The following is an 84644-nucleotide window of genomic DNA, read 5'->3' on the forward strand; positions in this document are numbered from 1 at the left end:
GGAGAATCTTCCCTATGTGTTCAAGACCCTGCCCGACTGGATTCACGAAGTCGTGCTGGTCGACGGGAACTCCACTGACAACACCGTCGAGGTCGCGCGGGAACTGTGGCCCGACGTCAAGGTCGTCAAGCAGTCGGGCAAGGGCAAGGGCGACGCTCTGATCAGCGGCTTCGCCGCCTGCACGGGCGACATCATCGTGATGGTCGACGCCGACGGCTCCGCACACGGCGATGAGATTGTGTCCTATGTCTCAGCGCTCGTCTCCGGCGCCGACTTCGCCAAGGGCTCCCGCTTCGCCAACGGCGGCGGCACCGACGACATGACCTTCATCCGCAAGTTGGGCAACTGGGCCCTGTGCTCGGTCGTCAATGCCAAGTTCGGCGCGCGCTACACCGACCTCTGCTACGGATACAACGCGTTCTGGAAGCACTGCCTCGACGACATCACCCTCGACTGCACCGGTTTCGAGATCGAGACCCTGATGAACATTCGGGTCGTCAAGGCCGGACTGCGCGTGCAGGAGGTCCCCAGCCACGAGTACAACCGCATCCACGGCGTGTCCAACCTCAGCGCCGTTCGGGACGGGATCAGAGTGCTCAAGGTGATCCTCAAGGAGAAGGGCGTGCGCCGCGGCGGCGCCCGGCGCGGCGGAGCAGGCGTGGACGTGCGCATCGCCCGGGGAGAGACGTCTTGAGCGACCGCCGTTTCTCGGTGGTGATCTGCGCCTACACGGAAGACCGCTGGGACGACATCCTCGCGGCCGTCGCGTCGGTGCGGAATCAGTCACATCCGGCCCTGGAGACGCTTCTGGTGGTCGATCACAACCCGGTACTCCTCGACCGGCTGGCTGAGGAGTACCGGGAGTACGGGGCCGAAGGCTCCGATGTGGCACGCGGTGAGGAGGTGCGGGTGCTCGCCAACGCGGGCCCCCGCGGCCTCTCCGCAGGTCGCAACACCGGTATCGCCGCATCCCGCGGCGACTTCGTCGCCTTCCTCGACGACGATGCGGTGGCGGAGCCCGACTGGCTGCGCTACTTCGCCGAGGGCTTCGACGACGAGAAGGTCGTCGCTGTCGGTGGCCGCACCGCGCCCGCGTGGGCGTCGGGGCGGCGCCCGGTGTGGTTCCCCGAGGAGTTCGACTGGGTGGTGGGCGCGTCCTACCGCGGCATGGCACCCGGCAAGGTGCAGGTGCGCAACGTCCTCGGTGGCAACGCGTCCTTCCGTCGCACCGCGTTCGACGCGTCCGGGGGCTTCGCCACCGGCATCGGACGGGACGGGGACAAGCGCCCCCTCGGCTGCGAGGAGACCGAGCTCTGCATCCGCATGGGCAATGCACTCCCCGAAGCGGTGCTGCTCATCGACGACCGCGCGGTGATCCACCACAAGGTCCCCGCCGCCCGCGAACGGTTCGCCTACTTCCGTACCCGGTGTTACGCCGAAGGGCTCTCCAAGGCCCTGGTCTCGCAGAGCGTCGGTGCGGGCGACGGGTTGTCGTCCGAGCGGAGCTACACCACCCGGGTGCTGCCCGCGGGTGTGGCACGCGGCGTGGGCGACGCCCTGCGCGGTCGCAAGGGCGGTGCAGGGCGCGCCGGCGCCATCGTCGTCGGGCTCGTGACCACCGCGGGTGGCTATGTGGTGGGTGCTGCCCGCGCCCGCAAGGGTGCGGTGACCTTCTCGTCCGAGCCGATCACCCCGTTGGCGTCGACCGGTTCGGCGACCGCCGCGACCGCTCCGGCCGGTGGTGAAAGCCGATGAGCGGGACCGTACCGATCCTGATGTACCACGCGGTCGCGCATCAGCCGGCGAAGGCGACCCTGGGTCTGTCCGTGACCCCGGAGGCGTTCGCCGAGCAGATGGCCGCGCTCGACGAGCACGGATTCACCCCGATCACGACGGCCGAGTTGGGCGAGTGCTGGCGTTCCGGGGGAAGCCGGGCGCTGCCCGCTCGACCGGTGTTGATCACTTTTGACGACGGTTACGAGGGTGTCCACCGGTACTCCCTCCCCGTCCTGGCCAAGCACGGGTTCGCGTCGACGCTGTTCGTGTCGACCGGCTGGCTGCGCGGTGCCCATGACGAGGGCGGCGCGATCGACACCATGCTCGACTGGGACCAGGTGCGGGAACTGGCCGGGGCGGGCATGGAGATCGGTGGCCACACGCACAGCCATCCCCAGATGGACCAGCTCGGGGACGAGGCGCTGCGGTACGAGACGGTCCGCTGCCGCGACATCATCGCCGACGAGTTGGGGGCCGCGCCGACCTCGTTCGCGTACCCCTTCGGGTACTCCAGCCGGCGGGTGCGGGAGACCGTGAAATCGGCGGGGTTCGCGCAGTCCTTCGCGGTCGGCAATGCGCTCGCCCGGCCCGTGCAGGGCCCGTACGCCATCGAACGGGTCACCGTTCGGCGCTCGACGGACCTCGCGGAGTTCGAGCGGCTCATCGAGGGCCGTGCGATCGGCCGGAACTTCGCCAAGGACCGTGCCCTCACCAAGGGGTACGCGATGGTGCGGCGCACCCGCAGGGCTGCGACCCTGCTCAGGGGCGGCGGGCGCTGACGTGCAGTTCGGTGGCGCGGCCCCGTGAGGCGGCCACGCCACCGGACATAAACTCCGTGCGGGATCGGGGTGCGTGCCGGATCATGGGGCGCATGTCAGCCGTACCTCCCCAGGACGCCCTGCCGATCCGACTCAACATCGACGACAGCGACTCCGCGACGGACGTCATCGACGCCCTCTTCCTCGGGCGGTTCGCCAACGGCGAGCAGCCCTACTGCCACAGCCACCAGATCGACCGGGTCAAGCCCGGGTTCAACATGCTGCCGCCCGGTGCACGGGTGCTGCGTTCCTCGCGCGACGACGACCGCAGTGCGGTGCTCGCCGAGGGCGAGGGCTACACGCTGCTCATCTCCCACTGGAACCGCGGTGCGGACGTCACGGTGACGGCCGTCGACGCGGAACTGGCCGAGAAGGTCGTCAAGGACGCGGTGCGGGACGCTGCGGACGAGCCCGAGCCGCAGCCGGACGATGTGACGATGGGGTTCTGGTACGTCTCGCCGCGGCGCGGTCCCTACCGCACGACGCGGCAGATCTCGGCCGGCGCCTGGGAGCAGGTGCGTCCCAACTACACCGCCCCGGTCGCCGATGCGATGGACCGGTTGATGAAGGTCACCCCCGAGGACATCTCGGGTCGGTTGCTGCTGCTCCACGGCCCACCGGGCACCGGCAAGACGTCCGTGCTGCGGACGCTGGCCCGGTCTTGGCGGGACTGGTGTCAGGTGGACTGCGTGCTGGACCCCGAGCGGCTGTTCACGGACGTCGGCTATCTGATGGACATCGCGATCGGTGAGGACGAGGGGACGGCCAAGAGCCGTTGGCGGTTGCTGCTCCTGGAGGACTGTGACGAACTGATCCGGGGCGAGGCCAAGCACACCGCGGGTCAGGCGCTGTCCCGACTGCTCAACCTGACCGACGGGCTGTTGGGGCAGGGCCGCAACGTCCTGGTGGGCGTGACCACCAACGAGGATCTGGAACGACTGCATCCCGCGGTGGTCCGTCCCGGTCGCTGCCTGGCCCGCATCGAGATCGGTGCGTTGACACGCGCCGAGTCGGTGGAGTGGCTCGGCACCGAGGAGGGCGTGGGGCGCGAGGGTTCCACCCTGGCGGAGTTGTTCGCCCTGCGCAGGGGGAACGGCCCGGCGTCGATCCCCGAGCAGCCCACCGGAACGGACGCGGGCCTCTATCTGTGAGTGTCCTCCCCGGGTCCCTGCGCCCGGGGGGCCCTCAGCGTCGAACGGTCGTCGGCCGCGCCTCCGAGTGGGGCTTTCGGTTGCGCATGAGCGCGCAGTCGCCGACAACTACCAACTCCAGACGCTGTTGGCCGCGCTGCTCATCGGTTCGCGGAACCGTCCGGCCGCTGGATCTGGGGTGCGACCACACCGAGCCGGATACCCGTCGTCGACGGCATGCGGCAGTTGGTCCTGGACGAGCCGGTCTTCCGCCAGGACTACGCGACCGTACGGTTCCTCTCCGGGCCGTAGGAGTTCCAGCGGCTCACCGGGGCGGCGAGGCGGTCTCAGTCTCCGTATGCCGCCCGTAGTGCGTCCTCGGCCGCAGCGCGCGCGGATTGGCGGGTGGCGCCCAGCCTCCGGGCCCGGTCGGCGAACCCTTGGGCCGCCGCCGCCAGTTCCCTGGCCGCCGCGTCCGCGGCCGGCGCGATGAAGGTGCCGTTACGACCCCGGGTCTCGATCACCCCGTCCGACTCCAACGCACGGTACGCCTTGGCGACGGTGTTCGCGGCCAGGCCGAGTTCCTCGGCGAAGCCCCGTACGGTCGGCAGTCGGTAGCCCACCGGCAGCGCTCCGGTGCGCGCCTGCTCGGCGATGTGGGCACGGAGTTGTTCGAAGGGCGCAACGCCCGAACCGGTATCGATGTCGATCTTCAAGGTCACCGGGTGATTCTCCCCCACCACGGGGGCGCGCACGGAGGAAATCGAGAGGCGACACGGGCCGTCCGGCCGTAGCGTGGCGGCCCATGAATGTGATCATCCATGGGTTCCAACGCGTCGGTGAACGGCTCGGGTACGAGGTCGGTGCGACGGAGGTGCGTCATGTCCGCAGGGCGGGCTGAACAGGCCGTCTCCGTACGGTTGGTGAAGGCGGGGATCACCAAGATCCGGTACCCGGCGGTGCTGCTCGCCGATGACGGCGTTCATCTGGTGGTGCGTGCGTCATGGGCGGGCGAGGGCGTCCGCGACTTCGGGTTCGTGCGCTTCGAACCGGGCGACGTGTTCACCGAACACTACTGGCGGGACCGCTGGTACGCGGTGAAGGAGGTCCGGACCGGCGACGGCGGACTCAAGGGCTGGTACTGCGACATCGTCCGGCCCGCGCTGCTGCACGACGACGAGTTGGTGGTGGAGGACCTGGACCTCGACCTGTGGGTGTCGGCCGACGGTTCCTCGGTGCTGAGGCTGGACGAGGACGAGTTCGCCGACAGCGGCCTGGAACAGCGCGACCCCGAGGCGGCCGAGGCCGCCGTCGGGGCGCTGGATGCATTGGAGCGCGTGGCGCTCGTCGGGGCGCTGGGTGGATTGCTGGCCTACGAGGGGAGCCGCTTGCGGTAGTGCAAGCGATCGTAGGGGCCATCCACCCGGCGCCCTTCCAGCTCGTATCCGTAGCGCGGATAGAGCGTCTGGTTCTCGGTCATCAGGGCGTTCGTGTAGAGCCGGATCTCCGGGAGCCCCAACTCCCGGGCCCGGCTCTCGGCGAAGCCCAGCAGAGCGCGCCCCAGGCCCTTCCCATGGGCCTCGGGGTGCACCGCGACCGATTCCAGGAGGAGGTGATCGTCCTGGGGGAGCAGGACGATCACTCCCCGTACCGGGTTTCCCACGACGAACATTCGCCCCGCCGTCGCATCGGCCGCGTGGTCCGCCTCCATGGGGGCGGGAACGACTCCGATGCGTGCGATGTAGGGGTGGTAGGCCGCGTCGGTCACGGCCTTCACCACCCTCACATCGGCTGCGATGGCGGGGCGAATGTTCTCGATCATGCAGATACGTTCCGTCGAGCCAGGAACTTCTTCTTCAGCAAGGGCCAGGCCAGCAGGATCGCGATGATGATGTAGACGATCACCGAGAACGGCGTGTTGACCAGGCCGGAGACGCTGCCGTCGCTCAGCTGGAGCGCACGGCGCAACTGCTGCTCGGCGGCCGGGCCGAGGATCACACCGATGACGGCCGGCAGCACCGGCAGCCCGTAGCGGCGCATACCGAAGCCGATGAGACCGATGATCAGCAGGATGATCAGGTCGATCGCCTCGCCGCCGACGGCGTACGCGCCGACTCCGGCGAAGAAGAGGATGCCGGCGTACAGGTAAGGACGCGGAATCCGCAGCAGCTTGGCCCACACGGGGGCGAGCGGCAGGTTGAGCGCGAGCAGCAGCACCATGCCGACGAAGAGGGAGGCGATGAGGCCCCACACCAGGTCGGGCTCGCGCTCGAAGAGGAGCGGTCCGGGCTGGATGCCGTACTGCTGGAAGGCGGCGAGCATGACGGCCGCGACCGCCGTGGTCGGCAGACCGAGGGTCAGCATGGAGACCAGCGTTCCCGCGGCGGAGGCCGAAGCCGCCGACTCGGGACCGGCGACGCCTTCGATGGCGCCCCTGCCGAACTCGTCCTTGTTCTTGGAGAGCCGCTTCTCGGTGACGTACGACAGGAAGGTGGGGATCTCCGCACCGCCCGCCGGGATCGCGCCGAAGGGGAATCCGATGAACGGGCCGCGCAGCCAGGGCTTCCAGGTGCGCTTGACGTCCGACTTGTCGAGCCACGGACGGCCGACCGGGATCGGCTCCGAAGCACCGCGACGCAGATGGGCGGCGACCCACAGGGCCTCGCCGATCGCGAAGAGTCCGACGGCGACGATGACGACGTCCACACCGTCGGCGAGTTGGAGCGAGCCGAAGGTCAGACGCTGCTGTCCGGTCATCTGGTCCAGGCCGATGAGCCCGATGGTCAGACCGATCAACAGCGAGGCCAGACCGCGGATGCGGGACGAGCCGAGCACCGAGGTGACCGCGATGAACGCCAGCACCATGATGGCGAAGTAGTCCGGAGCACCGATGTCCACGGCCATGTCGGCAATGGTCGGGGCGAGGGCGACCAGCAGGATCGTGCCGATCAGACCACCGGCGAAGTGTCCGACCGCGGCGGCGGCGAGCGCCTGGGAGCCACGGCCCGATTTCGCCATCGGATTGCCTTCGATGGCCGCGACCACCGCCGCGCTCTCACCTGGGGTGTTCAACAGGATGGAGGTGGTGGAGCCGCCGAACATCGCGCCGTAATAGATGCCGGCGAACATGATGAACGCGCCGGTGGGCTCAAGGCCGTAGGTCACCGGGAGGAGCAGTGCCACCGCCATGGCGGGGCCGATGCCGGGCAGTACGCCGATCGCCGTGCCCAGGAGGACGCCGATCACCGCCCACATCAGGTTGATCGGCGTCAGCGCTGTGCCGAAGCCGTCGATGAGTGAGTTGAGAGAGTCCATCGACTAGAGCACCCCCATCAGCGGGCCACCGGGGAGCGGAACGCCGAGCAGATTGTTGAAGAGGTAGTACGTGACTACGGACAGGACCGCGGCGATCAGGGGGTCGCGCTGGAAGTGCCTGCTGCCGAGGGCGTAGGCGGCCCCCCAGAACAGGAGCATGCCGGCGATGGGGAAGCCGATCGGGTTGATCAGGATGGCGAAGCCGAGGAAGACGCCGGCGAGGAGGAGGACCGTACGCCAGTCGCTCGGCTCGCTCAGGTCGATGTCCTCGCCGCCTTCGGCCTCACCGCGGCCACCGCGCATCACGTCGAAGGCCAGCAGCGCGGCGATCACCATCAGGCCGATGCCGACGACGATGGGCACGGTGGTGGGGCCGATGGGACCCCGCTGCGCGATGTCGACGTCCATGGTGAGCGCGTCCGTGAGGACCAGCACTCCCAGGGCGAACAACATGACGCTGACGCCGAGCTCGGAGTGCTCGCGGATCCAGGAGCGGCGATCAGCGGGCTGCGGGGCCAAGGTGTGCGTGTCGCGTGAGTTCACAGTCCCAACTCCTTCAGCACGGTGTCCACGCGCTCGTTCTGCTGCTTGAGGAAGTCATTGAAGTCGTCGCCCACCATGAAGGCGTCGGTCCAACCGTTCTTCTTGAGCGATGCCTGCCACTCCTTGGACTCGTGCAGTTCCTCGACCAGGGTGACGAGCTTCTCGCGCTCGCGGTCGGAGATCCCGGGCGGGGCGACGATGCCGCGCCAGTTGATGAAGTCCATTTCGAGGCCGGATTCGCGCAGGGTGGGGGCGTCGAGGCCGGGAACCCGCTCGGGTCCGGTCACGGCCAGCAGCCGCAGTTCGCCCGACTTGATCTGGTCCAGGTATTCGCTGACGCCCGAGACGCCGAATCCGACCTTGTTGCCGAGGATGGAGGCGAGGAGTTCGCCACCGCCGTCGAAGGGGATGTAGTTGACGCTCTTCGGGGGAATGTTGGCCGCCTGCGCCATCAGCATGGGCGCGAGGTGGTCAGGGCCACCGGGAGAGGAGCCGCCACCGACGGTGACCTTGCCCGGGTCCTTCTTCCAAGCGGCGATCAGCTCCTGGATCGTCTCGTAAGGAGAGTTCTTGGAGACGACGACGATGTCCTGCTCTTCGGTGAGCCGGGCGATCGGGGTGGTGTCGGCGAGCGTCTTCTCGGACTTGTTCGAGTGGACCGCTCCGACCACGCCGAGGCCCATCGACATGGCGAGTTTGCCGTTGCCGTGCTCGCCGACGAGACGGGCCAGACCGACCGTGCCGCCCGCGCCGGGGAGGTTGAAGACCTCGATGTTGTGAGTAAGTCCGGCGTCCTCGGCATTTTTTGCCGCGGTGCGGGCAGTGATGTCGTAACCGCCGCCGGGAGTATTGGGGACCATGAAGCGCAAACCGGGGATCTGTGTGCCGGTCTCGGAACCGTCACCCGCATTGAGCAGGGGCGGCCCCACGAATACCAGCAGCGCTGCCCCGAGCAGGGCGAGGGGAGTGCGCAATCGCACGTGAGCCGCCTCTCGGTAGAGATGTGTGAAGTGGCCCACATGTTGCCTGTGCGTTAAGAAAGTGTCTCTCTTCCGGAATCAACGGACGTTGTGGTCATTGTGGTCGCGCCATAGCGTGTGCCCGTGATGAATGTGCTGGTAGTGGACGACGACTTCATGGTCGCCAAGCTGCACAGCCGCTATGTGGCCGCGACCGATGGTTTCAGAGTCGTCGGTGTGGCACACAGCGGTTCCGAAGCTCTGCGTGCAGCTGAGCGGCTTAGACCCGACCTTGTCCTCCTTGATATATATCTGCCCGATATGGATGGATTGTCGGTATTGCGGGAACTGCGGGCCGCCGAGGAGCGGGATGTGACACGGGCCAGCGTGGACGCCCTGTTCATCACGGCCGCCCGGGACGCAGGGGTGGTGCGAGCCGCCCTGCGGGCGGGCGCACTGCACTACCTGATCAAGCCCTTCAACCAGGCGGCGCTACAGGAGCAGCTGCGGCACGTGGCCTCCCTCCGGTCGCGTTTCGACCGTCTCGGGGAAGCCCGACAGGAGGACGTCGACCAGATCTTCGGCACCCGGCCGCCGGGATCCCGAGAGCTGCCGAAGGGGCTCGCCGCCCACACCGCCGAGCTCGTGGAGCGCGTCCTGCGGGAACACCCGGGCGATCTCTCCGCGACCGAGTGTGCGGAACTCGGCTCCCTGTCCCGGGTGAGCGCTCGGCGCTATCTGGAGTACTTCGTGGAAACCGGACGAGTCGAAGTCACTCTGCGTTATGGAGGTACGGGGCGTCCCGAGCGTCGGTACCGACTGGTGTGAGACGCGACCGGGTGTCGGGCAGGCCGGCGGGGGCATCTCCGCAGACGGCAGCCGAGGGCACCCGGAACAGCCGCTCCACGGTCGGGAGCCAGGGGCCGGACGGTGGCGCCAGCGCCGCGATCATGGCATCCGCCGCAGGAACCGGTTGAAGGATCCACCACGGCATTTCTGAGCTGCGAATTCCATGGTCCGCACCGGTCGGCAGGGAGGTTTTCGACCGGACCACTCGACCGGGCGAAGGGAACGCCCCTGGCCGCAGCACCGACCAGGGGCGCACATGAGGTGGCCCAAGGGCTCAGACCGCACCCAGGTCTGCGCTGAGCCAGTGCTCGGGACGCATATGGACCACCACTTGGTCGCCGAGTTCCTTCATCGCGAAGTCGATGTAACCAGCGACCTTCTCCTCGGAAAGGTAACGCGCTGTAATCTCCACCAGCTGCTCATGCGTGGCCGGTGCGGTGGCCACCACCGGGCCCTCCACGGAGACGTAGCGCACGGTGGGCTCCACCCGGTCGACCATCAGCGAGAAGCGGCCCGCATGGGTGATCAGTCGGTTCTTCCGGGAGTCCCGGGCGGTCATCACCCATAGGTCGCCGGTTCCGCTTCCGGGCGCGTACTGGTACCAGATCGGCACCGTGAGCGGTGCCCTCCCCTCGTCTCTGGCAGCGACCGCCAGGGCCGCGATATGCGGCTCGGCCAGGAACTTCTCTCGTTCTTCACGGGACAGGGCCACAACGGCTCCTTCGCTCAGGACGGATGAGTACCGGATGGACGAGGGGGCGCGGCGCCCTTCCTCAGCCACCGCTTAGCGCCTCCTTAAAACAAGGATAAGGATCTCGGACATTCCGCCGTCCGGACCTTCTTCGGGTTGGCGAGGGGCTAACTTGCGTACCGCCGAGGTCGATTCGAACAACCGCTCCACCGGTGCACGGGATGGCCACACCCGTACGAGTCGATCCGGTATCCCCCCATAACCCTCGATGAGGAGAACGACACGATGACCGCTCGCCGCAAGGTCGCCATGGTCGCCGCACTCGGTATCGCACCGATCGCCCTGACCGCGCTGGCCGCCGCGCCCGCTGTCGGCCACGGCTCCATGAAGGACCCGGTCAGCCGCATCGCGGCCTGCTTCGCGGAAGGCCCGGAGAACCCGGACACCGACGCTTGTAAGGCACTGGTCGCCGCCGGTGGCACCCAGCCGCTGTACGACTGGAACGAGGTCAACATCGGCGACGTGGCAGGCGCCCACAAGTCGCGGATCCCGGACGGCAAGCTGTGCAGCGTCGGCCGTGACAAGTACAAGGGTCTCGACGCGCCGCGTGCCGACTGGCCGTCGACCGCGATGACGTCCGGCAGCAACACCTTCCGCTGGCGTGCCACCGCCCCCCACCGGGGCACGCTGGAGCTGTTCATCACCAAGGACGGCTACGACGCCACCCAGCCGCTGAAGTGGTCCGACCTGGAGGCCCAGCCGTTCGCGTCGGTGACCAACCCGCCGCTGGAGAACGGTTCGTACGTCTTCAACGGCACCGTGCCGAACAAGTCGGGCCGTCACCTGATCTACTCGATCCTCCAGCGCTCTGACTCGCCCGAGGCGTTCTACACCTGCTCCGACGTGGTCTTCGGCGGTGGCGGCGGCAACGCGTCCAACCCGGAGCCGGCCAAGGCCCCGTCGGACAGCGCCATCGAGAAGGGCGCCGCGAAGTCCGGCGTCGACCACAACGGCAAGGGCGGCGACACGCCGACCGAGGTCAAGAAGAACGCGGCCTACACCGCCGGCGACAGTGGCGCTCAGCCTGCGGCCGAGGCTCCCGCGGCGAAGGAAGAGGCCCCGGTCAACGCCCCCGAGGCGCAGGGTGCGACCGAGAACCTCGCCGAGACCGGTGGCGACAGCAACACCACCTACATCGCGATCGGTGGAGCCGCGGCCCTCGCGCTCGGCGCCGCTGCGATGTTCGGCACGACCCGCCGTCGTGCGGCGAGGAACGGCCGCTGATGACCGTCTGACGACGCACTGACCGGTGATGCGCCTGCGCGTCCGTCCAAGTGGCGGGCGCGCGGGCGGTGCGTCGTCAGCGGCTCGTCGGGCACGGGGGGCCCGGCGAGCATCACGTGCCCCACCGCGTCCCGACGCGGTGGGGCGCAGGACTGCCCACATCCCGGGTGAGGCGCTGGCCCAGCACTGCGCCAGCACCCAGCACCCAGCACCCAGACGAACGCATTCCTAGACCATTCGGACCTGTCCGGACTGCGCCGCAGCAGCCCCCCACCGAGCGTGGGGCCATGACGCGGACACCCGACCTCCCGCCACCGGAGTTTGCCCGCCGAGGACTCGTCGCCGAGGCCAAGGACGCGGTGACCCTGCGTGCCGCCCTGCTGGTGTTCGGGGTGCTGGCCCTGCAACTGGCCTTCATCACCTCGTACATCGGGGCCTTTCACGAGCCGACGCCGCACGAGGTTCCGATCGCGGTCGTGGCCCCGACCCAGCAGGTCGCCCGGGAAACCGCCGCGCAACTCTCCGATCTGCCCGGGGATCCGCTGGACCCACGGGTGGTGGCCGACGAGGCGACCGCCCGACGGCAGATCGAGAACCGCGAGGTCGACGGTGCCCTCGTCGTCCGACCGCGGGGCACGGTCGACGCCCTCCTGGTGGCCAGTGCGTCCGGCGCTTCCCTCTCCCAGGCGATCGAGGAGACCGTAGCCGGGGCCCAACGGGTCGAACGGCGGTCCCTGGAGGTCGTCGACGTGGTCCCTGACTCCCCCGGCGACGCCCGGGGCCTGTCATCCTTCTACCTCGTCATCGGCTGGTGCGTCGGCGGCTACCTCTGTGCGGCGGTCCTGGCGATCAGCGTCGGGGCACGGCCGGCCAACCCCCACCGGGCGCTGATCCGACTCGGGGTCCTGCTCGTGTACTCCGTCGTCGCCGGACTGCTCGGTACGGTGATCGCCGGCCCGATCCTCGGTGCCCTGACGGGCTCGGTGCCCGCGCTCTGGGGGCTCGGCACGCTGTTGGTCTTCGCGGTGGGGGCGATCACGCTCGCCCTCCAGGGCCTCGCCGGCATCATCGGCGTCGGACTGGCGATCCTGCTGGTCGTCGTCCTCGGCAACCCGAGCGCGGGTGGCGCCTACCCCTATCCGCTGCTGCCGCCGTTCTGGCAGGCCATCGGGCCGGCGCTGCCCCCGGGGGCGGGCACCTTCGCCGCGCGCTCGATCACCTACTTCAACGGCCAGGCCCTCACCGGCCCGATGCTCGTGCTCTCCGCCTGGGCGGTGGGCGGCGCACTGCTGACGTTCCTCCTGGCATGGCTGCGTCGGAAGAAGGCAGCGGAGCCGACGGGCAGGCCCGGCCCGCCAACCGCGGCGGACCGGGCCGGGGGCTGAGCCGCGCGGGTCAGCCGATCCGTGGATGGGGTCGCCCACTACGGCGAGACGCGTGTAGGGCACACAAGACTGGCTACCGGACGGTCACACGACCATGCGCGGGCGTTCACCGCGCCTTCACGTCGTCCGCACCGGCGGTTGTCACATCGTGGGGAATGTCGTGACTAAATGTCGACAAAGGTTCCCGTCGCGCGGCCTTCTGATGGGTAATCATCATGAGGTGGGGAATGCCACAGACGCATGGACGGTCACACACGACACGTGGGGATCACACGGAGTGGAGGGGGCGGGGGTGCGACGTCGGGTGCGCGCGGCGGACGGGCGTCATCTGATGGTGGAGCGACTGGGCGATCCGCGGGGCCGGCCCGTGTTCCTCCTGCACGGCACACCGGGCAGCCGGCTCGGTCCGGCCCCACGCGGCATGGTGCTCTACCAGAGCCGTACGCAACTGATCGTCTACGACCGCCCCGGCTACGGCGGTTCGGACCGGCTCGCCGGGCGCAGCGTCTGCGACGTGGCCCAGGACGTCCGGGCCATCGCCGATGAACTGGGGTTGGAACGCTTCGCCGTGGTGGGGCGCTCCGGCGGCGCGCCCCACGCCCTCGCGTGCGCCGCCCTGATGCCGGACCGGGTCACCCGTACCGCAGCGATGGTCACCCTCGCCCCGCGGGACGCCGACGGCCTCGACTGGTTCGAGGGCATGGCCGCGTCGAACGTACTGGAGTACACCTCGGCCCTCACCGACCCCGCCGGCTTGACGGAACGGTTCATCTTGCGTTCGGCGGAGATCCGGAAGGACCCGATACGGCTGCTCAACGACCTCCGCAGGGAGTTGACCGAATCCGACCGGATGGTGGTCAAGGACGCCGGCGTACGGTCCATGCTGCTCCGCAACTACCACGAGGCGCTGCGGACTTCCGCGTACGGATGGATCGACGACGCACTCGCCTTCAGTAGCCCCTGGGGCTTCGATCCGGCGGACATCAACGGACAGGTCATGCTCTGGCACGGCGAGCAGGACGTCTTTTCGCCCGTGGGCCACTCACGCTGGCTCGCCGAACGCATTCCGGGCGCCACGGCGGTACTTGAGCCCACCGCTGCGCACTTCGACGCCCTGCACGCACTGCCCGGCATCCTCACCTGGCTGCTGGACGACTGAGGACGACGCCGCTCATCCTGCGTCGCCCCCGACAGTCGGTGGTGATGGCCGATCACACGGCGAGTGGTTCCAGGTCCCGGTGCACACGGCGTTCGTCCCGGGCGATGCGGGTCAGTGCGTGGTCCTCCCCGACCTGTCGCTGGAGTTCGTCCACGGTCTCCAGACGCAGGGCGGTCGCCTCGTCCTTGCGGCCGAGCATTCCGAGCGTCACCGCCAGGTTGGAAGCGATGCCGAGCACCTCGGGATGGTAGGGGCCGAGGACCTCGCGCAGCCGGGTCACCGTTCGCTGCTCGATCTGCAACGCCTGTTGGAGGCCCCCGAGGTCGGCCTGTGCATTGGCGAGGTTGATGGTGCTGTAGAGGGTGTGGGGGTGGGACTCCCCCAGTACCTCGGTCATCGTCTTGACGACCCTCTGCAACAACTGCTCCGCGGTCTCCGGGTCGCCGCAGCCCCAGTGGAAGATGCCCAGGTTGTTGATGGCGGCCAAGGTGTACGGATGGCGTTCGCCCGGCACCAGCATGTACTCGTCGACGACCTCCTGCGCCAGATCGCGGGCGGCGACCGGTTCATTGGCGGCGAAGAGGTCGGCGGCGAGGTTGAGGTCGCAGGCCAGCAGGTCGGGGTTGGCGGAGGTGTAGCGGGCCCGGTAGCGGTTGCGGGTGGCGGTGGTCAGCCGCCTGGCGTCCTCCAAGCGGCCTGCGCGGCGCAGGGAGACGGCGAGGCTCTTGGCCGCGGCCAGGGTGCCGGGGAAGGTGCGGCCCAACTGCTCCTTGTGGAGTTCGTAGGTGCGGCTCAGCAAGGAGACGGAGTCCTCGTACCGACCGACCTCTCGGAGGTCCCGGGCGAGGTTCATGGCGGAGGAGAGGGTGTAGGGGTGCTCGGGCCCGAGCACCTCGGTCCGGCGGTCGAAGACCTCCTGGTCGATCTCCAGCGCACGGGAGTACAGACCGGTCATCCGGAGGTTCAACGCCAGGTTGTTGGCCGCGGCCAGGGTCCGAGGGTGCGACTCGTGGAAGATCTGACTGAAGCCCTCGTGGGCCTCGGTCGCGAGCTCCATGGCCTCCGAGTAGCGGCCGAGCGTGCCGAAGTCCATCGCCAGACCGCTGGTGGTCATGTACGTGTGCGGATGGGTGGGGCCGAGCACCTCCCGCTGGCGCTCCAGGGTCACCTCGTCGAACTCCTTGGCCTCCACGTACCGGCCCTGCGAACGGTAGATGTTCGAGATGTGGAAGCGGAGGTAGAGGTACTGGAGGTCCTTGTTGCCCAGTTTGGCCCGCCAGACCTCGCGGACCTCGTTGGCGAGCGTCGACGCACTGGACCAGTCGCCCCGCTTCCAGAGGTAGCGCACCCGGTCGATAATCAGCCGACGGGTCTCGGGCTCCTTGCAGTCCCATGCCTCGGACGTGCCCAGATGGGGCCAGATGGTGGCGAACCGCGGCCAGGTCTCGGGGTTGTCGATGGGCTCGTCGTCATCGGGACGGGCCCCCGCGAGGACCCGGTGGACGGCGTGCCGCGCGTCCCGCTGCTCCTCCTCGGTCAACTGCGCCCGGATCACGGCCTGCACCAGCCGGTGGACCTGGATGCTGTTGTTGACCTGGTCGACCTTGGCCAGGGCGAAGCGGCCGATCTCCCGGATGACCCGCCCGAGTACCAGCTTCTCCTGGAGGGAGGCGTCATAGGGCTTGAGGGCCTCGATCATCTCCTTGCTGTAGAGGAGGTTCGCCGAGATGGGCTCGGGGGCGAAGAAGGCACAGAGTTGCAGCAGCCGTACCGCGGCCGGTGACCGCTCCTTGAGCCGTTCGATGGAGACGTTCCAGGTCGCGGCGACCGGCTGGGGGTAGCCTGCGGGCTGGTTGAGCCCCAGGACACTGGTGGCCTGTACGCGGAGTTCTTCCAGGTAGTCGGCGACCGGCGTCGCCGTCTCGGCGATCCAGGCGGCGGCCTGCTCCACGGCGAGCGGAAGGTCGCCGACCGCGGTGGCCACCTGGTCGGCGTCGGCGAGGGTCAGTCCGCGGGCCCTGCGCTGGAGGTGTTCGATCGACTCCTCGCGGGTGAAGACGTCGATGGGGAGGGCGTCCCCGTACTGGGACCAGGTCTGGTTGCGGGAGGTGACCAGGATGTGGCCGGGCCCCTGCGGCGGGAAGAACCGTTTCAGGTGCTCGGGGTCGTCGGCGTTGTCGAAGACGAGCAGCCACCGGGAGGACGGGACGCCGCGCCGCAGCAGGTCGATGGCCTCGCGGGACGCCGACGCCATGTCCTCGCCGCCCTGGGCCCCGAGGCGCGTGGCGAGTTCGGCGAGGCCGGCGATCACATCGTCGGGCTGCTCCGCCGGAATCCACCACACCAGGTCGTAGTCCGCCATGAACCGGTGGACGTACTCGATGGCGACCTGGGTCTTCCCCACGCCGCCGAGCCCGTAGAGGGTCTGCGGCTGGGGCAGCACGGCGGCCACCGTCATCCCGCCGCCCAACCGGTCGCGCATCCGCTCCAACGCCACCGACCGTCCGGTGAAACCGGGGTTGCGGGGCGGGGCGTTCCAGATCTTGGGCACGGTGCCGGGGAAGCGAGGACCGGGCGATGCCGTGTCCGGCAGTTGCGCCGGCCGGTCCAGCGCCCGCAGCAGGGCCGCCGACGCCTGCACCTCGTCGAGACGGAAGAGGTCCACGGGATTGCGGTCGATGTAGGGCGAGGTCAGTCGTACGTCCCCGACCCGGATGGGCAGCAGGTGGTGACGCCCGCCGGTCGGGTCCTCGGCCGCCGCGCGCTGCCACAACTCCATCGCCCGGGCCGACTTGAGGTACGAGCCGGACAACAGGATCACGGTGCGCGCGGCCGATTCGGCCAGCGACTCGTCGCCGGGCTGCGGCTCGGTGGAGACGTCCCGCGGAATGACCCGGAACCCGGCCCGCGAGAGGACGAACTCGATCCAGTCCGCCCACATGCGGTTCTCCGCCGCATAGCTCAGGAACAGATCGGCGGGGAGGGCGGGCCGACGGCGGGTGAAGGCGTCGCGGATGCGGAGGCGGATCTCGTCCCCGACCGCGGGCATGGAGGTGATCTCGCGCTCCGTGATCACCGTGGCGAGTCGCTCGAAGGCCGAGAGCAGCGAGTTGGTGAGCCCCGTCTCGTCGCCGAAGGTGGCAAGGGTCTCCTCGTAGGCGTAGTACGGCCGGTAGGGGATCTCCACCGCTCCCCAGTACGAGGTGAGTTCCTCGCCCGCGAGTCCGCTGGGGAAGCCGTCGAACTTCACCCGGGCCACAGCGCGCCCGGCGTCCGCCTTCTCCTTCTCGCCCTCGTCGATCCGCATGGGCACGGGATAGATCTTGATGCCCCGACCGCCGTACCGTTCGTCGATCTGGCGGGCCACGGATGCGGCGCCGTCAATGGACTGGTCGCTCAGCGTGAAGCAGTCGACCAGGATGTCGGGGAGGTGCACCGTACAGATGTCGGCGATGTCACTGAGGCCGGTGCGGCTGTCGATGAGGACGTAGTCGTAGTGGGCCTTCATGTCTTCGCGGAGCGCATCGAAGAAGAGGCCACCGCCGAGGCGGTCGTAGAAGTTGTCCCAGTCGAAGGTGGAGACCGTCGCGGAGTACTCGCGGTTCTGCCGGCCGGCGGAGACGAAGTCGAGGGTGCCGCCGGCCGGGAACTCCCAGCCGAGGTTCTCCGGAGTGAGGGAGACCGCGTGCGGTTGGACGCGGGCGTAGTCGACGTGCCAGTCGTCCCGGCGCGCCGTCTCGGGGGTGATGGCGGCCCAGGCGTACTCGGTGATCAGATCGATGACGCCCGTGGTGGCACCGAGGGTGGACGGGTCCAGGAAGGGGTGGAAGAACCGGTGCAGCCCCGGCGCCTCCAGGTCCCAGTCCACGGCCAGCACGCGTTTGCCGTTGGCGGCCAGGATCCACGCCGTGTTGGCCAGGGCCATCGTGCGCCCCGTGCCTCCCTTGTACGAGTAGAAGGTGACGATGCGTCCGTCACGACCGGCTGTCATCCGTGTCCTCCGCATCGGGGGCTGTTCCACGCGTGGGTGGGGCGAAGTGGGTGGTGCCGTACTCGGCCATCGGGCCGCGGAGTCTCGGGCGTTCGGGCCGGACGGTGCCGGCGGGCGGGGCCGGTGGATAGACCGCTGCGTGTCGGAGGTACTCCTGGGCCGCGGCCTCCACGACCTGCGGCAGCATCTGCCCGAACGCCTCCATGCTGAGCACGCCCTTGGCCGCGGCCCGGCAAGCGGCCCGGCCCTGTCTCATCTGGTGCGGCATGGTCCGCTCCAACTTCTCGACGAGTTGTGCCTCGGAGATCCGGCTCTGGGGGTCATCGCGGTTCCAGGGGACGACGACGCTCACCCAGGGCCGGGGCTCCGCGTCGAACGCGGCCAGCCGGGCGCAGCGGTCGTCGTCCTCCAGCGCCCAGCGGTCGACGAGGAGTATCTCGGGGCGGGTGGGCGGCTGATGGGGATCGGGGGGCACCTCGTGGTCGAACGAGGAGATGGTGGCCTGGTAGTTCAGCGAGCGGACGAGATCCTGTGCCACGTACGCGAGGGGGCGCGCGGACTCGGGGTGGTAGGGGTTCCAGTCCTGCGACTGCTTGCCGTAGTAGGCGGGCGAGCGGCCGTCGGGCAGTTCGTGGCGGGTGGGTGCGGCGATCATCAGATGCATCGGACGGGGACCGCCGGTGGTCTTGCCGAAGGCACTGGGCGCATGGCGGTAGTCGACGGGGCTGCCGGAGGCGATGCGGGTGGTGTCGGCGACGCTGACGATGCGTTTCGCGAGTTCGTAGACGGCGGCTTCGTACTCCTCGGCGAAGATCCGCAGTTTGATCAGACCGTAGAGGCCGTCGGTGACGTAGCGGTCGCCGAAGGCACCGTGGTTGAACTGGAGTCGCTCCGCCGGGCCGGGTAACTGCTCGGGCGGCATCGGCACCCAGAGCGCGGGGACGATCGCCTCGGCCGAGCGGTTGCTCTTGGCCTGGTGGTAGATGGCCCGTTGGGCGAAGGCGTACCACTCCTTGCCGCACATTTCGCTGGCGAAGTAGCGGGGGGAGAAAAGGGGGACGAAGACCCGGCAGGTCGCGAGGACCTCGCCGAGCCGCTCCGACCAGCCCTCTCCCGAACGGATTTCGCGGTCGATGAATCCGGCCTGCGCGCCGGCCGGGAGGTCGGTCATCGCCATCACATGGCCGCACAGGTCGCGGAACAGCCGTTCCACCCACATGTCGGGGTCGGGACCGCCCGCCCCGTAGCGAGGGGTGTGCGCGTAGCTCAGGAAGAAGTATGGGCGATGGTCCGGCGTACGCTGCGCTGAATCCGACACACGACCCCCGTCCTGTGTGAACGCCCGCTTCCCCAGCCGGCCTGGTCATGGGCCACGGGCGCATTCATCATTCCGGAGCCCGGCACGCTCCACCCCCCTGCCGTTCAGTCAATCAGCGCCGCTTTTCGGTCATCCACTCAACGGCGTGATCAACGGCGGCCCTGACCGAGAACATTCTTGCGGGCCTTCCTCCTAGTTGTCCCTTCTGCTCCACTCCCCAGCCGAAGGCGGCACCGATCGCGCCGAAGTCGCTCTCGTCGAGTTGAACGTCTTCGAACTCCGTCCATTCCTTCCCGCCGTCAGGAAGGCCAACTACACAACGATACGACCGCAGCGGGGCTTTCGTCCGGTATTCGGCAAGATGAAATGCGGTACAGACGTCGAAATCCACATCGATCATGAGGACTTGGGCATTCGCTCGATACAGCGCACCGAGCGGGGAGTTCTCTCCGAGGTGGGAGGTGCGGATGTGGTGGTCGAGGAGTTCATGCGCCCGTGGGCCGATCGCCGCGAACGAGGTCTGCGGATGGGCGCTGCGCACGGCCCCCGGAGCGGTGCGTACGGACTCGGCCAACCGGCCCATGCCGTGACTCGGCGTACGAGCCGGGTCGAAGGCCGGCATGTCCGCCCGGAAGGCCGCCGCCTGCTCGGGTGTCATCCCGCGTACGTGGGCGCGGTGGACGTCCGACGTATCGGAGTTCCCCGCCGTGAAGGTGGGCACGACCAACGTCCCGGTGGGGCCCACCGCGTCGAGCAGGGCGTCGCGCAGCGTTTCGCTGTGGAGTCCCGTGGCCCGCAGGGAGGCATGGACGAGCACGGTCATTCCCGGGCGGACGCCGACGGCCCGTAGGGGCAGCGCGAGCCGTGCCCGCACCTCGGGCCCGCTCATGGCGCCGCTCCCGTACACGACCCCTGGTCGCAGGCGGAACCGATGACCGGCAGCGGCGACCGTCCGGCGGAGTCGGCTTCGATCGGTACGGAACCCTGCCGCGGCGGCCTGGGCGTCCAGCGATCCGGCGCGGAGGGTGCTGGCGCAGAACGGTCGGGGTCGGCGGGATCCGGTGTGGCGGGATCCGGCAACTCCCTGCGCAGTCGGGCCAGCAGGCGACGACCGCCGACCGTCAGCTCCGGTGCACGCTCCAAGGTGTCGAGCGCGCATCTGGCCTGATCCGCACCCTCGGGGTCGAAGGCGGCGAGCGCCGCCCTCTCATTGACCCCCGCCAGCAGTTCGGACACCGGCACCTCCTCGTCCTGCCACGGCACCGGATGGCACCACCAGCCGTCCTGTGCGTAGAGATCGGTGACGTCGAGCAGGGCGTTGAGCTGCGCCCGCCGTGCTGCGCGGAGCAACTCCACCGCGAACCGTTCGGGACGAGGGACGGGTGCGATGCCCAGCGCTCCATAACCGTGCCCGCGCAGGGCCTGGTCACGCGTGGCCGACCGGCCAAAATTCGAGGGTACGAAAGGCGCGTCGGAGGCGAGGCGGGTGAGGGGGGTGAGCGTGCCGAGGCCGTGGGCCACCTCCGCGGCCTGCTCGGGTGCGCGCCGGCGGATGAGCTTCCAGGCGTCGATGAACGCGTCGTTCCAGTTCTGGACCTCTGCGGGGGTCAGTCGGGCCAGCGCGGGTGAACCGAAGCAGTCCCGGTAGCGGTCGAGGTCGTCGAGGCGCAGCAGGGGCGCACCGGCGGCACCGCCGATCGTGCGGACGGGCTGCCAGTGGTCGTCCGCGACCGCCGCGCGCACTCGGCGTGAGGTCCCGCCGAGCGTGGCCACGAACCCGTCGGTGGTGGCCTCCACGCGGACGGGTTCATGAGCGCGCGCATGGGTCTCGTGGCCGTCGCCCAGGCGCAGCACCCCCAGACCGGGCAGGTGCAGCAGGCCGTCCTCGTGGGGCACGAGGACCGGAGTGGGGACGCCGGCGGTCACCAGCGCGGAGGCGAGGTAGCAGGGCAGTCGCCGGGCCCGTGTCACGGCGTCGGGGCGTCCGTTCAGCAGTGCTTCCAGGGCGTCCGTCAGCCAGGTGCGGGTGTAGGGGTGGCTCCAGACCGGGTCGAGGACCTCGCCGTCCGCGTCCAGGTCGAGCGTCAACTGCCAGGCGCGGTCCCACGCCGGGCCGCCGCGACCCGCGAGTTCACCGTGGAGACGGGCGAGCAGGGTGCGGGCCAGCTCCCGGTGCTCGGCGAGCAGCGCGCCGGGGTCGGTGATCGCGGCGGGTACCAGGGCGTCGGCGGTGCGGTGTTCGATACCGCGGATGAGCCCTTCGAGGTCGGTGCAGTAGACGGACGGGCTGTCGAAGCCCAGGCGCTCGCTGTAGCGGTGGGTGTAGAGCCCGCCTCCACAGGACCGTACGACGGGGCATCGACGGCAGGTTCCGCTCACTCCCGCGAGTTCGCGTTGCCGGGCCTTGACCCCCGGGTGGGCGGCGACCTCGTCGAAGGTGTGGTGGAACACGTCGAAGCCGGTGGCCGCGGCTCCTTCGTAGGCGCTCTTGAGGGAGTCGACCTGCTCCAGCGTGCCGTCGGTCTCCACGACCACGAGATCGGTGGGGGCGAGGCCGAGGGATTCGGTGAGGCTGGGTCCGCCGGCGAGAGTGGAGAGCACCGACTCGAACAGGCGCACCGGTACGCGTCGGCCCTGTGCGTCCCAGTGGTCGAAGACGGTCAGCAGCCAGTCCGCATAGGCCGTGGGCGACCCGTTCGGGCGGGCCGGGGGTGCGTCCCAGGTGGCGTGCGGCAGCAGGAAGTCGATGCGCGGCGGGTCCAGGTCGGCCAGGGCGTCATAGACGGCGACGGGGTCGTTGGCCACGTCGACGGTGCACAGGAGGCCGAGGTACAGATGGCGGTAGCGGTCCTCACGCAGCAGGTCGACGGCCCTGAGGACCAGTGGGTGACTGGTGCGGCCGTCGGCGAAGCGCCGGTGGCGATCATTGGCGGTGCGGTCGCCGTCGAGGGAAATGCCGACCTTGACGTTGAATTCGTCGAACAGGTCGAGATAGCGCGGGCTGAGTTGTAAGCCGTTGGTGTGGATGCGCAGATCGAGTTCTGCGAGGGAATCGAGCGCGCGGGTGAGCTCCTCACACACGCGTCGCAATCGAGCGGGCCCGGCCAGTAGAGGCTCCCCTCCGTGCAGGATCACTGACACGGAGGGCAGGGCATGGCTCTTAACATGCTCGGCCAGTCGCAGAGCTGTCCAGCAAATCGCTTCGTCAGAGATTGCCTTGGGGCGGGTAAGCCAGCTCTGATCAGCGTGTTCATAGATGTAGCAGTGGTCACATGCGAGATCGCACCTGCTGTGGACCTTGAGAACGATCTCGCGGAATGGGACCAGTGGTCCTGTCATTCGGCCAGTCTAGAGCGCCGAGTTGAAGGTCGACGTCCGCAGGACGCGGTCGGCGGTGACGGGGATGATCCGCGCGAGCTTCTTGGCCGCCTCGCCGCCCCGGGCGTCGATCTGCGCCAGAGGGACGCGGTTCATCTTCGCAGACGCGAAGGGTGCGGAGGTGTGAATTGCCATGGGGGGCCGTCCTTGATCGTATGTCCAACGCGAATCACCACGCACCATTGCGGTGGTGGCGGCACGACTTTACTCTCATGGCCACTCGCAGCAACTCAGGTCGACGTCACCGTACAAAAGAGTTGCGTCACATTCCCTGAAGCGAGTGCGGATCAAGTCATTCCGCCTAAAGGGTGAAGGTCATAACCGCAGACAGGGGGGCACATGACCGGGTTTCCCGGGCCAACGGGCAGCATCGTGTTCCGTAACAGGGATCTGCCGGCTCTCTTCCACCACACCGACTCGACGGCCATCTCCCACCAGCGGGAAGCAGTCGGATCGACCAAGCTCCAACTCCTCCTTCTCGTCCTGGGCGCTGCGGCCTCCGCGCTGCCCGCCTCGGCGAAAGCGGGAGACTCCATCCAACTCTCGGGCGTTTTAGCGGTATTGGCGTATGCCGGGGTACTTCTCGTCGGCTACCGGGCCGGGAGACGCAGCGCAAAGTCGCATTGGCAACTCAATCGTTCAGCGGCCGAGTTCATCAAGTCGTTGTGCTGGCGTTACGCGGTGCACGGCGCGCCCTTCACCACGACGGCCACTGCATCGGACGAACTGTTCGCCAACCGCCTGGAAGAAGGACTTCGGGAGTTGGTGAAAGTCGGCTGGGAAGATCCTCGCACCGGTCGGACTCCGACCGCGAACGGAGAAATGATCACGGCGGCGATGCGTCGGCTGCGCGCCGAATCATTCAGCATTCGCAAAGAGACCTATGTCAGGGATCGATTGATCGAACAGCGCAACTGGTACCGCCGCCGCACGGCGAACTCTCGGCGTGCCACCCGATTATGGTCGTTGTCGATCGGTCTGCTGACTCTGGCCGCCCTGTTCCTTTCGCTTTTGCACACCTTCTCCTTGGTCGACTCCCTTCCCGTGACGGGAGCGCTCTCGGCCGCGGCGGCAGGTTCTCTGGCATGGGGCGAGGTGCGTCGACATCAGCCGTTGATCGCCGCGCATTCGCTGGTGGAGGAGGACTTGGCGGCCATGCACACAGCGATGGAGTCCTCTGTCACGGAGGCGCAATGGCCTTCGGCGGTGTACGAGACCGAGCGCATCGTCTCTCCACAGCACACGGACTGGCTGGCGCGGCACCGCAGTTGACGACGGCGAACTGCTGCCCGGGGTTTGACCTCGACCGCGCCCGCACCTCGCGGGCCGGTCGAGCGCCTCGGGCCGCGCGGGCCATCGGACCGGGCGGGCGCCTCCCGGTCGGGCATGACGCAGAGTGGTCCCCGTCCTCGGTCCCGCCACGGCGGCCGAGGACGGGGACCACCGTCAGTCCCGTACGAGCCCCTCACGCCAGACGACGGTCACCGGCCGTCCCAGCCCCCGGGCGTAGTGGACGATGTCGGCCGTCCCACCCAGACCACGGGCCGGACGGCCGTCCCACACTGCGAGAAGGTGATCGCAGTTGTCGGCGATGTAGGCGCCCGCCGCGTAGTACGCCTCGTCGGTGGCGTGCGGGAAGTCCAGACTGACCTGGCGTGCGGCCCGATGCCTCAGTGCCTCGTAGCATCCGCGCTCCCTCGGGCCGGTGAACCCGTCCGCGTAGTCGCCGCTCGGCACCACCACGGTCAACTCGGCCCCGCAGTCGAGCGCGAGGTCGGCGAAGATCTGGTCCGCGCCGACGGCCAGGCTGGACAGGGCTTCCATCGCACCGCCGTGCTCCTGGAGTACGGCGAGGATCCCCGCCCGGATGTGGGCCACCGCCTCGGCGGGGATGTTCCGGTGACCGGTCACTCCGATGCGCTTCACCTTGGGTGACCCCCCTCGTCCGCGGCACCTGATGCCCCCTACATCGTCCCAGAAGCAGGCGTGGCGTCGAGCCCCCGGCGACCGCTGTCGGACGGGGGCGCGCACTCCTTCGGCAGGGGGTCAGTCGGCCAGGAGGTTCCGCTCCCCCGCGGCGATCGGCACCACCAGGGTGTTCCCGGGCGGCGGGAACGGACAGATGAAGTGTTCGGCGAAGGCACACGGGGGCAGTTGGGCCCGGTTGAAGTCGACGGTCACGACCCCGTCCGCGTCCGGAGCCGCAGGTCGCAGAAACCGGAAGCGATAACTGCTGTCCCCGCTGGTCCCATCGGCGAAGACCGCCCACAGGGAACCGTTGTCCTCCACCGCCACGTGCAGCGTGTGGACCTGCCCGTCCAGGGTGAAGAAGATCTCGCCGTCGAGGCCGAGACCCCGCTGTCGGCCATCTGCGTTCTCGACCCGGATGCTCTGCGGCTGCGCATAGCCGCGAAATCGTCCGGGCAGCACCCAGCGGGGGTCGTAGACGGTCGTGTCGATGCCGGCGAAGGACTGCCGTGCGGGTGAGTCGGGGTCGAAGTCGCGTACGGCCCAGAGTCCTTCGCGCCGCAGGACGACCAGGCGCCGCGCCCCCTGGGCGACCCGGGAGCCGGCGATCGGCCCCTGGTCTGCGGTGAGTCGGACGCTGCCGGTGAAGGGCTTGTCGTCCACGGTCAGGCCGTCCGCCGCGGTGGCCGTGAGCAGCAACTGGTCGCCGTCGTCGAGCCAGACCCCGGCGATGTCCGGGAGACGACCGTCCGGGTGGTCGTCGAGCCAGTGGGTACCGGTCAGCGAGAGCGGTCCGTCGGGTGCGGAGATCGTGGCGAGGCGCCGCTCGTGCCAGTGGTGCCACGCGTCGAGATCGGTCCGCGCTTCCGCCCCGGACGGTCGTTCTCCCGGGCCGGCCGCGCCCGGCGCTCCCCCGGCGGCGAAGCTCCCGCCCGTTGTGCCCCGCCCGTCCCCGTCGTCCGCTCGCTCCTCATCGCCTCTCATGCCGTCAACCCTTCCACACCGGTTCGGCCAGCCCGAGATGCGAGCGGAGCGTCGTGCCCGAGTACTGCGTACGGAAGACACCGCGCTCCTGGAGCAGCGGCACCACCTCGTCCACGAACTCGTCGAGACCACCGGGCGTGCGATGGGGGACGAGCAGGAATCCATCGGCCGCGCCCGAGCCGACGTACGCACTCATCTCGTCCGCCACCCGTTGGGCCGTGCCGACGAAGGACTGTCCCGAGGTCGCCTCGATGACGGTCTGTCGGATCGACAGCCCCTTCCGACGGGAGAGCTCCCGCCAGCGCGTCGCGGTGCGACAGGGGTCCCCGGCCCGCGCCCATCCCTGGGCGAGTACGGCTTCGGGGTCCGGGTCGATCTCGGGCAGCGGGCCGTCGGGGTCATACGAGGACAGGTCCCGGCCCCAGACCTGTTCCAGAACGAGGATGGCCCGCTGCGGGGAGACCTGTTCGCGGCGGATGACGGCGGCCGTCGCCTGCGCCTCTTCGTCGCTCTCCCCGAGCACGAAGGTCACTCCCGGCATGATCTTGAGGTCGTCCGGCTCTCTGCCGTAGGCGGCGAGCCGCGCCTTCACATTGCGGTAGAAGGCGCGACCGGCCTCCGGGTCGCCGTGGCGGGTGAAGGCGACGTCCGCGAAGGCCGCGGCGAACTCGCGCCCCTCGTCGGAGTCACCGGTCTGGATGACGACGGGGTGGCCCTGGGGAGAGCGGGGCACCGTGAACTCGCCCTCGACGGCGAAGTGCCGTCCCGCCCGGGCGACGGGACGGGCCTGGCCGTCGGGGGTCCAGGAGTCCCACAGTTCCCGTGCGGTCGCGACGAACTCGGCGGCCCGGGTGTAGCGGTCGACCCGGTCGGGACAACTCCCATGGCGGAAGTTCTCACCGGTGAAGGCGTCGGCCGCGGTCACCACGTTCCAACCCGCCCGCCCACCGCTGAGGTGGTCGAGCGAGGAGAGTCGGCGGGCGAGTTCGTATGGCTCGTTGAAGCTGACGTTGACGGTCGCCGCCAGACCGAGCCGGTCGGTGACCGCGGCCAGCGCGTTGAGCAGCGTGATCGATTCGGGACGTCCGGCCACGTCCAGGTCGTGGATCAGTCCCTTGTGCTCCCGTAAGCGCAGACCCTCGGCGAGGAAGAAGAAGTCGAACAGGCCGCGTTCCGCGGTTCTGGCCAGGTGCTCGAAGGTCGCGAAGTCGATATGGCTACCGGAGGTGGAGCTGTTCCAGGCCGTGGTGCTGCTCACTCCGGGGAAGTGGGCCGCGAGATGGAGGGCGCGCTGGCGCGTGTCGGTCATGAGCTCCCCTTGCTGAGTGCATAGCGGTTGGCCGGCCGGGCGAGCCCGAGGTGTTCGCGCAGCGTCCCGCCGGGGTGGAAGGTGCGGAAGACGCTCCGGTGCTGGAGGAGCGCGACGGTTCCGTTGACGATGCGTTCGAGATCGCGGTGGGGGGCGATCGGGGCGAGGTGGAAGCCGTCCACGGCACCCGCCGCATACCACCGGGCGATCAACTCGGCGAGTTCCACCGGGCCGCCGCTGTAGTGCGAACCCGGGGTGGTGAGCCGGGGCCCGCAGGAGAAGCCGACCAGGCCGGGTTCCGGCCTCGGCTCGCTCTCGCCGAGGTCGACCGCGAGCGAGAGCAGGACCCGCAGGGACGACGGGTCGCGCCCATGGGTCTCGGCGTCCTGGTGCAGCGCGGCGCGCAGAGCGGCTGCCTGTTCGGGTGAGGAGGCCCGGATGAGGACCACGTCGGCGTACCGGGCGGCCGTCCGCCGGCCCTCGTCACCGGCTCCGGTGATGTCGATGGCGGTGACCGGCCGTCCCTGTGGCGGCCGGGGCACGGTGGAGGGGCCGCGGACGCTGAAGCGGGTGCCTTCGAAGTCGACGTAGTGCAGTTTCGATCTGTCGATGAATCGACCGGTCTCCTTGTCGTGGACCTCGGCGCCGTCCTCCCAGCTGTCCCAGAGTCGGGCCACGGCGTCGGCGACCTCACCCGCCTCCCGCCACAGTTCGTCGGTGGGGGCGGCGGGACGACGGCCGAAGAGCCGGGCCTCCGCCTGGGTGGGCGAGACCCCCACGGCCCACCCCGCCCGGCCGCGGCTGACCCAGTCGAGGGTGGCCACGGCGGTGGAGACGTGGAACGGCTCGGTGTGGGTGGTGGTCACCGTGGGCACGAGACCGATGCGCCGAGTGGCGGGGGCGACCCGGGCGAGTACGGCCAGGGCGTCGAGTCCCGGGCGGGCGAACGAGTCACCGAGGGTGACGAAGTCGAGGGTGCCGCGCTCGGCGAGGGTGACGAGGTCGGTGTAGTGGTCGGCGTCGTACCGCGCCGGGCCGTCGAGCGCGACGGCGAGGTGCAGCGAACGGGTGCGTGACATGGGGATGCCTCTCCGGATGGTCGTTCCAGGGCGGGCGTGGGAAGTCGTACTGCCGGGTTCGAGCTGGGGGCTCGTTCCGGTACGGACGGGATGTCACCGTTCCGCGACCCGCCCCGTGGGAGCGGAGCGAGCTGACGGATGAACGGGGCTGAGGAGGTCGCTCTCGTCCGGCCCGCTTGGTCGGAGCGGGGCAGACGGGGGCGGGTGCTCAGTGCGCCGGTGCGCCGGGAAGTCGGGGTATTGGTCCGACCGGCCGCACGGGTCCGCGCCCCGGCCCCGCGGTGCGCTGGGGACAGGGCTCAGCGGCAGAGAAGTCAGAGGCGGCAGCAGCGGCAGAGTGGTGGAGCGGCACGGGTTCCGTCCCGCTCCGGGTGGACGACGCGTTCACGGGGTGCGGATGCAGCGAAGTCCACTGGGACGGACGGGGGTCATCCGCCGTCGCGATGGTCGAACGGTCAGCGCACAGCGGGGATCCGGCGGCCCTGGTCGGCCGCCCGACGTCCGTCGCCGAAGGCGCGTTCATCGGTGGGCCACCGGGCAGGAGCCGACGCACGGGCGAGGAAGTCGGAGGAAAGGCCAGCGGGGCCGGCTGCGCGGCACGGCTGTCGAAAGGGGGTCTGCGAACACGGCCATGGCAAGAACTCCGTCGATACGGGACCGATCTCGGAGTTCGCCTTCACCCAGCACGCGGACAGCGTGGAGCCTGCGCACCGTGTGACACCGGTGCTGTGGAACGACGCGCGCGAGGGCCGCGCCCCTCAGCACGACCTGGTCTGAGGCTGAGGGTGGCGACGGTCCGCTGTCAAGGCTGTCCACACTGTGAACGCTTTGTCTCACGGCAGTTGACGCACCGTGGGATGCCTGTTCCACTTGGGCCATGTATCGACAGCGGTTGCTGGTCAGGCGCTCCCACATCGACTTCGGTCATGTGTGGTCCGCGTCCTGTTGACCCCACCGTGTTGTCCCATTCGGCGCCGATCCGGCCGCCTTGCACCTCGTATCCCCTGTGTCTTCCGTGTCATTGAGTGTCCGTGATCGCCGCCGTTCGTACTCTCCGACGGTGACGGTACGGCGCACCTTCCCTCTGGACCGGCCCCGGGATGCTCGCCCTTCACCCACCGCACGACGCGCGCCCCCCCTCCCCTCAGCACACGTCTGCTCGATCGGTACCGGCCTACCCGGGCTCGACCACCCGGTAGGCCGGTTCCGCCCTGCCCGCGCGGGGCGACGGTCAGTCGCAGGGGCAGCAGCAGCCGTCGCAGTTGCAGTTGCAGTCCGGGCAGTCACCGTCGCGGCAGCACCCACGGCGCTTCTTGCGCGACCAGGGCCCCTCGTACTCCTTGGCGCAGCAGATCTGGCAGGTGCAGAAGAGGTAGGTGAACATGCCGCAACCCGCGAGGAGGGAGCGCGGACGGGGTCGTGGGGGCTCACCGCCGAAGTGCGGTGACGAGCCGCCGCCGGGGCCGCCCGGCGCTCCGGGGGCGCCACCGTGCGCACCTCCGGAGGGACCGCCCGCGTAGGGGTTCCCTCCGTACGGGCCCGCGCCGTAGCCGTCGTGGGGCCGCCCCGAGCCCGGGACGGCCGCCTGCGCTCCGTGCGCGCAGGAGACGGTGCCGAAGGCGCGGTCCACCGCGGAGGCCAACTCATGGGCGAGCAGCACGTGGACCAGTCGGTCGTCCGTGAACCGGGCGTCCTTCAGGGCCAGGCGCACCCCGTGCACGGCGTCGTCGGCGAGTCGGCGGGCTTCGGTCCGTGCGGTGCCGGTCGCGGTGAGGGGGTTCCAAGCTCCTGACGCGGCGTCGGCCTGCTGGTCCTCGACGGCGTCCAGGAGATGGGCGAGGCGGCCGAAGAGCCGTCCCGCCTCGGCCAGGGGCGCCTCGTTGTGGGGTTGCCCGGCGAGTACGGCGGTGTGGGCGAAGGCCGCCGCCGTGGCGGTCTCGGTGGGCTCGGTGACGGTGAGCAGGGAGGTGCCGGGCCCTGCGAGCGCTTCGATCCCCGGCTGCCGGTCGACGGCGTCGAGGAGGACGGCCGTGTCGAAGCCGAGGTCCGCGCCGGCCCGGGCGCCGGCCCGGTCCCACCCGCGGGCGACCCTGCGCGCGGCGGCGGCCACGGGGCGGCGGGCCAACAGCCCGTCCCGGTCGGCGACGTGGTCACGGACCTTGGCCGAAGCCAGCACCAGGGAGACGGCGGCTGCGAGCCGTGCCCCCTCGCCGCGGGCGACGGGAGTGGTCCGCATGGCCCGCAGCGGACAGGGGCCCGCGGTGCGGCGGGCGTCCGGAGTGCGTTCGGACTGAGCTTCCGTCAGAACCGAGATGATCAGGCCGTCGTAGTTGGTGACCACCCGGGCGAACTGGCCGTGATCGGCGCGCAGCGCCAGACAGAGCCCGCACAGATGGGCCATCCACTCTGTCTTGAGTCCTTCGGTCAGACGGTGGCTACAGGGCTTGACTATGCCAAACAATTGGTGATCCCCCGTGAATCGTTTCAGCAGTGCGGACGCATCGTAGCCAGCGGGTCGAGTGCTCGGTTCACCCGTCCGTCCCCCACATCACCCATCTGGCCCGAGATTTATATTTTGAGCTGATGACCGGCCTTGTACAGGAAGAACTCTGACGAATCACCACATCTTCTGCACCAGTACCGTCACGAAACCTCTGCGCGGCGACTATCCACTTGGCGCTCGATCCGCATGATGAACGAGCATGGGGACAGGAAAGACAAGAGACCGCTAGTGAGCGGACCGCAGTGGAAGGAGGCGTCGATGGGATCTGTGCGCAAGGCCAGCGCCTGGCTGGGACTCGTCGAGGACAACGACGAGCGTTACTACGGCGATGACTACGCCGAGTACGCCGAGGGCGCCGAGACGGGTGATGCCTGGGTCACCGACCCCCGGGTGCGGGTGACTCCCTCCGACTCCGTCCAGGAGGAACAGAGCCGCAGGATCGCCACGGTCTCGCCCTCCTGCTTCCGCGACGCGCGCGGTATCGGGGAGTTGTTCCGCGACGGAGTGCCGGTCATCGTCAACCTCACCGCGTTGGACTCCCCCGACGCCAAGCGCGTGGTGGATTTCTGTGCGGGGTTGACGTTCGGCCTGAAGGGTTCCATCGAGCGGGTCGCCGCCCGGGTCTTCCTGTTGAGCCCGGCGCACACCGACGTCGTCAACGCCGAGCCCGCGGGGCGCGCGCAGGACGGCTTCTACAACCAGAGCTGAGCGGGGTGCTCGCCGGCCGATCCGGTCACCGAGCCGCCGTGGTCGCCCGTCGACCGGCCCGCAGAAGGCGCTTCGCCGCGCCGCTGGGAGCCGGCCGGTCCCAGTGGCGCGGCGCGCGGGCTCACCGGAAGGCGTCGAGGCCGGTGAGCGCCTTGCCCAGCACGAGTTGGTGCATTTCCGCCGTGCCCTCGTAGGTGAGCACCGACTCCAGATTGGTCGCGTGGCGCATCACGGGGTACTCCAGGGAGATCCCGTTGGCCCCCAGGATCGTGCGGGCGGTACGGCAGATGTCGATCGCCTCCCGCACATTGTTGAGCTTGCCGAAGCTGATCTGCTCCGGACGGAGCCGGCCCGCGTCCATCCGCACGCCCAGGTGGTGGGCGAGCAGGATGCCCTTGTGGAGTTCCACCGCCATATCGGCGAGCTTGGCCTGCGTCAGTTGGAAACCACCGATGGGCTTGCCAAACTGCTCCCGCGTACGGGAGTAGTCCAAGGCGCACTCGAAGCTCGCACGGGCCGCGCCCATGGCACCCCAGACGATGCCGTAGCGGGCGTGGCTGAGGCAGCTGAGCGGACCCTTGAGGCCGGTGACACCGGGGAGTACGGCATCGACGGGCAGCCGGACCTCGTCCAGGACCAGCTCGCTGGTGACGCTCGCACGCAGGGACCACTTGTGCTTGATCTCCGGAGCGGAGAACCCCGGAGTTTCCGTGGGGACGACGAAGCCTCGGATGCCCTCGTCCGTCTGGGCCCAGACGACGGCGACGCCGGCCACCGATCCATTGGTGATCCACATCTTGCGCCCGGTCAGCACCCAGTCCGTGCCGTCGCGCTTGGCACGGGTGCGCATGGCCGAAGGGTCGGAGCCGTGGTCGGGTTCGGTGAGTCCGAAGCAGCCGATGGTCTCCCCCGCCGCCATCGACGGCAGCCAGTGCTGCTTCTGCTCCTCGGAGCCGAAGCGGTGGATGGCGTACATGGCCAAGGAGCCCTGGACGGAGACCAGGGACCTGATGCCGGAATCGGCGGCCTCCAGCTCCAGACAGGCCAGTCCGTACTGGACGGCGCTGGCACCGGCGCAGCCGTAGCCCTCCAGGGACATGCCGAGCGCACCGAGCGCACCGAGTTCCCGGGCCAGTTCATGGACGACGGGCAGTTCTCCGCGCTCGTACCAGTCGGCGACGGACGGCAGTACGCGGTCCGTCGCCCAGGTGCGGACGGTGTCGCGGATGGCCAGGTCTTCCGGGCTCAACAGCTCGTCGAGACCGAGCGGATCGCGGGGATCGAAGGGGGCGGGCTTGGACGGTGCGGACATCGGACGGCCTCCGGCAACACTCGCGCGGACAACACTCACGCGGACTCGGCAACAGCAGGACGGGGCTAAAACTAGCAGTGCTAGCCTCCGGGCCGACGTTACGGGTCAGCGCGTCGTCCGTCCAGACCAGGTCACCTCATAGGGCTCACGGTCCGTTGCGCCGCTGACCTGGGTTTCCTCGGGAGCGGGCGCCCCTGCGCTGCTGCGGTGCCCTCTACTGTTGCCGACCGCCCCCGGGCCTCGCCCCTGGCGTGCAGCCCGTACCGCGTCTCCACCGGCCCCGGGCGCATCGACGTCATCGGGGGCGTTGCGGCGGGCCGGCACCTGCGCCTCCCCGGGCCTCCGATCGAGGGCGTCGGAACGTCGGGGCGGCGGGCAGTGCTGCTGCACCTCGGTGCAGTCCATCAGCCGGGGCAGCTTCAGCGCCGCCAGCGCACCGAGGAGGAGGAGCCCCGCACTCACCAGCAGGGTGATGTGAAGGCCGTGGACGAAGGACTGTCGGGCGGTGGTGCGCAGCACCTCACCGGCCGTGCCCCCGAGCTGGTCCGCCATCCGATACGCGCCGCCCAAGGAGTGGGACGCCGCCTCGCTCGCCGGCTTCGGGACCCCGTTCAACGACTGGAAGGCCGGGGCATAGGCGGCGTTCATGACGCTGCCGAGGAGGGCGATGCCCATCCCCGCGCCCAGTTGGTAGGAGGTCTCGCCGATGGCAGCCGCACCGCCCGCGTGCTCGGCGGGGGCTTCGCTGAGCATCGACTCGTACGCGGCGAACAGGGTGGTCTGAAGGCCGAAGCCGAGCAGGACGAAGCCCGTGGTGAGGAGGAGTGGCCGGTCCTGCTCACCCATCATGACCAGCAACAGCACGGCCACGGCGGTCAGGACGAAACCCCAACCGGCCATCTGCCGCGGCCCCACCCGCCGCAGGGTGTACGAGCCGCTGGCGCCCGCGGCCATGGCGGCGAAGGTCAACGGCAACAGGCGCAGTCCGGTTTCCATCGGGCCCAGTCCGAGGATGAGCTGGAGGTATTGGACCGCGATCAGTTCCAGCCCCACCAGCGCGAGCATGGCGAGGACGATGCAGCCGACGGAGGTGGAGAAGGTGGCCGTGGCGAACATCCGCACGTCGATCAACGGCCGGGGACGGCGACGCTGGCGGCGGACGAACAGCGCCAACAGCACCGCGCCCACCACGAGGGGCAGCGCGGTGGCGAAGTCGAAGGGGCCGTGCCCCACTCCAATCCGCTTGACGCCGAGCACCACACCGAGGACTCCGGCTGCGGCCATCAGTGCGCCCAGGACGTCCCAGGGCCCGTCGTGGCCGCCGCGGGACTCCGGGAGCAGCCAGCGGGCCAAGGGGAAGATCACCAGCATCAGCGGGATGTTGATCAGGAAGACCGAGCCCCACCAGAAGTTCTCGACCAGGAAACCGCCCAGAACCGGCCCGGTGGCGGCGCCGACCGCGGCCACCGCCGTCCAGATCCCGATCGCGGTGGCCCGCTCGCGCCGGTCGGGGAAGACCGTCCGGAGGATCGACAGGGTCGCCGGCATGATCATGGCGCCGCCGACGCCGAGCAGGGCGCGCGCGGCGATGAGTATCTCGGGGGTTTCGGCCAGAGCGGCCAGGGCGGACGCCAGACCGAAGATCCCGTAGCCGATCAGCAGGACCAACCGACGCCCGACCCGGTCGCCGAGGGTGCCGAAGAGGATCAGGAGGGCGGCGCAGATCAAGGGGTAGGCGTCCACGATCCACAGCAGTTCGACTCCGCTGGGGCGCAGGTCCTCGGTGACGGCCGGGACGGCGACGTGGAGCACGGTCGCGTCCACCGCGACCAGGAGCAGACTGACGCACAGGACCAGCAGGACGACCCAGCGGCTCCCACCGCCGCCGACGGCACGCAGACGCGCCACGGCCGTGGTCATCCCTGACATGCACTACCTCCCGTGGTTCCCTCGCGCTCGGCGGGCCAGCCGGGGACGGGGACATCCCTCAGGCGGTCCAGGCATCGACGGGCGAGTGATCCGTCAGCGTACGCCAGTTCCAGCCGAAGACATGAGGCCCGTTCCCCAACCGTCGGGGGACGAGGTATGTGGCCTCCGCCACGCAGGTGCCCCGGGGGCCGGTCGACACACGGGCCGGACCAGCGCTGCATACAGCTGTCCCATGCCCTCGTGCACCGCGCACGAGGGCGCCGGACGGGTCCGAGAAGAGCATCACCCAAGATGAGAAAGAATTCATACGACTACCCACAGGCGCCGATTTACACCACAGAAAGGACATTCGACAGAAGGGTCAGTGCAAATGAGACGTGGCCCTTGGGGGATTTTCCCGATGGCCTTGAATATCCCTCATGACTGAGACCCACTCCACATCACATCGTCATCACAAAGACGCTGGATCGGGCTAGCCAACAGCTCACTCGCTGTAACGTCGATTGGGTGCGTACCGACATCTTCGCCCGCTTGGACCGGGAGCCGGAACCGCCGAAGATAGAGATCCCGCGGATGAGCCGCACCCGTCTCGCCCTCTTCGGCGGGACGTCTGCGTTCTACCTCGCCATCGTCGTCGCCGTTCTTGCCTCGACCTGGCTGGTGATCATCGACTGGAAGGTGATGTTGTTCCGGCCGTATCAGCAGTGGCCGGAACTGCATGCATTTCTCGACTACTTCGTGGTACTCGGCCAGCGCGGGCCCACGGCCGTGATGGTCGCCGCGTGGCTGGGCTGGCGCTCCTGGCGTCAGCACACCTTGCGGCCCCTGCTGGTGCTCGGCGTGTCGCTGTTGTTGCTCAACACGACCGTCGGCGCCGTCAAGATCGGCCTCGGCCGACTCGGCCCCCACTACGCGACCCAGATCGGATCACCCGAGCTCTTCGCCGGCGGCGATATATTTCCCTCCGGGCACACCGCCAACGCGGTCGTGACCTGGGGAATCCTGGCATATCTGGCCACCACTCCGAAGACCAGGCGATATCTGTCGGCGCTCTCCGCCACGGTGTCCCTCGGTGTCGGTCTCACCACCGTCTATCTCGGCACCCATTGGCTGAGCGATGTTCTGCTCGGTTGGGCGGCGGGGCTGTTGATCCTGCTGGCGCTGCCCTGGTGCGAGCCGCTGATCGGACGGACCGAAGCGTGGATCTTCGAGCAGCGCGAGCAGTGGCGGGCGCGCCGGCGGCTCGCTCCCTCCTTGCCAGTCGCCTCGGGCGGTCCGCGCGGCGCCCTGGTGCCCCGGAGGCCGACGCCCGGCTCCGCCGGCGCGGCGGAGCCCGTGCGCTCGCCCGTCGCTGCGGGCGGCATGGTGGTTCCCGCGCCGCCCAGCGGCCGGTCCACGACGCAGTTCACCCAGCCCAGACACCATGCGGGGCGGGCTGAGCGCGGTGCGGTCACTCCGTCGGGCGGGCGACGGCCACCGGCCACGCGTGCCACGCACGGCGGCTGACGAAGGCGCACCGCGCGCTCTGAGCAGCGATGAGGGCCCCGACCGTACGGTCGGGGCCCTCATCGCTACCCGGCCGCCTTGCCAGGAGCCGGGCACATCAGGAGCCCGGCGGATCGGACCGGCCCCACAGGCGGTGCCCGGTCAAGGCCGGCCCGCGGATTCAGCCGGCCCAGCAGCGCTTGACCTGGCCGTCGGCGACCTCGAAGTTCAGCCGGCCTACCACGTACTCCAGCGTGATCACCGTCCCGGGCGGCAGGGACCTCACACTGGTCCAGCCCCGCCGTCGGGCTCGCTCCTCGGCGGTTTCGGCGGGGAGGCCGACATAGGAGTCGGGCTCGTCGTCGGGGCGTGGAGCGGAAGACGGTATGGGTGCCATGACATCCACCGTAGGCCGCAGCGGACGGTGACGGAAGCAGAGCGGGAGAACGGTTCGGACCGCTTCACGTCCCCCAGTGGTCACGCTTCTGTCACAGGACACCGACCTTCGGTCAGACATGCGGTCGGCCGATGCCCTCGCACTCGAACACGTAAGCAGACACCATTCCCACCGCAATTCGGACCGCTTTGCCCGGCGCTGGGAATTCGCACGATGAATTCGTAGGGGCAGTTACCAGAGAGCCTCTGCAGTGGCACGAAGAATTCACGTCTTCCGCACACCTCCCCCTCTTATCCAACGCCGCGGCACAACGCATCGTCGCCGTACCACTCAGCACCCGGCCCTCTCCCGGGCGCGCGCCCACCCCTCCCGTCAACCGCTCCCCACCGCCCGATCGGTCCCCCCTGTGGGCTCGTCGCCCAGCGCGCGGGAGAACCGGTCCCGGGCCCGTCTGACGTAGTGCGTCAACTCGACCGGTTCGATCACCTCGAAGTCGACGCCCATCAACAACACGTGGATCACCAGCACCTCCAGGCTCGCGGCCCCGGTCCTCAGCAGACAGCTGTGATCGTCGATGGGCTCAAGGACCCCGTCGGACGGGCCGACCACGCGCGCGGCCTCCTCCATCGGCAGTTTCAGGCGCACGGTGGCCTGCGCCGCGTACGTCCGGATGGAGACCCCGGCGGACACATAGGCGGCCAGGTCCTCGGCGGGTGCCGGCCGGGGCGAGAACCGAGGGCCGTGGGGCGGCCGGGGGGTGATGCGGTCCGCCCGGAAGGTGCGCCAGTCGGCCCGGTCGACGTCCCAGGCGACGAGGTACCAGCGGCGCTCGGTGCAGACGAGGCGATGCGGTTCGACCGTGCGTCGGGTGGTGGCGCCGGAGTGGTCGCGGTATTCGAAGCGGAGCTGTTCGCTGTCCCGACAGGCATGGGCCACCTCGACGAGGACGGAGGCGTCCACCGGCGAGCGGGGCGAGCGCATCATCGGCACGGTGAAGGCGTTGAGGGCGCCCACCCGACGGCGCAGTCGGTGCGGGAGGACTTGTTCCAGTTTGGCCAGGGCGCGTACGGAGGTCTCGCCGATGCCCTCGATGCCCTGACCGGCTGCGGCCCGCAATCCGACCGCCACGGCGACCGCCTCTTCGTCGTCCAGCAGCAACGGGGGCAGCTGGGCTCCGGCCCCCAACTGGTAGCCGCCACCGGTGCCGGGGCTCGCGTTCACCGGATAGCCCAGTTCGCGCAGCCGGTCCACATCGCGCCGGACGGTTCGGGGCGTGACGCCGAGTCGATCCGCGAGATCGGCGCCGGACCACTCGCGGTGGGCCTGGAGGAGTGAGAGCAGACGCAGTAGCCGTGCGGAGGTCTCCAACATGGGTCACAGTCTGCCAGCGATTGCGGACAGCTTCTGTCCGCAATCTCGGGCGACGAAGACTCAGAGGCCGAAGCGCGGTGTACGCGCGTGGTGACGCCCCCGTACGGCGCACCACGGCACGCGGATGTACGGGGGCGGACTCGCACGAAGGCCACCGCGCGCAGGACCGGGGCGGGCTCGGTCGGCCTTCGGCACGTCAGGCGGGCTTGGTCGGCCGCCTGCTCCCTTTGAGCCGGCGGACCACATCACCCGCGAAGTGCCGCAGGGCGTAGACCGCGCTGTAGAGCATGCCGCGCCCGCGGTGCACGGCGTCCTTCAGCGCACTGCGGGAACCGTTGTCGCGGGCCTGGGCGAACAGTTGGGTGAAGAGTTCCTCGTGCCGGGCAGCGATCCGTGCGGGGTCGAAGCGTTCGGACGCGGCGAGCGCTGCGGCACCGGTGCGCCTGCGGAGGTCCTCGTCACCGATCAGCTCCAGGAGTGCGCTCGCGACGGCTCCCACGTCACCGACCGGCACCAGCCGCCCGTCCACCCCGTCCGAGATGATCTCGCGCGGCCCGTGCGGACAGTCGGTGGAGACGACGGGCAGCCCGCACCGCATGGCCTCGACGATCGTCATGCCGAAGGACTCCCGGGCGGAGGTCACGGCGGCGATCGACCCCTTGACCCACTCCTTCTCCAAGGGGTTGGCGTTGCCCATCAAGGAGACGTGGTCGCCCAATCCGTGCCGTTCGATCAGTGCGGTGAGCGCATCGCGCTCGTTGCCGGTCGCATCGCCGCTGCCGTAGATGCGCAGCTTCCAGTCGGGCCGTTCCAGGACGACGCGTGCGAATGCCTCCACGAGGACGTCATACCGCTTGACCCGGGTGAGCCTGCCGGCCGCGACCACGCACTTGGCGGTGGAGTCGGCGGGCTGCACGGCGGGGGCGGGAACGCCGTTGGGCACCGCTTCGACCCGTACGCCGGGAAGCCGCAGGCCCCGATAGGCCCGCGCGTCCGACTCGGTCACGGTGGTGACTGCGTCCAGGAGGGGGTAGCGGTAGCCGATCTCCCTGCGCAGTCGATAGCTGTGGCTGTCCAGCGTCAGGTGCTCCTGGGCGACCCGGATCGGCCCTTTGGGGGCCTCCCTGGCGATGTGGACGTTGAGCCCGGGGCGGGTTCCGACGACGACATCGGCCTCCAGACCGCGCAGGTGTGCGCCGATCCGGGCGTCGGTGAGGACGCTGTACTGCTTGTGGCGTCCGTCCCCCCGGGGAAAGAGCCGGGCCGGCCGGCTGTAGTCCGGGTGGTCGCCGTCGTAGTCGGGGCTCTTCTTCCTGAGGTCGACGAGGTGTCTCATGGTGACGCCCTCCGGTGTCCCCATCAGTGGGTCATCGCGGTGGCGAAAGACGGAAACGACCTCGACGTCATGACGTGCGGCAAGGGCCTCAGCAAGATTGAAAGTTGTACGGATCGTGCCGCCGATCCCATAGGCGTTGTGGAGCAGAAAAGAGATGCGCATACGCCGTAGCGTCCGTTCCCCCAGATATCAAATGTGGTCAGGAATGGACTTTACTGGTGCGTCACCTTTTCTGGAGTCGCTTGGGTGACAGGTGAGTTGTAGCGAGTCGCCTGAACCGATGCGCTCCAGGAACCACCAACACCCCCTTTTCCAGGGTGACATGATCATGTCCGAGCATGTCGAAGCCTTACCGACACAGCAGTTGAATGGACGTCAGGTGCTGCAAGTACTCCGGTTCGTCGGGCCGTACACACCGGCTCCCGTTCGATGCGGGTCGAACGGGAGCCGGTGACGGTGCATCAGAACGAGAGGCGCTGACCCGGCAGGATGAAGTCGGGATCGGCGCCGATCACCCCGCGATTGCCGGCGTACAAGGCGCGCCAGGACAGCCCGTGGGCATCGGCGATGGCTCCTAGCGTGTCGCCGGAGCGGACGGTGTAGTCACCGCGGCGGACACCGTCACGGCCACTGCGGTCGGCCGAGCGGTTCACGGTACGCGCCTCGGGCGCCGACCACGCCTTGACCTGGGACTTCTTCGCACTGGCGCCCTTGGTGCCCTTGCTCTTGGCGGGTGGGTTCCCCTGCGGGTTCGCAGCCGAAGGTGGGCTGCCGTAGGCGCCGGCCCGGGCCGAACAGGTGGGCCAGGCTCCCCAGCCCTGCACCCGCTGGACCTTCGTGGCAATCGCGATCTGCTGGGCCTTGCTGGCCCGGTCGGCGGTGGGTGCGTACGCGGCTCCGCCGAAGCCCCGCCAGGTGGCGGGCGAGAACTGGAGCCCGCCGTAGTAGCCGTTGCCGGTGTTGATCTGCCAGTTTCCGCCGCTCTCGCACCGGGCGATGCGGTCCCAAACGCCGCTGTCGGCGGCGCTGGCCTGGCCGGTGGTGGCACTGAGCAGTGCCAGGGGCGCCACCACGGCGGTGGCGACCAGCGTCGCCAACCGTCGGGGGGTGCGCGGGGAAACGGGCGTCGAACGGGAACTCGTGAACATCGAATCCCTCTCAAAGGCGCCGGGGTGCCTCAAGTCGGCGCGGCCCCGCAACGCGTTGGGCGTCGGGAGCCGCCCCGCCCAGCCCGCCGGAGGCGGTGATCGCCGACTGGGCCAAAGCCCTCGTTCGGCGATCCGGTGTGGCAGCTACGGACCGCACTGGCAATGCGGGCGAGGCGGGCTGTCCCGGGCGGTGCGCTCTGCACAGGGCGGAATCTAGAGAGAGCGACGGGCGCTCGGCAATGAATCGACGTTCCGGGCAGGCCAGTTGCCCATTACCCTAGGTAACAACCCTTTCAGGCCACCCACTTGAGCGCCGGATTTCCCGATATACCGCCCCGTTCACGCGCAGGGCTGTGAGTTGGTTCACGGACCAAAACTCTCTGCGTTTACCCATGGTTGACGGAGAGTAGGCAATTTCGTCGATATTTCTGATCGTTAACGCGGTCGATTGGGACGGGTTCCCTCCGATCTCCCACCGATGTCCTCATCGAGCGTGACTCCGACCACACCTCACCGTTGAACTCTTTATGAGCCGGGAACAGCCCGGCACACCTGATCGAGTCCTAGGAGCCACCCGTGATGCTCGACGTCAGCGAGGACGTACGCGCCGAGATCGGAGACCAAGAAGCCGATCGGCTGCTCGCCGGCGAGAACGCCCCGGGCAGCTACGACTGCACCTCCTGCCGCACCCCGGGTGACACCGGTCGCGAGCGCACCAGCACGGTGCTGTTCGTCGGCGAGGAGACCGCCGTCCTCGCCTTCGCCCACGCCACCTGCATCCCCTCCCAGGTGGTCCAGGTCGCCGAATCCGAGCTTCAGGGCGCCGTCCGATCGATCACCGGCGAGGAGACGGGCACCATGGCCTCCCCCCCGACGGCCGACGCCGCGCCCGGTCAGGCCGTGCTCGGAGTCACCAGCGGTCTGATCCTGATCGACGGCGATCTCCACCCGGCCCTCGTCGTCGAACCCACCGGACCGATCGCCCGTCCCGGCACCAGCGGGACCAACGGGGACGAGTTCCTGCCGCTGCTGATCGAGCAGGGCTTCCAGCCGGTGCACAACGTCAATCGGCTGCCCGGCCAGCTCCAGGGCTGGTCGATCCTGTTGGCCATGGGCCAACTGCACGCCGTGCTCCAGCCCGGCACCATCGGGAGCAGCCCGGCCGCCTGGTGGCAGGCCCACCAGCCGCTCCAGGTCACCGAGGGCTGGCGCACGGCGGCCAACAAGTCGCACACGGTACTGGTGTTCGCCGCCCCGGTGGGCGCGATCGGTCAGCAGCCACGGGAAGACCTGCTGCGGGACGCCTTGGAGAAGGCGGCGGCGAGCGGTCGACTGGTGGCCGCCGCGATGCCACTCGCGGGCACCTGACCACCCGTGGGTGTCGTGGGCAGTGACGGGGAGCGCTATGAGTCGTTTGCGTAACGTGCACTCATACGACCCCTCTCGTCAGCCGTACCAGAGCCATATCCCCGGGATGCGTCCCGCGCGTGAGGCTTACACGGGCCAATCCCCCACGCCCATCTATGACGCGCTGTACGCCGAGTACCGCCGGTCGTTCCGGGCCCTGCCCGGCGACCGGACCGGCGAGGAGCACCTCGGATTCGAGTCCTTCGGAACCGGGTTGATCAGCCCGCGTGCCCTCACCAGTGCCCCCCAGCACTACCCCGGCACCGGATGGCAGCCCTATCCCGTCCCTCGCCCCGCGCACGTGGGGCACTATCCGGCGGCCCTGCCGCCCGGCCCGCGCCGCGGAGTCTGATCGCCGACGCTCCCGCCCGGCCCGCACGAGCGCTGCCCCGGACCCCCGCAGAAGGCGAGCGGGGATCCGGGGCAGCGCTCTGTCACGTCGTCCGGTCGAACGCGACCGCTACTTCTTCCGGCCGCGCTTCTCGCGCACCCGAACCGAGATGTGGATCGGCGTGCCCTCGAATCCGAACTCCTCGCGCAGGCGGCGCTCGACGAAGCGGCGGTAGCCGTGCTCCAGGAATCCGGAGGCGAAGAGGACGAACCGCGGCGGCTTGGTGCCCGCCTGGGTGCCGAAGAGGATGCGGGGCTGCTTGCCACCACGTACCGGGTGCGGGTTCGAGGCGACGATCTCACCGAGGAAGGCGTTCAGACGGCCAGTGGGGATCCGGGTCTCCCAGCCGTCCAGTGCCGTCTGGATCGCCGGCACCAGCTTCTCCATGTGGCGGCCGGTGCGGGCCGAGACGTTGACCCGCGGGGCCCAGGCGATCTGGGCCAGCTCGGTCTCGATCTCGCGCTCCAGGTAGTAGCGGCGCTCCTCGTCGAGGGTGTCCCACTTGTTGAAGGCGATGACCAGGGCACGGCCCGCCTCCACGGCCATCGTGATGATCCGCTGGTCCTGGACGCTGATCGACTCGCTGGCGTCGATCAGGACGACGGCGACCTCGGCCTTCTCCACGGCGGCTGCGGTGCGCAGGGAGGCGTAGTAGTCCGCGCCCTCCTGGAGGTGCACCCGGCGGCGGATGCCGGCGGTGTCGATGAACTTCCAGGTGACGCCACCGAGCTCGATGAGCTCGTCGACCGGGTCGCGCGTGGTGCCCGCCTGCTCGTTGACGACGACCCGCTCCTCGTTCGCCACCTTGTTCAGGAGGGACGACTTGCCGACGTTCGGGCGGCCGATGAGGGCGATCCTGCGCGGCCCGCCGACGACGGTTCCGAAGGTCTGCGCGGGTGCGTCGGGCAACACCTCCAGAACGGCGTCGAGCATGTCGCCCGTACCCCGACCGTGCAGCGAGGAGACGGGGTGCGGCTCGCCGAGGCCGAGCGACCACAGGGCGGTGGCGTCCGCCTCTCCGCTGGGTCCGTCGACCTTGTTGGCGCACAGCACGACCGGCTTCCCGGCCCGGCGCAGCAGCTTGACGACGGCCTCGTCCGTGTCGGTGGCGCCGACCGTGGAGTCCACGACGAACACCACGGCGTCGGCCGCCTCGATCGCGTACTCGGCCTGGGCCGCGACGGACGCGTCGATACCGAGGACGTCCTGCTCCCAACCGCCGGTGTCCACGACCTTGAAACGGCGCCCCGCCCACTCCGCCTCATAGGTGACGCGGTCACGGGTGACTCCGGGACGGTCCTCCACGACGGCCTCACGGCGGCCGATGATGCGGTTCACCAAAGTCGACTTACCGACGTTGGGGCGGCCGACGACGGCGAGGACGGGCAGCGGTCCGTGACCGGCCTCGTCAATCGCCTCCTCGACGTCCTCGACGTCGAAGCCCTCTTCCGCGGCGAGCTCCATGAACTCCGTGTACTCGGCATCGCCGAGCGCTCCGTGGTCGTGCTGGTCGTTCATGAAGTCCGTTCCTCACGAGATCATCGTGCGGCTACCGCCGCGTGGCGGACCGCTTTCGTGCGGTCCCTGCTCAAGTCTTAACCGGTGCGACCGGTGGCGCGCCTGGCGTTTTCCAGATGGGTGGCGAGCCGCTCCTGGATGCGTACGGTGGCCTCGTCGAGCGCCTTGCGGGTGCGCCGGCCGCTGCCGTCCCCCGCTTCGAAGGCGTCCCCGAAGACCACGTCGACCCTGCCCCGCAGTGGGGGAAGGGCCTTGACGAGCCGCCCTGCGCGTTCGCCGCTGCCGAGGACGGCGACCGGCACGATCGGCGCCCCGGTGCGCACCGCGAAGTACGCGAGTCCCGCGCGCAGCGACGCGAAGTCGCCCTCGCCCCGGGTGCCCTCGGGGAATATGCCGAGGACGCCACCGGCCTCCAGCGCGCCGAGCGCACCGGTGATGGCCGTGCGATCGGCGCTCGAACGGTCCACCTTCAGTTGGCCGATCCCCAGGAGGAAGGGGTCGAGCGGACCGACGAAGGCCTCTTTCTTGATCAGAAAGTGGACCGGTCGGGGGGCGGTCCCCATCAGCATGGGTCCATCGAGGATATGCGAGTGGTTGACGGCGAGGATCACCGGACCGGCAGCGGGAACCCGCCAGGCACCGAGCACCCGCGGCTTCCACAGCCCGTACATCAGTCCGATGCCGATGCGGCGCCCGACGGCCGCTCCCTTGGGGGACGGCACGCTCACCGGGCGGCCCGCTTCGCTTCCACCAGGGCGATCACCCGGTCGATGACCTGCTGGAGGGTCAGTTCGGTGGTGTCCACCTCGATGGCGTCGTCCGCCTTGGCCAGGGGGGACGCCTTCCGGCTGGAGTCGGCCGCGTCCCGCTTGATCAGGGCTTCCTTGGTGGCGGCCACGTCGGCGTCCTTGAGCTCACCGCTGCGCCGCGCGGCCCGGGCCTCGGGCGAGGCGGTGAGGAAGATCTTCAGATCCGCGTCGGGGAGGACGGTGGTGCCGATGTCCCGGCCCTCGACGACGATTCCCGTGACCGCGGAGGCCGCGATGATGCGCTGGAGGTCGGTGATCGCGGTCCGCACCTCGGGCACGGCGCTGACGGCACTGACCTTGGCGCTGACCTCCGGGGTGCGGATGGGGCCCGCCGCGTCCACGCCGTCGACCGTGATCGTCGGGTCGGACGGATCGGTGCCGGAGACGATGGCGGGCTTGTCCGCGGCCGTGGCGATGGCGGACGGGTCCGCGACGTCGACGCCGTTGGTGATCATCCACCAGGTGATCGCGCGGTACTGGGCGCCGGTGTCCAGATAGCTGAGCCCCAGGGCGGCGGCCACGGCCTTGGACGTGCTCGACTTGCCCGTGCCGGCAGGGCCGTCGATGGCGACGATCACGGATTCCACGGTGGCGGACACCTTCCTGAGGTAATGGATCGGGGCGGGCGAGAATGCCGACGTGCCCCGGACAAGGTTACCGATTGCCCGGACCGGCCAAGGACACGCGGACGACCGCCGCCCATGACCACGGGCGGCGGGTGGGCCGGACGGCCGTCGTCGGTGTCCTGTCCGCCCTCCCGCCGTACGACCGGCGCCTGCGTCGTCCACGGTTCGCATGCGGCCCGACCTACGGGCGGATGGACCAGCCCCGCTCCCGCAGCGCGGCGGTGAGGACCGTCGCCGCGGCCGGTTCCACCATGAGTTGCACCAGACCGGCCTGCTGCCCGGTGGCGTGTTCGATGCGGACGTCTTCGATGTTGACGCCGGCCCGGCCCGCGTCCGCGAAGATCCGCGCCAGCTCGCCCGGGCGGTCGCCGATGAGTACCGCGACGACCTCGTACGAGGTGGGTGCGGCACCGTGCTTGCCGGGGACCCTGGCACGTCCGGCGTTCCCGCGGCGCAGCACGTCCTCGATGCCCTCCACCCCGCCCTTACGCAGGGACTCGTCGGAGGATTCCAGCGCCCGTAGTGCCCGCACCGTCTCGTCGAGATCGGCCGCGACCCCGGACAGCACGTCGGCCACCGGGCCCGGGTTGGCGGAGAGGATGTCGACCCACATCCGCGGATCGGACGCGGCGATGCGGGTCACATCGCGGATGCCCTGACCGCAGAGGCGTACGGCGGTTTCGTCGGCCTCGCGCAGCCGGGCAGCGACCATCGACGAGATCAGTTGGGGGGTGTGCGAGACCAGGGCCACGGCACGGTCGTGGGCATCCGCGTCCATGACGACGGGGACCGCACGGCAGAGCGCCACCAGTTCGAGGGCGAGGTTGAGCACCTCGGTGTCCGTCTCCTGGGTGGGGGTGAGCACCCAGGGGCGCCCCTCGAACAGATCGGCCGTCGCCGCCAGGGGGCCGGACCGCTCCTTGCCCGACATGGGGTGCGTACCGATGTAGCCGGAGAGGTCGAGGCCAAGGGCTTGCAGTTCACGGCGCGGCCCACCCTTGACGCTCGCCACGTCGAGGTAGCCGCGGGCGGTGCCGACCCGCATGGCTGCGGCCAACGTGGCGGCGGTGTGCGCCGGCGGTACGGCGACGATCGCGAGGTCGACCCTGTCCTGCGGCGGCTCGTCGGTGCCGGCGCCGAGGGCGGCTGCGGTCCGGGCGCGTTCCTCGTCGTGGTCGGTGAGGTGGACGATCACCCCGCGGCCGGCCAGGGCGAGGGCCAGGGAGGTGCCGATCAGTCCGGTGCCGATCACCAGGGCGGTTCTCACTGGGCGATGTCCTTGCGCAAGGAGGAGGTGGCACCGAGGTACACATGGCTGATCTCGGCCCGGTCCAGGGCCGACTCGATGTGTGCCAGCACCCGGACGACCCGGGGCATCGCCCCGTCGACGTCGATCTCCTGGGCGCAGATCAGGGGGACGTCGACGATGCCAATGCCGCGGGCCGCGGCGGCCGGAAAGTCGCTGTGGAGATCGGGGGTGGCGGTGAACCAGACGCTGATCAGATCGTCGGCCACCAGTGCATTCCGCTCCAGCATGGCGGTGAGCAGCTCACTGACCTGCTCGTTCATGTGTCCGGCGTCATCCCGCTCCAGCTGGACGGCTCCACGGACGGCTCGTACCGCCACATCATCTCCCTTGGCTCCACCGCCGGTGCGGCAGCTGTCTCCAGCGTAGTCAGCCGGTGGGTGGGGCGCCGTGGCGACCGGCTCGCGAGACGGGGCCGTACGAGCGGGGACGGGCCCGGGTGAGCGCAGGAGGGGACGGGCGTCCGGGTGACCGATGTGATCGGCATATCGACAAGTCCCAGGGCTGGTCCCGGCGGGCGACGGCATCCGGGTGAGGTCATTCGGGTGACTTGTCGGCAAGGACATGGGGCGATGAGACGAGAAGTCTCCTCGGCTCTGCTCGACCCGGCCCCGCGACCCTCACCGCGCCGGGTTTCGGCACGACAGTGCGGCGTGCTTCTCCCGGGCCCGTCGGGGCGCGAAGATGCACCAGGGGGTGCTGGTCGAGGCCGAGGAGGCACAGGATGACGACACGGCGACATGTGGTGCTGGCGGCGGGTGCGGTGGTCGGCGCGACGGCGCTGACCACCGGCTGCGGCGGCGGTGGAGATGGCTCCCCCGCCTCTTCGGACACCGCTCGCGAGAGCCCGGCCCGGACCGCTGAGCCCACCGGGTCGCCGGCCCGCACGGGCGACGGGGAAGAACTGGCCGGTACGTCGGAGATCCCGGTGGGTGGTGGCAAGGTCTTCGACGGCCCCAAGGTGGTGGTGACACAGCCGACGGCGGGTGAGTTCAAGGCGTTCTCCGCCGTCTGCACCCACCAGGGATGCCTTGTCGACAAAGTCGCCGACGGCACGATCGACTGTCCCTGCCACGGCAGCCGGTTCCGGGTGGCCGATGGATCGGTGGCCCGGGGCCCGGCGACCCGGCCCCTGCCGCCCGAGCAGATCACGGTCACCCAGGACACGATCCTGCTCGCGCGCTGAAGCCACCAGAGCCACCAGAGCCGACGGATCCGCTGAAGCCGCTGTGCAGCCCGCACCCGCACCCGCACCCGCACCCGCACCCGCACCCGCACCCGCACGATAAGAACCGGGCGCAAGGGCCGCACCACACCGGTCGCCCCTGCACAGCGGCCCGTAGCCTGGGCCCATGACCCCCGAGGACCTGGTGCGCGACCACACCGTCTACTCCTGTGTGATGGGCTCGCGGGCCTTCGGCCTGGCCACCGAGGAGAGCGACACCGACCGCCGGGGCGTCTTCCTCGCCCCCACCCCGCTCTACTGGCGGTTGGCCAAACCCCCCACCCATGTGGAGGGCCCGGCGCCCGAGCAGTTCTCCTGGGAGGTGGAACGGTTCTGTGAGCTGGCCCTGCGCGCCAACCCCAACATCCTGGAGTGTCTGCACTCCCCCCTCGTCGAGCACATCGACGACACGGGACGGGAGTTGCTCGCACTCCGCGGGGCGTTCCTCTCCCGCGAGGTCCAGCGGACCTTCGTCCGCTATGCCGAGGGGCAGTTCACCAAGCTGACCGCCGGTGTCCGCATCGCGGGCTCCCCGCGCTGGAAGCCCGCGATGCATCTGCTGCGGCTGATGATCACTTGCCGACATCTGTTGCGTACGGGAGAACTCGTCCTCGACGTCGGTGACGAGCGCGAGCGGCTCCTCGCCGTCCGTCGCGGCGAGGTGACCTGGTCCGAGTTCGAGGCCAGGATGGCCCGCGTCAGCGAGGAGGTGACCGCGGCCGGGGAGCACACCACCCTGCCCGAGGGGCCCGACCCGGCCCGCGTCGAGGACTTTCTGGTCCGCGTTCGCCGCAGGTCAGCGCTCCAGTCGGACCCGTATGACCAGCTCGCCGAGGGCGCGGCGGGCCAGCGGTTCACCGGGCAGCGCTGAATCCCGTTGGGCCTGCTCCAACACGGCGTGAAGCTTCTCGACATCCTGGTGGACCGCGTCCGTGTCCAACCCGACCGCCGAACCGTGCTCGGCCTCCGCCTTGGCCGCGATCAACTCCGGTAGGTAGGCGGGTGCGTCGACCTCCTCGATCAGCGTGGGCAGATGGGCCTGTACGGTCGCGCTGCGCATGAGGTGGATGCCGGTCAGCAGGGCGCGAAAGGTGTAGAGCAGGGGTTTGAGCTCGCCGGTCTTGTCGAACAGCCGCCACTGCGTGACGGCGAAGCCCTGGTAGTGGTGTGCGTGGTGGCCGGTGAGCACGTCCGGCGCGAGCGCGACCATCTCGGCGTGGACATCGGTGGTGTGGATGACGAGCGGGGACAGCAGTTGCTCCACCACATAGCCGTTGCGTCGGAGCATCAGCCGGACGAACTTCCTCAGGTCGTGGGAGACCAGGTCGAGTTCGACGCCGTCCTGGTCCCACATCCGGGACCGGGTCTCCGTCGGTTCGTCGAGTCCGACCAGTTCGGCCGCCGGCAGCAGATGGGCACCGCGTAGATCCACGTCCGAGTCGCGGGACGGGAACCCGTACAGATGGGCCCCGGAGACGGTGACGAAGAGAAGGGGTTCGGGCTGCTCGGCGACGACGGTTGCCAGGTCCACGGCCAAGGATTCGTCCATGGATCAAGCATCCCAGAGGGCTCCCAGGGAGAGCAGGTCACTGCGGTATTCGATCCGCTCGGACCAAGCACCGGGCCAGGCGCCGGCACCTGAGTGCGCCCCGGCCAGGGCTCCGGCCAGCGCCGCGATGGAGTCCGAGTCGCCGCGGGTGAACGCCGCTCTACGCAGGGCCAGCACGGGTTCGTCGGGGAAGAGCAGAAAGCACTGGAGCGCGGTGGCCAGGGCCTCTTCGGCGATCCAGCCGTCCCCGGTGGTCAGACAGGGGTCGGTCTCGGGACTCGGCTCGCGGAGCGCCGCGGCCACCCGGTCGAGCGCGTGGAGGCACTCGTCCCAACCGCGTGCGATGAACTCCTCGGGCGTGGCGTCCCCCGCGTGCGTCCACAACTCACCGAGCCACGACGCGTGGTAGTTGCTCCGGTTCTCGTACGCGTAGGACCGCAGGGTGCCCACCAGCCCCATCGGCTCGGCGCCCCGCGCGAGCAGGAAGATCGCGCGTGCCGTGAGATCGCTGGCCGCGAGTGCGGTGGGGTGTCCGTGCGTCAGCGCCGACTGCAACTGGGCCGCCCCCGCACGCTGCGATGCGCTGAGCCCCGGAACGAGACCGATCGGCGCGACCCGCATATTGGCGCCACACCCCTTGGACTCGATGCGGCTCGCCTCGGTCCAGTGCCGGCGTTCGTCGTCGAGGAGTCGACATGCGGTCAGACAGGTGTTGCCGGGGGCTCGGTCGTTGTCGGGCGAGTGGTACCAGACGAGGAACTCCTCGCGCAGCGGCGGTGTGAGCCGGGAGGCGTCGAGCGGCCCGCGGTCCAGGGCGGTGCGCGCGGCCCGCCCGACGGCCAGGGTCATCTGGGTGTCGTCGCTGACGACGGCGGGGGTGATCAGTTCCATCTCCCGCCAGGGACCGCACTTGGTGAGTATCTGCGGGACGTCGTTGAACTCGGTGGGGAACCCGAGGGCGTCACCGAGCGCGAGTCCGAGCAGTGCGCCGGTGGCGGCCTGCTTGGTGACGGTCCCCGAGGTCGTGTCGAGCGTGGTCATCGCTGCTGTCCTTCCGGTCGCATCAGGGGAGGGTGCAGGGCGGTCGCCGTACCCGCCCGGTAGAGCGCGGCGGGTTTGCCCCGGCCGCCGGTGCGTCGCGGCGGGCCGTCGACCGCCTCCACGAAGCCGGGTGTCGCAAGGACCTTGCGCCGGAAGTTGGGGCGGTCCAGTTCGACGCCCCAGACGGTCTCGTACACCTGCTGGAGCTCCCCCAAGGTGAAGGGTTCGGGGCAGAAGCTGGTGGCCAGACAGGTGTACTCCAGCTTGGCGCCGACCCTCTCGTAGGCGTCGGCGAGGATCCGGCCGTGGTCGAAGGCGAGGGAGGGCATCGCGCCGTACGGGGTCCAGCGGGCCGCTGCGGCGTCACCACCGCCGTGGGGTTCCGGCAGATCGGGCAGCAGCGCCGTGTACGCGACGGAGACGACGCGCATCCGGGGATCGCGGTCCGGCTCGCTGTAGGTGCGCAGCTGCTCCAGATGGAGGTGCTCGACGGTGGCGGCGGACAGCCCGGTCTCCTCGGCGAGTTCGCGGCGGGCGGCCGTCCCGGCCGACTCCTCAGGACGGATGAATCCCCCGGGAAGTGCCCAGTCACCGCGGTACGGGTCTTCGCCGCGCTGGACGAGCAGCACGTGCAGCCGCTGTTCCCGCACGGTGAAGACGGCGAGATCGACGGTGACGGCGAAGGGCGGGAAGTCACGGGGGTCGTAGTCGGGCACGTGCGCACGGCTGCCGGCAGTGCGCACGGCCGCGCCAGGTCCGTGGTTCCGGTCCGCCATCAGCCGCGCTCCACCGACGGGAAGACGGACCCGGATGCGGGCTGCGTCCCGGTGTGGTCCGGGAGCGGATCGGCGAAGTTCCAGCCCTCGTCGATCAGTGCGTCGACGGCGGCCACCGCGGTCGCCAGGCGGCGGGGGTGCGGGCCGGTGAGACGGATCGTCCGCCGTCCGGTGCGTGCCAGTTCCGTGGCGAACCGATCGGTCATCCAGGGCCGCAGTTCCTCGCCGTCCCGCAGCCCGTCGTCCTCGAAGGGGACGTCTTCGTGGTCGGTGAGGAACCACAGGTGCTGGCGTCCGGCGGCGGCGATCCGCGCCACTTCCTCATGGGTGCCGCCCAGATAGCGCTCGTGCCAGATGGTGGTGGCGAAGGCGTCGGTGTCACAGAACACCACCGGCGATCCCGCTCGGGCGGCCTGCTCCTCGTGCTCCTGCTGCCGGCGGGCGATGACGGGGAAGTCGTCCCCGGTGAAGGACACCTCGCTCCAGTGGGCGTCGGGGCGTCGTTCGCGCAGCCGGGCCAGCTTGGCTTCGCTGAACGCCCTGCCGTACTCGGGAACGTAACGGGTCCTGGCCCAGATGCCGCCGCGTGCGCGGTAGTGGTCGGCCAGCGCCCTGGCCAGGGTGGTGGTGCCGGTGGACTCTGCCCCGAGCACCACCACGCGCCGGGCGAGGGCCGCACGGACGGGTGGCCGGAGGAAGTCCCAGTGTCCGACGGGGTCCTGGCGCACGGCCGTGCCGGAGACGGGGAACAGGGAGCGTTCGACGTCGACGCAGACGGACTCCGCGCCGAAGCGGCGGCCCAGTTCCGTCCCGTACGCCTCCGAGGTGAAGACCGCATCGACCGGTTCGGGGACGGCCGCGCGGAAGACCGCCATGTGCGCGTCCCAGATCACCGGGTCGCCCAGGTCCATCGGGATGTCGTCGACGGCGCCCACGACCCGTACCCCCGGGGCCCGGTGGACCTCGCGCATCCAGGCGACCCGGTCGGCGAGCGGGATCGATTCGACCGATGCGGCGCACACGAGGACCGTGAGTCGCTCGCAGCGGTCGGCGGCGGTCGTCACCAGGTGGTGGTGTCCGGCGTGCGGCGGATAGAACTTGCCGAGGACGAGCCCGTGTCCGTACTCCTTCACGAGCTCACCGCCGGGGAACGGGATTCGACGGGTGTGAGCTCCCGCGACCAGTTGCGCAGTCCCATGACACAGAGCGTCAGGAACCCGGCGTACAGCAGGGAGGTCAAGTACAACCCCTTGTGGGCGTAGAGCGGAATGTAGATGATGTCGGCCGCGATCCACAGCCACCACGACTCCAGCCGTTTGCGGCACTGGCCGTAGGTCGCCATCAGGGAGAGCGCCGTGGTGCTGGCGTCCCAGAAGGGCACGGTGGAGTCGGTGGCGCGGTCGAGGAGGACGGTGATCGCGACGGTCCCCACCGCCCCCGCAGCGCCGAGCCAGATCCACTCGGTGCGGCTGGTGCGCCGCACCGGAAGGCGATCGGTGCCTGGTCCACCCCCGTGGGCCCAGGTCCACCAGCCGTACGCGGCGAGGGCGATGAAGACGATTTGAAGGCCGGCGTCGGCGTAGAGGCCGGCCCCGGTGAACAGCAGGATGAAGAAGACGTTGTTGGCGATGCCGATGGGCCAGTTGGCGATGTGCTGGCGGGCGACGAGCCAAACGCAGAGCGCTCCGCTGCCGAACCCGAGGACTTCGGTCCAGCTCACGGCGGTGTCGAGCAGCGTGAACAGCGGCTGCTGCAAAGGGTCCAGTATCTCCGCGAGACTCAAGACCGCCTCCTTAATAGTCATCCTGACCATAAATGAGGGTCGGCCTGCGCACAAGGGGGTTTCGACACCGGGGGAGGCCACCCGAGCAGCGGGTGGGGACCGTGCGGTCACGGAATGCGTGGAGCCCGCAGCCTCGAAGGCTGCGGGCTCCACGACGTACGGGAATCCCCGTGAGGGGCTGACTACAGCCCGACTTCCTTCATCAACATGCCGACCTCGGTGTTGGTGAGACGGCGCAGCCAACCCGACTTCTGGTCGCCGAGCGCGATCGGCCCGAAGGCCGTGCGCACCAGCTTGTCGACCGGGAAGCCGGCCTCGGAGAGCATCCGGCGCACGATGTGCTTGCGGCCCTCGTGCAGGGTGACCTCGACCAGGTAGTTCTTGCCGGTGTTCTCGACGACCCGGAAGTGGTCGGCCTTGGCGTAGCCGTCCTCCAGCGGGATGCCGTCCTTGAGCCGCTTGCCGAGATCGCGCGGCAGGGGGCCCTGGATGGCGGCGAGATAGGTCTTCTTCACCCCGTACTTGGGGTGGGTCAGCCGGTGCGAGAGCTCACCGTGGTTGGTGAGCAGGATGATGCCCTCGGTCTCCGTGTCGAGCCGGCCCACGTGGAACAGGCGCGTCTCACGGTTGGTGACGTAGTCGCCGAGGCACTGGCGGCCGTCGGGGTCCTCCATGGTGGAGACGACGCCCGCGGGCTTGTTCAGCGCGAAGAAGAGGTGCGACTGCGTGGCGACGGTCAGCCCGTCGACCTTGATCTCGTCCTTGTGGGGGTCGACGCGCAACCCCTGCTCGGTGACGATCCGCCCGTTGACCTCGACCCTGGCCTGGTCGATCAGCTCCTCGCAGGCGCGGCGCGAGCCCATGCCGGCACGGGCGAGGACCTTCTGGAGGCGCTCGCCCTCCTGCTCGGCGCCCGGGTGGGTCTTGGGCGTCTTGATCTCGGGCTTGCCCGCGTACCGCTCCCGGTTGCGCTCCTCGGTACGGGCGTCGTACTCACGGGAGCGCGCCGGGGCGGACCGGTCACGTCCGCGCTGGGGAGCACCGGCCGGGGACTGCTTGGGGCCGCCCTTGGCACCGCCCCTCGCCGCGGCGCCCCGGCCCTTCTTCGGAGCGTCGGAGGAGGGACCGCCGACGTCGTAGCGGCGCTCCTCGGGTCGGGGCGTACCCGAGCGCTTCTGCCTGTCGTCGCGGTTGTTTCCCGCACTGCGGGGGTTACCCCGCCCGCTGCTGTTCCTGCCGCTGCTTCGCATCAAAGTTCCGTCGTCTTGTCGTCTTCTGTGTCCGGGGCGTCCGGAGCGTCCGGATGGTTCGAAGGCTCCGGAAAGTCCGGGGCATCCGGGTCGAACGACGGAACGCCTTCTTGGGTGTCGGCCTCGATCGCCTCTGCCTCCGGAAGGAAGGGCGCCAGCTCCGGCAGCTCGTCCAGGCCGCGCAGGCCCATCCGCTCCAGAAAGTAGTTCGTCGTCCTGTACAGGATCGCACCTGTTTCGGGTTCCGCGCCCGCCTCCTCGACCAGACCCCGCTGGAGGAGGGTGCGCATCACCCCGTCACAGTTCACTCCGCGCACGGCGGAGACCCGGGAGCGGCTGACCGGCTGACGGTAGGCGACGACCGCGAGGGTCTCCAGGGCGGCCTGGGTGAGCCGGGCCTGCTGGCCGTCGAGGACGAACCGTTCGACGGCCGCCGCGTGCTCGGCGCGCGAGTAGAAGCGCCAGCCGCCGGCGACCAGCCGCAGCTCGAAACCGCGCCCCTGGGCCGTGTACTCGTCGGCCAGCTCCCGCAGGGCGTCCGCGACGGCCCGTGGCGGCCGTTCCAGCACCTTGGCGAGGTGTTCCTCGGTGGCCGGCTCGTCGACCACCATCAGTACCGCTTCGAGGGCGGGCTTGAGATCGCTCACGCCGTGTCCTTGGGGAGGTCGGGCACCCGGTCGAACTCGTCGGTGACGGTGGCGGCGGTGTCACCACCGGTCCAGCCGACCACGAGTTCGCCGAGGGCTTCGGGCTGGTCGAGGAAGACGGCCTTGTCGCGGTAGAGCTCCAGGAGGGCCAGGAAGCGGGCCACCACCGTCAGGGTGTCGCCGGTGTCCTCGGTCAGCTCCCGGAAGGTGGCCCGGCCGCGCTCGCGCAGCAGGGCCACCACGATCGCGGCCTGCTCCCGCACGCTGACCAGGGGCGCGTGGATGTGGTCGACGTATACCTGCGGCTTGGGCTTGGGCTGCATGGCCTTGACCGCGAGCCGGGCGAAGCCCTCCGCGCCGATGCTGATGACCACATCGGGCAGCAGCTCCGCGAGGTGGGGCTCCAGCCCGACGGTACGGGGGTATCGACGCCCCTCGGTGTCGAAGCGGTCCTGGAGGATCTCGGCGATCTGCTTGTACGCGCGGTACTGGAGCAGCCGGGCGAAGAGCAGGTCGCGCGCTTCGAGGAGGGCGAGGTCTGCCTCGTCCTCGATTTCGGCGGCGGGCAGCAGCCGGGCGGCCTTGAGGTCGAGCAGGGTGGCGGCGACCACCAGGAACTCGGTGGTCTGGTCCAGGTCCCAGTCGTCGCCCATGGCCCGGATGTGGGCCATGAACTCGTCGGTGACCCGGGAGAGCGCGACCTCGGTCACATCGAGCTTGTGCTTGGAGATGAGCTGCAACAGGAGGTCGAAGGGGCCTTCGAAGTTCGCCAGTCGAACGGTGAACCGGCCGTCGCCGAGGGGTTCCGGTTCGGTGGCCGGGAGCACCGCGGGCGGTGGCTCGCCAGACGGCTCGTCGCCTGGTACTTCGGGGGGTTCGGCGGGGGGATCAACGGGGGTGGTCGCGTCCGCGTCGGTCTCGGTCTGCGGAGGGGTACCGGTCTCCTCGGCACTCTCGCGGACGCCCTCGTGGTCTCCGGGTGCGGGGAGCGGCAGGGTGTCCGCATCCGCCGCCGACGCGCCGGCACGCGCATTCGCAGGATCCGGGCGGTGTTCGCCTGCGAGACCCGTGCCGGAACCCCCGTCGGAAGCGGCAGCGGGCACCGCCGTCCCCGCTGGCGCCGGACCCCGGCCCAGCGTTCGACGGGACGGGCGGGACGGATCGATCGGGGGCATTGCGGTCCAGGGGCAGGGGCACGGGGAGGCACCGAAAGGGCGGAACGGGCGGCCCGCACCCCCTCCGGGAGGTACCGACACCCCTCGGCGGAGTACCGGGGCCAGCGCGCAGGCTACCCTCAGCGACCCCGTAGGCGTCGTACGAGGATGCTCGCGTCGCCGCGCTGCTCAAGATCGGCCAGCACGACGGCGACCGCCTCGCGCACGATGCGTCCCCGGTCGACGGCGAGCCCATGCTCACCGCGGAGCACCAGCCGCGCGTGCTCCAGGTCCATCAGCTCCTCGGCCGACACATAGACCGTGATCTTCTCGTCATGGCGTTCCCGACCGCTGGGACGGCGGTTGCCGCCCCGCCCGCGACCCCGGCGCGCGGGGGCCACAGAAGCCTCCTGCGCGGCCTGGGGGCGACGCCCCTTGACAGGTGGCGACTGGGCCGCCGCTGCGGCCTCCTCGCCCCTACTGCGGCCTTCTACGGGCGCTTCCGCATCCGCGGCCGAGTGCTCGGCGGATCCTTCAGCAGGATCGTTCTCGCCGGACTGCGCCGGTACCCGTGCTTCCCCGTGCTGGGGGTTGGCGGGCCCGTTCGGGTTGGCCGGCCTGCGCGGGGAGGACGGCTGGAGCGCCATCCCCCCGGTCGTACGGAACAGTTCGTCGGCACCGGGCAGACTCACTCGGCGTGACACCGGGCGAGCACCTCCCTGGCGAGCTGGCGGTAAGCGGCTGCGCCGACCGAGTTGGATGCGTACGTGGTGATCGGCTCGCCCGCCACGGTGGTCTCGGGGAAGCGCACGGTCCGACCGATGACCGTGTGGTAGACGTGGTCGTCGAACGCCTCCACCACCCGTGCGAGCACCTCGCGGCTGTGCACGGTCCGGGAGTCGTACATGGTGGCGAGGATGCCGTCCAACTCCAGTTCCGGGTTGAGCCGCTCCTGGACCTTCTCGATCGTCTCCGTCAGCAGGGCGACTCCGCGCAGGGCGAAGAACTCGCACTCCAGCGGCACGATGACCTTGTGGGCCGCGGTCAGCGCGTTCACGGTGAGCAGTCCGAGCGAGGGCTGACAGTCGATCACGATGTAGTCGTAGTCCGACATCAGCGGCTTGAGCGCGCGCTGGAGCGTGGACTCGCGGGCGACCTCGCTGACCAACTGCACTTCCGCTGCCGACAGGTCGATGTTGCTCGGCAGCAGGTCCATGTTGGGCACTGCCGTCTTCAGCAGCACCTCGTCCGCCGACATGCCCCGCTCCATGAGCAGGTTGTAGACCGTGAGGTCCAGCTCCATCGGATTGACGCCGAGGCCGACCGACAGGGCACCCTGCGGGTCGAAGTCGACGAGCAGGACGCGTCGGCCGTACTCCGCGAGCGCGGCGCCCAGGTTGATGGTCGACGTCGTCTTGCCGACGCCGCCCTTCTGGTTGCACATCGCGATGATCTTCGCGGGTCCGTGGTCGGTCAACGGGCCCGGGATCGGGAAGTACGGCAGGGGCCGCCCGGTGGGACCGATCCGCTCGCGGCGCTGGCGCGCGGCGTCGGGGGCGAGAGTGGCCGCGTACTCGGGATCGGGCTCGTACTCGGCGTCTGGGTCGTAGAAGTGCCCCTCGGGGACTTCCTCGTAGGCGGCGAAGTGGGTGGACTCTCGGCCACTCTCGTTGCCGGCCATGGCGTTCACGTGTAGGCCGTCCGTCATCTTCATCGTGTGGGCTGTCGTCATGTGCGTGGTGTCCTGGCGCGTCGCGAAGGCTCGTCCCCCGGCAGGACCGAAGGAACCGACGACCGCCGGCCCGGACGACGAACTCGGGATCCGCAACGGCGTCACCGTGTGACCACCCCCGGGAGTAAATGTCGACTCATTCACAAGTCGTCTTACCTCCTTGGATGTGACCAGGACTTTATCGATAGGTCAGCGTGGCACCATGCCGACGGTTGGCGACTCTATGGCGTGTCACCGCTCCACAGCAACACAATCCGCCGTACCCGACCCGATGTGTCGGCGCTTCGGCGACACCGGAACACGTCTCTGTCAAGGGCGCACGACGGTTTCAGCACGGAAATGCATCGGTGTTTCGGGGGTGGGCGAAACGGTTAAAGAGTTACGTTCAAGGCGAGTTGAGCGGATGCGCCCCCTCGCCGGACACACGTCCGGCCGGACCTTGCACTGCAAGATCCGGCCGGGGGCGCCATGTTGACGGTGTTCGTTGACCGTCGGGCCGCTGTCAGCCGATGAGAGCACCCAGCTCAACACTCGGCAGACCGTGCGCTTCCGCGACCGGACCGTAAACGACCTGGCCATCGTGGGTGTTCAGCCCCAGCGCGAGCGCCGGGTCGCGACGCAGCGCCTCGACCCAACCGCGGTTGGCGAGCTCGACGATGTAGGGCAGCGTGGCGTTGGTGAGGGCGTAGGTGGAGGTGTGGGGCACCGCACCGGGCATGTTGGCCACGCAGTAGAACACCGAGTTGTGAACCATGAACGTCGGGTCGGCGTGCGTGGTGGGGTGCGAGTCCTCGAAGCAGCCGCCCTGGTCGATCGCAATGTCGACAAGAACACTTCCGGGCTTCATCTTGGCGACGAGCTCGTTGGTGACCAGCTTGGGGGCCTTGGCTCCGGGGATGAGGACGGCACCGATGACGAGGTCGGCCTCGATGACCGCCTTCTCCAGTTCGTAGGAGTTGGAGACGACCGTCTGCACCTGGGTGCCGAAGATCTTGTCCGCCTCGCGGAGCTTGTTGATGTCCCGGTCGAGCAGGGTGACGTGGAAGCCCATCCCCACCGCTATCTGCGTGGCGTTCCACCCGGAGACGCCACCGCCGATGACGACGGCCTTGCCGGCGTGGGTGCCGGGCACACCGCCGGGCAGCACACCGCGTCCACCAGCGGAGCGCATCAGGTGGTACGCGCCGACCTGCGGGGCGAGTCGGCCCGCGACCTCGGACATCGGGGCGAGCAGCGGAAGCTGCCGGTTCAGCGTCTCGACGGTCTCGTAGGCGATGGCGGTGGTGCCGGACTCCAGCAGGGCGTCCGTGCACTCGCGCGAGGCGGCGAGGTGGAGGTAGGTGAAGAGGGTCTGGTCCTTGCGGAGGCGGTGGTACTCCTCCGCGATCGGCTCCTTGACCTTCAGCAGCAGATCGGCCGTGGCCCACACCTCGTCGGCGGTGGACAGGATCTGCGCACCGGCTGCGACGAACTCTTCGTCCGTGATCGAGGAACCGAGACCGGCGTGCTGCTCGATGACGACCTGGTGGCCGTGGCGCACGAGCTCGTGCACGCCGGCGGGGGTGATCGCCACCCGGAACTCGTTGTTCTTGACCTCGCGGGGGATACCGACCTTCACGTCGATCACGGTCCTTGGCTCAGGGGATTTCAGGGGCACTGCCATACATACCCGGACGCATTGGCGCGCACAGGAATCACCGCGACAGGACGCGATGGAGCCAGTTTAATGAAGGATTTGTTGCTGTCTAGCCTTACAAAGCTCTAATCCTTTGCCGCACGACTACGGATTTCGTAGGTCTCTCCCCCCTGTAGCCGTTGACTGCCCTGCGCTTCGCTCCACTCCCGGCCCGACTCCCGCTGCTGGCCCCGGCCTCCACCAGCACGTCGTGCCGCGCCCGCGGATTCGGCACCGGAACCACGCCGGGCACCACCGCCCGCCCCTGTGGTCTGTGTCACACGCTCCCCTGCGCGCTCCCGGGCACCGTCCGCCACATGGTCGCCCGCGCCGGCCTCCGCTCCGCGTTGGTGATCGGACCGCTCCCCCTCAGCACCGGTGGACAAAACGCCCTGGCAGTCCTGGCAGTCCTGGCAGTCCTGGCAGTTGTCGTGCTCCTGCTCCGGCACCTGGAGGAGCCGCTCCGCGGTGAGGCGGTGGAGGCGAGCGGCGGCCGGGTCACCGAGCCGTTCCAACGTGTCCGCCAACCGCAACTGGAGCGCCGCCTGGAGCCGGTCGTCGCCGGCCCGGCGCGCCCACTCCACCGCCTCCTGACAGGTCTGCAACGACTCCTGCGGCCGCCCCGCGTACTCCTGGACCCTCGCCACCTCGCTCAGCGCCCTGGCCTGGGCGGGCAGATCGCCCGTCTTGCGGTGACCGGCGACCGCCGCGCGCCAACTGCGCAACGCCTCCCCGTACCGTCCGGCGTAGGTGTGCACGGTGCCCAACCGTCCGTAGATCCGGGCCTCGTCGGCGCGCTCGCCCCGGGCCTGCCGTTGGATCAGGGCCCTTCCGTACCAGTCCGCGGCACGGTGCCAGTCCCCGAGTTCCTGGTAGGCACCGCCCACGGACTCCATCGCACGGCCGGTGGCGTACGGGTCGCACGCGGCCCGTCCCGCATCGAGGGCCTCCCGATAGCGGGCGAGCGCCTCCCGGGTGCGGCCAGTGCGCGCATCGAGGTCGGCGAGGTTCAGCAGGGCTGCGGCCTCCTCGCGGTGCAGCCCGCGCCGCTCGGCGACGTCGAGCACCAGCCGGTGCAGTTGGTAGAGCTCGGGGGCGGCGACCTCGGTGCCATGGTGCACGGCGAGCGCCCGCACCAGCGCTGCCACCAACCGTCGGGCCAGGGTGTCGAGCTCGCCGTCGGCGACCGCGACCCGCGCGGCGGCCATCAGCACCGGTTGCCGCTGACGCAGCCACTTGCCCGCGGTGGGCACGTCGGGGAACCGCAGCGCCCTGGGCAGGGAAGCGAGCGCCTCCCTCGGCGGCGAACCCTCCGGTTCGGCCGCGCCCCGGCAGGACTGGAGGAGCCGAACCGTGCGCTCCAGCATCCGGGCCCGCGCCAACTGCACCTCGGCGGGGTTGTCCACGCTCTCCGTCAGGGCCAGGAGCAAGGGGTGCAGCGCGGCCGGGACGCGGTAGTGCACGCCTTCGGGATGCAGCAGCCCGAGCGCGGTGAAGCCGTCCAGCGCCGACTGGGCCTCGGGAACCGAACAACCGCCGAGCGCCGAGGCCGTGTGGGCGTCCGCAAGGCCGGCGGGTGCCAGGGCGAGCAGCCGCAGGGTTCGGGCGGCACCGCTGGGCAGCGAGGTGTACACGAGGTGGAAGGCCCTGTTCAGGGGCCGAAGGTGGGTGGGGGACGCGGCGCCTGCCTCGACTTCGGGGAGGGCCCTCAGCTGGCGCAGCGCATCCGCGACGGAGGTCTTGGGGCGGGCTGCCAGCCAGCCGCCGATGAGCACCAGCGCCGCGGGCAGCCCTCCGCACTCCTCGGCGATGGACTCGGCGGCCTGCGGATCGACGGTGATGCGTACGGAGCCGGTGAAGGTGGCGAGCAGTTCGATCGCCGCCTTGGGATCCATGCCGCCGAGGGTGCAGGGGCGCACCCCGGGGATGCCGGTCAGGGGCCCCCCGGAGACGGCGACGACCAGGCATTCCGGGTCGTCCGGCAGGAGGGGGTCGACCTGTTCGGCGTCGACGGCGTTGTCGAGGAGCAGCACCGCGCGGCGTCCGTCGAGCGCTTCGCGCACCATTTCGCTGAGCTCGTCCTCGTCGGCGCCGGGCGGCGCTGCGACGCCGAGTACGTCGAGCAGGTCGCGGCAGGTCTCGTCGGTGGGTACGTGACGCCCGTCGGATTCGGTGAGCCGGACACGCAGCACCCCGCCCGGGTAGCCGTCCGCGATCCGGGCGATGAACTGTTCGGCCAGGGCCGTCCGGCCGGAGCCGGATTGCCCCGCGACCAGCAGGACCCGGGCCCGGGCGGCCTTGCGGCCGGCGATGGTGTCCAGGCCGGCTCGTTCGACGTCGGACTGAAGGGTCTTCAGTTCCCTCTGCCTGCCGAAGAACCGTCCCGGAGACGCGCCGGCCCGGCCGGCCGAGTCCACCGCCTGATCCGTCACGGGCCACGCTCCCGTCCCAGTCCGCGCACGGGCACCCGTTCGCGTACGAGTTCAGCCCGTAGGGCCATCCGTACGGGCCTTCCGAGCGTAGTTCACTCTCTGCGACGAACCGTGGCGCACATGTCCGACAGATCACCTGATCGGATTAAAGATCTCACCGCACTATCCGATCATCGGACACGTCTTTCCGTACGGCGAACACCCACTCTCGTACGGGTACGGAAGCGCGGGTAAGGAAACGCGGGTACGGGAGCGGACGCGCCGCGAGGGTTCAGACGTCGAAGGGGCGCGCGGGCCAGGGGGCATCGGCGGGACGGAGCGCGTCCAATCCGTCCGACAAGGCCGCGGCAGCCGCCAGCACCCCCACCACCAGGCAGTTGTTGTGCAACCTGCCGGCGAGCGCGCCGCGCACCAACTCCGGGAGCGGCACCCGGGCGAGCTCCATGTCCGCCTCTTCCTCGCTGACCTCGAAGCGCTGGCCCTCGGCGTCCGACAGATCGCGGGCGAGGAAGATCCGCACGGCTTCGTCACAACCGCCGGGCGTGGTGTACACATCGGTCAGCACCCACCACTGCTCGGCCTTGATGTGCGCCTCTTCGTAGAGCTCGCGCTGTGCGGCGTGCAGCGGATTCTCGCCGGGAACGTCCAGCAGTCCGGCCGGGATCTCCCACAGCCGCTGCCGTACGGGGTGGCGGTACTGGCGCAACACCACCACCCGGTCCTCGGAGTCGATGGCGAGGACGGCGACCGAGCCGGGGTGGACCTGGTAGTCACGACGGACGACCGAGCCGTCGGGCATGACGACCTCGTCGGTGCGGACGCTGGTCTTCTTGCCCCGGAACGGGACCTCGGTCGCGGTGACCCGCCACTCCTCGGCCGTGTCCTCGATAACCCTGACGCTGTCGGCGCTGTCGGCGCTGCCCATGTGTGTGCCCTCCCGCTACGGAACCGGGGTGGGGATCTGAAGAGATCCCCACCCCGGTCAACGGTAATGCCTGCGCACTACGCGCCCGACTGGCGCTCCACGGCCGCCTTCACCAGACCGGCGAAGAGCGGATGGGGACGGGTCGGCCGGGAACGCAGTTCCGGATGGGCCTGGGTGGCGACCAGGTAGGGGTGCGTCTCGCGCGGGTACTCGACGTACTCGACGAGCTTGTTGTCCGGGCTGGTGCCGGAGAAGACGATGCCCGCCTTCTTCTCCAGTTCGGCGCGGTAGGCGTTGTTCACCTCGTAGCGGTGCCGGTGGCGCTCCTCGATGTAGGGCTGGTCGTCGTAGACCTCACGGACGATCGAGCCCTCCGCGAGCTTCGCCGGGTAGAGACCGAGCCGCATGGTGCCGCCGAGGTCACCCGCACCCTCCACATAGGCCAACTGCTCCTCCATGGTGGAGATCACCGGGTGGGCCGTCGTGGGCTCGAACTCGGTGGAGTTGGCGTCGGGGATCCCCGCGAGGTTGCGCGCGGCCTCGATCACGATGCACTGGAGGCCCAGGCAGAGACCGAGCAGCGGGATCTTGTTCTCCCGGGCGTACTGGATGGCGCCGACCTTGCCGCTGACCCCGCGGTCACCGAAACCGCCGGGGATGCAGATCCCATCCACGTCGGACAGTTGGCCCTTGGCACCGGCCGGGGTCTTGCAGTCGTCGGACCCAACCCACTTGATCTTGACCCGGGCCTTGTTGGCGAAGCCTCCGGCACGCAGCGCCTCGGTCACCGAGAGATAGGCGTCGGGCAGGTCGATGTACTTGCCGACCAGGGCGATCTTGACCTCGTGATCGGGGTTGTGGACCCGGTCCAGCAGATCGGCCCAGGTCGTCCAGTCCACGTCGCGGAAGGGCAGATCGAGCTTGCGGACCACATAGGCGTCGAGGCCCTCGGTGTGGATGACCTTGGGGATGTCGTAGATCGAGGGGGCGTCGGGACAGGCGATGACCGCCGCCTCGTCCACGTCGCACATCAGCGAGATCTTGCGCTTGATGGCGATCGGCACCTCGCGGTCTGCCCGCAGCACAATCGCATCTGGCTGAATACCGATGTTCCGCAGCGCGGCGACGGAGTGCTGCGTGGGCTTCGTCTTCAGCTCACCGGACGGGCCGATGTACGGCAGGAGGGAGATGTGCACGACGAAGACGTTGTCCCGGCCGACCTCGTGGCGGACCTGACGGACGGTCTCCAGGAACGGCAGGGACTCGATGTCACCCACCGTGCCGCCGACCTCGGTGATCACGACGTCGACGTCATCGGCCGCCATCCGACGGATGCGGTGCTTGATCTCGTTGGTGATATGCGGGATGACCTGGACCGTGTCGCCGAGGTACTCGCCGCGGCGCTCCTTGGCGATCACCTGGGAGTAGACCTGGCCGGTGGTGACGTTGGCCGACCCGTCGAGGTCGACGTCGAGGAAGCGCTCGTAGTGGCCGATGTCCAGGTCGGTCTCGGCGCCGTCGTTGGTGACGAACACCTCGCCGTGCTGGAACGGGTTCATCGTCCCGGGGTCGACGTTCAGATAGGGGTCGAGCTTCTGCATCGTGACCCGCAGTCCCCGCGCCTTCAACAGCGCACCCAGGCTGGAGGCCGTGAGGCCCTTGCCGAGGGAGGAGGCGACACCCCCGGTGACGAAGATGTGCTTGGTCGTCACGGATGACAAGGATCGTGTCGGCATCGCCAAGAGGGGGCTCCCGTGGTCGCGAAGTGAAGTGTGCGTACCGGCGTCCCGTGCTGTTCTGGGGAGTGCCGTCGCTGCGGTTGCGGGGCTCCTGATGTTGCACAGGCCGGCCACCGGTCCACGGGGTACCAGGGTATCAGCGACCGCGGGAGACTGCTTCCGGCCACGCGCACCCACTTGCGCACCTCCCTCAACAGAGGATCACCCATGGCTCACCCGTTCGGCGTAGTCGCGTTGTCGAGATCGCCACGCGGACCTCTTCGGTGCGTCGTATCCTGCTCGGACACTCGCTCTGCCGAGCGATGCAAAAGGGCGCGCTAAGCGCATCGAGCAGGGCGGCAGTGGGCGACGTGGGACAGGCCACAAGCGACATCCCGCACGTCAACCCGTAAGCCTTCTGCTCGTCAACCGCCCTTGACCGCAGCAGCAAGCGCCCCACGGGGCGGACGTGGCCGTTCGACTGGAGATGCACGTGGCCGGGCGCATCGAGGATTACGCACTCATCGGGGACATGCAGACAGCTGCGCTGGTCTGCCGGGACGGCACGGCCGATTGGCTGTGCCTGCCCCGTTTCGACTCGCACGCTGTTTTTGCCGGACTCCTCGGAACCGAGGAACACGGCTTCTGGAGACTGGGCCCGGCCCACTCCGAGGACGAAGAACCCCCGGCCGCCGACCGGCGCCGCTATCGCGGTGACTCCCTGATCCTGGAATCGGAGTGGGACACCCCGCGCGGCACGGCCCGCGTGATCGACTTCATGCCGCCGCGCGACGGCGCACCCCAGCTGATCCGGATCGTGGAGGGCGTCAGCGGACGGGTCGAGATGCGCTCCGCCCTGCGGATGCGCTTCAGCTACGGCCGGATCACCCCCTGGGTGCACAAGGTCGACGGGCGCACGGTGGCGGTCGCCGGACCGGACTCGGTCTGGCTGGACACCGAGGTCGAGACCTACGGCGAGGACCTGACGACCTACTCCGACTTCACCGTCGGACCGGGCGAGCGGGTGGCCTTCACCATCAGCTGGCAGCCCTCGCACCGCACCCCGCCCGCGCTCCCGGAACCCGAGGCGTCACTCACGGCGACCGCGGACTTCTGGCAGGAGTGGGTGGAGCACTGTACGTACCACGGCCCCTACCGCGAGGCCGTCGTCCGTTCACTGATCACGCTCAAGGCGCTGACCTACGCGCCGACCGGCGGGATCGTCGCCGCCCCGACCACCTCCCTGCCCGAGGAGATCGGCGGCGTACGGAACTGGGACTACCGGTACACCTGGCTGCGGGACGCGGCGATCACGCTGTCCTCGCTGCTGCGCACCGGCTACCGGGAGGAGGCCAGGGCGTGGCGCGAATGGCTGCTGCGCGCGGTCGCGGGCGACCCGGAGAACCTCCAGATCATGTACGGCATCGCCGGTGAGCGCGAGCTCGGCGAAGCCGAACTGGACTGGCTGCCCGGGTACGAGAACTCCACCCCGGTGCGCGTCGGCAACGGGGCGGCCCACCAGCTCCAACTGGACGTCTACGGCGAGGTCACCGAGGCGCTGCACCTGGCCCATATGACCGGTCTGGCACGCAACGACTACGCCTCGCTCCTCCAGCTCAAGCTGATCCAGTACCTGGAGGACCACTGGCGGGAACCGGACGAGGGCATCTGGGAGGTCCGCGGACCGCGGCGCCACTTCGTGCACTCCAAGGTGATGGCCTGGGTCGCCGTCGACCGGACGATCAAGCTGATCGAGTCGGGCGACGCGGAAGGACCGGTGGAGCGCTGGCGGCAGATGCGCGAGGACATCCACCGCGACGTCTGCGACAAGGGGTACGACCCCGAGCGCAACACCTTCACGCAGTCGTACGGTTCCAAGGAACTGGACGCCTCGCTGCTCCTCATCCCGCAGATGGGCTTCCTGCCACCCGACGACAAGCGGGTCATCGGCACCATCGAGGCCATCCAGCGCGAGTTGTCCACCGAGGACGGCTTCGTACTGCGCTACCCGACCGCCGGTGAACACGCCGGTGTCGACGGTCTCGCGGGTGACGAGGGCGCGTTCCTCGCCTGCTCCTTCTGGCTCGCGGACGACCTCGCGATGATCGGCAGGGTCGACGAGGCGCGCAAGCTCTTCGAGAAGCTCCTCTCCCTCCGCAACGACCTCGGCCTCCTCGCCGAGGAGTGGGACTCCAAGCACCAGCGGCAGGTCGGGAACTTCCCGCAGGCGTTCAGCCATGTGCCGTTGATCGACACGGCCCTGCGGCTGACCGCCTCCGGGGCGTACGGGGGCTGACCCGCAGCCGGCAACCACCGGCAGCGCCGACCGCCCCTGGGCGGGGACCGTTCGACGATCGGTCCCCGCCCTTCGGGCTTACGATGGAAAGGTCTCGAAGCGCCCTCGGAAGGGGGCACACCATGGCGCCCCAAGGCGTGGCGGAGACATCACTCACAAGTCTTCGCCAGCAAGTGACCGGCGAGGTCATCGTCCCCGGCGACTCCGGGTATGACGAGGCCCGCACCGTGTTCAACGGAATGATCGATCGACGTCCCGCCGTCATCGTCCAGTGCCACAGCCCGACCGACGTCTCCCACGCCATCCGGTTCGGCCGCAACCACGATCTGGCCATCGCCGTGCGCGGTGGCGGACACAGCGTCGCGGGCATGGCCGTCAACGACGGCGGACTGGTCGTCGATCTGCGACACCTCCACGACGTGAGCGTCGACCCCGAAGCCCGCACCGCCCGGATCGGCGGTGGCGCCACCATGAGCCAACTGGACCGCGCCACCCAACCCCACCACCTCGCGACCACCGGAGGCCGAGCTTCCACCACCGGTGTCGGAGGCTTCACCCTCGGTGGCGGATCGGGCTGGCTGGAGCGGAAGTTCGGGCTCGCCTGCGACAACCTACTGGCCGCCGAGGTGGTGACCGCGGACGGTCGCATCGTGCGCACCAGCGCCGACGAGCACCCCGAACTCTTCTGGGCGCTGCACGGCGGAGGCGGCAACTTCGGCGTGGCGACCTCGCTCACCCTTCAGCTCCACCCCCTGCCCGCGTTCTCGATGGCCCTCCTGCTGTTCCTCCCCGAGGACGGTCCGGAGGCCGTGCACGCCTACCGCGACTTCGTCGACGGCGCGCCCGACTCCATCGGCGGCGCAGTGATCTATCTGACCGGCCCGCCCGAGCCGTTCGTGCCCGAGCACCTGGTGGGCCGACTGATCTGCGGAGTCCTCGTCACCCACACGGGCACCGAGGCCGAGCTCCGTGAGCTCGCGGCACCCCTGATCGCCCTCCCCCACGAGGGCGAGGTCATCTCCGACATCCCCTACGCCGATCTCCAGTGCATGTTGGACGATCCCCCGGGGATGCGGAACTACTGGTCGGCCGAGTACCTGGGCGGCTTCCCGGACGACGCCGTCGCCGCGTACTGCCAGCTGGCCCTGACCATGCCCGTACCCACGGGATCGCAACACATCATGTTCCCGATGGGCGGAGCGGTGGCCCACGGCCCGGACACCTCCGACGAGGTCGGCGACTATCCGGTGCCCTGGCGCACCTCGCCCTGGGCGGTGCACCCGTTCGGTGTCTGGGAGGACGCCACCGACGACGACCGCGCCCGCCGGTGGGTCCGCGGCGTGCGCGCCGACATGGAACCGTGGTCGGCCGGAGCGGTCTATCTGAACTTCATCGGGTACGAGGGTCAGGAGCGGGTCGTCGCCTCCTTCGGCGAGGACAACTACCGGCGACTCGTCGCCGTCAAGGCCGCCTACGACCCGGAGAACGTCTTCCGGCTCAATCACAACATCAAGCCCACGGCGTCACCCTCCGCTGTCGCGGCCTGATCACCTCCGCCGCACGCACGCCCCCGGCCCTGCCGCCCGTGACCCCGAGACCTCAGCCCGGGTTGTACGGGAATGCCCCCACCCGGGTAGCGTCCGAAGACCGACGGGGAGGACCCGTACGGACACGAGGAAGCACGAGGCGGCACATCAGTGGAGACCCAAGGCGAGCCCCAGGGCGGCATCACCGTGCGACGGGCGCTGGAACTGCCCGGGCTGCGTTCCGGGCTGCCGGAGATCGTCGCCGGAGCGGAGCGGCTCCAGCGCACCGTGCGCTGGGTGCACACCGGCGAGGTCCCCAACATCGCCTCGCTCCTCAAGGGCGGTGAGCTGCTCCTCACCACCGGCATCGGCATCGGCACCCGCCCCGCCGAGCAGCGCGCCTTCGTGCGCCAACTCGCCGAGCGCAGGATCGCCGCGCTCGTGGTGGAACTCGGCCCCCGCTTCAGCCGTCTCCCCGCGGCGATCGTGGACACCGCACGCGCGGCCGGAATGCCCCTGGTCCAGTTGCACCGCGAGGTCCCTTTCGTCACCGTCACCGAAGAGATCCACACGGAGATCGTCAACGGCCACTACGCACTGCTGCGCCGCGCCGAAGAGGTCCACCGGCGCTGTACCGAAGTCCTCCTCGGCGGCGGCGGAGTACCGCAGGTCCTGCGGATCCTGGCCGACTTCACCGCCAACCCGATCTTCCTGGAGACTCCGGACGGACAACTGCTGTACGCGGCCGGCCCGGAGGCGGGGTCGAGCGGCGCCGATCCGCTCCAGGTGTGGGAGGGCGTGCGCGGCCAGCGGGCGGCTCGCGAGTCGCCACCCGCGGGAACCGTCGTGGTGGACGTGCCGGGCGGTGGGCAGGGCTCCGCAGCCGTACGCGCCCGACTGGTCCTGCCCGCCGTCGGCACCCCCTTGTTGACCGTGCACCGCATGGCCGCCGAGCGGGCGGCCGGGCTACTGGCCGTCGTCCTGATGCAGGCCCGGCAGGAGGAGGAGTTGGCCGCCCGCGGGCGCGGCGACTTCCTCACCGACCTCGCCGAGGGACGCATCTCCGCCGACGCCGCCCCCGCCCAAGCGAGGGTCCTCGGCTTCAAACCGGGCGACAGCGCCCTGATGCCCGTCGTCATGCGGATGGCCGCGGACCTCGCGCCGTCCGGGAACTGGGCCCTGCTCGCCCGGGCGGTACTGGAGGAACTGTCTGCGGTCGGCGTCCCCGTCCTGCTCGGTGTGCGCCCCATCGAGGGGCGGGTGCCGTTGCTCGTGGCGCTGAGATCGGAATCCGAACGGGCCACCGTCGCCGACCGGGTCGCCACCGCCCTGCGGACGGGCGTGGAACGGGCCGGTCTGGAGCGTGCGGGGGCACACCCGCCCGTCGTGGTCGTCGGGGTGGCCGGCGGCTGGGCCGCCGCATCGGCAGGACTGCGCCACGCCGCCGAGACCGCGACGGCCGCCCAGGGCCTGACCGACCGCCCCTGGTACGACGCCCGACGCCTCGACACCGATCTGCTCCTGTGGCGACTGCGCGACCACCCCGACCTCGCCGCCTTCGTGGAACGCACCATCGGCCCGCTGAGGGATCACGACTCCACCTCGCGCCCGCCGCTGCTCCCCACGCTGGAGAGTTATCTGGCCCACGCGGGACGCAAGGCCGAGACGGCACGCGAACTCCATCTGAACCGCCAGACGCTCTACAACCGTCTGGCCCGCATCTCGGAGCTGCTGGGCACGGACCTGGACGACCCACAGACGGTCCTGGCACTGAGCCTGGCCCTGCGGGCGCGTCGCCACGCGGTGTAGGTCGTGCCTTCGAGGATCGTGCCGGGCCGCGCGTTCACGACACGAGTTCGTCGTACACGCTCAGCACCTGGGCCACCGTCTCGTCCTCCGTCTGCCAGGTCGACGCCTGCGCCCGGCCCGCCCTGGCCAACTCCCCGCGGCGCGTCGCGTCCGTCAACAGACGGGTCACCGCGTCCGCGAGGGCCGGCGCATCGCCGTAAGGGACGAGTTCCGCTGCATCCCCCACGAGTTCGGGCACCCCGCCGACCGCCGTCGCCACCAGGGGAACCCCCAGGCGCAGCGCCTCCTGGGCGAGGACGGAACGCGACTCCCACCGGCTGGTCAGGACGGCGACGTCCCCCGCCGCGAGGAGGTCGCTGATGTCGTCCCTGCGGCCCACCAGTCGCACCGGCAGGGCCTCCGTCTCGATGCGCTGCTGGAGGGATCCCCGCTGTGGCCCCTCCCCCGCGATCACCACCAGCGGCACCGGGTCCAGGTACTGCCAGAATCGGGCGGCGTCCAGCAGGGTCTCGTACCCGCGATGGGACTCCAGACTGCCCACCGCCATGATCAACGGCCGGTCGGCGACCCCCAGCTCCGCCCTGGCCCGCCCCTCGGCCGCGCAGGAGCAACCCCGCGGTGCGGGCAGCGAGGCGGGGGCGAGTCGGGCATCGCGGGCGCCGTGGTGACGGGCCCGGTCCACGAGTTCCGAGCAGGTCCCGAGGACGACCGCCGCCGCCCGGGCCGCCTTGCGTTCCATGAGCCGCAGCACCTGCCCACGGGCGCCGCCGTGGTGCCCGCGGGTGTGCCAGGTGACCACCAGCGGCACGGGCCGTCCATGCAGGGCGAGCGCCGCACGGACCGACGCATGCAGTCCGTGGGCATGTACCAGATCGGCATCGGCGAAGATCTCCCGGAGTGCGCCGACGGTGGTCGGGGCGGCCCGCCGGGGCAGCGAGGCGAAGTGGACCCCGGTGCCGGGGAAGTCGTAGAGGTGGTTCAGCTCGGCCGGGGCGCACACGGTCACCTGCACACCCCGAGCCACCAGCCCCGCGGCCAGTGATCGGACGTGCGCGCTGCTGCCCGCGCTGCCGCCGCCCAGCACCTGGACCGTACGCAGCTGTGTCACTTGCCCAAGAATGCCAGCCCGTACGCACGTTCCGGCACCGTCTCTGTACGCGGAGTGCGGCTTCGCAGGTACGGGATCACTCACATGGGTGAACGGCGACGCCTATGACTCGCCGCGGGCCGCCGCCAACAGTTCCTCCGCGTGCGCCCGGGCGGTCTGGGAGTCCTCCTGTCCGGCGAGCATCCGGGAGAGTTCACGGACCCGGTCCTCCCCTTCGAGGACGGTCACCCCGCTGCGGGTGACGGAACCGTCGTGGGTCTTCTCCACCAGGAGTTGACGGTCCGCGAAGGCCGCGACCTGCGGCAGATGGGTGACCACGACGACCTGTGCCGTCTTGGCGAGCTTGGCCAGCCGTCGACCGATTTCGACCGCCGCCTTGCCGCCGACACCGGCGTCGACCTCGTCGAAGAGATAGGTCGGTACGGGAACGGTCCCGGCGAAGACGACCTCGACGGCGAGCATGACGCGCGACAGTTCGCCGCCGGACGCCCCCTTGGCGATGGGCCGCGGCGGCGCACCGGGGTGGGGCGCGAGCAGCAGTTCGACCTCGTCCGCGCCATGCGGCCCGTATGCCACCGTACGACCGCTCACGTCGATGCCGTCGGCGGCTTCGCTCTGCCGGATCGCGAAGGAGACCCGGGCGTGGGGCATGGCCAGCGACGACAGTTCGGCCGTGACGGCGTCGGCGAAGGTGGCGGCGGCCTTGGTGCGGGCGTCGGTCAACGCCTGTGCGAGACCGGAGAGTTCGGCGCGCAGCAGATCCCGTTCGGCGGTGAGCTCGCCGATCCGGTCGTCGTCGCCGTCGAGCTCCGTGAGCCGGATCGCGCCCTCCTCGGCCCAGGCCAGAACGCGATCGATGCTCTCGCCGTACTTGCGGGTGAGCGCGGTCAGTGCGGCCCGACGCTCCTCCACGGCGGCCAGCCGTCGTGGATCGGCGTCCAGCCGGTCGGCGTACCCGGCGAGTTCGCCCGCGACGTCGCTGAGCAGGATCGAGATCTCGCCCATCCGCTCGGCGAGCCCGGCGAGGGCCGGATCGTGGGAGCGCACGGCGTCCAGGGCGCGCCCGGCACCGGCGACGAGGGTGGTGGCGTCGACGCCTTCGGGATCCTCGGGGTTGCCCACGAGTGCGGTGTGCGCGACGGTCGCCGCCGAGGCGAGCGCTTCGGCGTGGCCGAGCCGTTCGGCCTCGGTGGCGAGTTCGCGGTCCTCGCCGGCACGCGGTTCGACCGCGGCGATCTCGTCCAGTCCGAAGCGCAGGAGATCGGCTTCCTGGGCCCGCTCACGGGCCCGGGTGGTCAGTTCGTCGAGTTGGGCGGATAGGGCGCGCAGCCGGCGGTAGGCGGTGGAGTATCGGGCGAGGGGTCCGGTGACCGCGCCGCCCGCGTACCGGTCGAGCGCCTCGCGCTGCCGGGTCGGGCGCAGCAGTCCCTGTTGATCGGTCTGGCCGTGGACGGCGACGAGTTCGTCGGCGAGTTCGGCCAGGACGCCCATGGGCACGGAGCGACCGCCGATGTGTGCGCGGGAACGGCCCTCTGCGGACACGGTCCGGCTGATGAGGAGGGTGCCGTCGTCGAGTTCGGCGCCGGCTTCCTCCGCGCGCAGTGCCGCGGGCCCGCCGGGGCGCACCCCGAGGCGTCCCTCGACGACCGCCGACTTGGCCCCGAGCCGCACGAGAGCGGGGTCGGCCCGTCCGCCGAGCAACAGCCCGAGGCTGGTGACGACCATGGTCTTGCCCGCGCCTGTCTCACCGGTCACCGCGGTAAAGCCGGGCGACAGCTCGACGACAGCGTCGTCGATGACCCCGAGCGACCGTATCCTCATCTCCTCCAACACGGACACGACCATACGAGGTTTCGTCCCGAGGGCGCGACGCGGACCCACCCCAGCCGAGGGGATCGTCGGCCGCGAACGCCGTGCGCAGGTCACGCCAGCCCTCTGGCGCGTCCCCATATGCCCCGATTACGCTCCGGTGTATGTCGAGCAGGCCGTCAGCCGAACTGATCGTGACCTCCCCGGGCAGTACCGCGCGCTTTGACGGGGAGCGGCTGTGGATCGAGCGGGAACGAACGCGGTGGACGGTGCCGCTCCAGGCGATCGATTCCGTACGCCTGACGAAGGAAGGTTCGCAGGTGTCGATCACCCTGACCGGTCACGGCCGGGAAGCGGACCACGGACTCGCCGCGCCGGTTTCGATCCCGTCATCGGACCCTTACGCGGCGGAAGTGTTCAGCAGAGGGCTGCGACGTGCCCTCGCGGAGCGTGAACCCGCCGATGACGGACATGCGCTGGTGACCCGGGAGGCGCTCCCTCGCCGTCCGGCCCGGTTCACGGCGACGCAACGGTGGTCGGCGGCGCTCGTGACCGGTTGGCTCGCCGTTCTGGTCGTCGTGGGGCTGGTGTCGCGGGCGCCCGCGGCCATGCTTTCGGGACTCCTCCTCGTGGTGGCCTGGACGATGCCGTTGGGAACGGGGGTCCTGGTGAACTCCGTGCGCCATCGCATCCGTCCGGCGCGCGTGCTGCGGCGACGCGGATTGACGGTGCCGGGGCGAATGACCGGTCAAGCGGTGCGCAAGCACAAGGACAGCCGTCAGAGCTACCCGCTGCTCGCCTTCACCACGGTCGACGGCACTCCGTTCCAGGACATCCGTTCGGTGGTGTCCGTCCATGCACCGTCTGACGACGAGCAGGCCATCCGGGGCGCGGTGGACGTGACGTACGACCCGGAGAACCCGGCCCTGGCCGCCTGTGGCAGGACGGTCAGCCATGCCGGGTGGACGGCGGCGCTGACGGTCTTCGGCGCGGTGCTCACGGTGTTCTCCGTGGTCGTCGTCGGTGTGCTCCTCACCCGGTGAGGCAGCGCGCTAGTGAACGGGAGGTGCGCCGCGCCAACCGGAGACGGGCAGCGCGAACTTGGCCACCAGACGGTCCGTGAACGACGCGTGGTGGAGGCGGGCCAGTCGTACGGGCACGGCCCCGCGACGCACCTCGACCCGCGCGCCCGGCGGCAGTTCCACGGTGCGGCGTCCGTCGCACCAGAGCACCCCGTGCGGAGTGTGGGGCTGCACCTCTACCGCGAGGACCGAGGCGGGCGAGGTGACCAGCGGTTTGGCGAAGAGTGCATGGGCGCTGATGGGAACCATCAACAGGGCCTCCACCTCGGGCCAGACCACCGGGCCGCCCGCGGAGAAGGCGTAGGCCGTCGAGCCGGTCGGAGTGGCGCACACGATCCCGTCGCAACCGAAGGCGGTCACCGGGCGGCCGTCGATCTCCAGCACGACTTCCAGGATCCGGTCCGGGGACACCTTCTGTACGGCCGCTTCGTTGAGCGCCCAGTCACGGTGCACTATGTCGCCGTTGCGGTGTACGACGACGTCGACGGTCATCCGCTCCTCGACCTCGTACGCCCTGCTGACCACGCGGTCGACGACCTGGTCGAGATCGTCCCGTTCGGCTTCGGCGAGGAAGCCGACCCGGCCCAGGTTGACGCCGAGCATGGGAACCCCGGAGGCCCGGGCGAACTCGGCGCCGCGCAGGAGGGTGCCGTCGCCGCCGAGGACGATGAGCAGTTCACAACCGTCCAGGGCGTCGGGCGTGGCGGTGGGGACCGTCTCGACGGCCGCGGGCAGCGGTAGGTCGGCGGCCTCCGCGGCGAGCACCCGCACGCTCAGGCCATTGCGCAGCAGACCTTCGACGACGAGTTCGGCGCTGCGGATGGCGGCGGGGCGCCCCGTGTGTGCGAGCAGGAAAACGGTGCGTTGGGTGGTTGCTGCTGGTGTGGTCAACGAGGTCCTTCCGCCACGGCACGATCGACATCGGCCGGATTGACGCTGGGCGCGCCCGCCCGGAGCCAGAGAAAGTATTCGACGTTTCCGGAGGGTCCGGGCAGTGGACTGGCGGTGACTCCGAGCACACCGAGACCCAGTTCGGCGGCCCGGCCGGCGACGGCGAGCACGGTTTCCTTGCGGAGTTCGGGGCTGCGCACGACTCCGCCGCTGCCGAGCCGTTCCTTGCCCACCTCGAATTGGGGCTTGACCATCAGGACGAGGTCGGCGCCCGGGGCGGTGCAACGGACCAGGGCGGGCAGGACGAGTCCGAGGGGGATGAACGACAGATCGCCGACGACCAGGTCCACCGCGGTGTCGTCGATCGCGTCCAGGGTCAGTTCGCGCACGTTCGTCCGGTCCTTGACCGTGACGCGTTCATCGCTCTGGAGCGACCAGGCGAGTTGTCCGTACCCGACGTCGACGGCCACCACATGGGCCGCGCCCGCGCGCAGCAGCACATCGGTGAAGCCTCCGGTCGACGCTCCGGCGTCCAGCGCGCGGCGGCCTTCGACCTCCAGCCCCTCGGGCACGAACGCCGCGAGGGCCCCAGCCAGTTTGTGCCCGCCCCGGGAGACGTAATCGGGGTCGCTGCCGTCGTCGGTCACCACGACGGCCGCACTGGTCTCGACCTGGGTGGCGGGTTTGGTCGCGGTGTTGCCGCCGACGGTGACCCGTCCCGCGGCGATCAACTGGCTGGCGTGCTCGCGTGAGCGCGCGAGTTTGCGGCGCACCAATTCGGCGTCGAGACGGCGGCGGGCGACTCCTGCCACGTGCGGTTCAGCTCCTGTGGTCGTACGGGGGTGACTGCGGTCCGGGCGCCGAGGGGCCCGGTTGCGGTGCGTCGAGTGCGGTCAGTGTGTCCCGTAGACCGCGGTGTACATCCTCGTACACCGCGAGATGTCCCTCGGCCGGGAGGTGGTCGGCATCGGCCAACCGCTCCAGGACCGCGTCCACTGCGGTGTTGCCGGTGGGGGCGCGGGGCACTCCGAGCGGGGCGGGTGCGGCCGGGTCACCGGGTCCGTTCTCGGTGGGGGCGGTCGGTGACGTCTGTCGGTCGCTCCCGGCGGCCAGCGGTGCATCGGCGAGCAGTCCGTCGGTGGCCGACCCCGTGCCGGCTCCTGCCGCGGTCGCGGTGGGCACCGGGGGCGGGCGGTCCCCCGGGCCGGGGATCAAGTCGCTCATGCCCAGACGCTACCGCGAAGCCCTGCGGTACCGTCGCTCCTGATGGCGACGACGGAAGAGTGCCGCAGCGCGCTCAAAAGACTCAGTGACAACCTCGCGCAGGCGGACGACGACAGCAGCGCCCGGGGGGCGGCTGCGCTCGACCGCTCGCTCAGCTGCCACATCAGGGATTTGGACACCACGTTCGTCGGCCGCCTCCAGGACGGCCGGATCGAGGTGACGGACACACTGGCGGGGCCGCCGCGCGACAAGGCCCAGATCCGATTGGCGATGACGGGGGACGACCTCGTGGCGCTGGTCGACGGTCGGCTCAACTTCGCGAAGGCATGGGCTTCGGGGCGGGTGTCCCTGGAGGCCGGGTTCCGCGATCTGCTGCGGCTGCGGACCCTGCTCTAGCCCTGCGGGACAGCGTCTTCGAGGGCCTGGGGCCGGGTCATCTCAGAGCGATTTCACGGTGGCACGCCTGCGGGCAACCGGCACCACCAGGGGCGTACCGGACTCGGGGTCCTCGATGACCTGGCTCTTCACCTGGAACACGGTCTCCACCAAGTCGGCGGTCACCACGTCCGACGGTGCGCCCTCGGCGACCACCTCGCCGTTGTGCAGGGCGATGAGGTGGGTGGCGTACCGGGCCGCCTGGTTGAGGTCGTGGAGTACGGCGACGAGCGTGCGGCCCTGGTTCTCGTGGAGTTCGGCGCACAGGTCGAGCACTTCGAGTTGGTGCTGGATATCGAGGAAGGTCGTGGGCTCGTCCAGGAGCAGCAGCGGGGTCTGCTGGGCGAGGGCCATGGCGATCCACACGCGCTGGCGCTGGCCGCCGGAGAGTTCGTCGACGTACCGATCGGCCAGTTCGCCGACGCCGGTGGCCTCCATCGACTCCTGGACGATGCGTTCGTCCTCCGGCGACCACTGGCGAAGGAGCCCCTGGTGGGGGTAGCGACCGCGGGCGACGAGGTCGGCGACGGTGATGCCGTCGGGTGCGATCGAGGACTGGGGGAGCAATCCCAGCGTCTTGGCCACCTTCTTCGCCGGCATGGAGTGGATGACCTGCCCGTCCAGCAGCACCCGGCCCTGGGTGGGCTTGAGCATCCGGGAGAGCGCGCGGAGCAGGGTGGACTTGCCGCAGGCGTTCGGCCCGACGATCACGGTGAAGGAGTTGTCCGGTATGTCGACCGACAGGTTCTCGGCGATGATCCGCTGGTCATAGCCGAGGGTGACGGATTCCGCGGTGAGGCGCTGCATGGTGGTACTCCTGGATCGACGGTGCGTGATACGGGCGGGCCTGCCGGGGTCTACGGGGCTCATACGCGTCCCGCCCGACGTTCGGCGACCAGCAGCCACAACAGATAGCAGCCGCCCAGAACCGCCGTCACCACACCCACGGGGAGTTGCCGGTCACCGAAGGCCGAGGTCGCGACCAGGTCGGCGACCAGCAGCAGGGCGGCACCCATCGCCGCGGCCGCGGCGAGGTTCGGCCCCGGGGAGCGGGTCAGTCTCCGGGCGAGTTGGGGTGCGCTGAGGGCGACGAAGGCGATGGGGCCGGCGGCGGAGGTGGCGAACGCCATCAGCAGGACGCCCGACCCCATGAGGACGAGCCGGGCGCGTTCCACCGGAACACCGAGGGCGTATGCGGCGTCGTCGCCCATCGCCAGCATCCGCAGGGGACGCGCGTACACCGCGACCAGTGGCACCAGGACGAGCGTCGACACCAACAGCGGCCAGACCTGCTCCCAGTCGCGCCCGTCGAGCGAACCGGTGATCCACAACACCGCGCGGGCCGCGTCGACCAGCGTCGCCTTGGTGAGGAGGTACTGGTTGACGGCGGTCAGGACGGCGGCGGCGCCGATGCCGACGAGGACCAGCCGGTATCCGTGGACCCCGCGCTTCCACGCGAGCAGATAGATCACGGCTCCGGTGGCCAGACCGCCGACGATCGCTCCACCGGCCACCGCGACGGCACTGCCCTGGAAGAGGACGATCACGACGAGCGCGCCGACGGCGGATCCCTGACCGAACCCGATGACGTCGGGGCTGCCCAGCGGATTGCGGGAGAGGGACTGGAAGATCGTGCCGCTGAGGGCCAGACAGGCTCCGACGAGGAGCCCGACGATGACCCGGGGCAGTCTGAGGTCCATGATGATGAACTCGTGGGCCGCCGAGCCGTTGCCCAACAGCGTGGCGATCACATCGGCGGCCGAGATCGGGAAGTCCCCGCTGCCGATCAGGACCACGCCCGCTCCGAGGGCCGCGGCCAGCAACACCACGACGACCAGGATCGCCCGCGGGTCGGCCCGTACGGAGAGGCCGCCTGCGGTGCGCACGGCCTTCACCGAACGCGTGGTCCGAAGCGGCTCGCCCGTTGTTTCCGCGGCGGGCACCGCTGTCACCTTGCTCATAGCTGGGCCAGCTTCTTGCGACGGACGAGTTGGATGAAGACCGGACCGCCGATCACCGCGGTGACGATGCCGACCTGGAGCTCTCCGGGTCGGGTGACGACCCGTCCGATCACATCGGCTCCCAGCAGCAGTACGGGAGCGAGGACGGCTGCGTACGGCAGCACCCAGCGCATGTCCGGGCCGGTGAGGGCGCGGACGAGGTGCGGGATCATCAGTCCGACGAAGATGATGGGCCCACAGGCGGCGGTCGCCGCTCCGCACAGCAGGGTGACGCTCAGCATGGCGACAGCGCGGGTGCGTCCGAGGTGGGCGCCGAGCGAGCGGGCGGTGTCGTCGCCCAACTCCATCGCGTTCAGCGAGCGGGCGAGTCCGAGCGCGAGCAGGGCGCCGATGCCGATGAACGGCAGCACCTTGCCGAGGATTTCCATGTCGGCGGAGGCGAGCGAACCGACCGTCCAGAACCGGAGTCGATCGAGCGCGGCCGAGTCCAGGAGTTGCACCGCATTGACATAGCCGTAGAGGGCGGCGGTCGCCGCGGTCCCGGCGAGGGCGAGCCGCACCGGTGTGGCGCTGCGACTGCCGCCGAGGACGTAGACGATCACCGAGACCACGGCGGCCCCGACGAAGGCGAACCACACGTACCCGGTGAACGAGGTCACGCCGAGGAAGCTGATGGCGGAGACGACCGCCGCGGACGCCCCCGCATTGACACCGAGGAGTCCGGGCTCGGCCAGGGGGTTGCGCGTGAGTGCCTGCATGACCGCTCCGGCGAGCCCGAGCGCCATGCCCACGATCAGCCCCAAGAGCGTCCGGGGCACGCGGACTTCGCGGATGAGCACTCCGTGTTCGCCACCCGTGCGGTCGAAAAGACCGTCCCACACATCGGCGAGCGGAATCGGTTTCGCGCCGACGGCGACACTCGCGAGACAGACCAGAACCAGCACGCCCACGGCTGCGAGCAGCCCTACAGCGCGCACGGCATGGCGTTTTCGGGGTTCGGGCGCGGCCGTCTGCTTGACGGCGCCGGGGGGACTGTCGACCAACACAAGGTTAGGTTAGCCTACCCTCTCAATCAATCTGCCCGCTTGCTGACATCCCCGCTGACATCCCCACCGAAAGTCGACCCATGCATAACTCGCCCATGTCCCGTCGCCGTCTCCTCGCCTCCGCCGGCGCGCTGGGCATCGGCGCCCTCCTCACCGCCTGCGGAGAAGGTGAGAAGTCGTCCGCTCCCAAGGGGGGCGGCTCCTGGACCTTCAAGGACGACCGCGGCAAGGTCGTCAAGGCCGACAAGAAACCCACCAACGTCGTCGCCTACATCAGCACCGCCGCCGCCCTCCACGACTACGGAGTCCAGTGCAAGGGCGTCTTCGGCCCGAGCAAGCCGGTGAACGGCAAGCCCAACCCCCAGGCCGGGAACCTCGACGTCGCCAAGCTGACCAGCCTCGGCGAGGCTTGGGGCGAGTTCAGCATCGAGAGGTACACGTCGCTCCAGCCCGACCTGCTGATCAGCAACATGTTCCCGCCGCCCGCCCTCTGGTACGTGCCCGAGGAGAGCGCGAAGAAGATCGAGTCCCTCGCGCCCTCGATCGGCATCGCAGGCGCCCACAAGTCCCTGCTCGAACCACTGCGCCGGTACGAGGAGTTGGCCACGGCACTCGGCGCCGATCTCAAGGCCGAGCAGGTCGTCAAGGACAAGGCGCGGTTCAAGGCGGCGGAGGCCGCGGTGCGCAAGGCGGCAGCCGCCAATCCCGGGCTCAAGGTCCTCGCCATGAGCGGCGACAACCAGCAGATGTACACGGCCGTCCCTGACTCCTACTGCGACCTCAACTACTTCAAGGACCTCGGAGTGGAGATCATCGAGGGCAAGAAGAGCGACGAGTGGGGCTTCTGGGAGTTCCTCAGCTGGGAGAACGCCGACAAGTACCACGCCGATCTCATCATGATCGACAACCGCTCCAGCGCCATGCCCGCAGCCGGGCTGCTCAAGAAGCCGACCTGGGCCAAGCTTCCCGCGATCAAGGCCGGCCAGACGGTTGCCTGGTCCATGGAGGAACGTTACAGCTACGCCGGTTTCGCCCCCGTCCTGGAACAACTCGCCGCCGCCATCAGCCGGTCGAAGAAGCTCACTGCCTGAGCGAAGGGCCCTGCCGGCCCTCCCACCGTCCTCCACCTCGCGTCCCGCCGACCGCCCGTCCCGACCACGATCCGGATGGCGCTCGGCGGGGACGACACGGCCCGGACGGTGACCGCCGGACGGAACCAGCCCGTCAAGCCCTCATCCCCCCGGGCCCGACACGACCCCCAACGGGCCCGTACAGCAGCCCTGTCGGGACTAGAACCCCAGACGCGCCAACGCCTTCGCCGTCCCCTGGTCGAACACGCCGTCACCGGCCGTGCTCCATGCCGCCGCACACAGCGCCCGCAGACCGTCCAGGACCTCACCGTCTCCGTCCAGCACCAACTCTCCGTCCCGTACGCCCGCCGTCCACCCTCCACAGCCAAAGGCATCCCCGACCGGCGCGACGTCGGGCTGACCGGTGAGCAGTCCCCGCAGATCGGCGTCCACGTACGTCGGCCGGTGCTCGGGCCGCGCCACCAGCAACCGTGCGGCGTCCGTCACCCCCGTCAGCACCAGCAAGGAATCCACTGCACCGTTGAAAGCGCCTTCGATGTCGGTGTCCAGTCGGTCCCCGACCACCAACGGCCTTCGCGCTCCCGTCCGCAGGATCGTCTCCCGGTGCATCGGCGGCAACGGCTTGCCCGCCACCTGCGGCTCCGCCCCGGTGGCGATCCGCACCACCTCGACCGCGGCCCCGTTGCCGGGAGCGATCCCCCGCCCGCTGGGAATCGTGAGATCGGTGTTCGACGCGAACCACGGCACACCCCGCGCAATCGCGTAACACGCCTCCGCGAACCGCCCCCAGGGCAGTTCGGGCCCGCCGTACCCCTGAACCACCGCCGCCGGATCGTCATCGGCCGAATCCACCGGCTCCAGTCCCCGCTCACGCAGGGCGACCCGCAGACCTTCGCCGCCGATGACCAGCACCCGGGATCCGGCAGGCACCTGTTCGGAAATCAGCCGGGCCACCGCCTGCGCCGAATTGATCACGTCCTCGGCATCCGCGGACAACCCCAACTCCCTCAGATGCGCCGCGACCGCATCGGGCGGACGGAGCGCATTGTTCGTCACGTACGCCAACCGCATCCCACCCCGCTGCGCCACCAGGAGCGAGTCCACCGCGTGCCCGATCGCCGCACCGCCCGCGTACACCACACCGTCCAGGTCCAACAGAGCGGTGTCGTACGCATCACTCAACGCCGTCGCCCTACCACTCGGGCTGATCCTGCTCCGCTGACTCATTCGACTCTGCCCCTCGATCGGCGTCACTCCCCCGATCATCGCTCATCACACTCCACGCATACGATGCACGAATGAACAGCGAAGGTCCCGCGGCCAACGACGGTCTGCGCCTGCTCCCCTTCCGCGGCTTGCGGTACGTCCCCGAGCGGGTCGGCTCACTCGCGGCGGTGACCTCGCCCCCGTACGACGTCGTCGTCAGGCCCGATGGACTCCACCACCTGGAATCCGCGGACCCGTACAACATCGTCCGACTGATCCTGCCGCAGGCCACGACCCCCGCGGAACGCCACCGCCAGGCAGCCGAAACCCTCGCCCGCTGGGAAGCGGAAGGCATCCTCGCGCAGGACCCCGAGCGCGCCCTCTACGTGTACGAGCAGCGCCGGGGCGATGTCCTGCAACGCGGCATCATCGGTGCCCTCGCCCTCTCCGAACCCTCGGAAGGGACCGTCCTGCCCCACGAGGACGTGATGCCCGACATCGTTGCCGACCGCGCCGCCCTGATGCGGGCCACCGGGGCCAATCTGGAGCCGCTGCTCCTCACCTACCGCGGTACGGGAACGGCGACCGGTGCAACGGCCGTCATCGAGCGGACCGTCCAACGCGCGCCCCTGCTGGCCACCACCACGGAAGACGGCTTCAGCCACCGGCTCTGGTCGGTGACCGACACCGCGGATCTCCATGCCGTCGACGCCGACCTCGCCGAACGGCAGGCACTCATCGCGGACGGACACCACCGCTGGGCGACCTACCTCACCCTGCGCGCCGAACGCTCCGACCCCGGCCCGTGGGGCTACGGCCTGGTCCTCCTGATCGACATGGCCCGATACCCCCTCCAGGTGCGGGCGATCCACCGACTGCTGCACCGCTTCCCGGTCAGCCGGGCACTGGCGGCACTCGACGGCTCGTTCCGCGTCCAACACCTCCCGGTGCCGCTCCCCGAGGCACTGGAAGCGCTGGCCTCGGCGTCGACGGAAGGAAACGCGTTCCTGTTCGCGGGGGACGGAACCTTCCACCTCGTCGATCGCCCCGACCCCGAACTCCTCGCACGGACGATCCCCCACGATCGCCCCACCGCCTGGCGCCGGCTGGACGCGACCGTCGTGCACTCCACACTCCTCGACCACCTCTGGAGCATCCCGGACACACCCGAGCACATCGCCTACATCCATGACACCGCCGCCGCGGTCGACCAGGCAGAGCGCAACCGGGGCACCGCGGTTCTGATGCACCCGGTAGCGGAGGAGGTCGTACGGGAGCTGGCCCGCGAGGGCGTCATGATGCCCCGCAAATCCACATCGTTCGGACCGAAGCCGGCCACGGGGTTGGTCCTCAGACGCCTCACCCAGAACTGACGGAGGGGCGGCACCTCAAGGTGCCGCCCCTCCGTACTCCGTTCAGTGCTACGCGCGCTCGTCGCCCTCGCCTGCGACGTCCACGTCATCGGCTACGTCGTCCGCCACGCCCGGCGCGGGAACTTCGTCGCCCTCCTCGTTCTGCTCGTCCTCCTCGGCCAAGGTCTCCTCGACCTCGACGGGACGCTGGACGTCAGACCCGTCGGTACGGTCCACCTGGACCACCTCGACCACGTCCACATCGATGGCATCGTCCACGTCGATGGCGTCGACGAACTCCACACCGTCCATCTCCGCCAACCGGTCAGACGCATCGGTGACGCCGTCCTTGTCGGCCTCCAGCGCCTTGGCGAACCACTCCCGTGCCTCGTCCTCACGACCGGCCGCCAGCAGCGCATCGGCATACGCGTACCGCAGTCGCGCGGTCCACGGCTGTACGGAGTGGGAGGCCAGCTCAGGACTCTGCAAGGTGACGATCGCGGCCTCAAGCTGATCCATGTCACGGCGAGCACCGGCCGCGACCAGGCGCATCTCCACCTGCCCGGCCTTGTCGAGCTTCTGGACCTCGGCCTCACCGGCCATCGCCAGCGCCCGCTCGGGACGCCCCAGGCCGCGCTCGCAGTCAGCCATCACGGGCCACAACTCCACGCCACCGGTCATCCGTCGCGCCGCACGGAACTCGGCGAGCGCTTCCGTGTACCTCTGCGTGGCGTACGCGGCGAAGCCCGCGGCCTCACGGACCGCAGCCACCCTGGACGCCAGCCGCAGGGCGATCTTCGAATACCCATAGGCGAGCTCTGAGTCCTCGTCGATCAGCTTGGCAACCATGACGAGGTTCTTGGAGACCTCTTCGGCCAGCCCCTTGGGCAGGCTCATCAGCTCCTGGCGCACGTCCTGGTCGATCTCATCGCCAGTGACGTCCTCGGGAATGGGCAGCCGCTTGATCGGCTCCCGATCAGGACGGTCACGGTCATCGCGACGCCCATAGCCACCGCCGTCATCACGACGCCCGTATCCACCACGGTCGTCACGACGTCCATAGCCGCCCCCACCGGAACGACCACCCCGGTCATCACGCCGGTCATCACGCCGATCGTCCCGACGGAAACCGCCACCACCGCCGCCCCGGTCATCGCGACGGGGACCGCGGTCGTCATCACGACGGAACGCCGGACGATCATCACGCCGGTCATCACGCCGAGGACCACGGTCATCATCACGACGGAACCCACCACTGGGGCGGTCATCGCGACGGAAACCGCCGCCACTGCCACCACCACGGTCATCACGCCGAGGACCACGATCGTCATCACGACGGAACCCACCACCGGCAGGCCGACCACCACGGTCATCGCGACGGGGGCCGCGGTCGTCATCACGACGGAACGCCGGACGATCATCACGCCGAGGACCACGGTCATCATCACGACGGAACCCACCACTGGGGCGATCGTCCCGACGGAAACCGCCACCGGTACCGGTGGGGCGGTCATCGCGACGGAACCCACCACCACTGCCACCACCCCGGTCATCGCGACGGGGACCACGATCGTCATCGCGACGGAACCCACCACTGGGGCGGTCATCGCGACGGAACCCACCACCACTGCCACCACCCCGGTCATCACGCCGAGGACCACGATCATCGTCACGACGGAACCCACCACCGGCAGGCCGACCACCACGATCGTCACGAGG

At 69.8% G+C, this 84644-nt stretch carries 74 protein-coding genes and 1 pseudogene (1 of these 75 cut by a window edge); 23 read left to right on the forward strand and 52 right to left on the reverse strand.

Going from position 1 to position 84644, the window contains the following annotated elements; translation table 11 throughout:
* The 4 genes from ABZ348_RS24695 to ABZ348_RS24710 all read left to right on the forward strand — a co-directional run.
* Window positions 1-694, forward strand: partial view of a glycosyltransferase family 2 protein gene (locus tag ABZ348_RS24695; RefSeq protein WP_358936516.1) — the 3' portion only. Its footprint begins 152 nt before the window's first position; 694 of the gene's 846 nt are visible here — the last part of the coding sequence; its start codon lies beyond the left edge, outside the window; its stop codon occupies window positions 692-694.
* Window positions 691-1755, forward strand: a complete 1065-nt coding sequence (locus ABZ348_RS24700; protein WP_358936518.1) for a glycosyltransferase family 2 protein — start codon at window positions 691-693, stop codon at window positions 1753-1755. Before ABZ348_RS24695 ends, ABZ348_RS24700 begins: the two co-directional genes overlap by 4 nt.
* Window positions 1752-2555, forward strand: coding sequence for a polysaccharide deacetylase family protein (locus ABZ348_RS24705; protein WP_358936520.1), 804 nt, complete (start codon window positions 1752-1754; stop codon window positions 2553-2555). The genes ABZ348_RS24700 and ABZ348_RS24705 overlap by 4 nt, the downstream gene beginning before the upstream one ends.
* Window positions 2556-2647: 92 nt before the next feature.
* Window positions 2648-3745: a DUF5925 domain-containing protein gene (locus ABZ348_RS24710; RefSeq protein WP_358936522.1), complete on the forward strand. Its 1098-nt coding sequence runs from the start codon at window positions 2648-2650 to the stop codon at window positions 3743-3745.
* Window positions 3746-4071: 326 nt separating this feature from the next.
* On the opposite strand, the gene ABZ348_RS24715 is transcribed toward ABZ348_RS24710, so the two are convergent.
* Window positions 4072-4446 (reverse strand): GntR family transcriptional regulator, encoded by a 375-nt coding sequence (locus ABZ348_RS24715; RefSeq protein WP_358936524.1) that lies wholly within the window; start codon window positions 4444-4446, stop codon window positions 4072-4074.
* Window positions 4447-4605: 159 nt separating this feature from the next.
* Between ABZ348_RS24715 and ABZ348_RS24720 the strand changes: the two genes are divergently transcribed.
* Window positions 4606-5121 carry a DUF402 domain-containing protein gene (locus tag ABZ348_RS24720; RefSeq protein WP_358936526.1) on the forward strand — a complete coding sequence of 172 codons (516 nt, stop codon included), beginning with the start codon at window positions 4606-4608 and terminating at the stop codon, window positions 5119-5121.
* Here ABZ348_RS24720 and ABZ348_RS24725 read toward each other — a convergent pair.
* From ABZ348_RS24725 to ABZ348_RS24740, 4 genes are read right to left on the reverse strand one after another with little or no spacing between them, the layout of a single operon-like run.
* Entirely contained in the window at window positions 5097-5546 is a 450-nt protein-coding gene (locus ABZ348_RS24725) for a GNAT family N-acetyltransferase (protein WP_358936528.1), read from the reverse strand. The two genes, ABZ348_RS24720 and ABZ348_RS24725, sit on opposite strands and share 25 nt — an antisense overlap.
* On the reverse strand, window positions 5543-7039 hold the full coding sequence (locus ABZ348_RS24730) for a tripartite tricarboxylate transporter permease (RefSeq protein WP_358936530.1): 1497 nt from the start codon (window positions 7037-7039) through the stop codon (window positions 5543-5545). Before ABZ348_RS24730 ends, ABZ348_RS24725 begins: the two co-directional genes overlap by 4 nt.
* A 3-nt stretch (window positions 7040-7042) precedes the next feature.
* A complete protein-coding gene (locus ABZ348_RS24735; protein WP_358936532.1) occupies window positions 7043-7582 on the reverse strand; it encodes a tripartite tricarboxylate transporter TctB family protein in 540 nt (179 codons plus the stop codon).
* Window positions 7579-8562 carry a tripartite tricarboxylate transporter substrate binding protein gene (locus ABZ348_RS24740; RefSeq protein ID WP_358936534.1) on the reverse strand — a complete coding sequence of 328 codons (984 nt, stop codon included), beginning with the start codon at window positions 8560-8562 and terminating at the stop codon, window positions 7579-7581. The genes ABZ348_RS24735 and ABZ348_RS24740 overlap by 4 nt, the downstream gene beginning before the upstream one ends.
* A 126-nt stretch (window positions 8563-8688) precedes the next feature.
* On the opposite strand from ABZ348_RS24740, the gene ABZ348_RS24745 reads away from it, so the two are divergent.
* A complete protein-coding gene (locus ABZ348_RS24745; RefSeq protein ID WP_358936536.1) occupies window positions 8689-9369 on the forward strand; it encodes a response regulator in 681 nt (226 codons plus the stop codon).
* A 295-nt stretch (window positions 9370-9664) separates the two neighbouring features.
* On the opposite strand, the gene ABZ348_RS24750 is transcribed toward ABZ348_RS24745, so the two are convergent.
* Complete coding sequence (locus ABZ348_RS24750) at window positions 9665-10102, reverse strand: pyridoxamine 5'-phosphate oxidase family protein (RefSeq protein ID WP_358936538.1); 438 nt, start codon at window positions 10100-10102, stop codon at window positions 9665-9667.
* 264 nt (window positions 10103-10366) lie between these two features.
* On the opposite strand from ABZ348_RS24750, the gene ABZ348_RS24755 reads away from it, so the two are divergent.
* The 3 genes from ABZ348_RS24755 (at window position 10367) to ABZ348_RS24765 (ending at window position 13909) form a co-directional block, all read left to right on the forward strand.
* Window positions 10367-11365 (forward strand): lytic polysaccharide monooxygenase, encoded by a 999-nt coding sequence (locus ABZ348_RS24755; RefSeq protein ID WP_358936540.1) that lies wholly within the window; start codon window positions 10367-10369, stop codon window positions 11363-11365.
* A 287-nt stretch (window positions 11366-11652) separates the two neighbouring features.
* Window positions 11653-12750 carry a DUF3533 domain-containing protein gene (locus ABZ348_RS24760; RefSeq protein ID WP_358936542.1) on the forward strand — a complete coding sequence of 366 codons (1098 nt, stop codon included), beginning with the start codon at window positions 11653-11655 and terminating at the stop codon, window positions 12748-12750.
* Between the two features lie 292 nt (window positions 12751-13042).
* The gene (locus ABZ348_RS24765; protein WP_358936544.1) at window positions 13043-13909 is read left to right on the forward strand and encodes an alpha/beta fold hydrolase; all 867 of its coding nucleotides are present in this window, start codon (window positions 13043-13045) and stop codon (window positions 13907-13909) included.
* Window positions 13910-13961: 52 nt separating this feature from the next.
* Here ABZ348_RS24765 and fxsT read toward each other — a convergent pair whose 3' ends face one another.
* The 5 genes from fxsT to ABZ348_RS24790 all read right to left on the reverse strand — a co-directional run bounded on the left by fxsT (window position 13962) and on the right by ABZ348_RS24790 (window position 22731).
* Window positions 13962-17900, reverse strand: a complete 3939-nt coding sequence (gene fxsT / locus ABZ348_RS24770) for an FxSxx-COOH system tetratricopeptide repeat protein (protein WP_358936546.1) — start codon at window positions 17898-17900, stop codon at window positions 13962-13964.
* Window positions 17884-19218, reverse strand: a complete 1335-nt coding sequence (locus tag ABZ348_RS24775; RefSeq protein ID WP_358936548.1) for a TIR-like protein FxsC — start codon at window positions 19216-19218, stop codon at window positions 17884-17886. Before ABZ348_RS24775 ends, fxsT begins: the two co-directional genes overlap by 17 nt.
* A 112-nt stretch (window positions 19219-19330) precedes the next feature.
* Complete coding sequence (locus ABZ348_RS24780) at window positions 19331-20107, reverse strand: AAC(3) family N-acetyltransferase (RefSeq protein ID WP_358936550.1); 777 nt, start codon at window positions 20105-20107, stop codon at window positions 19331-19333.
* Window positions 20104-22557: a radical SAM/SPASM protein FxsB, inactivated metallohydrolase extension form gene (gene fxsB, locus ABZ348_RS24785; RefSeq protein ID WP_358936552.1), complete on the reverse strand. Its 2454-nt coding sequence runs from the start codon at window positions 22555-22557 to the stop codon at window positions 20104-20106. Before fxsB ends, ABZ348_RS24780 begins: the two co-directional genes overlap by 4 nt.
* A 9-nt stretch (window positions 22558-22566) precedes the next feature.
* Entirely contained in the window at window positions 22567-22731 is a 165-nt protein-coding gene (locus tag ABZ348_RS24790) for an FXSXX-COOH protein (protein WP_358936554.1), read from the reverse strand.
* A 204-nt stretch (window positions 22732-22935) separates the two neighbouring features.
* On the opposite strand from ABZ348_RS24790, the gene ABZ348_RS24795 reads away from it, so the two are divergent.
* Window positions 22936-23868, forward strand: a complete 933-nt coding sequence (locus tag ABZ348_RS24795) for a DUF4231 domain-containing protein (protein ID WP_358936556.1) — start codon at window positions 22936-22938, stop codon at window positions 23866-23868.
* Window positions 23869-24042: 174 nt separating this feature from the next.
* Here ABZ348_RS24795 and ABZ348_RS24800 read toward each other — a convergent pair whose 3' ends face one another.
* The 5 genes from ABZ348_RS24800 to ABZ348_RS24820 all read right to left on the reverse strand — a co-directional run bounded on the left by ABZ348_RS24800 (window position 24043) and on the right by ABZ348_RS24820 (window position 30397).
* Entirely contained in the window at window positions 24043-24522 is a 480-nt protein-coding gene (locus ABZ348_RS24800) for a hypothetical protein (RefSeq protein ID WP_358936558.1), read from the reverse strand.
* Window positions 24523-24642: 120 nt separating this feature from the next.
* The gene (locus ABZ348_RS24805) at window positions 24643-25548 is read right to left on the reverse strand and encodes a DUF1684 domain-containing protein (protein WP_358936560.1); all 906 of its coding nucleotides are present in this window, start codon (window positions 25546-25548) and stop codon (window positions 24643-24645) included.
* Window positions 25549-25552: 4 nt separating this feature from the next.
* Entirely contained in the window at window positions 25553-26857 is a 1305-nt protein-coding gene (locus tag ABZ348_RS24810) for an NtaA/DmoA family FMN-dependent monooxygenase (protein ID WP_358936562.1), read from the reverse strand.
* On the reverse strand, window positions 26854-27936 hold the full coding sequence (locus tag ABZ348_RS24815; RefSeq protein ID WP_358936564.1) for an LLM class flavin-dependent oxidoreductase: 1083 nt from the start codon (window positions 27934-27936) through the stop codon (window positions 26854-26856). Before ABZ348_RS24815 ends, ABZ348_RS24810 begins: the two co-directional genes overlap by 4 nt.
* Before the next feature lie 1231 nt (window positions 27937-29167).
* Window positions 29168-30397, reverse strand: a complete 1230-nt coding sequence (locus ABZ348_RS24820; RefSeq protein WP_358936566.1) for a DUF5685 family protein — start codon at window positions 30395-30397, stop codon at window positions 29168-29170.
* Window positions 30398-30697: 300 nt separating this feature from the next.
* Between ABZ348_RS24820 and ABZ348_RS24825 the strand changes: the two genes are divergently transcribed.
* On the forward strand, window positions 30698-31147 hold the full coding sequence (locus tag ABZ348_RS24825; RefSeq protein WP_358936568.1) for a cell division protein SepF: 450 nt from the start codon (window positions 30698-30700) through the stop codon (window positions 31145-31147).
* A gap of 121 nt (window positions 31148-31268) precedes the next feature.
* On the opposite strand, the gene ABZ348_RS24830 is transcribed toward ABZ348_RS24825, so the two are convergent.
* Together ABZ348_RS24830 and ABZ348_RS24835 are read right to left on the reverse strand one after the other, a co-directional pair.
* Window positions 31269-32459, reverse strand: coding sequence for an acyl-CoA dehydrogenase family protein (locus ABZ348_RS24830; protein WP_358936570.1), 1191 nt, complete (start codon window positions 32457-32459; stop codon window positions 31269-31271).
* Window positions 32460-32564: 105 nt separating this feature from the next.
* A complete protein-coding gene (locus tag ABZ348_RS24835) occupies window positions 32565-34388 on the reverse strand; it encodes an MFS transporter (protein ID WP_358936572.1) in 1824 nt (607 codons plus the stop codon).
* Between the two features lie 507 nt (window positions 34389-34895).
* On the opposite strand from ABZ348_RS24835, the gene ABZ348_RS24840 reads away from it, so the two are divergent.
* Window positions 34896-35894: a phosphatase PAP2 family protein gene (locus ABZ348_RS24840; RefSeq protein ID WP_358936574.1), complete on the forward strand. Its 999-nt coding sequence runs from the start codon at window positions 34896-34898 to the stop codon at window positions 35892-35894.
* Window positions 35895-36054: 160 nt separating this feature from the next.
* Here the strand turns inward: ABZ348_RS24840 and ABZ348_RS24845 are convergent, their stop codons facing one another.
* The 4 genes from ABZ348_RS24845 to ABZ348_RS24860 form a co-directional block, all read right to left on the reverse strand.
* The gene (locus tag ABZ348_RS24845) at window positions 36055-36270 is read right to left on the reverse strand and encodes an I78 family peptidase inhibitor (RefSeq protein ID WP_358936576.1); all 216 of its coding nucleotides are present in this window, start codon (window positions 36268-36270) and stop codon (window positions 36055-36057) included.
* A 372-nt stretch (window positions 36271-36642) separates the two neighbouring features.
* The gene (locus tag ABZ348_RS24850; RefSeq protein ID WP_358936578.1) at window positions 36643-37641 is read right to left on the reverse strand and encodes a YafY family protein; all 999 of its coding nucleotides are present in this window, start codon (window positions 37639-37641) and stop codon (window positions 36643-36645) included.
* Between the two features lie 196 nt (window positions 37642-37837).
* Window positions 37838-39139 carry a glycosyltransferase family 4 protein gene (locus tag ABZ348_RS24855; protein ID WP_358936580.1) on the reverse strand — a complete coding sequence of 434 codons (1302 nt, stop codon included), beginning with the start codon at window positions 39137-39139 and terminating at the stop codon, window positions 37838-37840.
* Window positions 39140-39438: 299 nt separating this feature from the next.
* Complete coding sequence (locus ABZ348_RS24860) at window positions 39439-40125, reverse strand: transglycosylase family protein (RefSeq protein ID WP_358936582.1); 687 nt, start codon at window positions 40123-40125, stop codon at window positions 39439-39441.
* Between the two features lie 579 nt (window positions 40126-40704).
* Between ABZ348_RS24860 and ABZ348_RS24865 the strand changes: the two genes are divergently transcribed.
* Both ABZ348_RS24865 and ABZ348_RS24870 read left to right on the forward strand, forming a co-directional pair.
* On the forward strand, window positions 40705-41493 hold the full coding sequence (locus ABZ348_RS24865; RefSeq protein WP_358936584.1) for a hypothetical protein: 789 nt from the start codon (window positions 40705-40707) through the stop codon (window positions 41491-41493).
* Between the two features lie 55 nt (window positions 41494-41548).
* Window positions 41549-41884, forward strand: a complete 336-nt coding sequence (locus tag ABZ348_RS24870) for a hypothetical protein (protein WP_358936655.1) — start codon at window positions 41549-41551, stop codon at window positions 41882-41884.
* Between the two features lie 108 nt (window positions 41885-41992).
* Here the strand turns inward: ABZ348_RS24870 and der are convergent, their stop codons facing one another.
* From der to aroH, 5 genes are all read right to left on the reverse strand, one after another.
* A complete protein-coding gene (gene der, locus ABZ348_RS24875) occupies window positions 41993-43441 on the reverse strand; it encodes a ribosome biogenesis GTPase Der (protein ID WP_358936586.1) in 1449 nt (482 codons plus the stop codon).
* Window positions 43442-43518: 77 nt separating this feature from the next.
* A complete protein-coding gene (locus ABZ348_RS24880; protein WP_358936657.1) occupies window positions 43519-44112 on the reverse strand; it encodes a lysophospholipid acyltransferase family protein in 594 nt (197 codons plus the stop codon).
* A gap of 53 nt (window positions 44113-44165) precedes the next feature.
* Window positions 44166-44849 (reverse strand): (d)CMP kinase, encoded by a 684-nt coding sequence (gene cmk, locus ABZ348_RS24885; protein WP_358936588.1) that lies wholly within the window; start codon window positions 44847-44849, stop codon window positions 44166-44168.
* Between the two features lie 208 nt (window positions 44850-45057).
* Window positions 45058-46143: a prephenate dehydrogenase gene (locus tag ABZ348_RS24890; RefSeq protein WP_358936590.1), complete on the reverse strand. Its 1086-nt coding sequence runs from the start codon at window positions 46141-46143 to the stop codon at window positions 45058-45060.
* The gene (gene aroH / locus ABZ348_RS24895; protein ID WP_358936592.1) at window positions 46140-46502 is read right to left on the reverse strand and encodes a chorismate mutase; all 363 of its coding nucleotides are present in this window, start codon (window positions 46500-46502) and stop codon (window positions 46140-46142) included. Before aroH ends, ABZ348_RS24890 begins: the two co-directional genes overlap by 4 nt.
* A 404-nt stretch (window positions 46503-46906) precedes the next feature.
* On the opposite strand from aroH, the gene ABZ348_RS24900 reads away from it, so the two are divergent.
* Together ABZ348_RS24900 and ABZ348_RS24905 are read left to right on the forward strand one after the other, a co-directional pair.
* Window positions 46907-47368 (forward strand): Rieske (2Fe-2S) protein, encoded by a 462-nt coding sequence (locus tag ABZ348_RS24900; RefSeq protein ID WP_358936594.1) that lies wholly within the window; start codon window positions 46907-46909, stop codon window positions 47366-47368.
* A 166-nt stretch (window positions 47369-47534) separates the two neighbouring features.
* The gene (locus ABZ348_RS24905; protein ID WP_358936596.1) at window positions 47535-48278 is read left to right on the forward strand and encodes a nucleotidyltransferase domain-containing protein; all 744 of its coding nucleotides are present in this window, start codon (window positions 47535-47537) and stop codon (window positions 48276-48278) included.
* On the opposite strand, the gene ABZ348_RS24910 is transcribed toward ABZ348_RS24905, so the two are convergent.
* The 14 genes from ABZ348_RS24910 to ABZ348_RS24975 all read right to left on the reverse strand — a co-directional run bounded on the left by ABZ348_RS24910 (window position 48204) and on the right by ABZ348_RS24975 (window position 64107).
* Window positions 48204-48956 (reverse strand): nucleotidyltransferase domain-containing protein, encoded by a 753-nt coding sequence (locus tag ABZ348_RS24910; protein ID WP_358936598.1) that lies wholly within the window; start codon window positions 48954-48956, stop codon window positions 48204-48206. The two genes, ABZ348_RS24905 and ABZ348_RS24910, sit on opposite strands and share 75 nt — an antisense overlap.
* Before the next feature lie 3 nt (window positions 48957-48959).
* Window positions 48960-49997, reverse strand: a complete 1038-nt coding sequence (locus tag ABZ348_RS24915; protein ID WP_358936600.1) for an ADP-ribosylglycohydrolase family protein — start codon at window positions 49995-49997, stop codon at window positions 48960-48962.
* Complete coding sequence (locus tag ABZ348_RS24920; protein ID WP_358936602.1) at window positions 49994-50773, reverse strand: NUDIX domain-containing protein; 780 nt, start codon at window positions 50771-50773, stop codon at window positions 49994-49996. The genes ABZ348_RS24915 and ABZ348_RS24920 overlap by 4 nt, the downstream gene beginning before the upstream one ends.
* The gene (locus ABZ348_RS24925; protein WP_358936604.1) at window positions 50773-51906 is read right to left on the reverse strand and encodes an AAA family ATPase; all 1134 of its coding nucleotides are present in this window, start codon (window positions 51904-51906) and stop codon (window positions 50773-50775) included. Before ABZ348_RS24925 ends, ABZ348_RS24920 begins: the two co-directional genes overlap by 1 nt.
* Window positions 51903-52556, reverse strand: coding sequence for a nicotinamide riboside transporter PnuC (gene pnuC, locus ABZ348_RS24930; RefSeq protein WP_358936605.1), 654 nt, complete (start codon window positions 52554-52556; stop codon window positions 51903-51905). Before pnuC ends, ABZ348_RS24925 begins: the two co-directional genes overlap by 4 nt.
* A 182-nt stretch (window positions 52557-52738) precedes the next feature.
* On the reverse strand, window positions 52739-53806 hold the full coding sequence (locus ABZ348_RS24935) for a pseudouridine synthase (RefSeq protein WP_358936607.1): 1068 nt from the start codon (window positions 53804-53806) through the stop codon (window positions 52739-52741).
* Complete coding sequence (scpB, locus tag ABZ348_RS24940) at window positions 53806-54417, reverse strand: SMC-Scp complex subunit ScpB (RefSeq protein ID WP_358936659.1); 612 nt, start codon at window positions 54415-54417, stop codon at window positions 53806-53808. Before scpB ends, ABZ348_RS24935 begins: the two co-directional genes overlap by 1 nt.
* A 32-nt stretch (window positions 54418-54449) precedes the next feature.
* Entirely contained in the window at window positions 54450-55628 is a 1179-nt protein-coding gene (locus tag ABZ348_RS24945) for a segregation/condensation protein A (protein WP_358936609.1), read from the reverse strand.
* A gap of 119 nt (window positions 55629-55747) precedes the next feature.
* On the reverse strand, window positions 55748-56311 hold the full coding sequence (locus tag ABZ348_RS24950; RefSeq protein ID WP_358936611.1) for a hypothetical protein: 564 nt from the start codon (window positions 56309-56311) through the stop codon (window positions 55748-55750).
* The gene (locus ABZ348_RS24955; RefSeq protein WP_358936661.1) at window positions 56296-57429 is read right to left on the reverse strand and encodes a ParA family protein; all 1134 of its coding nucleotides are present in this window, start codon (window positions 57427-57429) and stop codon (window positions 56296-56298) included. The genes ABZ348_RS24950 and ABZ348_RS24955 overlap by 16 nt, the downstream gene beginning before the upstream one ends.
* A gap of 412 nt (window positions 57430-57841) precedes the next feature.
* Window positions 57842-58957 carry an alanine dehydrogenase gene (gene ald / locus ABZ348_RS24960; RefSeq protein ID WP_358936612.1) on the reverse strand — a complete coding sequence of 372 codons (1116 nt, stop codon included), beginning with the start codon at window positions 58955-58957 and terminating at the stop codon, window positions 57842-57844.
* A 143-nt stretch (window positions 58958-59100) separates the two neighbouring features.
* Window positions 59101-61446 carry a tetratricopeptide repeat protein gene (locus ABZ348_RS24965; protein WP_358936613.1) on the reverse strand — a complete coding sequence of 782 codons (2346 nt, stop codon included), beginning with the start codon at window positions 61444-61446 and terminating at the stop codon, window positions 59101-59103.
* A 271-nt stretch (window positions 61447-61717) separates the two neighbouring features.
* Entirely contained in the window at window positions 61718-62371 is a 654-nt protein-coding gene (locus tag ABZ348_RS24970; protein WP_358936615.1) for an NUDIX hydrolase, read from the reverse strand.
* A gap of 77 nt (window positions 62372-62448) precedes the next feature.
* Window positions 62449-64107 carry a CTP synthase gene (locus ABZ348_RS24975; protein ID WP_358936617.1) on the reverse strand — a complete coding sequence of 553 codons (1659 nt, stop codon included), beginning with the start codon at window positions 64105-64107 and terminating at the stop codon, window positions 62449-62451.
* Between the two features lie 475 nt (window positions 64108-64582).
* On the opposite strand from ABZ348_RS24975, the gene ABZ348_RS24980 reads away from it, so the two are divergent.
* The 3 genes from ABZ348_RS24980 to ABZ348_RS24990 all read left to right on the forward strand — a co-directional run bounded on the left by ABZ348_RS24980 (window position 64583) and on the right by ABZ348_RS24990 (window position 69720).
* Window positions 64583-66385, forward strand: coding sequence for a glycoside hydrolase family 15 protein (locus ABZ348_RS24980; protein ID WP_358936663.1), 1803 nt, complete (start codon window positions 64583-64585; stop codon window positions 66383-66385).
* 122 nt (window positions 66386-66507) lie between these two features.
* Window positions 66508-67932, forward strand: coding sequence for an FAD-binding oxidoreductase (locus ABZ348_RS24985; protein WP_358936619.1), 1425 nt, complete (start codon window positions 66508-66510; stop codon window positions 67930-67932).
* A gap of 150 nt (window positions 67933-68082) precedes the next feature.
* Window positions 68083-69720, forward strand: coding sequence for a PucR family transcriptional regulator (locus ABZ348_RS24990; RefSeq protein ID WP_358936621.1), 1638 nt, complete (start codon window positions 68083-68085; stop codon window positions 69718-69720).
* 34 nt (window positions 69721-69754) lie between these two features.
* On the opposite strand, the gene ABZ348_RS24995 is transcribed toward ABZ348_RS24990, so the two are convergent.
* Both ABZ348_RS24995 and recN read right to left on the reverse strand, forming a co-directional pair.
* Window positions 69755-70828 (reverse strand): glycosyltransferase family 4 protein, encoded by a 1074-nt coding sequence (locus ABZ348_RS24995; RefSeq protein ID WP_358936623.1) that lies wholly within the window; start codon window positions 70826-70828, stop codon window positions 69755-69757.
* Between the two features lie 102 nt (window positions 70829-70930).
* Window positions 70931-72673 (reverse strand): DNA repair protein RecN, encoded by a 1743-nt coding sequence (gene recN / locus ABZ348_RS25000; protein ID WP_358936625.1) that lies wholly within the window; start codon window positions 72671-72673, stop codon window positions 70931-70933.
* A 128-nt stretch (window positions 72674-72801) separates the two neighbouring features.
* On the opposite strand from recN, the gene ABZ348_RS25005 reads away from it, so the two are divergent.
* Window positions 72802-73680 carry a hypothetical protein gene (locus ABZ348_RS25005; protein ID WP_358936627.1) on the forward strand — a complete coding sequence of 293 codons (879 nt, stop codon included), beginning with the start codon at window positions 72802-72804 and terminating at the stop codon, window positions 73678-73680.
* Between the two features lie 9 nt (window positions 73681-73689).
* On the opposite strand, the gene ABZ348_RS25010 is transcribed toward ABZ348_RS25005, so the two are convergent.
* The 3 genes from ABZ348_RS25010 to ABZ348_RS25020 are packed head-to-tail and all read right to left on the reverse strand — an operon-like array spanning window position 73690 to window position 75834.
* A complete protein-coding gene (locus tag ABZ348_RS25010) occupies window positions 73690-74610 on the reverse strand; it encodes an NAD kinase (RefSeq protein WP_358936629.1) in 921 nt (306 codons plus the stop codon).
* Complete coding sequence (locus ABZ348_RS25015; RefSeq protein ID WP_358936631.1) at window positions 74607-75422, reverse strand: TlyA family RNA methyltransferase; 816 nt, start codon at window positions 75420-75422, stop codon at window positions 74607-74609. The genes ABZ348_RS25010 and ABZ348_RS25015 overlap by 4 nt, the downstream gene beginning before the upstream one ends.
* Window positions 75423-75429: 7 nt before the next feature.
* The gene (locus ABZ348_RS25020; RefSeq protein ID WP_358936633.1) at window positions 75430-75834 is read right to left on the reverse strand and encodes a hypothetical protein; all 405 of its coding nucleotides are present in this window, start codon (window positions 75832-75834) and stop codon (window positions 75430-75432) included.
* Window positions 75835-75876: 42 nt separating this feature from the next.
* Here ABZ348_RS25020 and ABZ348_RS25025 point away from each other — a divergent pair, with 42 nt between their 5' ends.
* Window positions 75877-76230, forward strand: a complete 354-nt coding sequence (locus tag ABZ348_RS25025; protein ID WP_358936635.1) for an SCP2 sterol-binding domain-containing protein — start codon at window positions 75877-75879, stop codon at window positions 76228-76230.
* 42 nt (window positions 76231-76272) lie between these two features.
* Here ABZ348_RS25025 and ABZ348_RS25030 read toward each other — a convergent pair whose 3' ends face one another.
* Genes ABZ348_RS25030 through ABZ348_RS25040 form a run of 3 tightly spaced genes read right to left on the reverse strand, consistent with a single transcriptional unit; the run spans window position 76273 to window position 79273 of the window.
* Entirely contained in the window at window positions 76273-77076 is an 804-nt protein-coding gene (locus ABZ348_RS25030; protein ID WP_358936637.1) for an ABC transporter ATP-binding protein, read from the reverse strand.
* A gap of 59 nt (window positions 77077-77135) precedes the next feature.
* Window positions 77136-78230, reverse strand: coding sequence for an iron chelate uptake ABC transporter family permease subunit (locus ABZ348_RS25035; RefSeq protein WP_358936639.1), 1095 nt, complete (start codon window positions 78228-78230; stop codon window positions 77136-77138).
* On the reverse strand, window positions 78227-79273 hold the full coding sequence (locus tag ABZ348_RS25040) for an iron chelate uptake ABC transporter family permease subunit (protein ID WP_358936665.1): 1047 nt from the start codon (window positions 79271-79273) through the stop codon (window positions 78227-78229). Before ABZ348_RS25040 ends, ABZ348_RS25035 begins: the two co-directional genes overlap by 4 nt.
* A gap of 83 nt (window positions 79274-79356) precedes the next feature.
* Here ABZ348_RS25040 and ABZ348_RS25045 point away from each other — a divergent pair, with 83 nt between their 5' ends.
* Window positions 79357-80367: an ABC transporter substrate-binding protein gene (locus ABZ348_RS25045; RefSeq protein ID WP_358936641.1), complete on the forward strand. Its 1011-nt coding sequence runs from the start codon at window positions 79357-79359 to the stop codon at window positions 80365-80367.
* A gap of 198 nt (window positions 80368-80565) precedes the next feature.
* On the opposite strand, the gene ABZ348_RS25050 is transcribed toward ABZ348_RS25045, so the two are convergent.
* Window positions 80566-81594 (reverse strand): HAD hydrolase-like protein, encoded by a 1029-nt coding sequence (locus ABZ348_RS25050; RefSeq protein ID WP_358936643.1) that lies wholly within the window; start codon window positions 81592-81594, stop codon window positions 80566-80568.
* A gap of 71 nt (window positions 81595-81665) precedes the next feature.
* Between ABZ348_RS25050 and ABZ348_RS25055 the strand changes: the two genes are divergently transcribed.
* On the forward strand, window positions 81666-82946 hold the full coding sequence (locus tag ABZ348_RS25055) for a DUF1015 domain-containing protein (protein ID WP_358936645.1): 1281 nt from the start codon (window positions 81666-81668) through the stop codon (window positions 82944-82946).
* 48 nt (window positions 82947-82994) lie between these two features.
* Here the strand turns inward: ABZ348_RS25055 and ABZ348_RS25060 are convergent, their stop codons facing one another.
* Entirely contained in the window at window positions 82995-83822 is an 828-nt protein-coding gene (locus ABZ348_RS25060; RefSeq protein WP_358936647.1) for a hypothetical protein, read from the reverse strand.
* Window positions 83822-84644 (reverse strand): annotated as a pseudogene (locus ABZ348_RS25065) (hypothetical protein); the annotation flags it as partial. The gene ABZ348_RS25060 and the pseudogene ABZ348_RS25065, both read right to left, overlap by 1 nt.

Source organism: Streptomyces sp. NPDC005963, from assembly GCF_040638655.1.
Taxonomy (GTDB): Bacteria; Actinomycetota; Actinomycetes; order Streptomycetales; family Streptomycetaceae; genus Streptomyces.

What these genes read in the sequence shown, in the direction of transcription:
- ABZ348_RS25060 (WP_358936647.1), bottom strand. Translation starts at nt 83,822, where the DNA reads ATGAGCCTGCCCAAGGGGCTGGCCGAAGAGGTCTCCAAGAACCTCGTC.
- ABZ348_RS24710 (WP_358936522.1), top strand. Translation starts at nt 2,648, where the DNA reads ATGTCAGCCGTACCTCCCCAGGACGCCCTGCCGATCCGACTCAACATC.
- ABZ348_RS24855 (WP_358936580.1), bottom strand. Translation starts at nt 39,139, where the DNA reads ATGCGCATCTCTTTTCTGCTCCACAACGCCTATGGGATCGGCGGCACG.
- ABZ348_RS25020 (WP_358936633.1), bottom strand. Translation starts at nt 75,834, where the DNA reads ATGAGCGACTTGATCCCCGGCCCGGGGGACCGCCCGCCCCCGGTGCCC.
- ABZ348_RS25025 (WP_358936635.1), top strand. Translation starts at nt 75,877, where the DNA reads ATGGCGACGACGGAAGAGTGCCGCAGCGCGCTCAAAAGACTCAGTGAC.
- ABZ348_RS24830 (WP_358936570.1), bottom strand. Translation starts at nt 32,459, where the DNA reads ATGTCCGCACCGTCCAAGCCCGCCCCCTTCGATCCCCGCGATCCGCTC.
- ABZ348_RS24780 (WP_358936550.1), bottom strand. Translation starts at nt 20,107, where the DNA reads ATGAGCGGGCCCGAGGTGCGGGCACGGCTCGCGCTGCCCCTACGGGCC.
- ABZ348_RS24900 (WP_358936594.1), top strand. Translation starts at nt 46,907, where the DNA reads ATGACGACACGGCGACATGTGGTGCTGGCGGCGGGTGCGGTGGTCGGC.
- ABZ348_RS25045 (WP_358936641.1), top strand. Translation starts at nt 79,357, where the DNA reads ATGCATAACTCGCCCATGTCCCGTCGCCGTCTCCTCGCCTCCGCCGGC.
- recN (WP_358936625.1), bottom strand. Translation starts at nt 72,673, where the DNA reads ATGGTCGTGTCCGTGTTGGAGGAGATGAGGATACGGTCGCTCGGGGTC.
- ABZ348_RS25030 (WP_358936637.1), bottom strand. Translation starts at nt 77,076, where the DNA reads ATGCAGCGCCTCACCGCGGAATCCGTCACCCTCGGCTATGACCAGCGG.
- ABZ348_RS24915 (WP_358936600.1), bottom strand. Translation starts at nt 49,997, where the DNA reads ATGACCACGCTCGACACGACCTCGGGGACCGTCACCAAGCAGGCCGCC.
- scpB (WP_358936659.1), bottom strand. Translation starts at nt 54,417, where the DNA reads ATGGTGGTCGACGAGCCGGCCACCGAGGAACACCTCGCCAAGGTGCTG.
- ABZ348_RS25050 (WP_358936643.1), bottom strand. Translation starts at nt 81,594, where the DNA reads ATGAGTCAGCGGAGCAGGATCAGCCCGAGTGGTAGGGCGACGGCGTTG.
- ABZ348_RS24805 (WP_358936560.1), bottom strand. Translation starts at nt 25,548, where the DNA reads ATGAGAGGCGATGAGGAGCGAGCGGACGACGGGGACGGGCGGGGCACA.
- ABZ348_RS24920 (WP_358936602.1), bottom strand. Translation starts at nt 50,773, where the DNA reads ATGGCGGACCGGAACCACGGACCTGGCGCGGCCGTGCGCACTGCCGGC.
- ABZ348_RS24755 (WP_358936540.1), top strand. Translation starts at nt 10,367, where the DNA reads ATGACCGCTCGCCGCAAGGTCGCCATGGTCGCCGCACTCGGTATCGCA.
- ABZ348_RS24985 (WP_358936619.1), top strand. Translation starts at nt 66,508, where the DNA reads ATGGCGCCCCAAGGCGTGGCGGAGACATCACTCACAAGTCTTCGCCAG.
- ABZ348_RS24725 (WP_358936528.1), bottom strand. Translation starts at nt 5,546, where the DNA reads ATGATCGAGAACATTCGCCCCGCCATCGCAGCCGATGTGAGGGTGGTG.
- fxsT (WP_358936546.1), bottom strand. Translation starts at nt 17,900, where the DNA reads ATGACAGCCGGTCGTGACGGACGCATCGTCACCTTCTACTCGTACAAG.
- ABZ348_RS24720 (WP_358936526.1), top strand. Translation starts at nt 4,606, where the DNA reads ATGTCCGCAGGGCGGGCTGAACAGGCCGTCTCCGTACGGTTGGTGAAG.
- fxsB (WP_358936552.1), bottom strand. Translation starts at nt 22,557, where the DNA reads ATGACAGGACCACTGGTCCCATTCCGCGAGATCGTTCTCAAGGTCCAC.
- ABZ348_RS24860 (WP_358936582.1), bottom strand. Translation starts at nt 40,125, where the DNA reads ATGTTCACGAGTTCCCGTTCGACGCCCGTTTCCCCGCGCACCCCCCGA.
- ABZ348_RS24905 (WP_358936596.1), top strand. Translation starts at nt 47,535, where the DNA reads ATGACCCCCGAGGACCTGGTGCGCGACCACACCGTCTACTCCTGTGTG.
- ABZ348_RS24880 (WP_358936657.1), bottom strand. Translation starts at nt 44,112, where the DNA reads ATGTACGGGCTGTGGAAGCCGCGGGTGCTCGGTGCCTGGCGGGTTCCC.
- ABZ348_RS24910 (WP_358936598.1), bottom strand. Translation starts at nt 48,956, where the DNA reads ATGGACGAATCCTTGGCCGTGGACCTGGCAACCGTCGTCGCCGAGCAG.
- ABZ348_RS24835 (WP_358936572.1), bottom strand. Translation starts at nt 34,388, where the DNA reads ATGTCAGGGATGACCACGGCCGTGGCGCGTCTGCGTGCCGTCGGCGGC.
- ABZ348_RS24790 (WP_358936554.1), bottom strand. Translation starts at nt 22,731, where the DNA reads ATGGCAATTCACACCTCCGCACCCTTCGCGTCTGCGAAGATGAACCGC.
- ABZ348_RS24760 (WP_358936542.1), top strand. Translation starts at nt 11,653, where the DNA reads ATGACGCGGACACCCGACCTCCCGCCACCGGAGTTTGCCCGCCGAGGA.
- ABZ348_RS24935 (WP_358936607.1), bottom strand. Translation starts at nt 53,806, where the DNA reads ATGCGAAGCAGCGGCAGGAACAGCAGCGGGCGGGGTAACCCCCGCAGT.
- ABZ348_RS25005 (WP_358936627.1), top strand. Translation starts at nt 72,802, where the DNA reads ATGTCGAGCAGGCCGTCAGCCGAACTGATCGTGACCTCCCCGGGCAGT.
- ABZ348_RS24795 (WP_358936556.1), top strand. Translation starts at nt 22,936, where the DNA reads ATGACCGGGTTTCCCGGGCCAACGGGCAGCATCGTGTTCCGTAACAGG.
- ABZ348_RS24745 (WP_358936536.1), top strand. Translation starts at nt 8,689, where the DNA reads ATGAATGTGCTGGTAGTGGACGACGACTTCATGGTCGCCAAGCTGCAC.
- ABZ348_RS24865 (WP_358936584.1), top strand. Translation starts at nt 40,705, where the DNA reads ATGCTCGACGTCAGCGAGGACGTACGCGCCGAGATCGGAGACCAAGAA.
- ABZ348_RS24815 (WP_358936564.1), bottom strand. Translation starts at nt 27,936, where the DNA reads ATGTCACGCACCCGTTCGCTGCACCTCGCCGTCGCGCTCGACGGCCCG.
- ABZ348_RS24810 (WP_358936562.1), bottom strand. Translation starts at nt 26,857, where the DNA reads ATGACCGACACGCGCCAGCGCGCCCTCCATCTCGCGGCCCACTTCCCC.
- ABZ348_RS24850 (WP_358936578.1), bottom strand. Translation starts at nt 37,641, where the DNA reads ATGTTGGAGACCTCCGCACGGCTACTGCGTCTGCTCTCACTCCTCCAG.
- ABZ348_RS25035 (WP_358936639.1), bottom strand. Translation starts at nt 78,230, where the DNA reads ATGAGCAAGGTGACAGCGGTGCCCGCCGCGGAAACAACGGGCGAGCCG.
- ABZ348_RS25055 (WP_358936645.1), top strand. Translation starts at nt 81,666, where the DNA reads ATGAACAGCGAAGGTCCCGCGGCCAACGACGGTCTGCGCCTGCTCCCC.
- ABZ348_RS24825 (WP_358936568.1), top strand. Translation starts at nt 30,698, where the DNA reads ATGGGATCTGTGCGCAAGGCCAGCGCCTGGCTGGGACTCGTCGAGGAC.
- ABZ348_RS24975 (WP_358936617.1), bottom strand. Translation starts at nt 64,107, where the DNA reads ATGCCGACACGATCCTTGTCATCCGTGACGACCAAGCACATCTTCGTC.
- ABZ348_RS24845 (WP_358936576.1), bottom strand. Translation starts at nt 36,270, where the DNA reads ATGGCACCCATACCGTCTTCCGCTCCACGCCCCGACGACGAGCCCGAC.
- ABZ348_RS24970 (WP_358936615.1), bottom strand. Translation starts at nt 62,371, where the DNA reads ATGGGCAGCGCCGACAGCGCCGACAGCGTCAGGGTTATCGAGGACACG.
- ABZ348_RS24945 (WP_358936609.1), bottom strand. Translation starts at nt 55,628, where the DNA reads ATGCCCCCGATCGATCCGTCCCGCCCGTCCCGTCGAACGCTGGGCCGG.
- der (WP_358936586.1), bottom strand. Translation starts at nt 43,441, where the DNA reads ATGAACGACCAGCACGACCACGGAGCGCTCGGCGATGCCGAGTACACG.
- ABZ348_RS24730 (WP_358936530.1), bottom strand. Translation starts at nt 7,039, where the DNA reads ATGGACTCTCTCAACTCACTCATCGACGGCTTCGGCACAGCGCTGACG.
- ABZ348_RS24705 (WP_358936520.1), top strand. Translation starts at nt 1,752, where the DNA reads ATGAGCGGGACCGTACCGATCCTGATGTACCACGCGGTCGCGCATCAG.